General features: G+C 69.0%; 109 protein-coding genes, 1 other RNA gene and 1 pseudogene (2 of these 111 cut by a window edge). 37 read left to right on the top strand and 74 right to left on the bottom strand.

What is annotated here, in order from left to right; all coding sequences use genetic code 11:
- From ACTWP6_RS05465 to ACTWP6_RS05370, 20 genes are all read right to left on the bottom strand, one after another.
- A protein-coding gene (locus tag ACTWP6_RS05465; protein ID WP_260753458.1) for a phage holin family protein crosses the window boundary here: on the bottom strand, positions 1 to 100 show its 5' portion. It extends 272 nt beyond the left edge of the window; 100 of the gene's 372 nt are visible here — the first part of the coding sequence; it begins with the start codon at positions 98 to 100; its stop codon lies beyond the left edge, outside the window.
- Between the two features lie 30 nt (positions 101 to 130).
- Positions 131 to 943 (bottom strand): DivIVA-like cell division protein Wag31, encoded by an 813-nt coding sequence (gene wag31 / locus ACTWP6_RS05460; protein WP_260753459.1) that lies wholly within the window; start codon positions 941 to 943, stop codon positions 131 to 133.
- Between the two features lie 191 nt (positions 944 to 1,134).
- The gene (locus ACTWP6_RS05455) at positions 1,135 to 1,425 is read right to left on the bottom strand and encodes a YggT family protein (RefSeq protein ID WP_067958009.1); all 291 of its coding nucleotides are present in this window, start codon (positions 1,423 to 1,425) and stop codon (positions 1,135 to 1,137) included.
- 121 nt (positions 1,426 to 1,546) lie between these two features.
- A complete protein-coding gene (locus ACTWP6_RS05450) occupies positions 1,547 to 2,191 on the bottom strand; it encodes a cell division protein SepF (protein ID WP_260753461.1) in 645 nt (214 codons plus the stop codon).
- Entirely contained in the window at positions 2,188 to 3,009 is an 822-nt protein-coding gene (locus ACTWP6_RS05445) for a YggS family pyridoxal phosphate-dependent enzyme (RefSeq protein WP_443187062.1), read from the bottom strand. Before ACTWP6_RS05445 ends, ACTWP6_RS05450 begins: the two co-directional genes overlap by 4 nt.
- On the bottom strand, positions 3,006 to 3,716 hold the full coding sequence (gene pgeF, locus ACTWP6_RS05440; protein WP_443187061.1) for a peptidoglycan editing factor PgeF: 711 nt from the start codon (positions 3,714 to 3,716) through the stop codon (positions 3,006 to 3,008). Before pgeF ends, ACTWP6_RS05445 begins: the two co-directional genes overlap by 4 nt.
- Positions 3,717 to 3,730: 14 nt before the next feature.
- Positions 3,731 to 4,900, bottom strand: coding sequence for a cell division protein FtsZ (gene ftsZ / locus ACTWP6_RS05435; RefSeq protein ID WP_260753466.1), 1,170 nt, complete (start codon positions 4,898 to 4,900; stop codon positions 3,731 to 3,733).
- Between the two features lie 190 nt (positions 4,901 to 5,090).
- The gene (locus tag ACTWP6_RS05430; protein ID WP_260753468.1) at positions 5,091 to 5,984 is read right to left on the bottom strand and encodes a cell division protein FtsQ/DivIB; all 894 of its coding nucleotides are present in this window, start codon (positions 5,982 to 5,984) and stop codon (positions 5,091 to 5,093) included.
- Positions 5,981 to 7,411 carry a UDP-N-acetylmuramate--L-alanine ligase gene (murC, locus tag ACTWP6_RS05425; RefSeq protein WP_443187060.1) on the bottom strand — a complete coding sequence of 477 codons (1,431 nt, stop codon included), beginning with the start codon at positions 7,409 to 7,411 and terminating at the stop codon, positions 5,981 to 5,983. The genes ACTWP6_RS05430 and murC overlap by 4 nt, the downstream gene beginning before the upstream one ends.
- Positions 7,411 to 8,574: an undecaprenyldiphospho-muramoylpentapeptide beta-N-acetylglucosaminyltransferase gene (gene murG / locus ACTWP6_RS05420; protein ID WP_443187059.1), complete on the bottom strand. Its 1,164-nt coding sequence runs from the start codon at positions 8,572 to 8,574 to the stop codon at positions 7,411 to 7,413. Before murG ends, murC begins: the two co-directional genes overlap by 1 nt.
- Positions 8,571 to 10,079 (bottom strand): putative lipid II flippase FtsW, encoded by a 1,509-nt coding sequence (ftsW, locus tag ACTWP6_RS05415; protein ID WP_443187058.1) that lies wholly within the window; start codon positions 10,077 to 10,079, stop codon positions 8,571 to 8,573. The genes murG and ftsW overlap by 4 nt, the downstream gene beginning before the upstream one ends.
- Positions 10,080 to 10,088: 9 nt before the next feature.
- On the bottom strand, positions 10,089 to 11,540 hold the full coding sequence (gene murD, locus ACTWP6_RS05410) for a UDP-N-acetylmuramoyl-L-alanine--D-glutamate ligase (protein WP_443187057.1): 1,452 nt from the start codon (positions 11,538 to 11,540) through the stop codon (positions 10,089 to 10,091).
- A 1-nt stretch (position 11,541) separates the two neighbouring features.
- On the bottom strand, positions 11,542 to 12,621 hold the full coding sequence (gene mraY / locus ACTWP6_RS05405; RefSeq protein WP_260753494.1) for a phospho-N-acetylmuramoyl-pentapeptide-transferase: 1,080 nt from the start codon (positions 12,619 to 12,621) through the stop codon (positions 11,542 to 11,544).
- Positions 12,618 to 14,120 carry a UDP-N-acetylmuramoyl-tripeptide--D-alanyl-D-alanine ligase gene (locus ACTWP6_RS05400; RefSeq protein WP_443187056.1) on the bottom strand — a complete coding sequence of 501 codons (1,503 nt, stop codon included), beginning with the start codon at positions 14,118 to 14,120 and terminating at the stop codon, positions 12,618 to 12,620. The genes mraY and ACTWP6_RS05400 overlap by 4 nt, the downstream gene beginning before the upstream one ends.
- Positions 14,117 to 15,676, bottom strand: a complete 1,560-nt coding sequence (locus ACTWP6_RS05395) for a UDP-N-acetylmuramoyl-L-alanyl-D-glutamate--2,6-diaminopimelate ligase (protein WP_443187055.1) — start codon at positions 15,674 to 15,676, stop codon at positions 14,117 to 14,119. The genes ACTWP6_RS05400 and ACTWP6_RS05395 overlap by 4 nt, the downstream gene beginning before the upstream one ends.
- Positions 15,677 to 15,739: 63 nt before the next feature.
- Entirely contained in the window at positions 15,740 to 17,692 is a 1,953-nt protein-coding gene (locus ACTWP6_RS05390) for a peptidoglycan D,D-transpeptidase FtsI family protein (protein ID WP_443187054.1), read from the bottom strand.
- A complete protein-coding gene (locus tag ACTWP6_RS05385; protein WP_443187053.1) occupies positions 17,689 to 18,729 on the bottom strand; it encodes a hypothetical protein in 1,041 nt (346 codons plus the stop codon). Before ACTWP6_RS05385 ends, ACTWP6_RS05390 begins: the two co-directional genes overlap by 4 nt.
- Complete coding sequence (rsmH, locus tag ACTWP6_RS05380) at positions 18,726 to 19,880, bottom strand: 16S rRNA (cytosine(1402)-N(4))-methyltransferase RsmH (RefSeq protein WP_443187052.1); 1,155 nt, start codon at positions 19,878 to 19,880, stop codon at positions 18,726 to 18,728. Before rsmH ends, ACTWP6_RS05385 begins: the two co-directional genes overlap by 4 nt.
- Positions 19,855 to 20,289, bottom strand: coding sequence for a division/cell wall cluster transcriptional repressor MraZ (locus tag ACTWP6_RS05375; protein WP_260753506.1), 435 nt, complete (start codon positions 20,287 to 20,289; stop codon positions 19,855 to 19,857). Before ACTWP6_RS05375 ends, rsmH begins: the two co-directional genes overlap by 26 nt.
- Positions 20,290 to 20,588: 299 nt before the next feature.
- Positions 20,589 to 20,993 carry a DUF3040 domain-containing protein gene (locus ACTWP6_RS05370; protein WP_260753507.1) on the bottom strand — a complete coding sequence of 135 codons (405 nt, stop codon included), beginning with the start codon at positions 20,991 to 20,993 and terminating at the stop codon, positions 20,589 to 20,591.
- A gap of 252 nt (positions 20,994 to 21,245) precedes the next feature.
- Between ACTWP6_RS05370 and ACTWP6_RS05365 the strand changes: the two genes are divergently transcribed.
- The 4 genes from ACTWP6_RS05365 to ACTWP6_RS05350 all read left to right on the top strand — a co-directional run bounded on the left by ACTWP6_RS05365 (position 21,246) and on the right by ACTWP6_RS05350 (position 25,300).
- Positions 21,246 to 21,836 carry a GNAT family N-acetyltransferase gene (locus ACTWP6_RS05365; protein ID WP_260753508.1) on the top strand — a complete coding sequence of 197 codons (591 nt, stop codon included), beginning with the start codon at positions 21,246 to 21,248 and terminating at the stop codon, positions 21,834 to 21,836.
- 1 nt (position 21,837) lies between these two features.
- Entirely contained in the window at positions 21,838 to 22,554 is a 717-nt protein-coding gene (locus tag ACTWP6_RS05360) for an LppM family (lipo)protein (protein WP_443187051.1), read from the top strand.
- An 84-nt stretch (positions 22,555 to 22,638) separates the two neighbouring features.
- Positions 22,639 to 23,718, top strand: coding sequence for a bifunctional (2E,6E)-farnesyl/geranyl diphosphate synthase (gene idsA2 / locus ACTWP6_RS05355; protein WP_260753510.1), 1,080 nt, complete (start codon positions 22,639 to 22,641; stop codon positions 23,716 to 23,718).
- 4 nt (positions 23,719 to 23,722) lie between these two features.
- Positions 23,723 to 25,300, top strand: coding sequence for an alpha-(1->6)-mannopyranosyltransferase A (locus tag ACTWP6_RS05350; protein WP_443187050.1), 1,578 nt, complete (start codon positions 23,723 to 23,725; stop codon positions 25,298 to 25,300).
- Here the strand turns inward: ACTWP6_RS05350 and ACTWP6_RS05345 are convergent.
- Complete coding sequence (locus ACTWP6_RS05345) at positions 25,221 to 25,625, bottom strand: Rv2175c family DNA-binding protein (RefSeq protein WP_260753512.1); 405 nt, start codon at positions 25,623 to 25,625, stop codon at positions 25,221 to 25,223. The genes ACTWP6_RS05350 and ACTWP6_RS05345 overlap by 80 nt on opposite strands.
- Positions 25,626 to 25,707: 82 nt before the next feature.
- Here ACTWP6_RS05345 and ACTWP6_RS05340 point away from each other — a divergent pair, with 82 nt between their 5' ends.
- Complete coding sequence (locus ACTWP6_RS05340; protein WP_260753514.1) at positions 25,708 to 26,937, top strand: protein kinase domain-containing protein; 1,230 nt, start codon at positions 25,708 to 25,710, stop codon at positions 26,935 to 26,937.
- Between the two features lie 77 nt (positions 26,938 to 27,014).
- On the opposite strand, the gene ACTWP6_RS05335 is transcribed toward ACTWP6_RS05340, so the two are convergent.
- Genes ACTWP6_RS05335 through ACTWP6_RS05325 form a run of 3 tightly spaced genes read right to left on the bottom strand, consistent with a single transcriptional unit; the run spans position 27,015 to position 29,822 of the window.
- Positions 27,015 to 28,403: a class II 3-deoxy-7-phosphoheptulonate synthase gene (locus ACTWP6_RS05335; RefSeq protein WP_443187049.1), complete on the bottom strand. Its 1,389-nt coding sequence runs from the start codon at positions 28,401 to 28,403 to the stop codon at positions 27,015 to 27,017.
- Positions 28,404 to 28,436: 33 nt separating this feature from the next.
- A complete protein-coding gene (locus ACTWP6_RS05330) occupies positions 28,437 to 28,931 on the bottom strand; it encodes a polyadenylate-specific 3'-exoribonuclease AS (RefSeq protein WP_443187048.1) in 495 nt (164 codons plus the stop codon).
- Positions 28,932 to 29,822, bottom strand: a complete 891-nt coding sequence (locus ACTWP6_RS05325; RefSeq protein ID WP_443187047.1) for a hypothetical protein — start codon at positions 29,820 to 29,822, stop codon at positions 28,932 to 28,934. It abuts the gene before it with no gap.
- Between the two features lie 84 nt (positions 29,823 to 29,906).
- Here ACTWP6_RS05325 and ACTWP6_RS05320 point away from each other — a divergent pair, with 84 nt between their 5' ends.
- Positions 29,907 to 31,181 (top strand): glycosyltransferase 87 family protein, encoded by a 1,275-nt coding sequence (locus ACTWP6_RS05320; protein ID WP_443187046.1) that lies wholly within the window; start codon positions 29,907 to 29,909, stop codon positions 31,179 to 31,181.
- Positions 31,182 to 31,184: 3 nt separating this feature from the next.
- Here the strand turns inward: ACTWP6_RS05320 and ACTWP6_RS05315 are convergent, their stop codons facing one another.
- From ACTWP6_RS05315 to ACTWP6_RS05295, 5 genes are all read right to left on the bottom strand, one after another.
- Positions 31,185 to 31,910: a lysophospholipid acyltransferase family protein gene (locus ACTWP6_RS05315; protein WP_260753529.1), complete on the bottom strand. Its 726-nt coding sequence runs from the start codon at positions 31,908 to 31,910 to the stop codon at positions 31,185 to 31,187.
- Positions 31,911 to 31,995: 85 nt separating this feature from the next.
- Positions 31,996 to 32,397 (bottom strand): hypothetical protein, encoded by a 402-nt coding sequence (locus tag ACTWP6_RS05310; RefSeq protein ID WP_443187045.1) that lies wholly within the window; start codon positions 32,395 to 32,397, stop codon positions 31,996 to 31,998.
- Positions 32,394 to 33,635, bottom strand: coding sequence for an ArsA family ATPase (locus ACTWP6_RS05305; RefSeq protein WP_260753532.1), 1,242 nt, complete (start codon positions 33,633 to 33,635; stop codon positions 32,394 to 32,396). Before ACTWP6_RS05305 ends, ACTWP6_RS05310 begins: the two co-directional genes overlap by 4 nt.
- A gap of 37 nt (positions 33,636 to 33,672) precedes the next feature.
- Complete coding sequence (locus ACTWP6_RS05300) at positions 33,673 to 34,110, bottom strand: SRPBCC family protein (protein WP_260753534.1); 438 nt, start codon at positions 34,108 to 34,110, stop codon at positions 33,673 to 33,675.
- Positions 34,111 to 34,184: 74 nt separating this feature from the next.
- Positions 34,185 to 34,574 (bottom strand): polyketide cyclase / dehydrase and lipid transport, encoded by a 390-nt coding sequence (locus ACTWP6_RS05295; protein WP_443187044.1) that lies wholly within the window; start codon positions 34,572 to 34,574, stop codon positions 34,185 to 34,187.
- Between the two features lie 92 nt (positions 34,575 to 34,666).
- Between ACTWP6_RS05295 and ACTWP6_RS05290 the strand changes: the two genes are divergently transcribed.
- The gene (locus ACTWP6_RS05290) at positions 34,667 to 36,469 is read left to right on the top strand and encodes an AMP-dependent synthetase/ligase (RefSeq protein ID WP_443187043.1); all 1,803 of its coding nucleotides are present in this window, start codon (positions 34,667 to 34,669) and stop codon (positions 36,467 to 36,469) included.
- On the opposite strand, the gene ACTWP6_RS05285 is transcribed toward ACTWP6_RS05290, so the two are convergent.
- From ACTWP6_RS05285 to ACTWP6_RS05270, 4 genes are all read right to left on the bottom strand, one after another.
- Positions 36,466 to 37,602 (bottom strand): glycosyltransferase family 4 protein, encoded by a 1,137-nt coding sequence (locus ACTWP6_RS05285; protein ID WP_443187042.1) that lies wholly within the window; start codon positions 37,600 to 37,602, stop codon positions 36,466 to 36,468. The genes ACTWP6_RS05290 and ACTWP6_RS05285 overlap by 4 nt on opposite strands.
- Positions 37,599 to 38,408, bottom strand: a complete 810-nt coding sequence (locus ACTWP6_RS05280; protein ID WP_443187041.1) for a peptidase — start codon at positions 38,406 to 38,408, stop codon at positions 37,599 to 37,601. The genes ACTWP6_RS05285 and ACTWP6_RS05280 overlap by 4 nt, the downstream gene beginning before the upstream one ends.
- Complete coding sequence (gene ripC, locus ACTWP6_RS05275; protein ID WP_443187040.1) at positions 38,377 to 39,513, bottom strand: peptidoglycan hydrolase RipC; 1,137 nt, start codon at positions 39,511 to 39,513, stop codon at positions 38,377 to 38,379. Before ripC ends, ACTWP6_RS05280 begins: the two co-directional genes overlap by 32 nt.
- A 152-nt stretch (positions 39,514 to 39,665) precedes the next feature.
- The gene (locus tag ACTWP6_RS05270) at positions 39,666 to 39,908 is read right to left on the bottom strand and encodes a hypothetical protein (RefSeq protein WP_260753541.1); all 243 of its coding nucleotides are present in this window, start codon (positions 39,906 to 39,908) and stop codon (positions 39,666 to 39,668) included.
- Between the two features lie 124 nt (positions 39,909 to 40,032).
- On the opposite strand from ACTWP6_RS05270, the pseudogene ACTWP6_RS05265 reads away from it, so the two are divergent.
- Positions 40,033 to 41,838, top strand: a pseudogene (locus ACTWP6_RS05265) (DEDD exonuclease domain-containing protein); the annotation flags it as partial.
- Here ACTWP6_RS05265 and trpD read toward each other — a convergent pair.
- Entirely contained in the window at positions 41,776 to 42,804 is a 1,029-nt protein-coding gene (gene trpD / locus ACTWP6_RS05260) for an anthranilate phosphoribosyltransferase (RefSeq protein WP_443187110.1), read from the bottom strand. The pseudogene ACTWP6_RS05265 and the gene trpD overlap by 63 nt on opposite strands.
- A 135-nt stretch (positions 42,805 to 42,939) precedes the next feature.
- On the opposite strand from trpD, the gene ctaE reads away from it, so the two are divergent.
- The 4 genes from ctaE to qcrB are packed head-to-tail and all read left to right on the top strand — an operon-like array spanning position 42,940 to position 47,307.
- Positions 42,940 to 43,551 carry an aa3-type cytochrome oxidase subunit III gene (ctaE, locus tag ACTWP6_RS05255; RefSeq protein WP_260753545.1) on the top strand — a complete coding sequence of 204 codons (612 nt, stop codon included), beginning with the start codon at positions 42,940 to 42,942 and terminating at the stop codon, positions 43,549 to 43,551.
- Positions 43,552 to 43,610: 59 nt separating this feature from the next.
- Positions 43,611 to 44,447 (top strand): cytochrome bc1 complex diheme cytochrome c subunit, encoded by an 837-nt coding sequence (gene qcrC, locus ACTWP6_RS05250; protein ID WP_443187039.1) that lies wholly within the window; start codon positions 43,611 to 43,613, stop codon positions 44,445 to 44,447.
- A complete protein-coding gene (qcrA, locus tag ACTWP6_RS05245) occupies positions 44,444 to 45,652 on the top strand; it encodes a cytochrome bc1 complex Rieske iron-sulfur subunit (protein WP_443187038.1) in 1,209 nt (402 codons plus the stop codon). The genes qcrC and qcrA overlap by 4 nt, the downstream gene beginning before the upstream one ends.
- The gene (gene qcrB, locus ACTWP6_RS05240) at positions 45,649 to 47,307 is read left to right on the top strand and encodes a cytochrome bc1 complex cytochrome b subunit (RefSeq protein ID WP_260753548.1); all 1,659 of its coding nucleotides are present in this window, start codon (positions 45,649 to 45,651) and stop codon (positions 47,305 to 47,307) included. Before qcrA ends, qcrB begins: the two co-directional genes overlap by 4 nt.
- 225 nt (positions 47,308 to 47,532) lie before the next feature.
- Here qcrB and ACTWP6_RS05235 read toward each other — a convergent pair whose 3' ends face one another.
- The 4 genes from ACTWP6_RS05235 to ctaC all read right to left on the bottom strand — a co-directional run bounded on the left by ACTWP6_RS05235 (position 47,533) and on the right by ctaC (position 50,697).
- Positions 47,533 to 48,183 (bottom strand): DUF2561 family protein, encoded by a 651-nt coding sequence (locus ACTWP6_RS05235; RefSeq protein ID WP_260753550.1) that lies wholly within the window; start codon positions 48,181 to 48,183, stop codon positions 47,533 to 47,535.
- A 14-nt stretch (positions 48,184 to 48,197) separates the two neighbouring features.
- Positions 48,198 to 49,073 carry an MmpS family protein gene (locus ACTWP6_RS05230; protein ID WP_260753552.1) on the bottom strand — a complete coding sequence of 292 codons (876 nt, stop codon included), beginning with the start codon at positions 49,071 to 49,073 and terminating at the stop codon, positions 48,198 to 48,200.
- 160 nt (positions 49,074 to 49,233) lie between these two features.
- Positions 49,234 to 49,653, bottom strand: coding sequence for a cytochrome c oxidase subunit 4 (locus ACTWP6_RS05225; protein ID WP_260753553.1), 420 nt, complete (start codon positions 49,651 to 49,653; stop codon positions 49,234 to 49,236).
- A 9-nt stretch (positions 49,654 to 49,662) separates the two neighbouring features.
- Entirely contained in the window at positions 49,663 to 50,697 is a 1,035-nt protein-coding gene (ctaC, locus tag ACTWP6_RS05220; protein WP_260753554.1) for an aa3-type cytochrome oxidase subunit II, read from the bottom strand.
- A gap of 159 nt (positions 50,698 to 50,856) precedes the next feature.
- On the opposite strand from ctaC, the gene asnB reads away from it, so the two are divergent.
- On the top strand, positions 50,857 to 52,788 hold the full coding sequence (asnB, locus tag ACTWP6_RS05215; RefSeq protein ID WP_396884565.1) for an asparagine synthase (glutamine-hydrolyzing): 1,932 nt from the start codon (positions 50,857 to 50,859) through the stop codon (positions 52,786 to 52,788).
- 61 nt (positions 52,789 to 52,849) lie between these two features.
- Here the strand turns inward: asnB and ACTWP6_RS05210 are convergent, their stop codons facing one another.
- The gene (locus tag ACTWP6_RS05210) at positions 52,850 to 53,821 is read right to left on the bottom strand and encodes a carbohydrate kinase family protein (RefSeq protein WP_260753557.1); all 972 of its coding nucleotides are present in this window, start codon (positions 53,819 to 53,821) and stop codon (positions 52,850 to 52,852) included.
- Between the two features lie 189 nt (positions 53,822 to 54,010).
- On the opposite strand from ACTWP6_RS05210, the gene ACTWP6_RS05205 reads away from it, so the two are divergent.
- The gene (locus ACTWP6_RS05205) at positions 54,011 to 54,679 is read left to right on the top strand and encodes an Rv0361 family membrane protein (protein WP_260753558.1); all 669 of its coding nucleotides are present in this window, start codon (positions 54,011 to 54,013) and stop codon (positions 54,677 to 54,679) included.
- A gap of 16 nt (positions 54,680 to 54,695) precedes the next feature.
- Here ACTWP6_RS05205 and ACTWP6_RS05200 read toward each other — a convergent pair whose 3' ends face one another.
- Both ACTWP6_RS05200 and ACTWP6_RS05195 read right to left on the bottom strand, forming a co-directional pair.
- Entirely contained in the window at positions 54,696 to 55,073 is a 378-nt protein-coding gene (locus tag ACTWP6_RS05200) for a HesB/IscA family protein (RefSeq protein WP_443187037.1), read from the bottom strand.
- Positions 55,074 to 55,184: 111 nt separating this feature from the next.
- Positions 55,185 to 56,246: a glycerate kinase family protein gene (locus tag ACTWP6_RS05195; protein WP_443187036.1), complete on the bottom strand. Its 1,062-nt coding sequence runs from the start codon at positions 56,244 to 56,246 to the stop codon at positions 55,185 to 55,187.
- A gap of 79 nt (positions 56,247 to 56,325) precedes the next feature.
- Between ACTWP6_RS05195 and ACTWP6_RS05190 the strand changes: the two genes are divergently transcribed.
- The 3 genes from ACTWP6_RS05190 to ACTWP6_RS05180 are packed head-to-tail and all read left to right on the top strand — an operon-like array spanning position 56,326 to position 58,790.
- The gene (locus ACTWP6_RS05190; RefSeq protein ID WP_260753565.1) at positions 56,326 to 57,003 is read left to right on the top strand and encodes a DUF3043 domain-containing protein; all 678 of its coding nucleotides are present in this window, start codon (positions 56,326 to 56,328) and stop codon (positions 57,001 to 57,003) included.
- An 8-nt stretch (positions 57,004 to 57,011) separates the two neighbouring features.
- Positions 57,012 to 58,055: a nicotinate-nucleotide--dimethylbenzimidazole phosphoribosyltransferase gene (cobT, locus tag ACTWP6_RS05185; RefSeq protein WP_443187109.1), complete on the top strand. Its 1,044-nt coding sequence runs from the start codon at positions 57,012 to 57,014 to the stop codon at positions 58,053 to 58,055.
- A gap of 3 nt (positions 58,056 to 58,058) precedes the next feature.
- Positions 58,059 to 58,790, top strand: coding sequence for an adenosylcobinamide-GDP ribazoletransferase (locus tag ACTWP6_RS05180; protein WP_443187035.1), 732 nt, complete (start codon positions 58,059 to 58,061; stop codon positions 58,788 to 58,790).
- On the opposite strand, the gene ACTWP6_RS05175 is transcribed toward ACTWP6_RS05180, so the two are convergent.
- Both ACTWP6_RS05175 and gcvT read right to left on the bottom strand, forming a co-directional pair.
- The gene (locus ACTWP6_RS05175) at positions 58,787 to 59,890 is read right to left on the bottom strand and encodes a branched-chain amino acid aminotransferase (protein ID WP_443187034.1); all 1,104 of its coding nucleotides are present in this window, start codon (positions 59,888 to 59,890) and stop codon (positions 58,787 to 58,789) included. The two genes, ACTWP6_RS05180 and ACTWP6_RS05175, sit on opposite strands and share 4 nt — an antisense overlap.
- A gap of 47 nt (positions 59,891 to 59,937) precedes the next feature.
- Positions 59,938 to 61,074: a glycine cleavage system aminomethyltransferase GcvT gene (gcvT, locus tag ACTWP6_RS05170; protein ID WP_443187033.1), complete on the bottom strand. Its 1,137-nt coding sequence runs from the start codon at positions 61,072 to 61,074 to the stop codon at positions 59,938 to 59,940.
- Positions 61,075 to 61,091: 17 nt separating this feature from the next.
- On the opposite strand from gcvT, the gene ACTWP6_RS05165 reads away from it, so the two are divergent.
- Positions 61,092 to 62,624: a leucyl aminopeptidase gene (locus ACTWP6_RS05165; RefSeq protein ID WP_443187032.1), complete on the top strand. Its 1,533-nt coding sequence runs from the start codon at positions 61,092 to 61,094 to the stop codon at positions 62,622 to 62,624.
- 18 nt (positions 62,625 to 62,642) lie between these two features.
- Here ACTWP6_RS05165 and ACTWP6_RS05160 read toward each other — a convergent pair whose 3' ends face one another.
- Both ACTWP6_RS05160 and ACTWP6_RS05155 read right to left on the bottom strand, forming a co-directional pair.
- Positions 62,643 to 64,211: an SDR family oxidoreductase gene (locus ACTWP6_RS05160; RefSeq protein WP_443187031.1), complete on the bottom strand. Its 1,569-nt coding sequence runs from the start codon at positions 64,209 to 64,211 to the stop codon at positions 62,643 to 62,645.
- A 57-nt stretch (positions 64,212 to 64,268) separates the two neighbouring features.
- Entirely contained in the window at positions 64,269 to 64,619 is a 351-nt protein-coding gene (locus ACTWP6_RS05155) for an oxidoreductase (protein WP_260753596.1), read from the bottom strand.
- A gap of 158 nt (positions 64,620 to 64,777) precedes the next feature.
- Here ACTWP6_RS05155 and sucB point away from each other — a divergent pair, with 158 nt between their 5' ends.
- From sucB to ACTWP6_RS05125, 6 genes are read left to right on the top strand one after another with little or no spacing between them, the layout of a single operon-like run.
- Positions 64,778 to 66,565 carry a 2-oxoglutarate dehydrogenase, E2 component, dihydrolipoamide succinyltransferase gene (sucB, locus tag ACTWP6_RS05150; RefSeq protein ID WP_443187030.1) on the top strand — a complete coding sequence of 596 codons (1,788 nt, stop codon included), beginning with the start codon at positions 64,778 to 64,780 and terminating at the stop codon, positions 66,563 to 66,565.
- A 12-nt stretch (positions 66,566 to 66,577) separates the two neighbouring features.
- Positions 66,578 to 67,489 carry a TIGR01777 family oxidoreductase gene (locus ACTWP6_RS05145; RefSeq protein ID WP_443187029.1) on the top strand — a complete coding sequence of 304 codons (912 nt, stop codon included), beginning with the start codon at positions 66,578 to 66,580 and terminating at the stop codon, positions 67,487 to 67,489.
- A 10-nt stretch (positions 67,490 to 67,499) separates the two neighbouring features.
- Entirely contained in the window at positions 67,500 to 68,198 is a 699-nt protein-coding gene (gene lipB / locus ACTWP6_RS05140; RefSeq protein WP_443187028.1) for a lipoyl(octanoyl) transferase LipB, read from the top strand.
- Positions 68,195 to 69,127, top strand: coding sequence for a lipoyl synthase (lipA, locus tag ACTWP6_RS05135; RefSeq protein WP_443187027.1), 933 nt, complete (start codon positions 68,195 to 68,197; stop codon positions 69,125 to 69,127). The genes lipB and lipA overlap by 4 nt, the downstream gene beginning before the upstream one ends.
- Positions 69,128 to 69,131: 4 nt before the next feature.
- Entirely contained in the window at positions 69,132 to 69,884 is a 753-nt protein-coding gene (locus ACTWP6_RS05130) for a DUF4191 domain-containing protein (protein WP_443187026.1), read from the top strand.
- A gap of 51 nt (positions 69,885 to 69,935) precedes the next feature.
- Entirely contained in the window at positions 69,936 to 71,750 is a 1,815-nt protein-coding gene (locus tag ACTWP6_RS05125; protein ID WP_443187025.1) for an amidohydrolase, read from the top strand.
- On the opposite strand, the gene ACTWP6_RS05120 is transcribed toward ACTWP6_RS05125, so the two are convergent.
- A complete protein-coding gene (locus ACTWP6_RS05120) occupies positions 71,692 to 72,228 on the bottom strand; it encodes an RDD family protein (protein WP_443187024.1) in 537 nt (178 codons plus the stop codon). The genes ACTWP6_RS05125 and ACTWP6_RS05120 overlap by 59 nt on opposite strands.
- A 144-nt stretch (positions 72,229 to 72,372) precedes the next feature.
- Here ACTWP6_RS05120 and glnA (ACTWP6_RS05115) point away from each other — a divergent pair, with 144 nt between their 5' ends.
- From glnA (ACTWP6_RS05115) to ACTWP6_RS05105, 3 genes are all read left to right on the top strand, one after another.
- Positions 72,373 to 73,809, top strand: coding sequence for a type I glutamate--ammonia ligase (gene glnA, locus ACTWP6_RS05115; RefSeq protein WP_260753622.1), 1,437 nt, complete (start codon positions 72,373 to 72,375; stop codon positions 73,807 to 73,809).
- A 177-nt stretch (positions 73,810 to 73,986) separates the two neighbouring features.
- Complete coding sequence (locus ACTWP6_RS05110; protein ID WP_443187023.1) at positions 73,987 to 74,433, top strand: DoxX family protein; 447 nt, start codon at positions 73,987 to 73,989, stop codon at positions 74,431 to 74,433.
- 189 nt (positions 74,434 to 74,622) lie between these two features.
- Entirely contained in the window at positions 74,623 to 77,862 is a 3,240-nt protein-coding gene (locus ACTWP6_RS05105) for an Ig-like domain-containing protein (protein WP_443187022.1), read from the top strand.
- Here ACTWP6_RS05105 and ACTWP6_RS05100 read toward each other — a convergent pair.
- The 6 genes from ACTWP6_RS05100 to ACTWP6_RS05075 all read right to left on the bottom strand — a co-directional run bounded on the left by ACTWP6_RS05100 (position 77,828) and on the right by ACTWP6_RS05075 (position 87,468).
- Positions 77,828 to 78,454, bottom strand: a complete 627-nt coding sequence (locus ACTWP6_RS05100; RefSeq protein WP_443187021.1) for a PaaI family thioesterase — start codon at positions 78,452 to 78,454, stop codon at positions 77,828 to 77,830. The two genes, ACTWP6_RS05105 and ACTWP6_RS05100, sit on opposite strands and share 35 nt — an antisense overlap.
- Before the next feature lie 27 nt (positions 78,455 to 78,481).
- Positions 78,482 to 81,466: a bifunctional [glutamine synthetase] adenylyltransferase/[glutamine synthetase]-adenylyl-L-tyrosine phosphorylase gene (locus ACTWP6_RS05095; RefSeq protein ID WP_443187020.1), complete on the bottom strand. Its 2,985-nt coding sequence runs from the start codon at positions 81,464 to 81,466 to the stop codon at positions 78,482 to 78,484.
- A gap of 24 nt (positions 81,467 to 81,490) precedes the next feature.
- Entirely contained in the window at positions 81,491 to 82,831 is a 1,341-nt protein-coding gene (gene glnA / locus ACTWP6_RS05090; RefSeq protein ID WP_443187019.1) for a type I glutamate--ammonia ligase, read from the bottom strand.
- A 45-nt stretch (positions 82,832 to 82,876) separates the two neighbouring features.
- On the bottom strand, positions 82,877 to 84,394 hold the full coding sequence (locus ACTWP6_RS05085) for an alpha/beta hydrolase (protein ID WP_443187018.1): 1,518 nt from the start codon (positions 84,392 to 84,394) through the stop codon (positions 82,877 to 82,879).
- Positions 84,395 to 84,472: 78 nt separating this feature from the next.
- The gene (locus ACTWP6_RS05080; RefSeq protein ID WP_443187017.1) at positions 84,473 to 86,005 is read right to left on the bottom strand and encodes an alpha/beta hydrolase; all 1,533 of its coding nucleotides are present in this window, start codon (positions 86,003 to 86,005) and stop codon (positions 84,473 to 84,475) included.
- Between the two features lie 59 nt (positions 86,006 to 86,064).
- A complete protein-coding gene (locus ACTWP6_RS05075) occupies positions 86,065 to 87,468 on the bottom strand; it encodes a WS/DGAT/MGAT family O-acyltransferase (RefSeq protein WP_260753646.1) in 1,404 nt (467 codons plus the stop codon).
- 161 nt (positions 87,469 to 87,629) lie between these two features.
- On the opposite strand from ACTWP6_RS05075, the gene panB reads away from it, so the two are divergent.
- Positions 87,630 to 88,469 (top strand): 3-methyl-2-oxobutanoate hydroxymethyltransferase, encoded by an 840-nt coding sequence (gene panB, locus ACTWP6_RS05070; RefSeq protein ID WP_260753647.1) that lies wholly within the window; start codon positions 87,630 to 87,632, stop codon positions 88,467 to 88,469.
- Here the strand turns inward: panB and ACTWP6_RS05065 are convergent.
- Both ACTWP6_RS05065 and ACTWP6_RS05060 read right to left on the bottom strand, forming a co-directional pair.
- The gene (locus tag ACTWP6_RS05065) at positions 88,466 to 89,254 is read right to left on the bottom strand and encodes an enoyl-CoA hydratase/isomerase family protein (RefSeq protein WP_443187016.1); all 789 of its coding nucleotides are present in this window, start codon (positions 89,252 to 89,254) and stop codon (positions 88,466 to 88,468) included. The two genes, panB and ACTWP6_RS05065, sit on opposite strands and share 4 nt — an antisense overlap.
- Before the next feature lie 16 nt (positions 89,255 to 89,270).
- Positions 89,271 to 91,052, bottom strand: coding sequence for a fatty acyl-AMP ligase (locus tag ACTWP6_RS05060; RefSeq protein WP_443187015.1), 1,782 nt, complete (start codon positions 91,050 to 91,052; stop codon positions 89,271 to 89,273).
- A 151-nt stretch (positions 91,053 to 91,203) separates the two neighbouring features.
- Between ACTWP6_RS05060 and ACTWP6_RS05055 the strand changes: the two genes are divergently transcribed.
- Positions 91,204 to 92,694, top strand: a complete 1,491-nt coding sequence (locus ACTWP6_RS05055; protein ID WP_443187014.1) for a CYTH and CHAD domain-containing protein — start codon at positions 91,204 to 91,206, stop codon at positions 92,692 to 92,694.
- Between the two features lie 87 nt (positions 92,695 to 92,781).
- On the opposite strand, the gene ACTWP6_RS05050 is transcribed toward ACTWP6_RS05055, so the two are convergent.
- Entirely contained in the window at positions 92,782 to 93,645 is an 864-nt protein-coding gene (locus ACTWP6_RS05050; RefSeq protein ID WP_443187013.1) for a bile acid:sodium symporter family protein, read from the bottom strand.
- A gap of 378 nt (positions 93,646 to 94,023) precedes the next feature.
- Here ACTWP6_RS05050 and ACTWP6_RS05045 point away from each other — a divergent pair, with 378 nt between their 5' ends.
- From ACTWP6_RS05045 to ACTWP6_RS05030, 4 genes are all read left to right on the top strand, one after another.
- The gene (locus ACTWP6_RS05045) at positions 94,024 to 94,581 is read left to right on the top strand and encodes a hypothetical protein (RefSeq protein WP_443187012.1); all 558 of its coding nucleotides are present in this window, start codon (positions 94,024 to 94,026) and stop codon (positions 94,579 to 94,581) included.
- Positions 94,578 to 94,982 carry a YybH family protein gene (locus tag ACTWP6_RS05040; RefSeq protein WP_443187011.1) on the top strand — a complete coding sequence of 135 codons (405 nt, stop codon included), beginning with the start codon at positions 94,578 to 94,580 and terminating at the stop codon, positions 94,980 to 94,982. Before ACTWP6_RS05045 ends, ACTWP6_RS05040 begins: the two co-directional genes overlap by 4 nt.
- A gap of 744 nt (positions 94,983 to 95,726) precedes the next feature.
- Positions 95,727 to 96,269 carry a hypothetical protein gene (locus ACTWP6_RS05035; RefSeq protein ID WP_443187010.1) on the top strand — a complete coding sequence of 181 codons (543 nt, stop codon included), beginning with the start codon at positions 95,727 to 95,729 and terminating at the stop codon, positions 96,267 to 96,269.
- A complete protein-coding gene (locus ACTWP6_RS05030; RefSeq protein WP_443187009.1) occupies positions 96,233 to 97,252 on the top strand; it encodes a hypothetical protein in 1,020 nt (339 codons plus the stop codon). The genes ACTWP6_RS05035 and ACTWP6_RS05030 overlap by 37 nt, the downstream gene beginning before the upstream one ends.
- A 174-nt stretch (positions 97,253 to 97,426) precedes the next feature.
- Here ACTWP6_RS05030 and ACTWP6_RS05025 read toward each other — a convergent pair whose 3' ends face one another.
- The 13 genes from ACTWP6_RS05025 to ACTWP6_RS04965 form a co-directional block, all read right to left on the bottom strand.
- Entirely contained in the window at positions 97,427 to 97,813 is a 387-nt protein-coding gene (locus ACTWP6_RS05025; RefSeq protein WP_443187008.1) for an HNH endonuclease, read from the bottom strand.
- Between the two features lie 167 nt (positions 97,814 to 97,980).
- The gene (locus ACTWP6_RS05020) at positions 97,981 to 98,466 is read right to left on the bottom strand and encodes a hypothetical protein (RefSeq protein WP_443187007.1); all 486 of its coding nucleotides are present in this window, start codon (positions 98,464 to 98,466) and stop codon (positions 97,981 to 97,983) included.
- Between the two features lie 24 nt (positions 98,467 to 98,490).
- A complete protein-coding gene (locus tag ACTWP6_RS05015) occupies positions 98,491 to 99,378 on the bottom strand; it encodes a major capsid protein (RefSeq protein ID WP_443187006.1) in 888 nt (295 codons plus the stop codon).
- A 57-nt stretch (positions 99,379 to 99,435) separates the two neighbouring features.
- Entirely contained in the window at positions 99,436 to 99,816 is a 381-nt protein-coding gene (locus tag ACTWP6_RS05010; protein WP_443187005.1) for a capsid cement protein, read from the bottom strand.
- The gene (locus ACTWP6_RS05005) at positions 99,813 to 100,400 is read right to left on the bottom strand and encodes a hypothetical protein (RefSeq protein WP_443187004.1); all 588 of its coding nucleotides are present in this window, start codon (positions 100,398 to 100,400) and stop codon (positions 99,813 to 99,815) included. The genes ACTWP6_RS05010 and ACTWP6_RS05005 overlap by 4 nt, the downstream gene beginning before the upstream one ends.
- A gap of 6 nt (positions 100,401 to 100,406) precedes the next feature.
- The gene (locus tag ACTWP6_RS05000) at positions 100,407 to 100,871 is read right to left on the bottom strand and encodes a helix-turn-helix domain-containing protein (RefSeq protein ID WP_443187003.1); all 465 of its coding nucleotides are present in this window, start codon (positions 100,869 to 100,871) and stop codon (positions 100,407 to 100,409) included.
- Positions 100,868 to 101,749, bottom strand: coding sequence for a hypothetical protein (locus ACTWP6_RS04995; RefSeq protein WP_443187002.1), 882 nt, complete (start codon positions 101,747 to 101,749; stop codon positions 100,868 to 100,870). The genes ACTWP6_RS05000 and ACTWP6_RS04995 overlap by 4 nt, the downstream gene beginning before the upstream one ends.
- On the bottom strand, positions 101,746 to 102,018 hold the full coding sequence (locus tag ACTWP6_RS04990; protein ID WP_443187001.1) for a hypothetical protein: 273 nt from the start codon (positions 102,016 to 102,018) through the stop codon (positions 101,746 to 101,748). The genes ACTWP6_RS04995 and ACTWP6_RS04990 overlap by 4 nt, the downstream gene beginning before the upstream one ends.
- 103 nt (positions 102,019 to 102,121) lie before the next feature.
- Positions 102,122 to 102,310: a hypothetical protein gene (locus tag ACTWP6_RS04985; protein ID WP_443187000.1), complete on the bottom strand. Its 189-nt coding sequence runs from the start codon at positions 102,308 to 102,310 to the stop codon at positions 102,122 to 102,124.
- 262 nt (positions 102,311 to 102,572) lie between these two features.
- A complete protein-coding gene (locus tag ACTWP6_RS04980; protein ID WP_443186999.1) occupies positions 102,573 to 102,827 on the bottom strand; it encodes a hypothetical protein in 255 nt (84 codons plus the stop codon).
- Complete coding sequence (locus ACTWP6_RS04975; protein ID WP_443186998.1) at positions 102,824 to 103,876, bottom strand: hypothetical protein; 1,053 nt, start codon at positions 103,874 to 103,876, stop codon at positions 102,824 to 102,826. The genes ACTWP6_RS04980 and ACTWP6_RS04975 overlap by 4 nt, the downstream gene beginning before the upstream one ends.
- A complete protein-coding gene (locus ACTWP6_RS04970) occupies positions 103,837 to 104,058 on the bottom strand; it encodes a helix-turn-helix domain-containing protein (RefSeq protein WP_443186997.1) in 222 nt (73 codons plus the stop codon). The genes ACTWP6_RS04975 and ACTWP6_RS04970 overlap by 40 nt, the downstream gene beginning before the upstream one ends.
- 48 nt (positions 104,059 to 104,106) lie before the next feature.
- Positions 104,107 to 104,355 (bottom strand): helix-turn-helix transcriptional regulator, encoded by a 249-nt coding sequence (locus tag ACTWP6_RS04965; RefSeq protein WP_443186996.1) that lies wholly within the window; start codon positions 104,353 to 104,355, stop codon positions 104,107 to 104,109.
- A gap of 350 nt (positions 104,356 to 104,705) precedes the next feature.
- Between ACTWP6_RS04965 and ACTWP6_RS04960 the strand changes: the two genes are divergently transcribed.
- Positions 104,706 to 105,887 (top strand): tyrosine-type recombinase/integrase, encoded by a 1,182-nt coding sequence (locus ACTWP6_RS04960; protein ID WP_443186995.1) that lies wholly within the window; start codon positions 104,706 to 104,708, stop codon positions 105,885 to 105,887.
- A gap of 26 nt (positions 105,888 to 105,913) precedes the next feature.
- Here ACTWP6_RS04960 and rnpB read toward each other — a convergent pair.
- An RNA gene (gene rnpB / locus ACTWP6_RS04955) (RNase P RNA component class A) lies at positions 105,914 to 106,320 on the bottom strand.
- 101 nt (positions 106,321 to 106,421) lie between these two features.
- On the opposite strand from rnpB, the gene ACTWP6_RS04950 reads away from it, so the two are divergent.
- Positions 106,422 to 106,892: a helix-turn-helix transcriptional regulator gene (locus ACTWP6_RS04950; RefSeq protein WP_260753661.1), complete on the top strand. Its 471-nt coding sequence runs from the start codon at positions 106,422 to 106,424 to the stop codon at positions 106,890 to 106,892.
- Positions 106,893 to 106,902: 10 nt separating this feature from the next.
- On the top strand, positions 106,903 to 107,337 hold the full coding sequence (locus ACTWP6_RS04945) for a VOC family protein (RefSeq protein ID WP_443186994.1): 435 nt from the start codon (positions 106,903 to 106,905) through the stop codon (positions 107,335 to 107,337).
- A gap of 41 nt (positions 107,338 to 107,378) precedes the next feature.
- Here ACTWP6_RS04945 and ACTWP6_RS04940 read toward each other — a convergent pair whose 3' ends face one another.
- The 3 genes from ACTWP6_RS04940 to ACTWP6_RS04930 all read right to left on the bottom strand — a co-directional run bounded on the left by ACTWP6_RS04940 (position 107,379) and on the right by ACTWP6_RS04930 (position 110,313).
- Entirely contained in the window at positions 107,379 to 108,674 is a 1,296-nt protein-coding gene (locus ACTWP6_RS04940) for an HNH endonuclease (RefSeq protein WP_443186993.1), read from the bottom strand.
- A gap of 119 nt (positions 108,675 to 108,793) precedes the next feature.
- A complete protein-coding gene (locus ACTWP6_RS04935; protein ID WP_443186992.1) occupies positions 108,794 to 109,411 on the bottom strand; it encodes a class I SAM-dependent methyltransferase in 618 nt (205 codons plus the stop codon).
- Between the two features lie 2 nt (positions 109,412 to 109,413).
- Positions 109,414 to 110,313, bottom strand: coding sequence for an NAD(P)/FAD-dependent oxidoreductase (locus ACTWP6_RS04930; protein WP_443186991.1), 900 nt, complete (start codon positions 110,311 to 110,313; stop codon positions 109,414 to 109,416).
- A 47-nt stretch (positions 110,314 to 110,360) separates the two neighbouring features.
- On the opposite strand from ACTWP6_RS04930, the gene ACTWP6_RS04925 reads away from it, so the two are divergent.
- Entirely contained in the window at positions 110,361 to 110,942 is a 582-nt protein-coding gene (locus tag ACTWP6_RS04925) for a helix-turn-helix domain-containing protein (RefSeq protein ID WP_443186990.1), read from the top strand.
- Here ACTWP6_RS04925 and ACTWP6_RS04920 read toward each other — a convergent pair.
- Positions 110,933 to 112,012: a bifunctional RNase H/acid phosphatase gene (locus ACTWP6_RS04920; protein WP_443186989.1), complete on the bottom strand. Its 1,080-nt coding sequence runs from the start codon at positions 112,010 to 112,012 to the stop codon at positions 110,933 to 110,935. The two genes, ACTWP6_RS04925 and ACTWP6_RS04920, sit on opposite strands and share 10 nt — an antisense overlap.
- Positions 112,009 to 112,476: the 3' portion of a zinc ribbon domain-containing protein gene (locus ACTWP6_RS04915; protein ID WP_443186988.1), read on the bottom strand. It continues 270 nt past the right edge of the window; 468 of the gene's 738 nt are visible here — the last part of the coding sequence; its start codon lies off the right edge, out of view — the gene reads right to left on this strand; the stop codon is at positions 112,009 to 112,011. Before ACTWP6_RS04915 ends, ACTWP6_RS04920 begins: the two co-directional genes overlap by 4 nt.

The raw sequence follows: 112,476 nt of genomic DNA, 5'->3' as shown, positions 1-112,476 counted from the left end.
CCGCGATGCAGACCCAGGCGATGAGCTCGTTGCTGGTGACGACCGCCATCACCAACGCCGCCAGACCGACGACGGCGAGCACGAGCGCGACGATCAACATGAGCCATACCTGAGTGAGAGGGGCACGTGACTAGTTGGCGCCCCGGTTGAACTGGTTGAAGCCACCGTCGTTGCCGGCACCGGAGTCGACCGGAGCGGCCGAGCCGCGCTGGCCGAGTTCCTCGAGCTGGGACTCCAGGTAGGTCTTGAGGCGGGTGCGGTATTCGCGCTCGAAGGTGCGCAGCTGTTCCAGTCGGCCTTCGAGCACCGTGCGCTGCTGGTTAATCGTGCCCATGATCTCGGAGTGCTTGCGCTCGGCGTCGGCCTGCAGGGCGTCGGCCTTCTCCTGGGCCTGGCGCAGCTGAGCCTCGGACCGGCTCTGCGCGTCGGCGAGCATCGCGTCGGCGCGCTGGCGCGCCTCGGTCACCGTGGTCTCGGCGGTCTGCCGCGCCTCGGTGACCATCGCATCGGCCTGAGCGCGGGCATCGGAGAGCATCTTCTCCGACTCGGCCTTGGCGCTGTTGGTCAGGCGGTCCGCGGTGTCCTGAGCCAGGCTGAGAACCTTGGCGGCGCGCAGATGCTGATCCTCGGGAACCGGCGCGGCGGCCTGTGCGGGCGCCGCCTCGTAGGTGGTCTCGGGAGCCGGTGCGGTTTCGGGCTCGGCCTCGTAGACTGGCAGCGTCTGCGTCGGCTGGGCAGCTCCTTCGCCGGCGCGCGCCGAAGCGAGCTCCTGCTCCAGCTCGGCGACCCGCTGACGACAGTCGCTGTTCTCTTCGATGAGGCGGGACAGCTCGTTTTCGACGAGGTCGAGGAACGCATCAACCTCATCCTCGTTGTAGCCGCGCTTGCCAATGGGTGGCTTGCTGAACGCCACGTTGTGCACGTCGGCAGGAGTGAGCGGCATTGTCTGCCCCCTTGAAGTCTGGACCGTCAATTGATCTCGAAGTGTAAAGCCTTGCTGCAACGTAACTGGCGTCCATCCTGTCACACCAGACCCGGCGGTTGCAGGCGAGGTCGATAATTAAACCGATATTCCACCCCCTGCGGGCACGCCGAAGACCCGGCGCGGCCGGTCCGCCGGCTGCAAACCTGAGTTCAGGCCGCCGCCCCGAAGGCGAGCTGCATGCCGATGAACGCAACGAGCAGCAGCACCATGATCGACAGATCGAACCGCACCGCACCGATCGTGAGCTGCGGTATCAGCCGTCGCAGCAGCTTCACGGGCGGATCGGTGAGCGTCATGATGATCTCCAGAATGACCACCGTCGCCCCACGCGGATGCCAATCACGGCTGAAGGAGCGGATGAACTCGACCACGACCCGGGCAATCAGCAGGAGCCAGAACACGAACAGCGCGAAACCCAGGATTTCGAAGAAGAGCGCCAACGAAGCCGACCTCACTCAGGCAGATGTGTGACCTTGACTACAGACTGCGACGCAGCCTGAGTCGCCTCGAGCCGACAACGCCCGCGCGACGCCGCCAGCCTACCCGGGTTGACGGGCAGGGCTACTGGTAGGCGTAGAAGCCGGCCTCGGCGATGCGCCGCCGCTGTTCGGCGGTGACGTCGACATCGGCGGGCGAGAGCAGGAACACCTTGGTGGCAACCTTGTCGAACGAGCCGCGCAGCGCGAAGGCCAGGCCCGCCGCGAAGTCCACCAGCCGCTTGGCGTCGGCGTTGTCCATCGAGACCAGGTCCATGATCACCGGGGTGCCGTCGCGGAAGCGCTCACCGATGGTGCGTGCCTCGCTGTAGTCCTTCGGCCGAAGCGTGGTGATCTTGGCCAGCGGGCTGCCGGCTTCGAACAGCTCGGCCATTCCGCGCGGGTCCATCGCCAGAGCACCGCGGGTCGAACCCCGCATGCCGCCGAAACGCGGTGGGGTGCGGTCGAATTCGCGCGGACCGCGCATCCGGGCGTCGAACCGGGCATCGTCGAAACCGCCGCGGTAGGCGGCCGGCTCATCGTATTCGCGGCGGCGGTCGTCGGCCGGGCTGTCATATCCGCGGGCGTAGCCCTCGTCCTCGAAGCGATCCTCGCGGGGACGGCGGTAACCGCGCACGGGGGCGCGGTCGTCGTCCTCGTAATAGTCGTCCTCATAGTCGTCCATCGGCGCCATACCGAAGTAGGCCTTGACTTTGTGCAGTGTGCTCATTGTGAGGACCCTTCGTGCGGAGAAGACTCAGGAAAGTGCGGCAAGTTTGGTGTCTGTGATGACTGTGTGACTCGTGTGACTACTGCCGGTGACGTTAGCGGGCGCGATCCCAGTAGCGCGGTACCGACACGCACACAAGTGGATCCGTGTCGGATTGCCGCCTCCAGGTCACCGGACATTCCGGCGGAGAGCCCGAGGCGCTGCCGATAACCGGCCTGTATCCGGTCGCGTTCTCGTTCCAACCGCGCGAACGCCTCGCCGGCGTCGGCGTTCAGCGGCGGGATGGCCATCAGCCCGACGAACTCCAACCCGCCTGCCCCGTCGATGGCGGCGCAGAGCTCGTCGATGCGGTCCGAGGCTGCGACGTCGACTCCGCCCCTGGATTCGTCCCCGTCGAGGCTGACCTGCAGATAGACCCGCAACGGCGCGGTCCGACCGCCCTCGTCAAGCGCTTCTGCGGCTGCCCGGTCCAGGGCCGCGATCACCTTGGCGCTGTCGACCGAGTGCGCCGCATACGCCCACCGCGCGACCGAGCGCGCCTTGTTTCGCTGGATCCGTCCGATCATGTGCCACTGGACCGGCGCGCCGCCGACGAGCGTGTCGACCTCGGCGAGTTTCGCGGCCGCTTCCTGGTCGCGGGATTCGCCGAACGCCGGGCAACCCAGCCGGTACAGCGCCGCGACGTCGGCAGCAGGGAAGAACTTCGTGACCGGGAGCAGTTCGATGTCGTCGGCGTCGCGACCGGCGGCCTCGGCGGCGCGCGCGACGCGCTCCCGCAACCCGTCCAGTGCCCGGCCAAGCTCGGCTTCGCGTGTCACGACGTCGGCTCCAGCCAGATCACCGATGCCATGCGCCCCGTCGGGGCATCGCGGCGGTGACTGAACAGATTCGGATCGTCGACCGTGCAGCGCGGATCGACATCGACCGACCGCACCCCGAGCGAGTGCAGCTGAGTCACGAGGCCCGCGCGCAGATCGAGCCCGGGCGTGCCGCGGGACGTGCTCGTTCGGCTGCCCGGCAACGCCCGCTCGACCTCGGCGGCCATCGCTTCGGGCACCTCGTAGTTACGGCCACTGACCGCGGGTCCGAGCAGCACCGACACGTCCTCGACGTGCGCTCCGGCGTCGGTCATCACCTTCAGCGTCCGCGCGACGATGCCCGCGGCGGCGCCGACCCGTCCGGCATGCACCGCCGCGACGACGCCGGCGCGTGCGTCGGCCATCAGCACCGGCACACAGTCAGCGGTCACCACGGCCAGCGCCAGTCCCGGGGTGGTGGTCACCAGACCGTCGGTGGCGTCAAGCGTCTCCTCGCCGCGGTCGACGACCGCGACGTTGGCGCTGTGCACCTGGTTCATCCAGACGATGCCGCCCTCCAACCCGAGCGTCGCGGCGAGCCGGCGCCGGTTGGCGGCAACCGCCTCCGGGTCGTCACCGACATGATCCCCGAGGTTGAAGGACGCGAACGGCGGTTTGGACACACCACCCGCCCGGGTGGTGGTCACGCGCCTGACCGTGAAGACCACGGACTGCGGGCCGGTCAGTGGCGCATGAACGGCGGCACGTCGACGTCGTCGTCCGAGATGCCGTCATCGCCGCCGCCGATCCGCACCGTCGCACCGTTGGTGTGCCCGGCCGGCACGCTCGCCGGATCGGACGGCTCGAAGATCGACGAGTTCACCCGTCCCGCCTTGCCCGGGGCGATCGGCTGGGCCGGCGCGGCCGCCGGGACCGCCTCGCCGGTGACCGGCACACGGCCCGGACCCGCCGCGTCGAAGCCGGCCGCGATGACCGTGACCCGGACCTCGTCGCCGAGCGAGTCGTCGATGACGGTGCCGAAGATGATGTTGGCGTCGGGGTGCGCGGCGTCTTGAACCAGCGAGGCGGCCTCATTGATCTCGAACAGGCCGAGGTCGCTGCCGCCCGCGACCGACAGCAGCACGCCCTGAGCGCCCTCCATCGAGGCCTCCAGCAGCGGCGAGTTGATCGCGATCTCGGCGGCCTTGAGCGCACGGCCGTCACCACGCGCCGAACCGATGCCCATCAGCGCGGTGCCCGCGGAGCTCATCACGCCCTTGACGTCGGCGAAGTCCACGTTGATCAGACCCGGGGTGGTGATCAGGTCAGTGATGCCCTGCACGCCGTTGAGCAGCACCTCGTCGGCGCTGCGGAACGCGTCCATCAGCGACACCGCGGCGTCGCCCATCTGCAGCAGCCGGTCGTTCGGGATGACGATCAGCGTGTCGCAGCTCTCGCGCAGGGCCTGGATGCCGTTCTCGGCCTGGTTGCTGCGCCGCTTGCCCTCGAACGAGAACGGCCGGGTCACCACGCCGACGGTCAACGCACCGAGCTTGCGCGCGATCGACGCCACGACGGGAGCGCCGCCGGTGCCGGTGCCGCCGCCCTCACCGGCGGTGACGAACACCATGTCGGCGCCGCGCAGCAGTTCCTCGATGTCGTCCTTGGCGTCCTCGGCGGCCTTGCGGCCGACCTCCGGGTCCGCACCCGCGCCGAGACCGCGGGTCGAATCGCGGCCGACGTCGAGTTTGACGTCGGCATCGCTCATCAACAGCGCCTGCGCGTCGGTGTTGATCGCGATGAACTCGACGCCCTTGAGACCCTGTTCGATCATCCGGTTGACGGCGTTGACGCCACCGCCGCCGATGCCGACCACCTTGATCACAGCGAGGTAGTTATGCGGGGGGGTCATGGAGTGCCCTTCCTGCCTGGTTGCCTGTCTGGAAACGGATAACCGCTGGAGCAAACCCTCAACCTCAACCAGAGGCTTAGAGTTATGTCAAGTTGTTCCGCGCAACCAGAACGTTAGGGGTGGTCACCGCGCTCACCGGTCAGGCGCGCCGAAACGACACGACAAAAATCCATGATTGCGGCGGTCGTCACTATTTGACGGTGGGCAGGTCCGGGCTGGACACGTCGTAGACCTGGCCGGGCTGGGTCAGCAGCGCCGCCAGCTTGAGCGCCTTCTCGTCGGTGCGGTCGGTGGTCCCCCACACCACGGTGCGCCCGTCGACCAGGGTCAGCGTGATCGCCGCGACCGACGGTGCCGAGACGCGCCCGATCTGACTCGCCACGTCGGGGCGCAGCGAGGTCATCACCTCGAGCGCGGCCCGGGTGGCCGGATCGTTCGGACCGGGGTTTTCGGTGTCCAGATACGGGATGCCCGGCGGCGGCGGGGCCACGGCGAAGTCGACGCCGTCCTTGTCGAACAGGTGCACCCCGTCCGGATAATCCTTGAGCACCACCGGCACCCGCTCGACGAGGGTGACCCGCAACGTGGACGGATACTGCCGCTGCACCCGTGCCGACGCGACCCGCCGGATGCCGGCCACCCGCTCGGCCACAGCGTCGGTGTCGACCTGTAGCAGCGGCGTGCCGGGCGCCACCGCCGCGGCGGCGACGACCTCGTCCTGGGTGACCGCGCCGACCCCGACCACCACGATGGTGCGCACCGACATGATCGGCGTGAAGTACAGCAGCAGGCCCAGGCCGACCACGAGCACCGCGATCAGCGCAGTCCACATCAACACCTTCAGCCCCCGTACCGTGGCGCGGCCGAGTGTCCTGGTCTCCGGCGTCGGGGGGCCCAGGGCGCGCCGCTTGGCCTCCCTGCGGGCCTGCTCGATCGCGGTCGCCCTGGCCTGGGCGGCCCGGCGTTCCTCGCGTTCGCGCCGGGCCCGCCGCCGTGGACCCTCGAAATCCTCTGCGTCGTCCAGGGATTCGGTGGGAGGGTCGTTCTGCGGCGTCGCGGCGGCGTCCTCGGTCGGCTCGGTCATGCCCTGGCGTCCACCTCGGCCAGGATCTCGCGTCCCAGCAGTGTGACGTCCCCGGCGCCCATCGTCACGACGACGTCGCCGGGCCTGACCGCGGCGGCCACCCGCGCGGCGACCGCCGAGAAGTCCGGGATGTAGGTGACCGGCGCGGAGACCGCGTCGGCCACGGTGGCTCCGCTGACCCCGGCCAGCGGTTGCTCCCTGGCGGCGTACACGTCGAGTACGACGACGTGGTCGGCGGCGCTCAGCGCCGCGCCGAACTCCGCGGCGAAAGTCTCGGTGCGCGAGTACAGGTGGGGCTGGAACACCACGATGGCTCGGCCCCGGCCCGCCTGTTCGACGACGGCGCGCAGGGCGGTCAGCGTGGCCCGGACCTCGGTCGGGTGGTGGGCGTAGTCGTCGAAGACACGGACGCCGTTCGCCGTGCCGACCAACTCGAGACGGCGGCGCACACCCTCGAAGCCGGCCAGCCCGTCGAGTACGGCGTCCACGTCGGCACCGGCCTGCCGTGCGGCCAGCAGCGCCCCGAGCGCGTTGAGCGCCATGTGCCTGCCGGGCACTGACAACCGCATCGAACGCGGCCGGCTCTCGTCGGCCAGCCGGATCTCGGCGACCGCGCCGGTGCCCTGCTGGGCCCAGTTCACCAGCGTCGCGTCCAGGCCGGGAGTGCTGCCGTAGCGCAATACCTGCACGCCCGTCCCCGACGCCCGGTCCCCCAGCGCCCGGGCTCCCGGGTCGTCGGCGCAGATCACCAGCGTCCCACCGGCATTGATGCGTTCGACGAACTGGTCGAACACCGCGGTATAGGCCTGCGCACTGCCGAAGAAGTCGAGATGGTCGGCTTCGATGTTGGTGACCACCACGATGTCCGGGCTGTACTCCAGCAGCGATCCGTCGCTCTCGTCGGCTTCGGCCACGAACGTGGGTCCGCTGCCGTGGTGGGCATTGGTGCCGGCCTCGCCGAGGTCACCACCGACGGCGAAGGACGGATCGAAACCGCAGTGCTGCAACGCCACGATGAGCATCGAGGTGGTGGTGGTCTTGCCGTGGGTCCCGGTCACCATCAGGGTGGTGTGCCCGGCCATCAACCTGGCGAGCACGGCGGGACGCAGGATGACCGGGATGCCGCGCCGGTGGGCCTCGACGAGTTCGGGATTGGTCTTCGGGATCGCGGCGTGCGTGGTGACCACCGCGGTGGGTCCACCGGGCAGAATGTCCAGCGCGGACGGGTCGTGCCCGATGCGGATCTGGGCGCCTCGCGCGCGCAGCGCGATCACCCCGCGGGAGTCCTTGGCGTCCGATCCCGACACCATCCCGCCGCGGTCGAGCAGGATGCGCGCGATACCCGACATGCCGGCCCCGCCGATGCCCACCATGTGCACCCGCTGCAGTTCGGCGGGCAGTCCGCCCGGGTGACCGTGCGTGCTCATCACCGGGTCTGCCTCTGCCGGGCGCCGCGCGCCACCTCCAGCGCGATCTCGGCGACCCGCCGGGCCGCGTCCCGGTGGCCGGCCAGCGCGGCGGCCGCCGTCATCGCGGCCAGTGTGTCCGGATCGTTGAGCAGGCCGGGCACCGTCCCGGCGACGAATTCCGGTGTCAGCGAACGGTCGTCGACGACCATGCCGCCGCCGGCCTCGACCACCGGCAACGCGTTCAGCCGCTGCTCGCCGTTGCCGATCGGCAGCGGCACATAGATCGCGGGCAGTCCGACGGCGGTGACCTCGGCGACGGTCATCGCGCCCGACCGGCACACCGCGAGATCGGCCGCCGCGTAGGCGAGATCCATCCGGTCCAGGTACGGCACCGCGACATACGGCGGGGCCCCCGGCTTCGGCGCCGGCAGGTCGATCGTGTTCTTCGGCCCGTGCGCATGCAGTACCGAGATGCCTTGTTCGGCAAGGATTTCCGCGGCGCCCGAGACGGCCCGGTTGAGCGACTGCGCTCCCTGGGAACCGCCGAACACCAGCAGCACCCGGGCGTCGTCGGCGAATCCGAAATGGGCCCGCGCCTGCGCCCGCAGCGCCATCCTGTCCAGCGAGGTGATGGCCTCCCGCACCGGCACCCCGACCACCTCGACGCGCGGCAGCCCGGGATCGGCTACGGCCGCGAGCACCCGCTGCGCCGACCGGGAGCCCAGCTTGTTGGCCCAGCCTGCGCTGGCGTTGGCCTCGTGCACGACAACAGGGACACGCCGGCCCGGTATCAGGGTGCGCGCGGCCAGATAGGCGGGGACCGCGACGTACCCGCCGAACCCGATCACGACGTCGGCGCCGACCTCGTCGAACACCGCCCGGGTCTGGCGCACCGCGCGCCGTATCCGCAACGGCAACCGGAGCAGATCCACCGACGGCTTACGCGGCAACGGCACCGGGGTGATCAGCTCCAGGTGATATCCGCGTTCCGGCACGAGCCGGGTCTCCAGGCCCCGCTGCGTGCCGAGTGCGGTGATCCGCACGCGCGGATCCAGTGCGGTCAGAGCGTCGGCGACCGCCAGCGCGGGTTCGATGTGACCCGCCGTGCCGCCGCCGGCGAGAATGACCGAAATCCCCCGGTCGCTGCGCCCCTGCCCCGCCGGGACCGAGATCCTCCTCACCCGTAACGCTGACCTTCCAGTGTGCGGGCCCGCCGGCCCTGATTTCGCCGGCTCTCACCGTAGCCGCCGGACGGCCGGCCCGACCGCACCGGGTGCCCGCCGTCGGCACGCCGCGACCGGCGCTGCGGCCGCTCGGGGGCCTTCGGCGCCTCGGCCCGGGGCCGCCTGCGCAGCCGGTCGCGCAGCGCCTCGGTGCGCGTCGGCACATACGGTGCCGGCAGCGGCAGCCGCAGCAGCCGGTTGACCCTGTCGTCGCGGCCCGCGCGCAGCGCCGCGACCGCCTCGGGTTCGTGCCGGGCGGCGTTGGCCATGATCCCGATCATCAGCAGCGTGGTGGCAGTAGATGTGCCGCCGGCCGAGATGAGCGGCAGCTGCAGGCCGGTCACCGGCAGCAGACCCACCACGTATCCGACGTTGATGAACACCTGCGACAGGATCCACAGCGTGGCCGTGGCGGTGAGCAGCCGCAGGAACGGGTCGGCGGAGCGACGCGCGATCCGCATGCCGGTATAGGCGAACAACCCGAACAGCAGCAGCAGGCCGACGGCGCCGACGAAGCCGAGCTCCTCGCCGATGATCGCGAAGATGAAGTCGTTGTGGGCGTTGGGCAGGTAGTTCCACTTGGCGGTGCCCTGGCCGAGGCCGTCGCCGAACACGCCGCCGTTGGCCAAGGCGAACCGGGCTTGACGGGCCTGATAGCCGGATCCCTGGGCGTCGGCGGAGGGGTCCAGCCACGACTGCACGCGCGCCGACCGGTAGCCCGCCGACATCGCGAGCACCGCACCGGAGACCAGCACCGCGCCCAGCGAGCTCAGAAACACCCGCAGCGGCAGGCCCGCGTACCAGAGCAGGCCGAGCAGGATCACACCCATCGACAGCGTCTGCCCGAGGTCGGGCTGCGCGACGATCAGCGCCAGCGCGATCACCGCCGCCGGGACCAGTGGGACAAGCATCTCGCGCAGCGACGCATGCTCCATGCGCCGTGCGGCCAGCAGGTGCGCACCCCAGATCGCCAACGCGATCTTGGCCAGCTCCGACGGCTGCATGGAGAACCCGGCCACCACGAACCAGCCGCGAGAACCGTTGGCCACCTTGCCGATACCAGGGATCAGCACGAGGACCAACAGCACGACGGAGACTGCGAAGCCCGCGAAGGCGAACCGCCGCATCACCGCGACCGGCATCCGGAGCGCGACGTAGAACGCGAGCAGCCCGATCGCCGTCCACAGCAGCTGTTTGCCGAACACCGCCCAGGGCGAGCCCTCGAAATCGTAGGAGTACACGCCTGACGCCGACAGCACCATCGTCAGACCCATGGTGATGAGCAGCGCGGTGACCGCGACGATGAGGTGGAACGACGTCATCGGCCGTCCGAGCCAGGCCCCGACGCGGGTGCGTGGGATCGGCAGGGCGGCCTCGGCTGCCGACGTGCCTCCGGTGACCGCCTGCGGGTCGGCGGCCGGGTGCGCGCGACGGTGGCGCAGCCGGTCGAGGATGCTGCTCACGTGCGCCCGTTACCGGGTCGCTGAGCGGACCGCGGCGGCGAACGCGTCGCCGCGGTGGCCGTAGCCGGTGAACTGGTCGAACGATGCTCCCGCCGGCGCGAGCAGCACCGTGTCGCCGGGCCTGGCCAGGCTCCGCGCGGCGTCGACCACGGCCGCCATCAGCGCGTCGGCCGGCGATTGCTCCGCGCCCGGGGCCACTCGAGTCACACGAGTAACACCCGCCTCATCTTTCTCAAGCATCACAGAATCCTCCCCCGTCACAACCTCGACCACGGGGACATCCGGTGCGTGTCGCGATAACGCGTCGCCGACGACGGCGCGGTCCTGCCCGATCAGCACGACACCGGCCAGCCGATCGACGGTCGCGGCCACCAGTTCGTCGACGGACGCACCCTTGAGCAGGCCGCCGGCCACCCACACCACCCGCGGGAACGCGGTGATCGAGGCCTGTGCGGCGTGCGGATTGGTGGCTTTGGAGTCATCGACGTAGGTGATGCCGTCGGCGACGCCGACGACCTCGGCGCGGTGCCTACCCACCCGGAACGACGCCAGTGCCGCGGCGATCGCGGCGGCCGGGACATCGACCGCCCTGGCCAGAGCAGCCGCGCCGAGCGCGTCGAGCACTCCGACCGGGGCGGCGACCGGAATCGTGCCGACATCGGCGAGCGCCACGGCGTCGCCGAAGGCGTTGTCGACCAGCATGCCGTCACGGACCCCGAGCTCCCCCGGACCGGGCTCCCCCAGCCGGAACCCGGCCTTCACCGGCGCCGGCGCGTCGGCCAGCAGGCCCGCGGCGACCGCGTCGTCGAGGCCTGCCACGGCCACCCGGCCGGTGAGCGCACGAGCCTTGTCCGCCGCATAGGCGGCCATCGAGCCGTGCCAGTCCAGGTGATCCTCGGCGACGTTGAGCACCACGCCGGCCTCGGGCCGCAGGGACGGGGCCCAGTGCAGCTGGAAACTGGACAGCTCGATGGCCAGCACATCGGCAGGCCGGTCCAGTTGCGAGAGCACCGGGTCGCCGATGTTGCCGCACAGCACCGCCCGCCGGCCCGCGGCCTCGAGCATTTCGTGCAGCATCGAGGTCGTCGTGGTCTTGCCGTTGGTGCCGGTCACCACCAGCCACTGTCTCGGCGGCCCGAACCGGCCGGACCGGTCCAGCCGCCAGGCCAGCTCGACGTCTCCCCACACCGGCACGCCCCCGGCGGCCGCGGCGACGGGAATCGGCGCGGTCGGCGGAATGCCGGGGCTGACGACAACGAGGTCGAAGTCAGCGATCCGGTCGACCGCATTGGCCGGGTCGAGCACCTCGACGCCACGCTGCGCGGACGCGGTCAGCGCGTTCGGGCTGTCGTCGGTGAGTGTCGCGCGGGCCCCGAGAGGCGTCAGTGCGGCCAGCACCGCACGTCCGGTGATCCCGGCTCCGACGACCAGTACGGCCGCTCCGGGTGAGATCGGCTGCATGTCAGGCTCCGACGGTGGTCAGCCACTCGCTGTAGAACAGCGCCACGCCCAGCCCGCAGGCGATGGCGGTGAGCAGCCAGAACCGGATGATCACGGTGGTCTCGGCCCAGCCCACCAACTCGAAGTGGTGGTGGAACGGCGCCATCCGGAACACCCGGCGCCCCGTCGTGCGGAACGCGAGGATCTGCACGACCACCGAGGTCACCTCGGCGACGAACAGCGCACCCAGCACCACGGCCAGCATCTCGGTGCGGCTGGTCACCGACAGGCCCGCGATGATGCCGCCGAGCGCCAGAGAGCCGGTGTCCCCCATGAAGATCTTCGCCGGCGCTGCGTTCCACCACAGAAATCCGATGCAGGCGCCGGCGGTGGCGGCCGCGATGATCGCGAGGTCCAGCGGATCGCGCACGTTGTAGCACCCGACGCCGGGGCTGGTGGCGCACGCGTTGCGGAACTGCCAGAACGTGATGAGCACGTAGGCCGCGCACACCATCGCCATCGCGCCGGCGGCCAGACCGTCGAGGCCGTCGGTGAAGTTGACCGCGTTGGACCAGGCGCTGACCACGACGACGCAGAACAGCACGAACACCGCGGGCGCGAGCGTCACGGTGGCGATCTCGCGGACGTAGGACAGTTCGGCGCTGCCCGGGGTCAGCCCGTCGGCATTGCGGAACTGCAGCGCGAGCACGCCGAACAGCACGGCGGCGACGAGGATGCCCACGGTCTTGGCGGTCTTGTTCAGCCCCAGGTTGCGGGCGCGCCGCAGTTTGATCAGATCGTCGAGGAAGCCGACGACACCCAGCGCGGTGGCCAGCCCGAGGACCAGCAGGCCCGACGCCGACGGGCCCTTGCCGTCCATGACCACTCCGACCAGGTGGGTGCCCAGGTAGCTCGCCCACATGCCGGCCAGGATCGCGACGCCGCCCATCGACGGGGTGCCGCGCTTTTTGTGGTGGCTGGGCGGGCCGTCCTCGCGGATCTCGTGGCCGAATCCCTGCCGGGTGAACAGCCGGATCAGCACCGGGGTCAGCAGGATCGACACCGCCAGCGCGATCGCGACGGAGATGAGTATCTGTCTCATCGATCACCATCGCGGGCGATGTCGGCGGCCAGCGCGTCGGCCAGCCCACCCAGGCCGGCGGAGTTGGACGCCTTCACCAGCACGACGTCGCCGGGCCGCAGCTCGGCCCGCAGCAGCTCCAGCGCGGCGTCGGTGTCGGGCACCGGGGTCGCCTCGGAGCCCCACGATCCCTCCATGACCGCCCCGTGCAGCATGGCGCGCATAGGCCTCCCGGATCCGACGACGATGAGTCGAGAGACATCTAAGCGCACCGCCAGCCGGCCGATGCGGTCATGCTCGGTAATCGAGTCGTCACCGAGCTCGGCCATCTCGCCGAGCACCGCCCAGCTGCGGCCTTCGTCGCCCCGGCTCATCCATGCCAGAGCTTTGAGCCCGGCGCTCATCGATTCCGGGTTGGCGTTGTAGGCATCGTTGATGATCGTGACGCCGTCGGCGCGGGTGCTCACCTGCATCCGGTGCCGGGACACGGGCCCGGCCGCGGCGAGCGCCTCGGCCACCTGGTCGAGCGTCGCGCCGCACTCGAGCGCGACCGCGGCCGCGCACAGCGCGTTGGACACCTGGTGGTCGCCGTGCACCGCGAGGGTGACGGGCACCTGTTTGCCGCCGGCGTGCAGGGTGAAGCTGGGACGGGCCAGCGGGTCGAGGGTGACACCGTCGGCGCGCAGATCGAGCGCGTCGGCGCCGCGGCCCACCCGCACCACGCGCGCGGCGGTCTTGTCCGCCATCGCGGCCACGAGAGGATCGTCGGCGTTCAGGATCACCACACCGGACTTCGGAACAGATTGCGGTAGTTCGGATTTCGTCGCCGCGATGATCTCACGCGAACCGAACTCGCCCAGATGGGCGGTGCCGACGTTGAGCACCGCGGCGATCGACGGCCGCGCGATGCGGGCCAGCGCGGCGATGTTGCCCGGGTGGCGCGCCGACATCTCCAGCACCAGGAAATCGGTCGAGCGGCCGGCTCGCAGCACCGTCCACGGGTGTCCGAGTTCGTTGTTGAACGAGCCGGGCGGGGCGACCACCTCACCCAGTCCAGACAGCACCGCGGCGATCAGGTCTTTGGTCGAGGTCTTCCCCGACGAGCCGGTGATGCCGATGATCTTCAGCCCGCCTGCGACCAGCTCGGCCGCGACGGCGGCGGCCAGCCGGGCCAGCGCGGCCAGCACCGCGGCCCCGGAGCCGTCGACGTCGTGCTCGAGCACGCCGGCGGTGCCGCCGGCCGCGGGATCCGGGCGCACCGGGTCGACCACGATCGCGGGCACGCCGACGGGGCGTGCCGCCAGCACCGCGACGGCACCGGCGGCGATCGCGTCGGCGGCGAAGTCGTGGCCGTCGGTGCGGGCTCCCGGCAGTGCCAGGAACAGGCCGCCCGGTGTCACGGCGCGGGAATCGAACTCGACGGTGCCGGTGACGGTGGTCGCCGCGGCGTCCTCGGCGGAGACGTCGGCCAGGCGGCCGCCCACGATCTCGGCGATCCGGGCCACAGAGAGCTCTATCACCGCTGCACCTCCTGCGTGCCCAACGCCTGCAGCGCCGCCGCAAGCTCGTCACGGTCGTCGAACGGCCGCGTGTGCCCGCCGCTGGTCTGCCCGGCCTCATGCCCCTTACCGGCGATCAGCACGACGTCGCCGGGCCGGGCCCACGCCACCGCGTGGTCGATCGCGGCCCGCCGGTCGCCGATCTCGACCACCTCGGCGCGCAGACCCGACGCGCCGGACATGATCGCCGCCCGGATCGCAGCGGGGTCCTCGTCCCGGGGGTTGTCGTCGGTGACGACCACCAGGTCGGCGATCTCGGCGGCCACCCGTCCCATCGGCTCGCGTTTGCCCGCGTCACGGTTGCCGCCGGCGCCGAACACCACTGCGAGCCGACCCTCGCTCTGGTCACGCAGCGTACGCAGTACCGCTTGCAGCGCCCCCGGCTTGTGGGCGTAGTCCACGAGCGCCAGGAACTGCTGGCCACGGTGCACCGACTCCAGCCGGCCGGGCACGGTCGCGTCGCGCAGCCCCGGGGAGGCCTGATCGGGTGACACGCCGACGGCGTCGAGGAGCGCCACGGCCAGCAGGCAGTTGGCCACGTTGTAACGGCCCGGCAGCCCGATCTCCAGACCGTGGTGCACCCCCGCGGGGTCGACGGCGACGAAATCCTGCACCCCGCCCGCGGCCGCCCGGAGCTGCTCGACGCTCCAGTCCGCGGCGCCGGTAGTGCTGACGGTGACCGGCCGGTGCGCGCGCGCGGCCATCGCCGCGCCCCACTCGTCGTCGATGCAGATCACCGACTGCGCGGCGTGCGTCGGCGACGCCGGGTCGAACAGCCGCGCCTTGGCCTCGAAGTAGTCCTCCATCGTCGGATGGAAGTCCAGGTGGTCGCGGGACAGGTTGGTGAACCCGCCGACGGCGAAGGACACACCGTCGACCCGGCCGAGGCTCAGCGCGTGACTGGATACCTCCATCACCACCGTGTCCACCCCGCGTTCGAGCATGGTGGCCAGCAGCGCCTGCAGGTCCGGGGCCTCCGGCGTGGTCAGGCTGCCGGGCTGGTGGTGCCCGTCGACGCGCACCCCGACGGTGCCGATCAGGCCGGCGACGCGGCCCGCCGCACGCAGACCCGCCTCGACCAGATACGTGGTGGTGGTCTTGCCCGAGGTCCCGGTGACGCCGATGACCCGCAGTTTCTCCGAGGGACGGCCGTACACGGCCGACGCGAGTTCGCCGAGAACGGTCCGGGGCTGCGGATGCACCAGAACCGGGACGTCGAGCGCGCCACCTGAGCCACCGCCGACGGCGATCTCGTCGAGACCTGCGGCGTCGGTGAGCACGGCGACCGCGCCCCGATTCACGGCGTCGGCGGCGTAGCGGCCGCCGTGCGCGCGGGCGCCGGGCAGCGCGGCGAACAGATCACCGCGCCGCGCGTCCTGTCCCCGCAACGTCACACCGGTGACCGGGGTCTCGGGTACCGCAGACGCTCCGGCGGGAAGCCGCACCTGTAGTCCGGCGACCGAATCGGCCAGCACGCCGAAGGCGAGGCCGGCGGGATGACTGGGGCGCAGATTCATGGCCATGACACAGTACCGATCTCGCCGGGCGGCATCCGCAATGCGTTGGTGGTCCGACCGGTGTCAGCCCGCCTGCAGCGTGAGCGGCGCACCGGGGTCCGGGGACAGCGGCACGTTCTCCCGCTGCAGCAGCCAGGACGCGATGTTGTGGAACAGCGGAGCCGCCGACGAGCCGGGCGATCCGTCCGCCGCGCGGTGGGGGGCGTCCAGCATGACGCCGATGACGTAGCGCGGATCGTCAGCGGGCGCCATGCCGGCGAAAGTGATCCAGTAGACGTCGTCGTAGTAGCAGCCGCACGCGGGGTTGATCTGCTGGGCGGTGCCGGTCTTTCCGGCGATCTGGTAGCCCTCGACGGCGGCCTGCGGGCCGGTGCCCTGCTGGACGCCGCGGGGGTCGCGCTGCACCACCGACCGGAACATGTCGCGCACCGTGCGCGCGGTCTGGGCCGAGACCACCCGGATACCGTCGGGGCGCGGTTCCTCGGTGCGGGTGCCGTCCGGTGCGACGGTGTTCTTGATGATGCGCGGCGGTACGCGGACACCGTCGTTGGCGATGGTCTGATAGATGCCCGTCATCTGCAGCAGAGTCATCGACAACCCCTGTCCGATGGGCAGATTCGAGAACGTGCTGCCGGACCACTGGTCGATGGGCGGCACCAGACCGGCGCTCTCGCCGGGCAGACCGACCCCGGTGCGCTGCCCGAGCCCGAACATCTCCAGCATCTCGGCGAAGCGCTCCGGCCCGAGGCGCTGGGCCAGCATCAGCGTGCCGACGTTGGAGGACTTACCGAACACGCCGGTGGTGGTGTAGGGCATGACGCCGTGCTCCCACGCGTCGCGGACCGTCACCCCGCCCATGTTGATCGAGCCCGGCACCTGCAGGACCTCATCGGGGTTGGTGAGACCGTTCTCGATCACCGCCGCCGCGGTGATCATCTTGTTCACAGAACCCGGTTCGAACGGCGAGGACACCGGCAGGTTACCCAGCTGCCGTTCCTGCTGACGGCTCAGATCCTGTGCCGGGTTGAAGGTGTTGTCGTTCGACATCGCCAGCACCTCACCGGTTTTCGCGTCGAGCACGACGGCCGACGCATTCTTGGCGCCGGAGGCGTCCTTGGCGAGCTGCACCTGTTGCTGCACGTGGAACTGGATGTCGTCGTCGATGGTGAGGGTGACCGTGGACCCGTTGACCGCGTCGTGGCGGTTGCGGTAGCTGCCGGGGATGACCACGCCGTCGGAACCGCGGTCGTAGGTCACCGAACCGTCGGTGCCTGCGAGCACCGAGTCCAGCGAGTCCTCCAGACCCAGCAGACCGTGCCCGTCCCAGTCGATGCCCCCGATGATGTTGGCCGCCAGCACCCCGCCGGGGTACTGGCGCATGTCCTGGCGTTCGGAGCCGACCTCGGGGAACTCGGTGGTGATCGCGTCGGCAATCGCCGGATCGACCGCACGGGCGAGGTACACGAACGTCTCGTTGCTGCGGAGCTTCTTCAACACCGTTGCGGTGTCGGGCTTGCCGCCGAGCCGGGAGGACACCGCCTCGGCGATGTCCTTCAGCCGGGCCTGCGGGTCGGGCGCGTCCGAGGACTTCAGCTCCTCGTTCTTGGCGAACGCCTCCTCCAGCTGCTTGCGCACGCGGACCGGCTGGAAGGTCAGCGCCCTGGCTTCGATCGTGAAGGCGAGCTTGTCGCCGTTGCGGTCGACGATGGAGCCGCGCACCGCCGGGTCGATATCGGTGACCTTGAGCTGGCCCGCCGCCTCGGCGCGCAGCCCTTCGGCGCGTGGCACCTGCAGTGTGAACAGCTGCGCGGCCGCGACGACCAGCAGCAGGAAGATCACCGCGTTTCCGGTGCGGTGCCGGAACACGAAAGACGCACTGCGCAAACCGCTCTGGGTCGCAGCCTGGCGGGTGCGCCGGGACCGGGCCGAGCGTTCCTGATTCGGCGCCGTGGCGAGCGTCTTTCCCGGCGTCTTGGCGGGCGTCGCCGCGCGGGCGCGGCGCTTGTCGCGACTCACGCCGGCGCTCCGGGCACGGCGACCGGGGGTGCCGGTAGCTGCGGACCCGGAACCGTCCCCGGAGCCGCCCCGGCCGGTGGCGGCAGGTGTGACGGGACGGCGTCGACCGGGGTGACGGGTCCCGGCGTCGGGAACTGACCTGAGACAGCATGCGGCACTTCGGCGTTCGGGTCGCCTCCCGGCGCCGTGAGCGGTAGTGCGGGAGCGGTGCCGGGAAGCACAGGTTGGGCGCCCGGCAGCGCGGGCGACGGGGCCGTCGAGGGCAACCGGACCGGCACCTCGAGGGGTTCCACCACGCGCGGCGCGGGCGGCGCGGGCGGGGCCGGCTCGGGCAGCGGCGCGTTCAACGGCGGCGGCGGAACCCCTTCTGCCGGTTTGGGAGTGCCCACCACGACCCAGTTCCCGGCCGGGTCCTGCACCAGGTGCGCGGTGTCACGGGACGGGATCATCCCGAGGTTGCGGGCGGCCTCGGCCAGCGCGGGTGCGGCCTGGGCCGCAAGCACGTCACGTTCGAGCGCTTCCTTCTGTTGCATCAGAGCCTGGTTGACCTGCCGGGCGTTGCCGAGTTGGTAGGAGCGTTCGGCGGCATCGGTGGACAGCCACAGCGTCACGCCCAGCCCGACCCCGAGGGCGCCGATGATCAGCACGACGAACGGCACCCGCGCGACCAGCCGCCGCGGGTTGAGGTCGACCCCTGCCAGCCGGACCAAGATGCGCTGGCGCAGCGGCGGCTTGACGACCTTGGGCGCCTTGGCCTTTCGCGCCTTGGCGCGGGCTTTGGCCTGGCTGGCGCTCTTCGGCCGCGCAGGCAGGTCCTTGGTGCGGGCGATCGGGGTGGTGCGCGGCGCCGAACGCTGCGGCCGCGGATCCCGCGTCGGCTTGCGCCCACGGGGCTGCGCCTCGACCGGCACCCGCCTGCTCTCGCGCGCTCCCCTGCGCGTGTCTGCGGATTTCACCGTCTCCCGGGAAGACCGGGCGGACCGCGCCGACCGGGACGCGGAGTGCTCGGTCTTGCGCGTCGGCTTCTTCGCCTTCATCGCTGCTGTCCCCCAACTTTCTCCAATGCGCGCAACCGGACCGGGGCGCTTCGCGGATTACGGCTGACCTCCTCGTCGTCGGCACGTTCGGCGCCCCGCGTCAGCGCGACGAATCTCGGGCCGTGCCCGGGAAGTTCGACGGGCAGGCCGGGCGGTGTGCGCGACGCGGTGGCGGCGGCGAACTCGGTCTTGACGATCCGGTCCTCCAGGGACTGGTAGGCCATCACCGCGATCCGGCCGAGCGGACGCAGCACCTCCAGCGCGGAGGGGATAGCCAGCCGCAGCGAGTCCAACTCGGCGTTGACCTCGATGCGCAGCGCCTGGAAGGTGCGTTTGGCGGGGTGTCCACCGGTGCGCCGGGCCGGGGCCGGGATCGCCTGGTAGAGCAGCTCGACGAGCTCGCCGGTGGTAGTGAAGGGTGCGACGGCGCGTCGCCGCACGATGTGCGAGGCGATCCGGCCGGCGAACTTCTCTTCGCCGTACTCTCGCAGCACCCGCGCAAGCGCCCGTTCGTCGTAGGTGTTGAGCACCTGCGCCGCGGTCAGATCCGAACCGGCGTCCATCCGCATGTCAAGCGGCGCGTCGGCCGAGTAGGAGAACCCTCGCTCGACACGGTCGAGCTGCATCGAGGAGACGCCGAGGTCGAACAGCACCGCGTCGACCCCCGTTGCGGCGCCGGGGATCTGATCGGCGACCTGCTCGACGGCCTGCCTGATTCCGTCGTAACGGGTGCGCACCAGCGTGACACGCTCGCCGAACGGCTGCAGCCGGGCGGCGGCGATCTGCAGCGCATCGGCATCGCGATCGAGGCCGATGACCTTTAACTCGGGAAACTGGGTGAGGAAACGTTCGGAATGGCCGCCGGCGCCGAGGGTGGCGTCGACGAGCGTCGCGCCTGCGCCCACGGGGGACGTCCGGGTCAGGGCGGGAGCGAGCAACTCGACACAGCGGTCGAGAAGGACCGGGACATGAGGCTGGTCATCCACCATTGCTGCGCTTTGCGGGATCGGGGCGGCCCCTGCAGTGAGGTCCCTGTCCGAGAGCGCGGACCTGACGTCGGGGAAGTACGTCAGGGCCGGTTCGGGCAGAGGCCGCACTGCACGGGCCTGCGGGCCGGTGGCCAGATCAGAGAATGTCGCCGAGTGCGTCATCGCTGGCCGCGGAGAAGTTCTCTTCGTGAAGCTCCTGGTATTCCTGCCACGCCTGGGCGTCCCAGATCTCCAGGAACCCGATCGAACCCGTCACCACACACTCCTTGGTCAGGTTCGCGTAGCGGCGATGTTCAGCGGACAGCGTGATACGGCCTTGTGAATCCGGATACTGCTCATCGGTACTCGCGGCCAGGTTGCGCAGGTATGCGCGAGCCTGGGGGTTGCCGCGCTTGGCCCGGCTCGAGATGTCGGCGATCATCTCCTCGAACTCGGCCCTCGGGTGAACAGCCAGGCTGTGATCTTGGCTCTTGGTGACCATCAACCCTCCTGCCAGCGCGTCGCGGAATTTGGCGGGCAACGTCAGTCGCCCCTTGTCATCGAGCTTTGGCGTGTAGGTGCCGAAGAACATCTCGTCACCTCGCAGACCTTGCTCAAGCCTTGCCTCAACGGAACCCCGGTCGCTCCGTTGTCCGCCACTTTACCCCACAATCCCCCACTTTGCTCCAATAAGTGCCGCGAGTGTCGCCCGATCACCCACTTCGCGATCATCCGGCAGGACACGGGCACCACGCCGACCTCGACACCGCCCGACCGCCGGCACAAAAGCCCAGCTCGCCGCGGGGACCGTCGGCCGACGGCGCGGTGGGGCGAAGTGGGGCAAACAAAGAAGGGGCAGCCCTATGGGCTGCCCCTCATCTGAAGTTCGGGTTACTCGTCGAAGCGCCGACGGAAGCGGTCTTCCATACGGCTGGTGAACGAGCCGCCGCCACCCTTGACGCGCTTCTGACGCGCCGCCGGCCCGCTGTCGTGGGGCAGCCGGTCACCCTTGCCGACCCGCGGCCCGGTGATCGCGAAGACGACCCCACCGAACATCACGATAAAGCCGATCACCGACAGAATCGGGAAGCTGCCGATCATCGTGGCCTTGAACGCGACGCCGGACACCAGCATCGCGAGACCGACGACGAAGAGCGCGGCGCCCTGCAAACGGCGCCTGGTCGAGGGCGCGCGCAGTGTGCCGCCGCGAACGCTGGACGCGAACTTCGGGTCCTCGGCATAGAGCGCGCTCTCGATCTGGTCGAGCATGCGCTGCTCATGATCGGAGAGTGGCATTCGTCCCTCCCTCTTGCCGTGGGGGCGTCGCAGTCGTTCAAAATCACGTGCGCCCGCATATACGGGCACTTAACAGGAATTATACGAGCTGAATCTGAGCGGTACCACCTAGTTCGCCCCACGATTCTATGACGTGCGCCGCTGACGGCGGCCACCACCTCGTCCGTCGGATGCCCACACTCGGATGCCCAGACGACGGTCCGGCCGATAATGGGTGCCGGTCACACTTTCACCTTCAGGAGGGGCAGACACTTGGCGGCACGTCTGATCGATCTGTCGCCCGGCGATATGGCGCACCGCCTCAGAGATGCGTTGGCGGTCTATGTGGACGCGATGCGTTATCCCCGCGGCACCGAGGATCAGCGCGCGGCGATGTGGCTCGAACACATCCACCGGCGCGGATGGAAGGCGGTCGCGGCGGTCGAGGTACTCGACTGCACCGACCCGGCCGACCCCTCCCCGGCCGCGCCGATGCTCGGCATCGCCTACGGCTACTGCGGCGCCCCCGACCAGTGGTGGCAACAGCAGGTGGTGTCGGGCCTGCAGCGCAGCGGCGCCGACCAGGCACACATCGCCGATCTGATGCGCAGCTACTTCGAGCTGACCGAACTGCACATCCATCCCCGCGCGCAGGGGCGCGGTCTCGGCGAGGCCCTGATCCGGCGCCTGCTCGACGGCCGTCCCGAGCAACATGTGCTGCTGTCCACGCCGGAGATCGTCGGCGAGGACAACCGGGCCTGGCGGCTCTACCGCCGCCTGGGCTTCACCGATGTGATCCGCGGCTACCACTTCGCCGGCGATCCTCGGGCATTCGCGATCCTCGGCCGCGCGTTACCCCTTTGACATGGCCCCGGTCTGGCACGATGACACGGTGCTGACCCGTCACCGCACCCGCAGACGTCTCCTCGCGATGGTGTTGCTGCTGTTGGTCGTCGCGCCGTCGCTGATCGGCTGTGTGCGCGTCAGGGCCTCGCTCACCGTGTCCCCCGACGACCGGGTCTCCGGCCAGATCGTCGCGGCGGCCATCCCGCGCGACGACAATGACAAAGGCCCGCAACTGCTCAACAACCTGCCGTTCGCGCAGAAGGTCGCCGTCTCGGAGTACAGCCGTGACGACTACGTCGGTTCGCAGGCGGTGTTCTCCGATCTGACTTTCGCCGAGCTGCCGCAGCTGGCCGGCATGAACCGCGACGCCGCCGGCGTCGACATCTCGCTGCGCCGCGCCGGGGACCTGGTGATCCTCGAAGGACGGGCGGACCTCACCTCGCTCAGCGATCCGGAGGCCGACGTGTCGCTGTCCGTCGCGTTCCCCGGCGAGGTCACGTCGACCAACGGCGAGCAGATCTCGTCGTCGGTGGTGGAATGGAAGATGCGGCCGGGCGTGGTCAGCACGATGAACGCGCAGGCCCGCTACACCGACCCCAGCGCGCGCTCGTTCACCGGCGCCGCCATCTGGCTGGGCTTCGCCTCGCTGATCGTCGCCGGGGTCATCGGGTATCTGGCCTACATCAACCGGGACCAGTCCCCGCGGCCCGGGCAACCGCAGGAACCGGCGCACTAGGGCTTGCCTACTCGCTTCCGGGCAACAGGCTCTACGCTGAGCAGTCGGGGGCGTGTGCATGAGAGAAAGGGGCGCCCGCTGAGCGTGGATGCATCGGCACCGTCGGCCGTGGAGCTGGCGGCGGCCGTCACCGAACAGCTGCGCGAGTATCTTCGGGAGCGCCGCCGAGACGCCGCGTACATCGGCACCGACTACGCCGTGCTGACCGAGGCCGTCGAGGAGTTCGTGTTGCGCGGCGGCAAACGCCTGCGGCCCTCGTTCGCGTACTGGGGCTGGCGCGCCGTCGCCGGATCGGAGCCGGGGCCCGAGGTGCTCAGGCTGTTCTCCGCCCTGGAGTTGCTGCACGCCTGCGCGCTGGTCCATGACGACGTCATCGACGCCTCCGCAACCCGCCGGGGCCTGCCGACCGTGCACCGGATCTTCGCCGACCGTCACCGCGACAACAACTGGCTGGGTTCTGCCGAGCAGTTCGGGCTGTCCGCGGCGATCCTTCTCGGCGACGTCGCCCTGGTCTGGGCCGACGACATCGTCGCCGGCGCCGACATCGGCGCCGAGGCCCACCGCCGCGTGCAGCGGGTGTGGGCGGCGATCCGCACCGAGGTCCTCGGCGGGCAGTACCTCGACATCGTCAATGAGGCCAGCGGCGCCGAGACCGTCGCGGCGGCGCTGACGGTCAACATCTACAAGACCGCGTCGTACACGATCTCGCGACCGCTGCAGCTCGGCGCCGCGGCGGCCGCCGAGTGCCCGGAAGTGCTGTCGGCGTTCCACGAGGTCGGCACCAGTCTCGGGGTCGCGTTCCAGCTGCGCGACGACGTCCTGGGCGTGTTCGGCGACCCCGCCGTGACCGGTAAACCGTCCGGCGACGACCTGCGCTCCGGCAAACGCACCGTGCTGCTGGCCGAGGCCATCGAGCTCGCCGAGAAGCATGATCCGGTCGGGGCCGAACTGTTGCGCAGTTCCATCGGGACCGATCTGACGGACGTTCAGGTCAAGGAGGTCTGCCTGGTGATCGAATCGGTGGGAGCGCTGGCCGCCGTCGAGAGCCGGATCGACAAGCTGACCCGGCGCGCGGTCGAGATCCTCAACGCCGCACCCATCGACGCAGTGGCCAAGGCCGGGCTGGCCGAGCTCGCCAGATTGGCCGCGAACCGGTCCGCCTAGGAGCATGACGACACCGAGCCCCGCCCCGTCCCCGCGCACCGACGTATCGGATCATCTGCGGCGCCTCAAGGACTTCACCCTCTCCCCCCAGGCACGTCCCGCGCTGGTCGGTGCGCTGGGCGCGACGCTGATCACCGTCGGGGCCACCGGCGCGGGCAGCACACGGCTGCACGATCCGCTGCTGGAATCGATGCACCTGTCCTGGCTGCGGTTCGGGCACGGCCTCGTGGTGTCCTCGCTGCTGCTGTGGGCCGGTGTGGCACTGATGCTGATGGCGTGGCTGTGGCTGGGCCGCCGGGTCGTCGACCGCACCGCCACCGAGTACACGATGAAGGCCACCACCGCGTTCTGGCTGGCCCCGCTGCTGCTCAGCGTGCCGGTGTTCAGCCGTGACACGTACTCCTACCTCGCCCAGGGTGCGCTGCTGCGCGACGGCTTCGACCCCTACGTCGTCGGCCCGGTCGAGAACCCGAACTCATTGCTGGACAACGTCAGTCCGATCTGGACTACGACTACCGCACCGTACGGTCCGGCGTTCATCCTGGTCGCCAAGTTCGTCACGATGCTCGTCGGCGACGACGTCGTCGCCGGCACCATGCTGCTGCGCCTGTGCATGCTGCCGGGCCTGGCCCTGCTGATCTGGGCGGCGCCGCGGGTCGCCCGCCACGTCGGGGCCAGCGGGGCGGCTGCCCTGTGGATCGGGGTGCTCAACCCGCTGGTGATCATCCACCTGATGGGCGGCGTGCACAACGAGATGCTCATGGTCGGGTTGATGATGGCCGGCATCGCGCTGTGCCTGGCCGGGCGCAACGTCGCCGGCGTCACCCTGATCGCGGTCGCCGTGGCGGTGAAAGCCACAGCGGGACTGGCGCTTCCGTTCATGGTCTGGGTCTGGGCCCGAAGGCTGCGGGAACGTCGCGAGTTCAGCACGGTGAAGGCGTTTGCGGCCGCGACGGCGGGATCGGTGGTCGTCTTCGTCGCGGTGTTCGCGGTGCTGTCGCTGGCGGCCGGTGTGGGCCTGGGGTGGCTGACCGCGCTCGCGGGATCGGTCAAGATCGTCAACTGGCTGACCATCCCGACGGCGACCGCCAACCTGCTGAACTCCGTGGTGGGGCTCGTCATCCCGGTGAATTTCTATGCGGTGCTGGAAACCACCCGGATCATCGGGATCGTGATCATCGCGGTCTCGGCGCCGGTGCTGTGGTGGCGTCACCGCCACACCGACCGGGACGCACTGATGGGCATCGCGCTCGTGATGGGCGTCGTCGTGCTGTTCGTACCCGCGGCACTGCCGTGGTACTACACCTGGCCGCTCGCGGTGATCGCCGCGCTGGCCACCTCCAGGCGCTCGATCGCGCTGATCGCGGGCTTCTCGACATGGATCACCGTCATCTGGCGTCCCGACGGAGCGCACGGCATGTACTCATGGGGCCACGTGCTGCTGTCGTTCGCCTGCGCCGGCGCGGCGTGGTACTGGCTCGCGAAGGCTCCGGAGAGTCCGGTCAGTACGCCATCGCCTGAGCGCGACGAACCACCTCACGAGCCTGATGCGAGTGCAACGCATCGACCGGCCGGGCGTTAGCCTGCTGCTCGGTCGAACCGTCCCGGCGAATCGTCAGCGACGGATCCGGGGTGAAAAGCCACCGCATGATCTCGGTCTCGGTGTAACCGCCGTCGCGTAACACCACCAGGAGCCCGGTCAGACTCTTGGGGACGTGCCCGGTGGAATCGAAGAAGATCTTCGGCACCACGGCGATCCCCCCGCGCCGCACCGCGACCAGGTGACCCTCGCGGAGCTGCTGGTGCACCTTCGTCACCGCGATGCCCAACAACTGCGCCACGGCAGGCAGGTCATAGACGGCTTCGTCGGGATCCAGGACGTCCTCGGCAGTCGGAATGCTGCTCATCGCACAGAGTCTAGGACCACACGGGCCCGTTCGACGACGCATGCGGCTCGGCGGGGCAACGGCGGCCGTCTCGGCTCGTACCATGAATCCGATGGAGACCTACCAGCCCGCCGGCCCGCTGTCGGGGACCGTGCTGGACGGTCGGTATCGGGTGGACACGCTGATCGCCACCGGGGGTATGTCCGGGGTGTATCGGGGCCTGGATCTACGGCTCGACCGTCCCGTCGCGCTGAAGATCATGGACTCCCGCTACGCCGGGGACCAGGATTTTCTGACCCGGTTCCAGCGCGAGGCCCGGGCGGTGGCGCGGCTGAAGGACCACGGCCTGGTCGCGGTGTACGACCAGGGCGCAGGAACATCTGCCGGGCAACCGCCCTATCTCGTGATGGAGCTTGTCGAGGGCGGCACGCTCAGGGAACTGCTGCGCGAACGGGGCCCGATGCCGCCGCACGCCGTCGCCGCGGTGCTGCGCCCGGTGCTCAGCGGGTTGGCGGCGGCGCACGCGGCCGGCCTGGTGCACCGTGACATCAAACCCGAGAACGTGCTCATCAGTGACGACGGCGACGTCAAGATCGCCGACTTCGGCTTGGTCCGGGCCGTGGCAGAGGCCAAGATCACCTCGACGAGCGTGATCCTCGGCACCGCGGCCTACCTCGCCCCCGAGCAGGTGGCCAGCGGCGACACCGACTCACGCGGCGACGTCTATTCCGTCGGAATCCTCATCTACGAACTGCTGACCGGGTACACACCGTTCAACGGCGACAGCGCACTGGCGGTCGCCTACCAGCGCCTGGAGCGCGACGTGCCGCCGCCGAGCACCGCGATCCGAGGTGTGCCAAGGCAATTCGACGATCTGGTGCAGTGCGCGACCTCGCGCGACCCGGGCGCCCGCTTCGCCGATGCAGCCGAGATGGCCGACCAGCTAGAGACGATCGTCCGCGAACTCGACCTCCCCTATTTCCGGGTGCCCGCGCCGCGCAACTCCGCGTCGCACAACTCGGCGAACCTGCTGTCCACCCATCCGCACGACGCGCACGACACCACGGTCACCAACCTCGACAAGCCCAGGGCGGCGAGCCGGGACACCAAGGTTTTCACCCGCGACGAACTACCCGTCGACGACGCCGACGAGGTCGACGGATACCTTCCCGCCACAGGGCAGTTCGCGGGCATCGACCTGGAGGAGTTCTACTGGGCGCGGCAACGCTCCCGGCGGGTGCTGTTCTTCTGGATGGTCACGGTGATCACGCTGACCGGAATGGCAGCCGCCGGGGCGTGGACGCTCGGCGCCAACCTGCCGAACCTGCTCTAACCGCGGAGCATCTCCGCCCCTGCCTAACCGCGGAGCATCTCCGCCCCTGCCTAACCGCGGAGCATCTCCGCCCCTGCCTAACCGCGGAGCATCTCCGCGACCAGAAACGCCAGCTCCAGCGACTGCTGCGTGTTCAACCGCGGATCGCAGGCGGTCTCGTAGCGGCCCGCCAGGTCGGTGTCCGAGATGTCCTGGGCACCACCGAGACACTCGGTGACGTTCTCGCCGGTGATTTCGACGTGGATGCCACCCGGATGAGTGCCCAGCGCGTGGTGGACCTCGAAGAAGCCCTGCACCTCGTCGACGATGCGATCGAAGTGCCGCGTCTTGTACCCGGTCGAGGACTCGTGGGTGTTGCCATGCATCGGGTCGCACTGCCAGATCACCTGATGACCCGAGGCCTGCACCTTCTCGATGATCGGCGGCAGCACGTCGCGGACCTTCTGGTTGCCCATCCGGCTGACCAGCGTGAGGCGGCCCGGTTCGTTGTTCGGGTCCAGCCGCTCGACGTACTCGACGGCCAACTCCGGTGACGTGGTCGGCCCGATCTTGATGCCGATCGGGTTCGCGATCACCTCGGCGAACGCGACATGGGCGCCGTCGAGCTGGCGGGTGCGTTCCCCGATCCACACGTAGTGCGCCGACAGGTCGTAGAGCTTCGGGTGCTCCTCGGCCTCGGTGTGCATGCGCAACATGGCCCGCTCGTAGTCGAGCACCAGCGCCTCGTGGCTGGCGTAGATCTCGGCGGTGTCGAGATTGCGGTCGTCGACCCGGCACGCGCTCATGAAATGCAGCGCGCGGTCGATCTCGCCCGCCAGCGCCTCGTAGCGCGCCCCGGCCGGCGAGGTGCGCACGAACTCCCGGTTCCAGTCGTGCACCTGGTGCAGCGACGCCATGCCCGACGACGTCAGCGCGCGCACCAGGTTCATCGCGGCGCTGGCATTGGCGTAGGCCCGCACCAGGCGCGACGGATCGTGCTCGCGGACCGCGGCGTCGGGCGCGAACCCGTTGACCATGTCGCCGCGGTAGGACTTCAGGCCGAGGGCGTCGACGTCGGCCGACCGGGGCTTGGCGTACTGGCCCGCGATGCGCGCGACCTTGACCACCGGCATGCTCGCGCCATAGGTCAGCACCACCGCCATCTGCAGCAGCGTGCGGATGTTGGCGCGGATGTGCGGTTCGGTGTTGTCGACGAACGTCTCGGCGCAGTCGCCGCCCTGCAGCAGGAACGCCTCACCGCGGGCCACATCGGCCAGCTGGGATTTCAGCCGCTCGATCTCCGACGGCACCGTCACCGGGGGCACGCTCTCGAGCACCTTGCGCATCGCTGCGGCCTGGCCGGCGTCCCAGGACGGCTGCTGCAGTGCCGGCTTGGCGAGCGCGGCGTCGAGGCGTTGCCGCAGGTCCTCGGGCAGCGGCGGCAGCGCAGGCAGCTGATCGATGGGCACGTCGACGGTCCAGTTCACCCGTTTATGGTAACCGCGGCGCAAAACCGCATCTCACAGCGCGCGTGCGCCGCCTTCGGTGATCAGTCGATAACGGAACAGGTTGTGCTTGGCGTCGACGAGCGCATCATGCGCGTCCCGCGGCCGCGGTGGCATCCGGGGGCTGCCGCGGTCTTCCCACAACTGACGCAGCTCACGGGTGAAGCGCGGCATGGCCGGCGGCAGATCGGTCATCGGCCCCCACAGCTGGCACAGCACCACATGGTCGTAGGCGCCCACCCAGGCCCACAGCTCGATCGGCTCGTCGCCGTCGACGCCGAAGAAGTCCTCAAGTTCGGCGCGGATCTGCCGGCGCGAGCGCCACAGCGGCGAGGCCGGGGACGGCAGCTTCGGCAGCACGTTCTTGCGCACCCAACGCCCGGCCCGATCGGGATCGAATTCTGTTGAGATGGCGTAGTATTCGCGGCCATCTTCGGCTGCCACGCCGATCGAGATCAGCTCGATGGTCCGGCCGTTGTCGATGAACTCCGTGTCATAGAAGTACCGCAATTACAGGGCTTTCTGTTCGGCGGGCGCGCTGTCGCCGGGGGCGGGCGCGGCGTGGATCTCGCGGTCGAGCTGCTCATCGACCAGTGCGTCGTCGGGGAACTTCGGCATTCCGGCGATCGCATCCTGCAGCCACAGTTTGGCCTGGATGACCGGCCGGCGCAGCCAACGCTCGCGCTCCAGCGCACGGTGCATCTTGCGCGGTCGTCGGGTGTAGCGCCACCGCGCCCACGGCGCATGCGGGCGGGACAGCCTGATCGCACCGACGAACAGCAACGGGGTGATGAACATCCCGACCAGCCCCGTCCACACCTTGCCCTTGAGCAGCACGACCACCGCCAGAGCCAGCGTGAGCAGAGCGCCCACCACCACGACGGTACGGGCGACCACCGAATGGTCGCTCTCCCAGATCCCGACATCGAAGAACGACAACGGGCTGAAACCCATGATCAGCAGGCCGGCGACGGCGACCGCGACGAACACCGCGTCCACCGACGTGCGTCCGTCCTCGGCCCAGTACACATCGGACAGGTGCAGGATCAGCGCGAACTCGTCGAGCACCAGCGCCGCACCGATGCCGAAAAGGATTGACGCGACGGTGAACTCGGGTACGCCCCCATCGACAGCGAGCGTCACCATCGAGACACCGGAGACCATGACCAGAATCACACCGATCACCACGTGGTGGATGTGCAGTCCGCCGCCGGCCGAGATGTTGCGAGGCTGCCACCACTTTCGCGGTGCATCGCTGCCGGAATGCGCGCGGATGTACCGCACGATCGTGCGGGTGATGAAGAACGTCAGGATGAACGCCACGAGGCAGCAAACCAGCGGCAGCCGCGACGGCGGTATGTGTGGCAACAAGTCGAACTCGACGTCCAGGTCCGTGCGCACGCAGAGAACTTACGCCGACCTGCGTGTGTCGCGGCCGGGATACCCGCCGACGCGCCGGTGGGCACCGATAGTCTGGTCGTCGACATGAGTAATCAGCAGTCGCCCGGCGGGCCTGGTTGGAAGCCGAGGCTGGCATGGCGGCTGTTCCAGCTACTGACGCTCGCAGCGCTCGCCGCGGCGGGATGGCGGCTGCTGGGCCACATTCCGTACCGCATCGACATCGATGTCTACCGCATGGGCGGACGCGCCTGGCTGGACGGACAATCGCTGTACGCCGACGGTGTGATGTTCCAGACCCGGGGCGGCCTGGAGCTCCCGTTCACCTACCCGCCACTGGCCGCGGTGGCGTTCGCGCCCTTCGCGATGCTCTCCCTGGAGGCGGCCAGCGTGGCGATCACGCTGACCACGCTGATCCTGCTGCTGGTGTCGACCGTGATCGTGCTGACCCGACTCGATGTCTGGCCCGACACCCGCATCACCGGCGAGCCGGCGTGGCTGCGCAGGGGCTGGCTCGCGGCGGCGATCGTCGCGCCGGCGGTGCTGTACCTGGAGCCGCTGCGCTCCAACTTCGACTTCGGCCAGATCAACGTCGTGCTGATGACACTGGTGATCGCCGACTGCGTGCCACGGCGCACGCCGTGGCCCCGGGGCGTGCTGCTGGGCCTGGCGATCGCTGTGAAGCTGACACCGGCGGTATTCCTGCTGTACTTCCTGCTGCGCCGCGACACCCGCGCGCTGCTGGTCACCGCGGCGTCGGCAGTGGTGGCCACTTTGGCCGGCTTCGCGTTCGCGTGGCGGGACTCCTGGGAGTACTGGACCGAGACGGTTCGCAACACCGACCGCATCGGCACCGCGACCCTGAACACCAACCAGAACATCGCCGGCGCGCTGGCCAGGCTCGGACTCGGAGAGGGCGAGCGCTTCTTCGTGTGGGTCGCGCTGTGCTTCGCCGTACTCGCGCTCACCGTGTGGGCGGCCCGGCGGGCGCTGCGCGCCGACCAACCCGTCCCGGCGTTGATCTGCGTCGCGATGTTCGGCCTCGTCGTCTCCCCCGTGTCGTGGTCGCATCACTGGGTCTGGGCGCTCCCGACCGTACTGGTCACTGCCGTGCTCGGCGTCCGGCTGCGGAACCTGGCCCTGAGCGCGGTGGCGGCCGTCGGGCTGGCGCTGATGGTGTGGACCCCGATCACCCTGCTGCCCGTGCACCGCGAGACCACCGCGTCGCTGTGGCGCCAGCTCGCGGGCGGGTCCTACCTGTGGTGGGCGCTGGCCGTGATCATCGCGTGCGGCACCGTGGCGGTGCGCGGCAATGCCGGCACTGCAGCCGAAGAACCGGCGGACGAAACCGTCAAAGCCTGAGGCTCAACCGGCGGCTGCATCAGGGAGTCGGGTCGGCGGCTTCACGGCCGCATCACCTTTTCCCTGTTTGATGTCGGCCGCGTAGAGGTCGACGTACTCCTGGCCCGACAGGCGCATCAACTCGTACATCACCTCGTCGATGACAGCCCGCTCGATGAACCGGTTGCCTGCCAGTCCCTCGAACCGGCTGAAGTCCATCGGGGCGCCGAATTTGACCTGCACGCGCCCGAACCGCCACATCTTGCTCCCCGGCGGGTTCACCACGTCGGTGCCGATCATCGCCACCGGGATCACCGGGACCTGGGTCTGCAGCGCCAGCCGGGCCAGGCCCGTCTTGCCCTTGTAGAGCCGGCCGTCGGGGGAACGGGTGCCCTCGGGGTACATGCCCAGCAACTTGCCCTGGGCGAGGATGCGTTCGGCGGTGGTGAGCGCAGCCTGCGCACTGTCGGCATCGGTGCGGTCGATCGGCACCTGGCCGGCAACGGTGTAGAACCAGCGGGTGAACCAGCCCTTGAGACCTGCGCCGGTGAAGTACTCGGCCTTGGCCAGGAACGTGATCCGCCTGCTGACCACCAGCGGCAGGTAGAAGCTGTCGGCGACAGCAAGGTGGTTACTGGCCAGGATCACCGCGCCGGACTGCGGAACATGTTCGAGCCCTTCGACTTTCGGCCTGCCGAGCAGGGTCAGCAGAGGTCCCATGAAGACGAACTTGAACAGCCAATACCACATGGACCCTCCGGATCACCGACCGCGGCGCGGTCAATACGTCTGCGACAACTTTACCTACGCGCTGTGTGTGCGACCACAGCTGCGCCTATTCTTCGACGCTCACCGGAATGTGCTGGTAGCGGCCGGGGGTCGACGACGGTCCCGAGGGGCCGTCGGGAGCCGGCGGGCCGGGTTCGTCGGGCGGCGGGCCGTCCGGCTCGGGCGGTGCGCCGCCGCCGGTGCGCTCGATGTCGTCGACCATCGCCTTGACCAGCGTCAGCAGTGCCACGCTGTGCTCAGCCAGCACGCTGAGCAGCGGATGCTGCTCGCCGGAGATCAACGCCGCCAGCGCGCAGACCGGGCACCACACCTGTTGACACCGCCCGGGTCCCCCGTCTACCCCCTGGGCACGGGCAGCAGCCAGGCGGACCGCGGGATCGAGCTTGTCCAGAATCGACTGAGCGAGTTGCCGTAATTCCGGCCCCAGATCGGAGTGAGCCCCACTCACCGTGGCCACACCTCCGGATTCGGTCGGAATCGCACCGTCAGCTCGCTGCCGCGCAGCTGGGCGCCGATGACGATGCACCGTCGCAGTACCGACGCGAGGCGCACCCGGCGCCGCATCCCGCCGACGCCGATGATCAGGTCGTCATCGACCCTACCCAACGACAGCGCGGACGAGTCCACCTGTGGCAGCTCCAGCCGCAGCCGGTACACCGCGTCGAGACCATCGCCCGACTCCCGGTCGACGACCGGACGCAGCGGACCGGGGGGTGGTGCGCCGTCCCTGCTGCGGGCGGATTCGAGCAGTTCGCCGAGCGACTTGGCCCCGATCGGCTCGCCCGATACGTGCGGCACCATCACCAGCGCGACATCACCGATCTTGCGGTGCAGACCGTCGAGCACCGCCTGCTGCTGGGAGATCCGCTCCGAGTACCAGTCGAAGGCCGGGTGCGCGGGCAGATTGCGGTACTCGAACGAATCATCCTGCACCAGAACCTGATTGACGATCAGCTCGGCAACCTGGACCCCCATCAGCGACAACGAGCCGAGGGTGCGCACCGCCTCCGCCGCGACCACGCGCTCCGGCGTCATGACCAGATGGGCGCACACCCGCGCACCGTCGACGAGCAGGGTGCTCAGCCGTTCCGTTCCGGCACCGATCCGTTCGAGCAGGCCCACCATCGCCGCCGACCGGGCGTCGTCGGCGCTGGACAGCCGGCGATGCCTGGGCCAGGCCCGCTCCAGATACAGCGAGAAGGCGGCCGGCAACGTCAGCATCCGCATCGCGTCGGCGGTGGAGGCGCAGTCGACCACCACGAGGTCCCATCTGCCGGAGTTCGCCAGCTCCCCCACCTCGTGCAGGCCCAACACTTCCTGCACGCCCGGCAAGGCCGAAAGCTCTTCAGGCGCAATGTCTCCGACGTCGGAGTCGGGGAACCGGGCGGCCAGCGGGCCGGCGACTGCGCGCCAGCGTTCGGACAGCACCGCAAGGGTGTCGAGTGCCAGCGCATCCAGGGATCCGCCTCCGCAATCGGCGGTGTCGAGTTCGGCGAGCACCCGGGTCGGGGCCCGCCGACCGGTCGGGATGAGGTTGACGCCCAGCACGTCGCCGGTCGAGTGCGCCTGGTCGGTGGACACGACGAGAACCCGCATCCCGGCCCGTGCGGCGCGCACGGCCGTGGCGGTCGCCAATGTCGACTTCCCCACGCCGCCCTTGCCGACGAACAGACTGATCCGGGCCACCCCGGCGGGGTCGTCCGCGCCGGCGGCGGCCCTGCGCTCAGTCAGCCTCGACTCGTTTCTTCAGATCCTTCAGTGCGGTGTCCGTCAGACGCCGTTCAGCCTTTCGCTTCAGCAGACCGATCATCGGGATCATCAGGTCGACGGACAGCTCGTAGGTGACGTCGGTGCCAGATCCCTTCGGCGCCAAGCGGTATGCGCCGTCAAGCGACTTGAGCAGCGTGCTCGAGACCAGCGACCACGTCACAGACTTGTGGTCGGCGGGCCATTCGTAGGCGAGCACCATGTTGTCCTTGAGCACCGCGGCGTCGAGAAGAAGCCGGGCCACCTTCGGGTAGCCCTCGTCGTCGACCTCGAGAACCTCGGTCTCCTTGTATTCGGCGACCCAGTCCGGGTACGAGCCGATGTCGGCGATGACGTCCATCACCGTAGAAGGATCAGCATCGATGTAGATCGTCTGCGCCGTCTTGTCCGCCACTGGAACCTTCCCTGCCGTGGTCTGGTCGCTGGCCAGAAATCTACCCTCCTCGGACGGACTCTGACCGCCTTACTTCAGGCCAGCCGTGACACTCCGACCGGACGGTCCGCCTCCAGCCTGCGCTTGATCTCGAAGGCCATCTCCTTGCCCGCCACCCGCCTGCGGTGGTTCATCTTCGCCAGGTTCATCTTCGCCAAATCGTGCGCGGCCACCGCGGAGGGCTCGGCGTGCAGGAAGTAGTGCAGGATGACGCCGTCGAGCATCTGCTCCAGCCAGACCTCCATGGTGCCGGTCAGCGCGCCGGTCACCGTCCAGCGCTGGCCCTGCTCCGCACGATCCTGCGCGACCACCAGCCGCAGGTCCGGCCACCAGCGCGACCAGCTCGCCTTGTCCGCGACAGCCTGCCCGACCGCCACCGGATCGGCGGCGATGAACGTCTCGTCGGCGATCTGGATGCTGTTCATGGCTGACAAGCTTCACACATGCGCAGACGCGCGCCCACCCCGGCCGACTAGGCTGGACGCCGCACTGCCGCATATGTCGAGAGGGCTCCATCGTGCGTGAGTTCAGCGTTCCCGCCTCGTTCACCGTGAGCGAGCGAGACAACGTCGCTTCGGTCGTCTACTCCCACGAACGCGACAATCCCGATCACGTGATCTTCCAGCGCCTTGTCAACGGCGCCTGGACGGACGTGACACGCCGGCAGGCCGCCCAGCAGATCCGCTCGGCCGCACAGGGGTTGATCGCCGAAGGCGTGCAGCCGGGTGACCGGGTCGCGGTGCTGTCCGCGACGCGCTACGAATGGGTGATCCTCGATTACGCGATCCTGTCGATCGGCGCGGTGACCGTCCCCATCTATGAGACCTCCTCACCGGATCAGGTGCGCTGGGTGCTGGAGGACTCCGGCGCGGTGCTGGCCTTCGTCGAGATCGAGGCGCACGCGCTGATGGTCAAGGAAATGCTCAACGAGTTGCCCGCGCTGCGCAAGGTCTCGGTCATCGACACCGCCGCGCCCGCCGCGCTGGAAGCACTGGCCCAGGCCGGCGCCTCGGTCGACCCCGCCGAGGTGGACCGCCGGCTCGCCGCGATCAAGAGCGCCGATCCGGCCACGCTCATCTACACCTCGGGCACCACCGGCCGCCCGAAGGGCTGCCAGCTGACCCACTCCAACCTCCTCTACGAGATCCGCGGGGCGACCGCTTGTTTCCCCACCCTGCTCCGCAAGGGTGAGCGCCTGCTGGTGTTCCTCCCGCTGGCGCACGTGCTGGCCCGCGCGCTGTCGATGACGGCGTTCGCCAACGGTGTCACCATCGGCTACACCAGCGACATCAAGAACCTGGTCCCGATGTTCGGCCAGTTCAAACCGACCGTGATCGTGTCCGTTCCGCGGGTTTTCGAAAAGGTCTACAACACCGCGGAGATGAACGCCCAGGACAGCGGGAAGGGCGCGATCTTCGCGAAGGCGGTGGAGACCGCCATCGAGTGGAGCAAGGCCCAGGACACCGGCGGCCCGGGCCTGGTGCTGCGGGCCAAGCACGCGCTGTTCGACCGGCTGGTCTACACCAAGCTGCGTGCGGCCACCGGCGGCAACTGCCGTGCGTCCATCTCCGGCGGGGCTCCTCTCGGCGCCCGCCTGGGCCACTTCTACCGGGGTATCGGCCTGACGATCTACGAGGGATACGGCCTGACCGAGACCAGCGCCGCGATCACCGCCAACCGCATCGGTGAGCTCAAGGTCGGCTCAGTCGGAAAGCTTCTGCCGGGCAACAGCATGGCGATCGCCGACGACGGCGAACTGCTCGTCCGCGGCGGCGTGGTGTTCAACGGCTACTGGCGCAACGAGACCGCCACCAAGGAAGCGATCGTCAACGGCTGGTTCCACACCGGCGACCTGGGCAGCGTCGACGACGACGGGTTCCTGTCCATCGTGGGCCGCAAGAAGGAGATCATCGTGACGGCGGGGGGCAAGAACGTGGCCCCCGCGGTTCTGGAGGATCAGCTGCGCGCCCATCCGTTGATCAGTCAGGCCATGGCCGTCGGTGACGCCAAGCCGTTCGTCGGTGCGCTCATCGCCATCGACCCGGAGGCCTTCGAGATCTGGAAGCAGCACCACGGCAAGGCATCGGCCGCGTCCGTGGCCGACCTGATCGACGATCCGGACCTCGTCGGCGAGATCGACCTGGCCGTCAAGAACGCCAACCAGGCGGTGTCGAAGGCCGAGGCCATCCGCAAGTTCCGCATCCTGCCCGCCGACTTCACCGTGCTCACCGGCGAACTGACGCCGACTCTGAAGGTCAAGCGCAAGGTGGTCGCCGACAAGTTCGCCGACGAGATCGAAGGGCTCTACAGCACGGCCTAGAGCAGTCGCGCCAGACGCTCCGCCTGCCTGGTCCACCGCCAGTTGTCGACCACCCACTGCCGTCCCGCGGCACCCATCGCCGCGGCGCGGGCCGGGTCGGCCAGCAGGTCGCCGACGGCCGCCGCGATCGCCCCGACGTCCCATCCGTCGACCACGACGCCGGTCTGTCCGTCGACGACCGTCTCCGGCGCGCCGCCGGACCGCCCGGCCACCACCGGCACTCCGGTCGAGGACGCCTCCAGGTAGACGATCCCCAGCCCCTCGACGTCCAGGCCGGCCCCGCGGGTCCGGCAGGGCATCGCGAACACGTCGGCCATCGCGTGGTGTGCGGGCAGTTCATCGCCGGGCACGCCGTCGGTGAACACCACGTGTTCGGCGACTCCGAAGGTGTGCGCGAGCCGGTGCAGCGCCGTGCGGTACGGGCCGCCCCCGACGATCACCAGCGCGGCGTCGGGAACCCGCTGACGGATCGCGGGCAGCGCCCGAATCAGCATGTCCTGGCCCTTGCGCGGCACCAGACGCGACACACACACCACCACCGGCCGGGTCCCGAGTCCGTAACGGGCCCGCAGTTCGGCGCGAGCGACCTTGTCAGGGACGAAACGATCGGTGTCCACACCGGGCGGCACGCGCTCCAGTGCCGCGCCGGGGCCGAACGCCGAGGCGAACCGCCCCCGCGTGTAGGAGCTGATGTAGGTGACGACGTCGGTGTCGTTGCCGATGCGGCGCAACGCTGTTCGCGCCAGCGGCAGCATCGACCAGCCGACCTCGTGACCATGGGTGCTGGCGATCACCCGCTGCGCGCCGGCGGCACGGGCCAGCGGCGCCAGCAGGGCCAGCGGTGCCGCGGCGCCGAACCAGACGGTGTCGATGTCGCGTTCCTGGATCAGCCGGCGCATCCGCAGGGCGACGGTCGGCTCGGGAACCATCAGCGTGCCGGGGTGGCGGACCACCTCGTAACCGGTCGCTGCGGCCACGGCGTCGTAGTCCTCGGCGCCCTTCCACTTCGGCGCATACACCGTCAGGCGGTGCCCACCGGATTCCACGATGTGGCCGACGAGCGCCTCCAGGTAGGCCTGGATGCCACCGCGCCGCGGCGGATAGTCGTTGGTGACCAACAGGATCCGTCTCATCGCGCACCCGCGGGCAGATCGTCGCCGAGCACGTCGCGGATGGCGGTCGCGACGTCGGGATGGCCGGGCCCGCACGCCGCGACATACAGCGCCCGCAGCGTCGCGGCGCCGTGGGCTCCGGCCACGTAGGTCGCGAACTCCCACGCCCTGTCATAGGCCGCCGCCCGACCGGGACCCGGTGTGGTCAGCTCGGCGTCAGTCGGCGGCGTCGGCGCAACCGCGGGCGGCTCGGCCGGCGGGCGCGCGACAAAGTCCGCGACGCCCTCGGTGAGCCACACCGGGGCATCGGCGGCGGTGTCGGCCCGGGCCGCGTAGTGAAACAGCTCGTGGCGCAGCACCATTTCCAGATCGGCGTCATTCATCGCGCCGGCCGCCGGGGAGAACATGATGCGCTCGGCGGTGGTGGTGGCCGCGACGTCGGCGCTGCCACCGGCCAGCGTGGCGAACTGCTCGGCCGATCCGGCGACCACCACCGAGATGTCGGGGCGCCAGTCCGGACCCCAGAACGCGGTGACCGCCTCCGCGGCGCCGGGCAGTTCAGCCGAGATCCGGGTGAGCAGGTCGTGGCCGCCCGCGGCGCCGAGATCGATGAGCTGGGCCGTGCGGCCGTCCGGCAACGCCGCCGCGACCGGAGCCGACAGGGTGTGGCTCACCGGAGCGGCGACGCTGGGACCGGCAGGGGGCGCCGCTGGACCACCGACCAGCAGTACCGCGCAGAGCAACTCCGCGCCCAGCACCGCCCCGACCCGGCGGCGAGCCGCGGGCCGCGAGGGCTCAGTACCTACGGACGTTGTAGATCGGCGCATTGTCCACCGGGGCGACCCGCACCGGTGTGCCGTAGGTGGACGCGTGCACCATCATCCCGTCACCGATGTAGATGCCGACGTGCGACGCATCGGAGTAATAGGTGACGAGGTCACCCGGCTGCATCTGATCCCTAGACACCGGCTGGCCCCCGCGGGCCAGCGCCTGACTCGAATGCGGCAGCGAGATACCAGCCTGCTGGAAGGACCACATCACCAACCCGGAGCAGTCGAAGGCGCCGGGACCGGAGCCGCCCCACGAGTAGGGCGAACCGATACGGCTCAGCGCGGCCTGGATGACGGTGGTGGCCACCGGCGATCCGGGGGGCGCGACGTCGCCCGGCGGAATCGCCCCGAGGGCGGGAGGCGCGGGCGGTGCGGCCAGCACGGCCGGGTCCTGACCGGGCGCCGGCGGCACGGGCGCCGCGGCTGGCACCGGTGGCGGCGGCGGGGCGGCGGCGAGGGTCTCGCGCTGCTGCGGCGTCAAGGCCTCGTACTGAGCCTTGACGATCGCGATCTGGGTCTGCAGCTGGCTCTGCTTGGCCTGCAGCTCGGCACGTACCGCTGCTGCCTGCTCGGCCGCTGTCCTGGCTTCCGCGGCGGACGCGGCGGACGCCTGCTCGGCGACCTCGGCTTGGCGGCCGGCCTCGCGGAAGTTGGCCATCTGCGACTGCATCTCGGCGGCCATCACCCGCTGGACCGACATCTGGTCGATCAGCCCCTGCGGGGAGGACGCCGTCAGCATCGCGTCGAAGCCCGACGTACGGCCGCCCATGTACTGAGCCGCCGCCAGGCTGTCGACCTTGCGCTGGAAATCCGACAGCTGGGTCCTGGCCGCCTCCATCGCGGCCACATCGCTGACGTGCTTGGCGTCCGCGGCCTGCTTAATGGCGAGCTTGTTGTCGAGGTCGAGCTGAGCGGAGTGCATTGCCTCGGTGGTCTGCTCAGCCTGCCGTGACAGCTGATTCAGCTTTGCCAGCGCGTCTTCAGCGGGGTCGGCGTATGCCCCTCCGGCGAGCACCGCACCGAATAAAGCCATGCCGGCCATCGCACTGATGAAGGTTTGCCGAATACGACGGGACTTAGTGTGCGCGCGGTCGAGCCTCAAGATTTATGCGTCCTTCAATTGCCGTAACGAGCCACCCAGAACTGCTGTTAGGTCTCAAACAGGTTACGAAACGGCATCGGCCTTGTCCAACGGAAGCCGCAAATCTAACAGCCGGCACCGCGACACGCGAAGGGCGCGCAGGCCGCGTGTCGTCAGGCCACCCCGGACCCGCCCTGACGGTGGATCGGAACCAGCCGCAGCCGCGGCGCCAACCCGACCTCGGCCAGCACCTCGAGTGCCCGCCGCTCGTCGACGCGCAGCGTTTCGGGAACGCCGAGCAGCACGCTGACCACGCAGTCCCGGCATCCGGGCCCGCGCACCGCGCAGTCGTCGCAGTCGATCTTCAAAGTCCCGGGGTCGGGGCGTTCGCCCGCCGGCCACTGCTCCTGTGCCATCGCACCTGTCCTTCCGATCGCAGTCGAGCGCACGGTATCGACGGCCTCCGACATTGATTCCGACAACCGTTTCGCACGGCGCCGCCTCGCCGCAGTTGTCACCCCGGGGACCTACGTTCAGCACATGGGTCAGCTCAGCTTCGCCGATGTCGATCCCACGGCTGACCCCACGCTGCGCGAGACCACCTTCGTCGTCGTCGACCTGGAGACCACCGGCGGGCGATCGTCCGGCGAGCGACACGACGAGATCACCGAGATCGGCGCGGTCAAGGTGCGCGGCGGCGAGATCCTGGGCGAGTTCGCCACTTTGGTCGATCCCGGGCGCGCGATCCCGCCACAGATCGTCGCGCTGACGGGCATCACCACGGCCATGGTGTACGACGCCCCGCGGATCGAGGCGGTACTCCCCTCTTTCCTCGAGTTCTGCCGGGGCGCCGTGCTGGTGGCGCACAATGCCGGATTCGACATCGGCTTCCTTCGCGCCGCCGCCGAGCGCCACCACCTGCCGTGGCCGAAACCGCCGGTGCTGTGCACCGTGGCGCTGGCCCGCCGGGTCCTCACGCGGGACGAGGCGCCCAGCGTGCGGCTCTCCGCGCTGGCTCAACTGTTCAGAGCCACAACCACGCCCACCCACCGCGCGCTCGACGACGCCCGCGCCACTGTCGACGTGCTGCACGGGCTCATCGAGCGCGTCGGCAACCAGGGCGTGCACACGTTCGCCGACCTGCGGGCCTACCTGCCGGATGTCACTCCCGCGCAACGCAGCAAGCGTCACCTCGCGCGGGCGCTGCCACGCAGCCCGGGGGTGTACCTGTTCCGCGGCCCGTCCGAGGAGGTGCTCTACGTGGGCACCGCCGTCGATCTGCGCCGCCGGGTCTCCCAATACTTCAGCGGCGCCGACCCGCGCACCCGCATCAAGGAGATGGCGTCCTTGGCCGTCAGGGTCGACCACGTCGAATGCGCCCACGAACTGGAAGCGGGTGTGCGCGAACTGCGGCTGCTGGCCGCACACGCGCCGCCGTACAACCGACGGTCGAAATTCCCGCACCGGTGGTGGTGGGTGACACTGACCGACGAGCCCTTCCCCCGGTTCTCCACAGTGCGCGCCCCGCGCAGTGACAGCGCGGTGGGCCCGTTCCGGTCCCGGGCCGATGCGTCCGAGGCCGCGGCGCTGATGGCCCGCTTCACCGGGGTGCGCACCTGCACCAAGCGGCTCGGCCGCACCGCCGTGCACGGGCCGGCCTGCCCGGAGCGCGAGGTCTCCCCGTGTCCGGCGCTGCGCGGCACCGACGCCGACGCGTACGCCGCGGCGGCCCGGAATGCGCTCGCACTCATGGACGGCCGGTGCGGCCGGGCCCTTGAGGCGGCCCTGGCCCACATCGCCGAGCTGTCCGGACGGAACCGGTACGAGACGGCCGCGCGCCTGCGCGATCACACCGCCGCCACGATCGATGCGCTGTGGCGAGGCCAGCGACTTCGGGCCCTGTCGGCGATCGGCGAACTGGTGGCCGCCAGACCGGACGGCGGCGGTGGCTGGCATCTCGCGGTGATCCGGCACGGCCAGCTCGCCGCGGCCGGAGGGGCCGCCCGCGGGGTTCCGCCGATGCCCGTGGTGGACGCGCTCACCGCGTCCGCCCAAGCGATCCTGCCTGCTCCGGGACCGCTCGGTGGAGCGCTGGTCGAGGAGACGGGCCTGATCGCGCGCTGGCTCACTCAGCCCGGCGTGCGGATCGTGCGAACCGACACCGGCTACTGCACACCGTTGGCCGCGGCCGGACGCTTCGCGGCGTGGGCCGCCACCGCGCGCTCGGCGCGGGCCGCCGCCGAACAGCTCGCCGAACAGTTCGGCGGGCCGGAGCTTCGCCGCTCAGAGACTCTGGGTGAGCCGCACCCAACGCGCGAGCAGCTCTTCGGCCGCCCCGGAGTCGATCGCCTCCTTCGCCCGCGCGAGCCCGGACTCCCAGGCCGGAACCCACTTGGCGTCGCTGGATAGCCCGGCGTGAGCGACCATCGCGCCGGCGGCATTGAGCACGACGGCATCGCGCACCGGCCCCTTGGCGCCGCTGAGCACCGCGCGGGCCGACGCCGCGTTGGCCTCGGCGTCACCGCCGACGAGTTCGGAGATGTCGGCCCGGGCGAAGCCGAACGCGGCCGGGTCGAACGTCAATCGCTCCACCGTGCCGGCCTGCACCCGCCAGATCGTGCTCGTCGTGGTGGTGGTCAGCTCGTCGAGCCCGTCGTCACCGTGCACCACCAGCACGCTGGAGCCGCGGGTGGCGTATACCCCCGCCATCACCGCGGCCAGGTCGCCCCAGGCGCAACCGATCAGGCCTGCCCGCGGGGCGGCCGGGTTGGTCAAGGGCCCCAGCAGGTTGAACACCGTCGGCACACCGATCTCACGGCGCACCACGCCGGCATGCTTGTACGACGGATGGAACTGCGGGGCGAACGCGAAGCCGATGCCGACCTCGGCCACGCACCGCGCGACGTCCTCGGGACCCAGATCGATCCGTACCCCGAGCGCCTCGAGCGTGTCCGCTCCGCCCGACAGCGACGACGCGGCCCGGTTCCCGTGCTTGACCACGGGCACGCCGGCTGCGGCCACCACGATCGAGGCCATGGTGGACAGGTTCACGGTGTTGGCGCCGTCACCGCCGGTGCCGACGATGTCCACGGTCGCGTTGCCGATCGTGTCGGTCGGCACCCGGCGGGCGTGCTTGAGCATGATGTCGGCCAGCTCGGTCACCTCGGCCGACGTGGGCCGCTTCATCTTCATCGAAACCGCGAACGCGGCGATCTGCGCCGGGGTTGCGGTCCCGGTCATGATCTGGTCCATCGCCCAGGCTGTCTGCCCCGCCAGCAACCCCTGACCCGTCGTCAGTCTGCCCAGGATCATCGGCCAGGTGGGAGCGCTCCGGGAGACGTCGGTAGCCGATGTGGAATGGGGCGCAGGGGTAGTCACAGAAGTGATTATGACGAATTGCCTGACCCGGGTGGAGTTCGACAACTACAAAGCGTCATACTTGCTCTCGTGACGAGCGCTGTAGGAACCTCCGGAACCGCCATCACCTCGCGCGTTCATTCGCTGAACCGGCCGAACATGGTAAGTGTCGGCACCATCGTGTGGCTTTCCAGTGAGTTGATGTTCTTTGCTGGACTGTTCGCGATGTATTTCACGGCGCGCGCACAGGCACACGGCGACTGGCCGCCGGAGCCGACCGAACTGAATCTCGCTCTCGCCGTACCGGTGACGCTGGTGCTGATCGCGTCGTCGTTCACGTGCCAGATGGGCGTGTTCGCCGCCGAGCGCGGCGACGTATTCGGGCTCCGCCGCTGGTACACGCTCACGCTGGCGATGGGCACCTTCTTCGTGCTGGGCCAGGGCTATGAGTACCTGCACCTCGTCGAGCACGGAACCACAATCGCCGGCAGTGCCTATGGCACCGTCTTCTACCTGGCGACCGGCTTCCACGGCCTGCACGTCATCGGTGGTCTGATCGCGTTCGTCCTGCTGCTGTTGCGCACCCGGATGAGCAAGTTCACGCCCGCCCAGGCCACCGCGGCCATCGTCGTGTCCTACTACTGGCACTTCGTCGACATCGTGTGGATCGCTCTGTTCGCCGTCATCTACTTCGTCCGATGACCGGCGAGCCGGAACGTCCGACGACGTCACAGCCCAACGAGCGGATGAGAAGGGGTTCGATGACCAGCAAGTCACGCGGTGCCGGACGGCCGGCGACGGTTCGCCGGCGGCGGGTGCGCCGACGCGTCACGGCGGCACTGCTGCTGCTGAGCGGATTGGTGATGGCCGGTGGCCTGGCGGCTACGTTGACTCCGTCACCACAGGTCGCGGTCGCCGATGAATCGGCGTCGGCGATGCTGCGCACTGGTCAACAGCTCTACGAGACCTCCTGCGTGTCGTGCCACGGCGTGAATCTGCAGGGTGTCGCCGATCGCGGCCCGAGCCTGATCGGCGTCGGCGAGGCGGCGGTGTACTTCCAGGTGTCCACCGGCCGTATGCCGGCGATGCGTGGCGAGGCGCAGGCCCCGGCCAAGCCGCGGCAGTTCGACGAGGCACAGACCGACGCGCTCGGCGCCTACATCCAGGCCAACGGCGGCGGACCCGTCGTCCCGCGCGACGAGAACGGCCAGATCGCGTCTCACTCGCTGATCGGTAACGACGTGGCCCGCGGCGGTGATCTGTTCCGCCTCAACTGCGCGTCGTGCCACAACTTCACGGGCAAGGGCGGCGCGCTCTCGTCCGGCAAGTACGCCCCCGACCTCGGTGACGCCAACGAGGCCCAGATCTACACCGCGATGCTGACCGGTCCGCAGAACATGCCGAAATTCTCCGACCGCCAGCTGTCCCCTGAAGAGAAGCGCGACATCGTCGCCTACGTCCGCGAAGCAGCCGAGACGCCCACACCCGGCGGGCTCGGACTGGGCGGCTTCGGACCGACGTCCGAAGGCATGGTCGCGTGGATCGTCGGCATGGTGGCAATCATCGCCGCCGCTCTCTGGATCGGAGCACGGGCATGAGTGACGCGCACGACGACGTGAAGGGCACCGACGTCCCCGGCCACAAGGGCGAACCGGGGCAGCCCACCGACGCCGAACTGGCGAAGATGACGCAGGAAGAACTGCTCGAACTGGGCGGCAAGCTCGACGGCGTCGAGATCGTTCACAAGGAGCCGCGCTGGCCGGTGCCCGGCACCAAGGCCGAGAAGCGCGCCGAACGCACCGTCGCGTACTGGTTTCTGCTGGCCGGTTTCTCCGGCCTCGCACTGCTGCTGATCTTCCTGTTCTGGCCGTGGGAGTACAAGCCCTACGGTTCCGACGGCGAATTCCTGTACTCGTTGACCACCCCGCTCTACGGTCTGACCTTCGGGCTGTCGGTGCTGGCCATCGGTATCGGCGCGGTGCTGTTCCAGAAGAAGTTCATCCCCGAGGAGATCTCGGTCCAGGAGCGCCACGACGGCCGCTCCCCCGAGATCCACCGCAAGACCATCGCGGCCAACCTCGGTGACGCGCTCGACGGCTCGACCATCAAGCGCCGCAAGCTGATCGGCCTGTCGCTGGGCATCGGCTTCGGCGCGTTCGGAGCGGGCACGCTTGTGGCCTTCATCGGCGGGCTCATCAAGAACCCGTGGAAGCCCGTCGTTCCGACCGCGGAGGGCCCCAAGGCAGTGCTGTGGACCTCGGGCTGGACGCCGCGCTTCGAGGGCGAGACCATCTATCTGGCCCGCGCGACCGGCAAGCCCGGCGAGTCCCCGTTCGTCAAGATGCGTCCCGAGGACATCGATGCCGGCGGCATGGAGACCGTGTACCCGTGGCGTGAATCCGACGGTGACGGAACGACTGTCGAGTCCGAGCACCACATTTTCGAGATCTCGATGGGCGTGCGCAACCCGGTGATGCTGATCCGCATCAAGCCCGCGGACATGTCCCGGGTGGTCAAGCGCCGCGGCCAGGAGAGCTTCAACTTCGGCGAGTTGTTCGCCTACACGAAGGTGTGCTCGCACCTGGGCTGCCCGTCCTCGCTGTACGAGCAGCAGACCTACCGCATTCTGTGCCCGTGTCACCAGTCGCAGTTCGACGCGTTGCACTTCGCCAAGCCGATCTTCGGTCCGGCGGCCCGTGCGCTCGCGCAGCTGCCGATCACCATTGATCAAGAGGGCTACCTGGTCGCCAACGGCGACTTCATCGAACCCGTCGGACCGGCATTCTGGGAGCGGAAGTCATGAGCCCACGTCTAGACGCAGCCACGATCGCGGCCAGGCAGGGTGACGCGATCGACTCGCGGTATCACCCGTCGGCTGCGGTGCGCCGGCAGCTCAACAAGGTCTTCCCCACGCACTGGTCGTTCCTGCTGGGCGAGATCGCGATGTACAGCTTCATCGTGCTGCTCATCACGGGCGTTTACCTGACGCTGTTCTTCGATCCGTCGATGGCGCACGTCACCTATGACGGCGTGTACCAGCCGCTGCGCGGGGTCGGCATGTCCCGCGCCTACGAGACGACGCTGGACATCAGCTTCGAGGTGCGCGGCGGCCTGTTCGTCCGTCAGGTCCACCACTGGGCGGCGCTGCTGTTCGCCGCGTCCATCATGGTCCACCTGGCCCGTGTCTTCTTCACCGGCGCGTTCCGTCGCCCGCGTGAGGCGAACTGGGTGATCGGCTCGCTGCTGCTGATCCTGGCCATGTTCGAAGGCTTCTTCGGGTACTCGCTGCCCGACGACCTGCTCTCGGGCACCGGCATCCGCGCCGCGCTGTCGGGCATCACGATGGGCATCCCGATCGTCGGCACCTGGATGCACTGGGCGCTGTTCGGCGGCGACTTCCCCGGCGAGATCCTGATCCCCCGCCTCTATGCGCTGCACATTCTGCTGATTCCGGGAATCATCCTGGCGCTCATCGGTGTTCACCTCGCGTTGGTCTGGTTCCAGAAGCACACGCAGTTCCCCGGCCCCGGCCGCACCGAGACCAACGTCGTCGGCGTGCGCGTCATGCCGGTGTTCGCGATCAAGTCGGGTGCGTTCTTCGCGGTGACGGTCGGCATCCTCGGTCTGATGGGCGGCCTGCTCCAGATCAACCCGGTGTGGACGATCGGCCCCTACAAGCCGTCCCAGGTGTCGGCGGGCAGCCAGCCGGACTTCTACATGATGTGGACGGACGGCCTGATCCGGTTGTGGCCGGCATGGGAGTTCTACCCGTTCGGTCACACCATCCCGCAGGGCGTGTGGGTGGCTGTGGGCATGGGACTGATCTTCACGCTGCTGGCTGCGTATCCGTTCCTGGAGAAGAAGCTGAGCGGGGACGACGCGCACCACAACCTATTGCAGCGTCCGCGTGACGCACCGACCCGCACCGCGGTGGGCGCCGCCGCGATCGCGTTCTACATCGTGCTGACCTTCGCGTGTATGAACGACATCATCGCGCTGAAGTTCCACATCTCGCTCAATGCGACGACGTGGATCGGCCGCGTCGGCATGGTGGTGCTTCCCGCGATCGTGTACTTCGTCGCCTACCGCTGGGCGGTGGCGCTGCAGCGCAGCGACCGCGAGGTGCTCGAGCACGGCGTCGAGACCGGCATCATCAAGCGGCTGCCGCACGGCGCCTACGTCGAGCTGCACCAGCCGCTGGGTCCTGTCGACGAGCATGGTCATCCGATTCCGCTGCAGTACCAGGGCGCCGCCCTGCCGAAGCGGATGAACAAGCTGGGATCGGCGGGCGCCCCGGGCACCGGCAGCTTCCTGCGGGGCGACCCGCTGTCCGAGCACGAGGCGCTGACCGAGGCGGCGCACGCGTCCGAGCATCGCGCGCTGACCGCACTGCGGGAGCACCAGGAGCGCAGCTCCGGCAACGGCTCCTCGAACGGATCGTCCAACGGACACCACTGACGAGCCGCGAAGCACGAAGATCCGCCCCCAGCCGCAAGGATGGGGGCGGATCTTTTTGTGTGAGCTGTCGGCCGAAGAGGGCCGGTTCGTCCCGGGCCCTCCCCCGCCCCACCCGTCACACGCATTCACCCTCTGCAGACAAAGCGCGAGAAGACCACTGCAGAAAGCAGATTCGTGTGACCCCCGAGACTCCCCGCAGCCGTCCGCGTCTTCGCCCGGGCCGGCTCAGCTTTCGGTGTCGGAGCGCAGCTCGCGCAGGAAGTACCACGGGAGCGCGCACATCCCGACGGTGACGGCGCCGGCGAGGCCGTACAGCACCCATGCCGCAGTGTCGCTGTCGACGGCCATCAGATAGGTCGCCGCCGAGATCAGCAGCGTCGCAACGCCCATCGCGGCCGCGATCGATGCGGTGCACCGCAGGTACATCTGGTCGGTCACCGGCGAACTCGCCGCCGAGGACCCCGGCATCGTCGGCAACGGACCGCTCGCCTCGACGGGGCGCGCGACGCGCAGTTTCTCCGTCGGTGCGTCCAGCCCGCGCACCGGCGACGGTGCGCTCTCGGCACGCGGTGCCGGCGCGGGCACGGCCTCCGATTCGGTCGTCCGCCGGGCACGCAGCAGCAGCGGCACAGCCGCCACGATCACCGCCGCAGACACCCCGATGATCGTGTACAGCACCCACGGGGTCCCGGACCCCCCTGCGGACTGCGCATGGCCTCGCGCGAGGTCGACCAAGGCCACGACGGCCGCGACCGCGGCACCCAGTGCGGCCAACCACACCACGGCACAGCCGCCCAGCAGCAGGCGATCCGTGCGATCGAGTGTGGCGACGTCGAGGCCCGGCCGGGTCCGGGTGGTGTCGGTGAGGTTCGTCATCTGCGGTCTGCGGCCTAACAGCTGGTCTGTGCGGCGTTGCTGGTGTTGGACGACAACACCGTTCCGTCGCTTGTCGTGATTGAGCAGTTCAGCCGGCTGACCAGAAACAGGCTCGAAGCCTGAACCGAGCCGACCTCCGACTGGGAGATCGGGGTGACCGTCAACGACCACGGGATGTAGACGTTGCGCTGCGTACGGCTGCGACCCGACGCGTCGATGTAGGTGACGGTGATGATGTCGCCCGGCGCCTTCGTCCCGGTCACCGAGTAGGTGACCTGACGCGGTCCCGACCGCGTCGTGGTCGGAGGCGGCGGCGGTGCCGGTTCCTCCGTGGTCGGAGGCGGCGGAGGCGGCGCCTCCGTGGTGGCCGGCGGTGGAGGAGGCGGCGGCTCGGTGACCGTGACGGTCTCAGGTGGTGGCGGCGGGGGCGGAGCCTCTTCCGAGGTCGGAGGCGGCGGGGGCGGCGGCGGCTCGGTCGTGGTGAACTCGTCCTGCACCGGGGGCACCGATTCGGTGGTCGTCGTGGTCGGTGTCGCCAGGTTGTCGGTCTCGGTGCGTGTCACCAGCACCGACACGGACACGACCAGCGCGATCGCGGCAACGATCGCAACCACCCCGACCACCCACGGCCATCGGGGCGGCGGCGCCTGCTCGACGTCGACGTTCGCGTCGTAGCTGTCGTAGTCGTACAACGATGCGTCCGCCGGCACGTAGGGCGGACTGACGAACTGTTCGGATTCCGGCGCCGAATAGGCCCGAGAATAGAAGTCGGTCTGACCGGTATCGGGATTGTCGGCGGTGGGTTCGTCCGGGGTGGGCTGGCCAGCCGGCTCCTCACCTGGGAGGCCAGAGCTGCCAGAGTCCTGCCCGGGAGGATTCGGCCCGCTCATCTACGTCTATCCTTTTCGACTGCTTCTCCGGCGCGGTGGTCGCCGTGGCGGCTCATGGCGCCTCGGCAACACTACCCAACGGCAGCACCCGATCGGATGGCTCGACGCGTGTTGCGGGTGAACTCATGCCCTGATTGTGACCTTGTCGCCGGGGCGGTGGTCAGTGCTTCTCCGGGCCCCAGTGGTACTCGAAGACCAGACCCGACACGGTCACCAGGATGAAGCAGACGCCGGCGATGATCAGCCACGGCAGCCACATGGCCAGCCCAACTGCAGCGACCGATCCGGACAGCGCGATGAAGATCGGCCACCAGCTGTGCGGGCTGAAGAAACCGAGCTCTCCGGCGCCGTCGGCGATCTCGGCGTCCTCGTAGTCCTCGGGCCGGGTGTCGAGGCGGCGCGCGACGAACCGGAAGAAAGTGCCGACGATCAGCGAAAGGCCCGTGGTGAGCGCCAGCGCGGTGCTGCCGGCCCACTCGATACCGCCCTGGGCGAACATATAGGTCAGCACGACGTACACCACGGTGCACAGCGCGAAGAACGCCGTCAGGAACTCGAACAACCTGGCTTCGATGTGCATCTGCTGTCCTTACCTGCTCGCCTGGGGCAGCTCGGGTGCTCCCTCACCGCGACGGGTGTCGAAGGGTTTGGTGGTGACGGCCACCGGCGACTGATTGATCGCCTCCAACGCCTCGGCGTTGGTCTTGCCGGCACTGCGCTGATCGAGGTACGCCTTGAAGTCGTTGGGCTCCACCACACGCAGCTCGAAGTTCATCATCGCGTGGTAGGTGCCGCACATCTCGGTGCAACGACCGACGAACGCGCCGGTCTGGTTGATCTCGCTGATCTGGAAGACGTTGTCGGAGTTGTTCTCCTTGGGGTTGGGCAGCACGTCCCGCTTGAACAGGAACTCAGGCACCCAGAACCCATGGATGACGTCCGCCGAGGCGATCTGGAACTCGACCCGCTTGCCGACCGGCACCACCAGCACCGGGATCTCGGTGGAGGTCCCGATGGTCTCGATCTTGTCGAAGTTCAGGTAGGTACGGTCCTCGGGGTTCTTGCCGTAGATGGCGCCGACCTGCTCGATGCCGTGATCGTCCACGCCCTCGGGACGCGAGGTCATGGCCTCTTTGCGGGCGTTGTCCACGCCGTCGTAGGTCAGCGTGCCGTCGGCGAAATCGACCTTCTGGTAGCCGAACTTCCAGTTCCACTGGAACGCCGTGACGTCGATCACGACCTCAGGGTTGTCTTCCTTGTTCAGCATCCGCTCCTGCACCACCACGGTGAAGTAGAAGAGCACCGAAATGATGATGAACGGGATCACCGTCAGCGTCAGCTCCAGCGGCATGTTGTAGCCAAACTGGCGAGGCAACTCGGTGTCGCCCTTCTTCTTCCGGTGGAAGGCCATCGTCCACAACAGCAGGATGTAGACGATCGCGCCGACGACGAACGCGGCGATCACCGAACCGATCCACAATTCGCGGTTCAGGTGTGCTTCCGGGGTGATGCCGTTGGGCCAGCCGAGGCCGAGCACCTCAGACCAACTGCACCCGCTGAGTAGCACCGCCGTCCCGCCCAGAAGCAGCGACAATGCCACCAACTTAGGACCGCGAGCGGACACGTTGGCGCCTCCTACTAAGTCGTTAAACCGGCGGCCGGTCAGACGGCTGCATCGAATACTACGCAGCGTAGACCACGCCCTCGACCGCACGCGAAGGGACCGGTGGATGTGGGCACGTGCCGATCTCTGCACGCACTCCGCAACAGGCATACTGGCGCGGTGTGCGGACTTCTGGCGCTGGTCACCGACCCTTCCTCTGAGGTATCCCCCACCACCGTCGATGCCGTGTCCGGAGCGACCGCCCAGATGCGGCACCGCGGCCCGGACGAGCCCGGCACCTGGCACGACGGCCGCGTGGTGCTCGGTTTCAACCGGCTCTCGATCATCGACATCGCACACAGCCACCAGCCGCTGCGGTGGGGGCCGCCGGAGGCGCCGGAGCGCTACACGCTGGTGTTCAACGGCGAAATCTACAACTACCTGGAACTGCGGGACGCGCTGCGGTCCGAGTTCGGCGCGGAGTTCCACACCGACGGTGACGGCGAGGCCATCGTGGTGGCCTACCACCACTGGGGCGCCGAAGCGCTGACCCGGCTGCGCGGCATGTTCGCGTTCGCGCTGTGGGACAGCGTCACACAGGAACTGTTCTGTGCCAGGGACCCCTTCGGCATCAAACCGCTCTACATGGCGACCGGCCCCGGCGGCACCGTCGTCGGCAGCGAGAAGAAATGCCTGCTGGAGGTCGCCGACCGGCTCGGGATCGATCTCGGTATCGACGAGCGAGCCGTTGAGCACTACACCGTGTTGCAGTACGTCCCCGAACCCGAGACGCTGCACCGCGGCATCCGCAGGCTGGAATCGGGCAGTTCGGCTGTGATCCGGCCGGGCGCCGGCCCGGAGGTGACGCGTTACTTCAAGCCGCGGTTCGACGCGGTGGCATTCCGGCCGGGAACAGAGCAGTCCCGCTACGACGAGATCACCGCCGCGCTCGAGGACTCGGTGGCCAAGCACATGCGTGCCGATGTGACGGTGGGTGCGTTCCTGTCCGGCGGTATCGACTCGACCGCGATCGCGGCGCTGGCGATGCGGCACAACCCGCGGCTGATCACGTTCACCACCGGCTTCGAACGGGAGGGGTTCTCCGAGGTCGACGTCGCGGTCGCATCGGCCGAAGCGATCGGCGCCCGCCACGTCACCAAGGTGGTCAGCCAGCAGGAGTTCGTCGCGGCGCTGCCCGAGATCGTCTGGTATCTCGACGAACCCGTCGCCGACCCGGCGCTGGTCCCGCTGTACTTCATCGCCCGGGAGGCCCGTAAACACGTCAAGGTGGTGCTCTCCGGCGAGGGCGCCGACGAGCTGTTCGGCGGCTACACGATCTATCGGGAACCGTTGTCGCTCAAGGCTTTCGACTACCTTCCCCGCGGCCTGCGCAAGTCGGTGGGCCGGATGGCCGGCCCGTTGCCCGAGGGTCTGCGCGGCAAGAGCCTGCTGCACCGCGGATCCTTGACGCTCGAGGAGCGCTATTACGGCAACGCGCGCAGCTTCTCGGACGCGCAGCTGCGCGCGGTGCTGCCGCGGTTCCGCCCGGAATGGGTGCACACCGATGTGACGGCGCCGGTGTACGCCCAGTCACAGGGCTGGGACCCGGTGGCGCGGATGCAGCACATCGATCTGTTCACCTGGCTGCGCGGCGACATCCTGGTCAAGGCGGACAAGATGACGATGGCCAACTCGCTGGAGTTGCGGGTGCCGTTCCTGGATCCCGAGGTGTTCGCGGTCGCGTCGAGGCTGCCGTACGACCAGAAGATCACCCGGTCGACGACGAAGTACGCATTGCGTCGCGCGCTCGAACCCATCGTTCCCGCGCACGTGCTCAACCGCCCGAAACTGGGCTTCCCGGTGCCGATCCGGCACTGGCTGCGCTCCGGCGAGCTGCTCGACTGGGCGCACGGGATGGTCGGCACGTCCGGCGCGGGCGATTTCGTCGATCTCGCCGCGGTCCGCTCCATGCTCGACGAACACCGCAGCGGCACCACCGACCACAGCCGCCGGCTGTGGACCATGCTGATCTTCATGCTGTGGTACGGGATCTTCGTCGACAAGAGCGTGACCCCGCAGATCAGCGAGCCGACCTACCCCGTACAGCTTTAGGCGCTAAAGCGCCTCGGTGGGCTCTGTCGGCGCTAAAGCGCCTCTGTGGGCTCTGTCGGCGCTAAAGCGCCTCGGCGATCTCCCGGGCAGCTTCAGCCCCATACGCGTCCGAGAGGCGCTCCACGGCCGACTCCTTGTGCCAGCTCCACTCCTGCGGACCCGGGGCCTCCAGCACCAGCGTGGCCACCAGAGAGGCCAGCTGGGCCGCGCGCTCCAGCGACAGCCCGGCGTCACGGCCGGTCAGGAAGCCGGCGCGGAACGCGTCGCCGATCCCGGTCGGATCCTCCTTGTGGGTCTCGGGCACCACGTCGACGTGCACGAAGGTTCCGTCGCGACCCACGAGGTCCACGCCCTTCTCACCCAGGGTGGTGACGCGCAGCTGGATCTGGCTCATCACCTCTGCCTCCGACCAGCCGGACTTCTGCAGCAGCAGATCCCACTCGTAGTCGTTGGTGAACAGGTAGCTCGCGCCGTTGATCAGATTGCGGATCTCCTGCCCCGACAGCCGCGCCAACTGCTGGCTGGGGTCGGCCGCGAACGCCAGGCCGAGCGTGCGGCACTCCTCGGTGTAGAGGAACATCGCCTCCGGGTCGTTGGCTCCGATGATCACCAGATCCGGTGTGCCCGTTTGCTTCACGACGTCGGCAAGCTTGATGTTGCGAGCCTCCGACATCGCCCCCGGGTAGAAGGACGCGATCTGGGCCATGTCCTCGTCGGTGGTGCACACGAACCGCGCCGTGTAGGCGCTCTGTGACACGAGCACGCTGTCGCAGTTCACACCGTGCGCGGTGAGCCACTGCCGGTAGTCGTCGAAGTCTTCCCCGACCGCTCCGATCAGCAGCGGGCTTCCGCCGAGCACGCCCATCGCGAACGCCATGTTCCCGGCGACGCCGCCGCGATGCATGACGAGATCGTCGACGAGGAAACTCAACGAGACCTTCTGCAGGTGGTCGGCCAGCAGCTGTTCGGAGAACTTCCCCGGAAAGCGCATCAGATGGTCGGTCGCTATCGATCCGGTCACCGCAATGGTCACGCAGTCCCACCCTTCGTGTTCATGAGCATTTCAGCCTAGTGTCGAGCACTCCGGCGGGCAGATCTCGGCCCCGTCCCGGCCTCGCTGTCGGCAGGGTCACCCCGGCCAGGTGCGCTAACCTGCCTATAAGTGCCTGCCCGGTCACTGTAGATGCCGCAGGATCCGATCGACTTCCCCGGGAGCAAATCTATGACTGGTCCGTACCCGCCCCAATACGGCGCAGGACCAGCAGGCCCGCAGATGTATCCGGAGGGTTATCCGCCGCCGACCTACCCGGCGATGGGGACTCCCTATCCCGAGGCCGGCCCGGCGGCGTCCTATCCGGGCCCGCTGCCGCCGCCGGTGCAGTACCCCAAGCGCAGGCGCCCCTGGATCGTCGCCGCCGTCGCGGTGGTGGCGGTCGTCGGGCTCGTCGCGGTGATCGCCGCGGTGGCGCTGACCGGCCGGCGCGACGACGCCGGCTCCTCCGGCGCCCTCACCGAGGCGACGGCCAAGACCGCGATCCAGGACTATCTGGACGCGCTGACCAACGGCGACGACGAGACCGTGGCGCGGCACACCCTGTGCGGCCTGTTCGACGCGGTCAAGGAACGGCGCTCTGATCTGGCGCTGGCCAACCTGTCCAGCGACGCGTTCCGTAAGCAGTACGACAGCGCCGAGGTGACCGCGATCGACAAGATGGTGCTGTCCTCACCGACCCAGGCACAGGTGCTGTTCACGATGCGGGTGGTCCCGGCCAGCGGCTCGTCGCGCACGCAGCCCCAGGAGGCCGACGAGCAGGCCGTTGCGCAGCTGCTGTCGGTCGATGACGAGGTGTTGGTGTGCTCCTACCTGCCGCGCACGGCAGGTCAGTACTGATCGATCCGGTGCCGGCTCAGTTGAACGAGTCGCCGCACGCGCACGAACCGGTGGCGTTCGGGTTGTCGATGGTGAAGCCCTGCTTCTCGATCGTGTCCACGAAGTCGATGGTGGCGCCCTGCACATAGGGGGCGCTCATGCGGTCGACCGTGAGCTCGACGCCGTTGAAGTCGACGGTCAGGTCGCCGTCGAGGGTGCGGTCGTCGAAGAAGAGGTTGTAGCGCAGACCTGCGCACCCGCCGGGCTGCACAGCGATCCGCAGCGCCAGGTCGTCACGACCCTCCTGGTCGAGCAGAGCCTTCGCCTTGGCGGCCGCGGCATCGGTCAGAGTCACGCCGTGTTGGGCGTCGGTGGCCTGACCTGCCTGCACTGCCGAATCGTCCTGAACAGTCATGAAATCTCCCGTGTGGATGTTCGTGGAAGGGGCCCGCGGTTTGGCCGAGGTGGCCATGCGAGGTCTGACCCCACTGACTCAACGGTACCCCGTTCCCCCGCTATTCCCCATCTATCCCCAGCTTCCCGCGACGTCCGCGGCGAGACCGGTCAACTGGTCGGCCGCGTCCTCGATGGCACGCTGGACGGATCCCGCGTACTCGGCCACGGAGCGGGCCGTTTCAATACCCGCCGCCTGCAGCGCGGCATGGTCCAGCGTGACCTGCCCGGCCAGCACCAGCACCGGAATCCGGTGCGCCTGCGCGCTCGCTGCCAGGGCACTGACCACTTTGCCGTGCAGCGACTGGTCGTCGAAGCGGCCTTCCCCGGTGATGACCAGGTCGGCGGCGGCCACGTCGGCGTCGAGCCCGGTGTGCTCGGCGATGATCGCCGCGCCCGATTCGCGCCTACCCCCGAGCGCCAGCAGTGCGGCGCCGATACCTCCGGCGGCGCCGGCACCCGGTTCGTCACGGATCGAGCGCCCCGCCGCGGCATCGAGGTGGCGCGCCCAGTCCGTCAGCCGCTGTTCGAGGACGACGACGGTGTCCGGGTCGGCGCCCTTCTGCGGACCGAACACCGCGGCCGCCCCCCGAGGCCCGAGCAGGGGGTGTTCGACGTCACTGGCGGCGATCAGCTCGACATCGGCGAGCAGCTTGCGGGCGGCGTCCAGCCCGCCGAGGGCCTCGACCATCCCCCGGCCGCCGTCGGTGCAGCCGCTGCCGCCGAGTCCGACGAGAATACGGCGCGCGCCCGCGGCGTACGCCGCGGCGATCAGCTGACCGACCCCGCTGCTGTGCGCCGCCAACGCCGTGCGGACCGTCGGCGGCCCGCCGAGCAGGGCGAGCCCGCAGGCCTGCGCGCACTCGATATACGCGGTGACCGGCGGGTCGCCGTCGAAGACCCACTGCGCCTCGACCTCGGCGTCCAGCGGGCCTGCCACCGTCGTCGTCCGCGTGTGCCCCAGCCGGCCGGCCAGCACCTCGACGAACCCGGGCCCGCCGTCGGACTGCGGGGCCAGGGTCAGCACATCCGCCGGACGCGCCCGCCGCCAGCCGTCGGCGATGGCCCGGGCGGCCTGCACAGCGGTGAGGCTGTCGCCGAAACAGTCGGGCGCGATGAGAATGCTTGCCACCACGGCAGACTATGGCCTGTCCGCGGGCCCCGCAGGTCGCGCGGATTGGGTCGCCCGGCGGCCGAGAAGTAACCTGGCAGTCGTGAAACTGCTGGGCCGTAAGAACGACGACTCCGGGGATCCCCGCGACTCTGCGCCCTCCGCCGACCAGCGCGCCGACGCGGCCGCAGCCGAGCGGGCCGGGACGGCGCCCAAGGGCAAGCCGACACCGAAGCGCAACCAGGCGGCCCGCAGGCGCGGCCCGGTCGCGCCGGCGCCGATGACGGCCGCCGAGGCCCGGAAGCGCCGCAAGGAGATGCGCGGGCCGAAGCTGTCCCGCGAGGAGCGCAAGGCCGAGCGCCTTGAGCGCCGGGCCGACATGTCCGAGCGCCGGGCACGGATGATGGCCGGCGAGGACGCCTACCTGCTCCCCCGCGACCGTGGCCCGGTGCGCCGGTACGTGCGTGACGTGGTCGATGCGCGACGCAACCTGCTCGGCTTGTTCATGCCGTCGGCCCTGTTCCTGATCTTCGTGATGCTGGCCGTGCCCTCGGTCCAGGTGCAGGCGTTCCTGTCGCCGGCGATGCTGGTTCTGGTGCTGATCATGGTGATCGACGGGTTCTTCCTGGGCCGCAAGGTGAACCGGATGGCCGACGAGAAGTTCCCGGGCAACACCGAGACCGGCTGGAAGCTCGGTTTCTACGCCGCCAGCCGCGCCTCTCAGCTGCGCCGTATGCGTGCGCCGCGGCCGCAGGTCGAGCGCGGCACCCGCGTTGCGTGACGCCGGAGGTGGCGTACTTTCCTGAGATCGCCGCGCCTGACGCCGACGCCGCCGCGGCCGCGCGGGCCCGGCAGTCCACACTCACCAAACCGACGGGCGCGCTCGGCCGGCTCGAAGACCTGTCGATCTGGGTCGCGGCATGCCAAGGCGTCTGTCCGCCAAGGCAATTCGATCGGGCCCGGGTGGTGGTTTTCGCCGGCGACCACGGTGTCGCCGCGGCCGGAGTGTCGGCCTATCCCGCCGAGGTGACCGCGGCGATGGTGGCGAACATCGCCGCCGGCGGCGCCGCAGTGAACGTGCTGGCCGACGTCGCCGGTGCCGGTGTGCGGGTCGTCGACATGGCCGTCGACACCGACGAGCCGCTGACGGAGGCGATCGGCGCCGACAAGATCCGGCGCTCCAGCGGCAACATCGCGGTCGAAGACGCGCTGACACCCGACGAGGTGGTGCAGGCCATCGACGCCGGGCGCCGCCTCGCCGACGAGGAAGTGGACTCCGGCGCCGACCTGCTGATCGCCGGCGACATGGGCATCGGCAACACCACACCGGCGACCACGCTGATCGCCGCGCTGACCGACTCCGAACCCGTGGCCGTAGTGGGCCGGGGCACCGGCATCGACGACGCCGGCTGGGCCCGCAAGACCGCCGCGATCCGCGACGCGCTCTACCGCACCCGGCGGCTGTCCGCCGATCCGATCGCGCTGCTGAGAATCTGTGGCGGCGCCGATCTGGCCGCCATGACCGGGTTCTGCGCGCAGGCCGCGGTGCGCCGCACCCCGCTGCTGCTCGACGGCATGGTGGTGACGTCCGCGGCGCTGGCCGCCGAGAAGCTCGCGCCGGGCGCGCGGCTGTGGTGGCAGGCCGGTCACCGCTCCACCGAACCGGCCCACACCCTGGCGCTGCGTCACCTCGACCTCGAGCCGATCGTCGATCTGGGGATGCGCCTCGGTGAGGGTTCCGGCGCGCTGGTCGCGCTCCCGGTGCTGCGTGCCGCCGTCGCGACCCTGGCGTCGATGGCCACCTTCGGGGAAGCCGGAATCAGCGAGGCCTGACGCGTGATCTCCTCACTGGCAGGTGCATTCGCTTTCGCAACGGTCCTGCCGGTGCCGGCGCGGGTCTCGGCCGGCGCCGGGCGCGGGGTGTTGACCGCGCTGCCGGTGGCGGGCGCGGCGCTCGGTGCGTTGGCGGGCGGCGTGCTGGCGGCAGGATTCTGGGCGTTCGGCGACGGCAGCGCACTGGCCGGGGCGCTGGCCGTCGCAGCGCTGCTGCTGGCCACCCGCGGCCTGCACATCGACGGCCTGTCCGACACCGTCGACGGGCTGGGCTGCTACGGGCCGCCCGAGCGGGCGCTGTCGGTGATGCGCGACGGCAGCGCGGGTCCGTTCGGGGTCGCGGCGGTGGCGGTGACGCTGCTCGTCCAGTCGTTGGCGTTCGCGCAGTCCGGTTGGGCCGCGGCGATTGTCGCCGTCGCGGCGGGGCGGGTGGCCGCCGTCGCCGCATGCCGTCGCGGGATCCCCTCGGCCACCGGCAGCACCCTCGGCGCGCTGGCGGCAGGCACGCAGCCGGTCTGGTTGGTCGCCGCCTGGGTGGCCGTCGCCGTCGCCGCGGCGGTGCCGGTGTGCGCGCGGCCGTGGCAGGGGCCGCTGGTGGTGGTGCTGGCGCTGGTCTGCAGTGCAGCGCTCGTCGCCCACTGCGTCCGCCGCTTCGGCGGGATCACCGGTGACGTGCTCGGCGCGGCCGTCGAGGTGACGACGGTGATCGTCGCGGTCGGTCTGGCGGTCCGCTAGGACAGCCGGGCCATCCAGCAATGGGTGTCGGCGAACGTGCCGCGCTGGATGCCGGTCAACGTGTCCCGCAGCGCCATGGTGATCTCCCCCGGCTCGCCGTCGGCGATGGTGAACTCGCCCTCGCCGTACTTGACGTGAGAGACCGGGGTGATGACCGCGGCGGTCCCGCAGGCGAAGACCTCGGTGATCTCTCCCGCGGCCGCCTTCTTCTGCCACTCGTCGACGTCGATTTTGCGTTCCTCGACCGCGAACCCGGCGTCGGTGGCCAACTGCAGCAACGAGTTCCGGGTGATGCCGGGCAGCAGCGACCCCGACAGTTCCGGAGTGACCAGACGGGCGGTGCCGCCGCTGCCGAAGACGAAGAACAGGTTCATGCCGCCCATCTCCTCGATGTAGCGGCGTTCGATCGCGTCGAGCCACACCACCTGATCGCATCCGTGTGCGGCGGCCTCGGCCTGTGCCAGCAGCGACGCGGCGTAGTTGCCGCCGAATTTGGCGGCCCCGGTGCCGCCGGGCGAGGCGCGCACGTACTCGTGCGAGAGCCACACACTGACCGGCTTGATCCCGCGCGGGAAGTAGGCCCCCGCGGGTGAGCCGATGACCATGTAGCGGTACTCGTCGGCCGGCCGCACACCGAGACCGGGTTCGGTGGCGAAGATGAACGGCCGCAGGTACAGCGACTCCTCGCCGCCCGCGCGCGGCACCCACTTCTCGTCGATGGCGATCAGCTGCCGCAGCGATTCGATGAACACCTCGTCGGGCAGCTCCGGGATGGCCAGCCGGCGCGCCGAGGAACGCAACCGCGCCGCGTTGGCCTCGGGACGGAACGACACGATCGACCCGTCGGCCCACCGGTAGGCCTTCAGCCCTTCGAAGACTTCCTGCGCGTAGTGCAGCACGATCGCCGAAGGGTCCAGTTCGATGGGGCCGTACGGGATGACGCGGGCGTCGTGCCAGCCTTCGCCGCTGGTGTAGTCGATCGAGACCATGTGGTCGGTGTGGAACCTGCCGAATCCGGGGTTCTCCAGGATCCCGGCGCGTACCTCGTCGCTCGCCGGATTCGCGTTGCGATCGACGGTGAACTCGAGGCCTTCAGTCATGCAGGCGATTCTATAACCCGGCGGCCAACCGTTTTTGGGGTGCGGCCTCAGCGGGTGCGGGTGTCGACGAACGGCGGCTTGACCACTTCACATTCGATGCGGCGACCGCGGACGTCGACGTCGACGTGTGCGCCGTCGGCGATGTCGGCTGCGGTGTCGATCAATGCCAGTGCGATCCCCACTTTCAGTGTGGGAGAGAAGGTTCCCGATGTCGTGGCGCCGACGGCGGTGTCTCCGGCGAGCACCGTCAGGTCCGGCCGCAGCACACCCCGACCGACCGCGCGCAACCCCCGCAGGGTGCGCCGCGGGCCGGCTTCCTTCTCCGCGAGCAGTGCCTCACGGCCCCAGAATGCGTCCTTCTTCCAGCCGATCGCCCAACCGCAGCGGGCCTGCAGCGGCGAGATGGCCGGCGACAGCTCGTGGCCGTGCAGTGGATATCCCATCTCGGTGCGCAACGTGTCGCGGGCGCCCAGACCGGCCGGTTGGCCGCCGGCCGCCTGCACCGCCTCCAGCAGCGCGTCGAACACCACCGCGGCCTGATCCCAGCCCGGCAGCAGCTCGTAGCCGTGTTCACCGGTGTATCCGGTCCTGCAGACCCGCACGTCGACGCCGCGGTACTCGGCGTCGGCGTAGCCCATGTAGTCCATGTCCGTCGGAAGTCCCAGCCCGCCGACGACGTCGGCCGACTTCGGTCCCTGCACCGCGAGCACGGCCCGGGACCGATGCTCGTCGGTGATGGTCAGACCGTCCGGGGCGCGCTCCTGCAGCGCGGCGACCACGGCTGCGGTGTTGGCCGCGTTGGGCACCAGGAAGATCTCGTCGTCGGAGACGTAATAGGCGATCAGGTCGTCGATCACCCCGCCGTCCTCGGTGCAGCACAGCGTGTACTGGGCCTTGCCCGGCCCGATCCGGCGCAGGTCGTTGGTGAACGCGGAGTTGACGTACTCGGCGGCGCCGGGCCCCTTCACCAGCGCCTTGCCGAGGTGACTGACGTCGAACAAACCGACCGTGCTCCGGGTGGCGTTGTGCTCGGCCACCGTGCCGGCGTAGGACACCGGCATCGACCAGCCGCCGAATTCGGCGAAGCTCGCACCGAGCTTGCGGTGACGGTTCTCCAGAGGGCCGGCCAGCACGTTGTCGCTCACGGCGAACCACACTAGTAGTGCGCCGCACCCCAACGGCATGGCTAGGGTGAATCCCCGTGAGCACCTCAGCCGGTTACCAGTCCCCCGCCGTCACGGTCGCCACCGCGCTGCCCAAGCGCCGGGTTGACTCGTCGGTCCTCATCGTGCCCGTCGTCAGCGACGGGAACGGCAGTGAGGGCAGCGACGCCCGCGCCACCGTGGTGGCCGGCTCCTACCTGAGCGCCGAGGCCGTCGGTGAGATCGAGGCCGCGCTGCAGGCGCTCGGCGCCAAGGGCGGCAACGAGCAGGTCACGCGCGTGGTCGTGTCGGGGCTGCCGGTGGCCAGCGTGGTGGCCGTCGGTCTGGGCAAGAGCCGCGACGAGTTTCCGGCCGAGACGATCCGCCGCGCCGCCGGCGCGGCGGCGCGGTCGCTGTCGGGTGTCGAGGCGGTGGTCACCACGCTGTCCGATCTCAACCTGGAGGCGGCGATCGAGGGGTTGATCCTCGGCTCGTACCGGTTCTCGGAGTTCCGCAGCGAGAAGACCGCACCCAAGGACGCCGGGCTGCGCTCGATCACCGCGCTGACCCCCGACACGAAAGCGGCGACCAAGGATGCCGCTGCCCGCGCGGCGGCCATCGCCACCGCGGTCGCCACCGCCCGCGACTTCGTCAACACCCCGCCCAGCCACCTCTACCCTGCCGAATTCGCCTCTCGGGCAAAGACATTGGGCGAGGCTGCCGGCCTCGAAGTCGAGGTGCTGGACGAGAAGGCGCTCACCAAGGCCGGTTACGGTGGGATCATCGGCGTGGGCAAGGGGTCGTCACGCCCACCACGGCTGGTGCGACTGGCCCACCGCGGCGGCGGCCGTTCGGGCAAGAAGGTGGCGCTGGTCGGCAAGGGCATCACGTTCGACACCGGCGGCATCTCGATCAAGCCGGCCGCCAACATGCACCACATGACCTCCGACATGGGCGGCGCGGCGGCCGTGATCGCGACGGTCGTGCTCGCCGCACTCCGGAACCTGCCGATCGACGTGGTCGCGTACGTGCCGATGGCCGAGAACATGCCGTCGTCCACCGCGCAGCGTCCCGGCGATGTGCTGACCCAGTACGGCGGCACCACCGTCGAGGTGCTCAACACCGACGCCGAGGGCCGGCTCATCCTGGCCGACGCGATCGTGCGGGCGTGTGAGGACGAGCCCGACTACCTGATCGAGACCTCGACGCTGACGGGCGCGCAGACCGTGGCACTGGGTTCGCGAACCCCGGGCGTGATGGGCAGCGACGACTTCCGCGATCGGGTCGCCGAGCTGTCCCAGGCGGTCGGCGAGAACGGCTGGCCGATGCCGCTGCCCGAGGAGCTCAAGGACGAGCTGAAGTCCACCGTCGCCGATCTGGCCAACGTCAGCGGCTCCCGGTTCGCCGGCATGCTGGTCGCCGGCACCTACCTGCGGGAGTTCGTCGCCGAGGGTGTTGAGTGGGCGCACATCGACGTCGCGGCGCCGGCGTACAACTCCGGAGGCCCCTGGGGCTACACCCCCAAGGGGGGCACCGGAGTACCGACGCGGACGATGTTCGCGGTGCTCGAAGATATCGCGGCGAACGGCTGAGCGGCCGAACCCGCTGCATCACATGATGTTTCCGCCGCGGGCGGTGCTTCGCATCACCTGCGGGAAGGCATGTGAGACGCCGTAGACGAGGTATGCCTCGGCGGTCACTGGCCGGACCGGTTTGTTCTTCCTGACCGCGGCGACGATGGCCCTGGCGACCTTGTCCGGGCCGACGCGCCGCACCGCGAAGCCCTTGCGCACCCGTCGCCGGATCGCCTCCGCGTCATAGCTGCGAGCCTCCGGCAGCCAGAAGCGGGTGGTGTTGACGATATTTGTGCCGATGATGCCCGGGCAGATGGTGGTCAGCCCGATCCCGGCCGAATCAAGTTCCGCGCGTAGACAGTCCGAGAACATGAACACGGCCGCCTTCGACGTGCAGTACGGGTTCATCACGTTGACCGGCGTGTAGGAGGCCATCGAGGCGACGTTGACGATGTGCCCGCCCGTGCCGCGGTCCACCAGCCGCTTGCCCCATGAGCGGCACCCGTTGACCACCCCGCCGAAGTTGATGTCCATCACGCGGTCGAACTCTTCGGCCGGGGTGTCGAGGAAGAACCCCGCGTGACCGATGCCGGCGTTGTTGACCACGATGTCGGGCACGCCGTGCTCGGCGCACACCCGTTCGGCCATCTCCTCGACCGCAGCGGCATCGGATACGTCGACGGTGTAGGTGTGCGCTGCGGAGCCGGTGGCGGCGACGAGCCGGGCGGTCTCCTCCAGACCAGCCGAGTCGACGTCGCTGATCACCACGTCGGCCCCGTCGCGGGCGAAGGCGAGCGCGGTCTCGCGGCCGATGCCGCTGGCTGCGCCGGTCACGGCGACCAGGGTGTCGCCGAACGTCTTGCGCCGCCGGCCCGTCTCGGCGCGCAACAGCTCACGGGCGGCCGGTGCGCCGTCGAGGTGATCGACGAGCTGGGTGACCGCCCGGGCGAGCACGCCCGGATGCGACGCGGGCGTGACCGGACCGGTCGTGATGTCTCGGCGCCACAGCCGCGGCACCCGCGAGGGCAGGTCGTCGTAGACGTGGGGGTCCACTCCGCGGTCCCTGGCGGAGACGATCAGTTGCACCGGTACGTCCGTGCGCAGGTCAGCCAGCACGGTCCGCGGGTTGGCGCGGTATGGCGTGACCGTCGCCGTCCGGGCCATGCCGCGGATGAACCGGCCGGGAGCGGTCATCGCGGTGCGCAGCCGTGCGGCGAGGTGTTCGGGGCCGGCTCCCGAGACCGACGTCAGCGACGCGATCCGCGCCCCGGGACGCTTCAGGTAGTGCCACACCCCGGCCGTGCCCGCACCGTGCGCGAGCACGTGCACCGCTGTATTGCCGTCGAGGACGGCCGCGAGGTCGTCGGCGAACCGCTCCACGGTGTAGGCCGACGCCGGCTTGGGCGCATCCGACTCGCCCGCTCCGCGGAGGTCGTAGGCGACGATCCGGAACCTGTCGGCCAACAGCGCAGCCACCTCGTCCCAGATGCGGTGGGTGTCGGAATGACCGTGCACCAGCACGAGCGTGGGGCCGTCCGGATCGCCGTGTTCGAAGACGGCGATGCGGACACCGTCACTGCTGCGGACGAAGCGCTGGCTACTCACGAGCGGACACTACCGCCAGCGACGGAGCACTACCCCATGGCTCACGCTTGGCTGCCGTCAGCGCTCGAGTTCTTCGCGGGCGGCCCGCTTACGCTCGATCCGCCGGCGCGCGTCGTAGTCGCGCATGCGTTGCGGGTAACCGACCTTCTGAACGTCATAGACGGGGATCTTTAGCCGGTCGGACAGCCGTCGGGCCCCGGCGTGACCGCCGGCTTTGCGCCGGGTCCACTCACCGTCGGCGGCGACCAGCACCACGGTGACATCGGTGACGGTGGTCTTGGGTTCGATGAACGCCTCGACGCCATGATGTTCGGCGACCCAGCGCTGCAGGTACCGCAGATCGGCGGCGGGGTCGGTGGCCGTCGTGGCCGTGCGGCGCCGACCACGGAGTCTGTCGAACAGTCCCACCTGGGCTTGCTCCTTCCGGCGATCCGCTGGTGACCCGACATTTCGATAGTGCCAGAGGTTTCAGAACGCGCGTCCGCGGCGGAAGGTCACATGGACGTGACAGGATGGGACGCGACACCTCAGAGACTGCGACCGACCATTAAGGGAGTCACGACACTATGGCCATCTCCGTCCAGATGCCCGCACTCGGAGAGAGCGTTACCGAGGGGACTGTCACCCGCTGGCTGAAGCAGGAGGGGGACACGGTCGAAGAGGACGAGCCATTGCTGGAGGTGTCCACCGACAAGGTCGACACCGAGATCCCCTCACCTGCCTCAGGTGTGCTGAAGAAGATCGTCGCCCAGGAGGACGACACCGTCGAGGTCGGCGGTGAGCTGGCGGTCATCGGCGACGCCGACGACAGCGGCGACACCGACAGCGACAGCGGCGGCGAGGAACCGGAAGCCGAGGCCGAACCGGAACCCGAGCCGGAGCCCGAGCCCGAGCCCGAGCCGGAGGAAGAGCCCGAGCCGCAATCTGAGAAGAAGCCCTCCGGCGGCGGTTCGTCGGGGTCGGCGACACCCGTACTCATGCCCGAGCTCGGCGAGTCCGTCACCGAGGGCACCGTCACCCGCTGGCTGAAGAAGGTCGGCGACAGCGTCGAGGTAGACGAGCCGCTCGTGGAGGTGTCCACCGACAAGGTCGACACCGAGATCCCGTCGCCGGTGGCCGGCACGCTGCTGTCGATCACCGCCGAAGAGGACGACACCGTCGAGGTCGGCGGAGAGCTCGCCAAAATCGGCGATCAGGGCGCTGAGGCCGAGCCCGAACCGGAAGCCGAGCCCGAACCGGAGCCGGAACCCGAGCCCGAGCCGAAGCAGACCAAGCCGTCGGCCAAACCCTCTGAGGAAGCCCAGCCGGAACCCAAGCCGGAGCCCAAGCCCGAACCCAAGCCGGAGCCCAAGCCCGAACCGAAGCCCGAACCGAAGCCGGAGCCGGCCGCGGCCGAGGGTTCCGCGGACTCCAGCCCGTATGTGACTCCGCTGGTGCGCAAGCTCGCCGGTGAGCACGGAGTGGACCTCGCGACGGTCAAGGGCACCGGTGTGGGCGGCCGGATCCGCAAGCAGGACGTGCTGGCCGCCGCAGAGGCGAGCAAGGCGCCGAAGGAGGCGCCGAAGGCGGCGCCCGCGGCCGAGGCGCCCGCCAAGGTGGCCGGCCCGCCCGCCGAAGGGGCGCTGGCGCACCTGCGCGGTACCACCCAGAAGGCCAACCGGATCCGCCAGATCACCGCCAAGAAGACCCGCGAGTCGCTGCAGACCACGGCGCAGCTGACGCAGGTCCACGAGGTCGACATGACCAAGATCGTGGCGCTGCGGGCCAGGGCCAAGGCGCAGTTCGCCGAACGCGAAGGGGTGAACCTCACCTACCTGCCGTTCATCGCACGGGCGGTGATCGACGCGCTGAAGCTGCACCCGAACGTGAATGCCAGCTACAACGAGGATTCCAAGGAGATCACCTACTACGACGCCGAGCACCTGGGCATCGCCGTCGACACCGACCAGGGCCTGCTGTCCCCGGTGATCCACAACGCCGGCGACCTGTCGCTGGGCGGGCTGGCCCGGGCGATCGCCGACATCGCCGCGCGGGCGCGGTCGGGCAACCTCAAGCCCGACGAACTCTCCGGTGGCACGTTCACGATCACCAACATCGGCAGCCAGGGCGCGCTGTTCGACACCCCGATCCTGGTGCCGCCGCAGGCGGCCATGCTCGGCACCGGCGCCATCGTCAAACGGCCGCGGGTGATCGTCGACCAGTTCGGCAACGAGTCGATCGGCGTCCGCTCGGTGAGCTACCTGCCGTTGACCTACGATCACCGCCTCATCGACGGCGCTGACGCCGGCCGCTTCGTCACCACCGTCAAGCGCCGGTTGGAAGAGGGTGCGTTCGAGGCCGACCTCGGGTTGTAGACGAGGTTGTCGATGCCATCGGATTCGGTCATCGCGATCGCGGGGTCATCCGGTCTGATCGGTACGGCGCTGGTCTACGCGCTGCGCGCCACCGATCATCGGGTGATCCGCATCGTGCGGCGCGCCCCGTCGAACGCCGACGAGGTGTTCTGGAATCCCGACTCCGGCGAGTTCGACCCGAACACCCTGCTCGGTGTGGATGCCGTGGTGAACCTGTGTGGCGTCAACGTCGGCCAGAAGCGGTGGTCGGGTGCGTTCAAGCAGAGCCTGCGCGACAGCCGGATCGGCCCGACCGAGGTGCTGGCCAACGCGGTGGTCGATGCCGAGGTGCCGGTGTTGATCAACGCCAGCGCGGTCGGCTACTACGGCAACTCGGGTAGCACGCCGGTCGACGAGACGGCCGGGCCGGGCCACAACTTCCTGGCCCGCCTGGCCGTCGACTGGGAGACCGCCACCACGGTGGCCGCGCAAGCCGGCGTTCGGGTGGTGCTGGCACGCACCGGCCTGGTGATGGCGCCGTCAGGGGGCATGCTGAGTCGGCTCAAACCGCTGTTCTCGCTCGGGCTCGGCGCCCGCCTCGGCAACGGACGGCAGTACCTGTCGTGGGTCAGCCTCGAAGACGAGGTGCGGGCACTGCTCTTCGCGATCACACGCGACGAGCTGTCCGGGCCGGTCAACTTCACCGGGCCGGCACCGGTGACCAACGCGGAGTTCACCACTGCGCTGGGCCGCTCAGTGCGCCGACCAACCCCTCTGGTCGTGCCGGGGTTCGCGTTGCGGGTCGCGCTCGGAGAATTCGCCGACGAAGGTGTGCTCGGCGGGCAGCGCGCGATCCCGGCGGCATTGGAACGCGCCGGTTTCGAGTTCCACCACCACACCATCGGCGAGGCCCTGGCGTTCGCCACCGCGCCCAACCGTGAGTAGCGTCGAGGACATGGCGGTTTCGATTCGGTCGCACACCGCACCGGTACAGGTGCGCCGTCTCGGCAACCTGGACTACCGGCAAGCGTGGGACCTTCAGCGCCGCGTCGCCGAAGAACGCATCGCGGGCGGGCCCGACACGCTGCTGCTGCTGGAGCACCCGCCGGTGTACACCGCGGGCCGGCGCACCCTACCCGAGGAGAAGCCGGTCGACGGCACGCCTGTCATCGACACCGACCGCGGCGGCAAGATCACCTGGCACGGGCCCGGCCAGCTGGTCGGCTACCCGATCATCGGGCTGGCCGAGCCGCTGGATGTGGTGAATTTCGTTCGGCGCCTTGAAGATTCGTTGATCACGGTGTGTGCGGAGCTGGGCCTGTCGGCAGGCCGGGTCGAGGGCCGGTCCGGGGTGTGGTTGCCGGCCGCGGTGAACCGGCCTGCGCGCAAGATCGCCGCGATAGGCATCCGGGTCGCGCGGGCGACGACCCTGCACGGGTTCGCGCTGAACTGTGACTGCGACCTCGGCGCGTACGGCGCGATCGTGCCGTGCGGCATCCGGGACGCCGGCGTGACCTCGCTCACCGCCGAGCTGGGCCGCACGGTCACCGTCGACGACATCGCCGACCGGGTGGGCGAGGCGGTTCTCGACGCGCTCGACGGCCGTCTCACGGCGTTTGCGGCGCCTGCCATGCGCGTAGGATCACCACAGTGACTATCGCTCCTGACGGCCGCAAGCTGCTGCGTCTGGAAGTTCGTAACGCCGAGACGCCGATCGAGCGCAAGCCCCCGTGGATCAAGACCCGCGCCAAGATGGGCCCGGAGTACAAAGAGCTCAAAAACCTGGTGCGCCGTGAGGGCCTGCACACCGTGTGCGAGGAGGCGGGCTGCCCCAACATCTTCGAGTGCTGGGAAGACCGCGAGGCTACGTTCCTGATCGGCGGCGAGCAGTGCACCCGTCGGTGCGACTTCTGCCAGATCGACACCGGTAAGCCCGCCGAACTGGACCGCGACGAGCCGCGCCGGGTGGCCGAGAGTGTGCAGGCGATGGGTCTGCGCTACTCCACGGTGACCGGTGTGGCCCGCGACGACCTGCCCGACGGTGGCGCCTGGCTCTACGCCGAAACGGTCCGTCAGATCAAGGCGCTGAACCCGAACACCGGTGTGGAGTTGTTGATCCCGGACTTCAACGCAGATCCGGGCCAACTGGAGCAGGTCTTCGAGTCGCGGCCGGAGGTGCTGGCGCACAACGTCGAAACCGTCCCCCGCATCTTCAAGCGGATCCGGCCCGGGTTCCGTTATGAACGCAGCCTGTCGGTGCTGACGATGGCGCGCGACTACGGACTGGTCACCAAGAGCAACCTGATCCTCGGCATGGGTGAGACCCCTGAGGAGGTGCGCGCGGCCCTGGGCGACCTGCACGAGGCGGGGTGCGACATCGTCACGATCACTCAGTACCTGCGCCCGTCCGCACGCCACCACCCGGTGGAACGCTGGGTCCATCCCGACGAGTTCGTCGAGCACGAGCGCTACGCGACCGAGCTCGGCTTCGCCGGCGTGCTGGCCGGACCGTTGGTGCGTTCGTCCTACCGGGCCGGGAAGTTGTATGCGCAGACGGTCGCGTCGCGACCGCCCGTATCCTGAAGCAATGGCGAAATCGCGTAACCCGGCCGAGGCGAAGGCCGCCAAGGCAGAGGCGAAGGCCGCCCGCAAGGCGGCGTCCAAGCAGCGGCGCAGCCAGCTGTGGCAGGCGTTCCAGATGCAGCGCAAAGAGGACAAGCGGCTGCTGCCGTACATGATCGGCGCGTTCGTGCTGATCGTCGGCGCCTCGGTGGCGACCGGTGTGTACGCCGGCGGGTTCACGATGTTCATGCTGATCCCGCTGGGCATCGTGCTCGGCGCGCTGGTGGCCTTCATCATCTTCGGTCGGCGCGCCCAGAAGGCGGTGTACCGCAAGGCCGAGGGACAGACCGGCGCGGCCGCGTGGGCGTTGGACAATCTGCGCGGCAAGTGGCGCGTCACTCCCGGCGTCGCCGCGACCGGCCACTTCGACGCCGTGCACCGGGTCATCGGACGTCCCGGTGTGATCTTCGTGGGCGAGGGTGCCGCCAACCGGGTCAGGCCGCTGCTGGCCCAGGAGAAAAAGCGCACCGCCCGTCTGGTCGGTGACGTGCCGATCTACGACGTGATCATCGGCAACGGTGAGGGTGAGGTTCCGCTGGCCAAGTTGGAACGCCACCTCAACAAGTTGCCGGCGAACATCACGGTCAAGCAGATGGACTCCCTGGAATCCCGCCTGGCAGCACTGGGCACCAAGGTGGGACCGGCCGCGATGCCCAAGGGCCCGTTGCCGGCGCAGGCCAAGATGCGCGGCGTGCAGCGCACCGTGCGCCGGCGCTGACCACCGGCGCGCCGCGCCTGCTCTAACCCTCCGCGCACGTACGTTCGCCATATGTGCACCGCGTGCGAATGGGCTCCGCATTTCGCGGCTTTCGGGCGAGGGGGGCCCCTGACACGCCGGACCGTGCTGCGGGCCGCGGCCGTGACGGCCGTCGTCGCGACGGCATCGGCATGCGCCACCGAGTCGACTCCCCTGACGCAGTCCACCGCGGCCGACGGCGCCGACCCGGACTTCGTCTTCCACAACGGCCGCGTCTACACGGTGACCGAGGCGGCGCCGTGGGCCGAGGCCGTCGCGGTCACCGGTGACACCATCACCTATGTCGGCGACGCGGCCGGGGCGATGGCGCTAGTCGGTCCGGACACTCAGGTCGTCGACCTCGACGGCAATCTGCTGATGCCGGGTTTCGTCGAGGGGCACATCCACCCGATCCTCGGCGCGTTCCTGTCCACCGGCGTCGATCTCCAGGTGCCGACCGCACAGGACGCACTCGATGCGATCGCGGCCTACGCCAGCGCCAACCCGGGCGGTCCGGTACGCGGATTCGGCTGGCGCGTGGACATGTTCGGCCCTGACGGGCCGACCCGGGCCCAACTCGACCGGGTGCTGCCCGACCGACCCGGGTTCTTCTTCGCGATCGACGGTCACAGCATGTGGGCCAACAGCAGGGCCCTGGAGTTGGCCGGCGTCAGCCGCGACTCGCCCGACCCGATCCCCGGATTCAGCTACTACGTGCGCGACGAGGACGGCGAGCTCACCGGTTATGTGCTCGAAGTGGACGCGGTGCTCGGCCTGGTCAACGCGATCGAGCCCATCTCCGCCGAGACGATGGGCCGGCTGCTCGAACAGTGGCTGCCGAAAGCATCCGAAGCGGGCATCACGTCGGTGTTCGACGCGGGCGTCCCGCCGATCGGCGGCGACCAGAGCGCACTGATCGAGCTCTACACCGACGCCGCGCGCCGCGGCGCGCTGCCGTTGCGCGTGGTGGCCTCCTACAGCGTGAAGTCACCGCCGTTCGACGACGCCGTCGCCCGGCTGACCGACATCCGCAACCGCGTCTCCACCGACCTCGTCGACGTCGGGGTGGTCAAGATCGTCGGCGACGGAACGCAGGGCGGTTACACGGCCTGGCTGCTGGAACCCTATGCCGACCGGCCGGAATCGATCGGCGGCTCCCCGTTCACCGAGCAGCAGTGGCGGCAGCTGGTGCAGCAGGTGGATGCGGCCGGTCTCGACATCCACGTGCACGCCTGCGGTGAACGCACCGCACGCACGGCACTGGACTCGATCGAGGCCGCGGTCAAGACGAACCCGCCGCGGGATCGTCGGCACACGGTCGCCCATCTGGTCTACCTGGAAGACCCGGACGCACGACGCTTCGGTGAGCTCGGTGTGGTCGCCCAGTTCTCCGCCAACTGGCTGTCCGCCGATCCCGACACGGTGCAGAACATGGCCGCGCGGTACGGGAAGCCCCGTGGGGACAACTTGTACCGGGTGCAGGACGTCCTACGAACCGGCGGCCCGGTGTCGCTGGGCACCGACTGGCCGGCGGCCGGGTACTTCTCGACGTACAAGCCGCTGGACTCCATCCAGATCGGGGTGACGCGACAGTTGATCGGCGATCCCGACGCTGAGGTGCTCGCACCGGCCGATCAGAGGATGACGGTCGAACAGGCGGTGCATGCCAACACCCTCGGCGCGGCCTATCAGCTTCGCCTCGACGACAAGGTCGGCTCCGTCGAGGTCGGCAAGCTGGCTGATCTGATCGTGTTGGACCGCAACATCTTCGAGGTCGACCCTCGTCAGATCAGTGGCGCAACGGTGACGATGACGATGATGAACGGGCAGATCCGCCATCAGGCTTAGCGCTGCGGTCCGCTCTCACCACGGCGGTCTTCGTCGCCAGATCGTGCAGTCCGCGCAGATCGGAGTCGGTGAACAGAGCCGGGATCACCAGTGTGATGAGCAGACCGCGCACCAACGCCCGGCCCGAACCCACATGCTGCCGGTTGTCCACGGGCACCACCTTCAGGCCGAGCAGGAGCTGGCCCGGGGTGAAACCGAACAGCCGCACCGACACCACGCCGAGGACGAGCCACACGACGAGCACCGCCGTCGACAACGCCGCCAGGCTGACCCAACCGAACGTCATCGCCAGCGCGGCGAGGCCGTAGCTGACCAGCCAGTCGACGAGGAGCGCACCGATGCGGCGGCCGAATCGAGCGATGGACCCCGGGCCGCTCTCGGGGAAGCCGAGACGCTCGCCGGGATAGGTGGAGGCCCGCTGACCGGAGTCGTCGGATTGCGACGGTCCCGACAGCCAGGACCCAATGCTGCGGGCCATGCGGCAAGGATATGCGGCTGCCGATAGTGTCCTGTAACTGACGCCGACGTGATGCGTAACGTCCACGCAACATGCGGTTGACTGCCGTGCAACATCGTATCCATACCGTCACCGGCGGGCTACCAAGTCAAAGGAGAGCAATAAGTGGCAGAACAGACCGCCGACGACATCATCAAGCTGATCAAGGACGAGAACGTCGAGTACGTCGACATTCGGTTCTGCGATCTGCCCGGCGTCGTCCAACACTTCTCGATCCCGGCGTCTGCGTTCGACGAGAGCGTGTTCGAGGACGGCCTCGCCTTCGACGGTTCGTCGGTGCGCGGCTTCCAGTCCATCCACGAGTCGGACATGATGCTGCTGCCCGATCCGGCCACCGCGCGCATCGACCCTTTCCGCGCCGCCAAGACGCTGAACATGAACTTCTTCGTGCACGACCCGTTCACCCGTGAGGCGTACTCCCGCGACCCGCGTAACGTCGCCCGCAAGGCCGAGAACTACCTGGTCAGCACCGGCATCGCCGACACCTGCTACTTCGGCGCGGAGGCCGAGTTCTACATCTTCGATTCGGTGAGGTTCGATTCGAAGATCAACGGCACCTTCTACGAGGTGGACTCCGAGTCGGGTTGGTGGAACACCGGGGAGCCGTTCGAGGCGGACGGCACCCCCAACCGTGGCTACAAGGTCCGCCCCAAGGGCGGCTACTTCCCCGTCGCGCCCTACGACCACTACGTCGACCTGCGCGACGAGATGGCCACCAACCTGCAGAACTCGGGCTTCGTGCTCGAACGCGGACACCACGAGGTGGGCACTGCCGGTCAGGCCGAGATCAACTACAAGTTCGACACGCTGCTGCACGCGGCCGACGACGTGCTGCTGTTCAAATACATCATCAAGAACACGGCGTGGGCCAACGGCAAGACCGTCACGTTCATGCCGAAGCCACTGTTCGGTGACAACGGTTCCGGTATGCACGCTCACCAGTCGCTGTGGAAGGACGGCAAGCCGCTGTTCCACGACGAGTCGGGTTACGCCGGACTGTCGGACATGGCCCGCCACTACATCGGCGGCATCCTGCACCACGCGCCGTCGCTGCTGGCGTTCACCAACCCGACGGTGAACTCCTACAAGCGTCTGGTGCCTGGCTACGAGGCCCCGATCAACCTGGTGTACAGCCAGCGCAACCGGTCGGCCTGCGTCCGTATCCCGATCACCGGCAACAACCCGAAGGCCAAGCGTCTCGAATTCCGCTGCCCCGACAGCTCGGGCAACCCGTACCTGGCGTTCGCGGCGATGCTGATGGCCGGTATCGACGGCATCAAGCGCAAGATCGAGCCCCTGGCCCCGGTCGACAAGGATCTCTACGAGTTGCCGCCCGAGGAGGCCGCCAACATCCCGCAGGCGCCCACGTCGCTCGCCGCGGTGATCGACAAGCTCGAAGAGGACCACGAATACCTCACCGAGGGCGGGGTGTTCACCACGGACCTGATCGAGACCTGGATCTCCTACAAGCGGGAGAACGAGATCATGCCGATCCAGATCCGTCCTCACCCGTACGAGTTCTCGCTGTATTACGACGTCTAAGTCGGCCCGCCGACGCGACGTCTAAGTCCAAGTCGTACGAGACGACACCGCCCGCGCTGCCCTAGGCAGCGCGGGCGGTTCCGTGTGCGAATAGGCCTTACTCCAGGTCGGGCAGCGCTGAACCGAGGCCACCAGAAAACTATCCGGACTGGAGTCCGCGGCGGTAGGCTCGGGCGCATGACCACCAACCTGGACGCGCGCCTGGCAAGCTATTCCTCCCCGATGCTGAGCATCTTCCGCATCGTGGTCGGTTTGTTGTTCACCCTGCACGGCACCATGAAGCTGTTCGGGTGGCCGCTGGGCGAGGCGGTCCCCACCGGCACCTGGCCGTACTGGTTCGCCGGGGTGATCGAGCTGGTGTGCGGCCTCCTGATCACCGTCGGCTTTTTCACGCGCATCGCGGCGATCGTCGCCGCAGGTCAGATGGCCGTGGCCTACTTCTGGCAGCACTGGGGAATCATCGGCGGGGAGCCCGCCAGCTTCTGGCCGTTCGGCGGCCAGGCCGGCGGCAACGGCGGCGAACTGGCGATCCTGTTCTGCTTCGCGTTCCTTCTTCTGGCCGCGATGGGTGCGGGCACATGGTCGGTGGATGCCCGCCGCCGCGGGGCCGCCGTACGCGCCTAGACCGCGGTTTGCTCGCACCTTCCTGAACAACACCGCGCAGATCTGGCAAACGGGTTTGCGGGGCGCCGCCGGGTAGCGCGTTCTCGACGCGAACGTGAATATCGTGAAAGGTCACCCCGCACCGGTCGAAGTCCTCATAGGATTGCTCCACTTATTGTCAGCGGGACAATTCTTCGGGGGAGGAATGCCGTGGGGCATTCGACGTATATCGGTCGTATCGGCGCGCTCGCGTTTGCTCTGGGGGTGGGCGTCGGCCTCGGCGCCACCCCGGCCATCGCGTTAGCGGACGAGGACAGCAGCGCGGTCAGCTCGTCCACCGCCGACAGCGCGACACCCGATCCCGGGCCGACGACGGAGGACACCACCGCACCTAACGACACCAACACCGACGACGCCGATGACGCCGGCGACGTCGATGAGGTCACCGACGACATCGCTGACGCCGCCGAACCTGAGTTGCCCAGGGACGACGACTCCGACGCGCCCGTGCGCGAGCGCGCGGACCGGGCTACGACAACGGACCCCCACACTGATGCCGCGCCGGAGCCCGCCACCCCCGACGAGCCGGTGACTACGGACTCCGAGGCGGTCGACGATGCCGCCGCGCCGGCCGTCGATTCGACACCGCCCGCCGAACCGGTGACCGATCCAGACCCCGTGAGCGTCCCGGAGACCGCGGAGGCCCCCTCGCCCGCCCCTGAACCGCAGGACGCGCCGGCCGCGAAATCGGTCACGCTGTCGAGCATCCTGTCGTCGCTGCTGGCACCGAAGCGTGTCCCCGACAGCCCCGCCGCATCGCCGCTGTGGCTGATGGTGGCCTCGGCGCTGCGTCGCCAGCTCGACTCACCCACATCGTCGCTGGCCGCCGGTCTCGACTCGGCACTCCTCACCCCCGAACAATCCGAGGCCGTCCGCCGGTTGGGCGACATCCTGATCCCGGGCGCCCCCACCGATCTGGTCGCGACCGACACCCGCGCCTACATCGCGCATGCGGGCAGCCAGTCGCTGACGATCGTCGACACCGTCAGCGGCAAGGTGCTCCAGACCCTCACGCTGCGCTACACACCGACGATGCTCGCGATCGGCCCCAGCGGCACCCGCCTCTATATCTCCAACGCCCTGGCCGGCACGGTGTCGGTGCTCAGCACCGCGACCAATTCGGTCGTCAAGACCATCCGGGTCGGAGACACCCCCACCGGAATAGCGGTGAGCCCCGGCGGATCCCGTCTGTATGTCGTCAACAGCGACGACGGCACCGTCTCGAAGATCAGCACGCTGACCAACAAGGTCGTCGGAACCGTCTACGGCGTCGGCAAGGGGGTCTCGTCGATCGCGATCAGCCCGGACGGCTCGACGATCTACACCCTCAGCAGCACCACCGGAGAGATCTCCCATTTCTCGACGGCGTCGCTGTTCGGCAAGAAGATCCCCGGCGTTGCGGCAGGATCGACGGGAATCACGTTCAGCGCCGACGGTTCCCGCGTTTTCGTGGCCGACGTGGCCGGCAGCGTGCGGATCATCGACGCGAAGTCCCACGAGGTGATCGACAGCATCACGGTCGCAACCGGTACTCCGTTCGAACTCGCGGTCAGCCACGACGGCACGACGCTGTTTGTGGTACGCAGCGACGACGGCAAACTCTCGGTGTACGACGTCGCGAGCAAGACCGAGCTCACCTCGGTGATCGTCAATCCGTATCAGGTCGACGGTCCGCCGATGGTCGCCGTCAGCCCCGACGGCACCCAGCTCTATTGGACGGAGTTCGGCGGTAACCGGTTGCATGTCGTCGCGCTGGTCGCGCCGAATGCAAACCCGGTGGCGCAGACACCGGTCGTCAACTCCCCCAACGCTTCCGGCGACGTTTCGGGATCCGTCACCGTCACCGACCCGGAGGGCAGGCCCCTGACCTACACCGTCACCGGCCCGGGCAAGGGCAGCGTGACCGTCACCCGCGGAGACGACGGCGCATTCGCCTTCACTTACACCCCCACCGACGCGGCCCGTCACGCGGCTGCCGAAGTGGGCGCCGCCCCCGGTGCCGGCTTCGACACGTTCACCATCACGTTCAGCGACGGCCAACGCGGCGTGGTGGAGGTGCCGATCACGGTGACGATCGCGCCCGCCAACACTGCGCCCACCGCGATCGCCAGGTCGAGCGTGTCCTGGTTCAGCGCGAAGGTGTACGGCACCGTCACCGCCAGGGATGCCGACCGGGATCCGCTGAGTTATTCGGCTTCTCCGACCGCCAAGGGTGGAACCGTGACGATCGGCGCGGACGGGAAGTTCACCTACACCCCGACCGCTGCGGCGCGGCATGCCGCCGCCAACGCCGGGGCGACGCAAGCCGACAAACAGGACACCTTCACCGTGCTCGTCGCCGACGGGCACGGCGGGATCACGTCGCTGACGGTGACGGTGAAGGTCAAGCCGGGCAACGCCGCACCGAACGCGACCGTGCGGACGAGCTCGTCGTGGTTCAGCGCGAAGGTGTACGGCACCATCACCGCCAGGGACACCGACCGGGACGGGCTGACCTACTCGGCGTCGGCGACCGCGAAGAACGGCGTCGTCACCATGAACACCCGCGGGCGGTTCACCTACACCCCCACCGACGCTGCCCGGCACGCAGCCGCGGCCGCCGGCGCGACCGACGCGGACAAGCAGGACACGTTCGACGTCATCGTCGACGACGGACACGGCGGCGTCACGCGGGTGGCCGTCACGGTGGACATCAAACCGCTCAACTGGGCACCGAGCCGCGCGTCGGCGGGAGGAGTGTTCACCAACCCGAACACCGGCATGACCACCGGCAAGATCACCGCGACCGACCAGGACGGCGACGCGTTGACCTACCGGGTGGCGCCGAACACCGGCAAGGGTTCGGTCACTGTCAGCGCCGACGGCACCTTCGCCTACGTCCCGACCGACGAAGCCCGCGCCGCGGCCGCCAAGCGGTTCGCTCCGTCCTGGGACAAGACCGACCGGTTCCGGGTGACAGTCGACGACGGGCACGGCGGCACCACGATGTTGACCGTCCGGGTGGCCATCGCACCGGCCGGATACGTCAACCAGGCCCCAACGAACGGGAATTACAGCCTGAGCCAACAGGATTCAGCCAGCGGCAAGGTGACCGGCACGGTGATCGCGACCGATCCCGAACGCGACACCGTGATCTTTGTCAGCGCCGGCGACGCCGGCAAGGGCAGCGTGGTGGTCGAGGGGGCCGGACAGTTCGTCTACACGCCCGGCGACGATGCGCGCTATCGGGCCGCCGCCGCCGACGCAACACCGGCCGACAAGCAGGACACCTTCACGGTGGTGGCCCTCGACGCCTACGGGGCGGCGACCGCGATCTCGGTGACCGTGCCGATCGTGCCGTTCGCCACCGCGGAGGTCATCCGGCGTCTCGCGCCCACGCTGGCATTATGAACACCCCGTCGGCTTCAGCCGTCGGGCCTTCGGCATCCATCAGGTAGCCCTTGGCGTAGGTCTTGGCGCCCTCAGAGCGCTCGACGAAGGCCTCTGCACGCAGCGGGCCCAACGGCGTGCCGCGCAGATAACGCACGCTGATGGTCCCGGTGAACCGCGCCTTGGTCATCCCGTCGCTGGCCACCTCACCGAGCAGCTGATCGAGCACCAGAGCGCAGATGCCGCCGTGAACCCAGCCGGGCGGGCCTTCATAGGCCGGGCCTAGGGTGAATTCGCTCCAGCAGCGACCGTCCGCCCCGTGCTCGACGACGATCGGCGGACTCATCGCATTACGAAGGCCCACAACGGGATTCCCCCACGTGACGGGACGCCCGGTGACGGCGTGGCGCAACGTCACCCGATCCTCGCGCAGCTGCCGCCCCAGCAACCCGGCGGCGGCCTCCAGATGAGTCAACGCCTGCCGCGCCGTGTCGTCGTCGACGTCGGTGTGGATGCCGAGGTCGATCAGCGTGCGCAGCGCATCTGTCAGCGGTTTGTAGCGGACCCGCTGCCGGTCATGCTCCTCGGCGTCGATCACATCGAAGTCGAACATCTAACCTCCCCAGCCCAAGTGCAACACTCAGCCTCCGAAAACTTTCCGCACCACCGCTTTCGCCCGCCGCGTGACCCGCAGATAGTTATCGAGGAACTCGTTGCCGCCGTCGCCGCCGGGCCAGCCCGCAGCCACCGCGACCGCGTTGAGCAGCTTGCCCGGACCGGGCAGCTGATCGGTGGGTTTGCCGCGCACCAGCACCAGGGCGTTGCGGGCCCGCGTCGCGGTCAACCATGCGTCACGCAGCAACTCGATGTCGCCCTCGGCGATCAACTCGGCAGCGCCGATCGCATTGAGGGTCTCCAGCGTCGACGTCGTGTGCAGCGCCGGGATCCTGTGCGCGAAGCGCAGTTGCAGCAGTTGCACCGTCCACTCGATGTCGGCGAGCCCGCCGCGGCCGAGCTTGGTGTTGGTGTTGGGGTCGGCGCCGCGGGGCAGCCGTTCGGCGTCCACGCGCGCCTTGATACGCCGGATCTCCTGAACCGTCTCCGGGGACACCCCGCCCTCCGGGTAGCGGGTCTTGTCCACCATCAGCAGGAACCGCTCCCCCAGCTCCAGATCACCGGCGACCCGGTGTGCACGCAGCAGCGCCTGGATCTCCCACGGCTGCGCCCACTGCTCGTAGTACGCCTGGTACGACGCCAACGTCCGCACCAGTGGCCCGTTGCGGCCTTCAGGCCGCAGGTTGGCGTCGACCTCCAGCGGCGGGTCAGCGCTCGGTGTGCCGAGCCGGGCACGCACCTGCTCGGCCACGGTGACCGACCACTTCACCGCGGTCGACTCCTCGAAGCCGTCGTTCGGGTCACACACGAACAACACGTCGGCGTCGGATCCGTAACCGAGCTCGCCGCCGCCGAGCCGGCCCATCCCGATCACGGCGATGCGTGCCGGTGCCTTGCCCTGCGGCGCGTTGGCGCGGATCACGGCGTCGAGGGCGGCCTGCAACACCGCCACCCAGACCTGGGTCAGCTGCTTGCACACGTCCGTCACATCCAGCATTCCGAGCAGGTCCGCCGACGCGATGCGGGCCAGCTCCCGGCGGCGCAGTGAACGTGCGGCCGCGATCGCTCGCGCCGGATCGTCGTGCCGTGCCGCCGAGGCCACCAGCGACTTGGCCACCCCTTCGGTGTCGACGTCGCACAGCTTGGGCCCGTTCGGTCCGTCGGCGTAGAGCTGGATCACCTCCGGCGCGCGCATCAACAGCTCCGGCACGTAGGCCGAGGTGCCCAGCACGTGCATCAGCCGCTTGGCGACTGCCCCCTCGTCGCGCAGCGTCGCCAGATACCACCGCTGCTCGGCGAGCTCGTCGCTGATCCTGCGATAGGCCAGCAGCCCGGCGTCGGGATCCGGGGTGTCCGACAGCCAGTCGAGCAGCGTCGGCAAAAGCACCTGCTGCACCCGGCCGCGGCGCCCCGAGCTGCCGGTCAGCGCCGCCAAGTGCGTGAGCGCGCTCTGCGGTCCCTCATAACCCAGCGCGGCCAGCTGACGCTCGGCGGCATCCGTGCTCATCCCGTCCGAAAGACCAAGCGACGCTTGGCCGACCGACTCCAGCAGCGGCTGATAGAACAGCTTGGCGTGCAATCGCGACACCCGGTGGTTCTGCCGCTTGAGTTCCTCGCGCAGCACCCCGAGCGAGTCGTGCCGACCGTCAGGCCGCATGTGCGCCGCGCGCGCCAGCCACCGCATCGACTCCTCGTCGTCGGCTTCGGGCAGCATGTGGGTGCGCTTGAGCCGCTGCAACTGCAGACGGTGTTCGAGCAGCCGCAGAAACTCGTAGGAGGCCGTCATGTTCGCGGCGTCGTCCCGGCCGATGTATCCGCCGTCGCCCAGTGCGGCGAGCGCGTTGACCGTGGACGCCACATGCAGCGACTCGTCGTTGCGGCCGTGCACGAGTTGCAGCAGCTGCACCGCGAACTCGACGTCGCGCAGGCCGCCGCTGCCGAGTTTGATCTCCCGGGTCCGCACCCCGGCGGGCACGAGTTCCTCGACGCGTCTGCGCATCGCCTGCACTTCGGGAACGAAGTCCTCACGCTCAGATGCCGTCCACACCATAGGCATCAGCGCCTCGACATACTGCCGGCCCAGATCCATGTCACCGGCGGCCGGCCGCGCCTTCAGAAGTGCCTGGAACTCCCAGGTCTTGGCCCAGCGCTCGTAGTAGGCGATGTGCGATTCCAGGGTGCGGACCAGCTGACCCTGCTTGCCCTCCGGCCGGAGCGCGGCGTCCACCTCGAAGAACGCCTCGGACGCCAACCGCATCATCTCGCCGGCGAGCCTGGTGGCCAGCGCCATGCTGCTGTGCGAGCCGTCGTCGGTCACGAAGATGACGTCGACGTCGCTGACGTAATTCAGTTCCCGCGCACCGCATTTGCCCATCGCGATGACGGTCAGAGTGGGCGCCGGTTTGTCGCCGCACACCGAGGCCGTCACCACCCGCAGCGCGGCGGCCAGCGCGGCGTCGGCGAGATCGGAGAGGTGTTCGCCGACCACGGTGAACGGCAGCACCGGTTCGTTCTCCACCGTGGACGCGACGTCGAGCGCGGCCAGGACCAGCAATCGGTCCCGGTACAGCGTGCGCAGCAGCGGCACGGCCGCGGTCGGACCGTCGGACTGATCGGCCCGCTCGGCGAACATGTCGCGCAGTTCCTGTGCGGCCGGAAGCGTGACGTTGCCGGACAGCAGACGCCACGAGTCGGGGTTGGCGACCAGATGGTCACCGAGGGCCAGCGACGAGCCCAGGACCGCGAACAACCGGCCGCGCAGACTGCGGTCCTGCAGAAGGGCGGCGTCGAGTTCAGCCCACCCGGACCCGAGCGCCTCGGACAGCCGGACGATCGCCTTCAGCGCGGTGTCGGCGTCGGGAGCCCGCGACAACGACCACAGGAGTTCGACGTGGGCATCGGTGTTCCAGCCGAGGCTGTCCAGATCCGCCTGCGCCTTCGGCTCGACGAGCCCGAGCCGTCCGACACCGGGCAGCCTGGGACGCTGCGTCGCAGGTTTGGCCACGCCCATCAAGGTAGCGCGCGGCCGCCTGCGTCAGAGCGACAGGTAGTTCTTCAGTTCGAACGGCGTGACGTGGCTGCGGTAGTTCTCCCATTCGGCGCGCTTGTTGCGCAGGAAGAAGTCGAAGACGTGCTCGCCGAGCGCCTCGGCGACCAGCTCGGAGTTCTCCATCTCCGACAGGGCCACGCCGAGGCTGCCGGGCAGTTCCTTGTAGCCCATGGCGCGGCGTTCCTCAGGGGTGAGACTCCACACGTTGTCCTCGGCTTCGGGGCCCAGCACGTAGTTCTTCTCGATGCCGCGCAGACCGGCGGCGAGCAGCACCGCGAAGGTCAGGTACGGGTTGCACGCCGAGTCGGGACTGCGCACCTCGACCCGCCGCGACGACACCTTGTGCGGCGTGTACATCGGGACGCGCACCAGCGCCGAACGGTTGGCTGCGCCCCACGACGCCGCGGTCGGGGCCTCGCCGCCGTGCACCAGACGCTTGTAGGAGTTCACCCACTGGTTGGTCACGGCGCTGATCTCGTTGGCGTGCTCGAGAATGCCTGCGATGAACGACTTTCCGACGCTGGACAGCTGAAGCGGGTCGTCGGGGCTGTGGAACGCGTTGGTCTCGCCTTCGAAGAGGCTCATGTGGGTGTGCATCGCCGAGCCGGGGTGTTCGGCGAACGGTTTGGGCATGAACGACGCGCGCACACCGTCGCCGAGCGCGACCTCCTTGACCAGGTAGCGGAACGTCATCACGTTGTCGGCCATGGAGAGGGCGTCGGCGTAGCGCAGGTCGATCTCCTGCTGACCGGGCGCACCCTCGTGATGGCTGAACTCGACGGAGATACCCATCTGCTCCAGCGCGTCGATGGCGTGGCGGCGGAAGTTCGGCGCCGAATCATGCACGGCCTGGTCGAAGTAGCCGCCGTTGTCCGCCGGGACGGGCGGGGTGCCGTCGTCGGGTCCGGGCTTGAGCAGGAAGAACTCGATCTCGGGGTGCACGTAGCAGGAGAACCCGAGATCACTCGCCTTGGACAGCTGCCGGCGCAGCACGTGGCGCGAGTCCGCCCACGACGGCGACCCGTCGGGCATCGTGATGTCGCAGAACATCCGCGCCGAGTGGTGCTTGCCCGAGCTGTCGGCCCACGGCAGCACCTGGAACGTCGACGGGTCGGGGCGGGCGACCATGTCGGCTTCGGAGACCCGGGCGAAGCCCTCGATCGAGGAGCCGTCGAAACCGATGCCCTCTTCGAAGGCGCCTTCCAATTCGGCAGGCGCGATCGCGACCGACTTGAGGTATCCGAGCACATCGGTGAACCACAGCCGGACGAAGCGGATGTCACGCTCCTCCAGCGTGCGCAGCACGAATTCCTTCTGCCGATCCATGCCCGAAGCCTAGGTTCCGCCTGTTAATTCTGTGTTACGGGGCCGCTAGCAGCGCAAACCGTCGGGCGGCGGTGTCGAGTTCACCAAGAACTCGACGGTGGCCGTGTCGACGCACGCGTCGCCGTTGAAGACCACGGTGTGCTGGGTGCCCTCGAAACTGATCAGCCGGGCGTCCAGCTGCCGCGCCAGGTTCACCCCGGACTCGTACGGCGTGGCCGGGTCACCGGTCGTCGACACCACCACCACCTTGCCCGGCCCGGGCGACGTGGCGACCCCGACCACCGGGGTCGGCGGCACCGGCCACATCGCGCACACGTCGCGCGGGGCGTACCCGGTGAACGGTCCGTGTGACAGGAAGGGCGCGATCTCACGGGAGCGCCTGTCGGCCTCCACCCAGGTCGCCGGGTCCGCCGGATAGACCGCGTCGACGCAGCGGATCGCGTTGAATGCGTCCTGCCGGTTCTTGTAGTGCCCGTTACGGTCCCGCTGCTGATAGTCGTCGGCGAGCAGCAACAGGTCACCCGGGTCGGTGCCGCGCTGCAGCCCGAGCAGCCCGCTGGTCAGATACGGCCAGTAGCGCTGTGAGTACAGCCCGCTGACAGTTCCGGTGATGGCGTCCTGGTAGCTCAGGCCGCGCGGATCGTCCGTCGCCGCAGGGCGGTTCACCAGCGGATCGACGAGCTGCTGGAAACGTGCGACGAATTGTGCCGGGTCGGTGCCCAGCGGGCAGCCCGCCGATTCCGCGCAGTCGGCCGCGTACTCCTGGAAGGCCTTCTGAAAACCGGCCTGCTGGTTCAGGCTCTCGGTGATCGGGTCGAGACTGACATCAACGGCGCCGTCGAGCACCATCGCGCGCACCCGGTCGGGGTACCGCGTGGCGTACACCGCACCCAACTGGGTGCCGTAGGAGAAGCCGAGATAGTTGATGCGGTCCTCGCCGAGCGCCGCGCGCACCACATCCATGTCGCGTGCCGCGGTCGCGGTGCCGACGCTGGCGAGGAAGTCGGCGCCCATCCGGTCCAGGCACCGCGCGGCGAACGTGCGCATCACCTCTTCGATGTGGGCGACCCCGGCCGGGCTGTAGTCGGCCAACGGTTCGGCACGGAACGCGTCGAACTCGGCGTCGGTGCGGCAGCGCAGTGCCGGGGTGGAGTGACCGACGCCGCGCGGGTCGATGCCGACGAGGTCGAAGTGGCTCCCGATCTCGGTGCCGGCCAGCGCCGCGCCCATCGAAGCGACGGTGTCGACCGCCGAGGCGCCGGGCCCGCCGGGGTTGACGACGAGCACTCCCATACGGGAACCGGACGCCGGCACCCTGATGACTGCCAAATCGGCTCGGGCACCGTCAGGTTCGGCGTAGTCGACGGGCACCGCGACGGTGCCGCACTGCGCGGCGGGGATCCTGGAGGTATCCGGAACCCACGACGAACACGAACTCCACACCGGCGCAGTGGAGTACGACTGGTCGGCGTCAGCGGGTGTGGCGGCTGCCGACGGGCACGACGCCGCCGATGTCACGGCCAGCGCTGCGATCAACCGGGCGGCACGCAACATGGCAGACATCGTTGCACGCGAGCCGGGCGAGGTCTCCCCCCGGGACGCAACGGTGACCGGGCCGTTATCAGCCGCTCACCAGGATCGTCAGCAGCGAGTGTCCGGCGCGGGCACGGTGACGTCGACGAGGTACCGGGTGGTGATCTCGTCGATGCACGAGTCTCCTTGCAGCGCAACGGTGTGCTGGGTGCCCTCGAAGGTCACCAAGGTGCCGTCGAGCTGACGCGCCAGGTCGATACCCGCCTGGTACGGGGTGGCCGGGTCGTTGGTCGTCGAGATGACCAGGATCGGCGGCAGCCCGTCGACGTTGATCTCGTGGGGGGTGCTCGTCGGCGGTATCGGCCAGAATCCGCACGTGGTCATCGGCGCCAGGCCGGTGAACTCGCCATAGGCCATGAACGGCGCGGCCTCGCGAACCCGCCGGTCTTGCTCCACCAGCGTGGCACGGTCGGTGACCGCCGGCTTGTCGACGCAGTTGACCGCGATACGGGAGTCGGTGCCGTTGTTGTAGTGCCCCTGCGCGTCCCGCCCCATGTACAGATCGGCCAGCGCCAGCATGGTGTCGCCGCGGCCCTTCTTGATCTCGGACAGGGCCTGCGTCAGGTGCCGCCACAGTCCCGGCGAGTACAGCGGCAGGATGGTGCCGACGATCGCATCGTTGTAGCTCAGACCCCGCGGGTCGGTGGTGTCGGCCGGCTCATCGACCAGCGGCCACACCATCGACCGGTACACGTCGACGGCCTTGTCCGGGTCGGTGCCCAACGGGCAGTCGGGATCGACGGCGCAGTCGGTGGCGTAGTCGTCGAACGCCTGCTGGAACGCCGCGGCCTGCCGGACGTCGGCCTCGACGGGATCGGCGTTCGGGTCGATGGCGCCGTCGAGCACCATGGCGCGCACCTTCTGCGGATAGGCCTCGGCGTAGCCGGCGCCGATACGGGTTCCGTACGAGTACCCCAGGAACGTCAGCTTCTCGTCGCCGAGGGCGGCGCGCAGCGCCTCGAGATCCTTGACCACGCTCTCGGTTCCGACGTTGCCGAGGAAGTCCAGGCCCATCTTGTCGACGCAGCGCTGGACGAACTCCTTGGTGAGCTTCTCCAGATGCGCGACACCCTCCGGGGTGTATTCCACGACGTTGTCGGCCCGCAGTCGGTCATGGTCGGCGTCGCTGTTGCACCACACGGCCGGCGTGGATTCCGCAACGCCGCGCGGATCGAAGCCCACCAGATCGAAGCGCTGACGTACCTCTTCGGGCAGCGTCGCGGCCATCACGGCTGCCGATTCCTTGCCCGATTTGCCCGGCCCACCCGGATTGACGATCAGCGAGCCGATCTTGTCTCCGCCGGCCTTGATCCGCAGCAACGCGATCTGCGCAACGTCACCGTCGGGGTCGTCGGGGTTGTCCCAGTCGACGGGCACCGACAGCATGCCGCACTCGGCGCCGGGCGGGATGCGCACCTGGTCAGACGGTCCGGCTTCACACGGGCCCCACTCGATCGGGGTGCCGGGCGGGGGCACGGCGACCAGCGCCCGCCCCGACACCACCTGGCTGCAACCGGCGACCAGCAGCACGGCCAGCGTCAGCAGGAGACCGGGTCGCGCGGCACCGGACGTGAGCTTCATGGCACCACATGCTGCCATGAACCGGCATCCATGCTGGCACGGCGCGTGTGCGGGCAGCGCTACCGCGTGGCGTCCAGAAGTTCACCGAGCGCCACGTCGAACGCATCGGCCATGTCCCACAGGTCGGGCAGCAACTCGGGGCACGACACGATTCCGACGTCGAGATTGCCCGACAGCGACATCACCGTCATGTTCAGGCCCGAACCGTGGAAGATCGGTCCGAGCGGATACATCGCCTTGACCTCGCACCCCAGCATGTACAGCGGACCCTGCGGACCGGGCACGTTGGATACCACCAGGTTGTGCACCGGCCGCGCACCGCTGAGCCTGCTGCTGGCGTACACCCGCATCGCCACCCCGAACACCGCCGGCGCGGCGAACTGTGTCCAGTCCTGCAGAAGAGTCGCCGAGATCGCCGAACTATGTTGTTTGGCAACCGAATTCGCTTCGGCAATGGCCTTCAATCGCTCGACGGGGTCCTCGATGTTGGTCTCGAGCCGGGAGAACATCCCCGATACCTGGTTGCGTCCGGGACGGTCGGACTTCTCGTGCACCGACACCGGAACCATGGCGACCAGCGAACTCTCGGGCAGCTCGCCACGCTCGATCAGGAACGTGCGCAGCACACCGGACACCAGCGCCATCACCACATCGTTGACCTTGACCCCGAAGTGAGTCTTAACCGTCTTGATGTCGTCGAGATCGAGGTGGGCGAACGCGACGTTGCGGCGGCCGGTGACGTTCGCATTGAACGCGGTCTTGGGCGCCACGAACGGCGGTGCCATCGTCAGGCCGCTGCGCGCCCGCTTCACGGTGTCGATCACCGTCGACACCGTGTTCGGCAGGACGTTGACCAGCTTCAACGGTCTGCTCACGAATCGCACCGCGCCACTGACCGCGATCTCCAGATCGGTGCCGCCGCCGGGACCCTCCACCGGATCCGGCGGCGGCGCGTCGGGCTCGGTGGTGCACAGCTTCGACATCAGGTTCGCCCCGGTCACACCGTCGACTGCGCAGTGATGCACCTTGGTCATCACCGCGACACGGCCGCCCGTGTGCGCTGGGGTCCCGTCGCTGGTGCCGGCGACGTTCTCGATCACCCACATCTCCCACAGCGGGCGGGTCCGGTCGAGCGGCAACGACGCGATGTGGCCGCAGATCTCGGCCAGCTCGGCACGGCCACCCGGCGATGGCAACCCGATTCGGTGCAGATGACGGTCGACGTCGAAATCGTTGTCCTCCACCCAGACTGGGTGATCAAGGTTGAACCGGCTGTCGGCGATCTTCTCGCGGAACTCGGGCATGGCCTTGATGCAGAGCTCCAGCCCGTCGCGCAGCCGGTCGAAGGTGTAGCCGCCCGGCATCGTGGACGTGTCGAGCTCCAGGATCGAACAGACATGCAGTGGCTGGGCCGCGGTTTCGAGGTACAGGAAACTGGCGTCGAGTCCGCTGAGCCGTTGCATGCCGCCGATCGTATGCCCGGGCGGGACGGGTGTGAGCAAATCCACTTAACGCGCCGTTCACCTTCTGCTGACGCAGTGGCAGACTGGGCGGGTCAGCGAAACCCGGGGACCCGATTCGGGCCTCGAGGATTCAACACGACTCGCCCATTAAGGGGACAACGATGTCTGAGCAGCCTGTCTACGGCGCTGTCACCGAGACGCCCAAGCGTGTGAAGGTCCGGACGCACCACCTGCACAAGTGGAAGGCCGAAGGCCACAAGTGGGCCATGCTGACCGCATACGACTACTCCACCGCGGCGATCTTCGACGAAGCGCAGATTCCGGTGCTGCTCGTCGGCGATTCCGCGGCCAACGTGGTCTACGGCTACGACACCACCGTTCCGGTGACGCTCGACGAACTGATTCCGCTGGTGCGCGGAGTGGTCCGGGGCGCACCGCACGCGCTGATCGTGGCCGATCTCCCCTTCGGCAGCTACGAGGCCGGGCCGCAGCAGGCGCTGGCCACCGCGACCCGGATGCTCAAGGAAACCGGCGCGCACGCGGTGAAGCTCGAAGGCGGTGAGCGGGTGGCCGACCAGATCGCCGCCGTGAGCGCCGCGGGCATCCCGGTGATGGCACACATCGGCTTCACCCCGCAGAGCGTCAACGGCCTCGGCGGATTCCGGGTGCAGGGGCGTGGCGACGCCGCGGAACAGACCATCCACGACGCGATCGCCGTGCAGGAGGCAGGCGCGTTCGCGGTGGTGATGGAGATGGTCCCGGCCGAGCTGGCCACCCAGATCACCGGGAAACTCACGATTCCGACCGTCGGCATCGGCGCCGGACCCAACTGCGACGCCCAGGTTCTGGTGTGGCAGGACATGGCCGGTATGACCAATGGCAGGACCGCGAAGTTCGTCAAGCGGTTCGGCGCGGTCGGTGACGAGCTGCGCCGTGCCGCCACCGACTACGCCCGTGAGGTCGCCACCGGTACCTTCCCGGCCGAGGAGCACTCCTTCTAGCCGCGGGGTCCGAATTCTGCCTTGCGTTTGGACAGGAACGCGTCGACTCCTTCGCGCCCGTCGGCGGATTCGGCTCGTGCGGCGATCGTCCGCCCCTCCAGCTCCATCTGCTGTTCCAGGTCGTTGCCGAAGGTGTCCAACAGCAGCGCCTTCACCGCGCCGTTGGAGCCGGCCGAGGTCTGCGCCATCTGCTCGGCGAGCTCGTCGGCGCGGACCCGAAGCTGATCGTCGGCGACCACCTCACCCACAAGGCCCCACTGCGAGGCCTCTTGCGCGGACAGCGTGCGGTTGGCCAGCATCAGCTGCTTGGTCTTGGCGGTGCCGATCAGCCGTGGGAGGTGGTAGGACGCACCGCCGTCCGGGCTCAGCCCGACGCGGGTGTAGGCCATCGTGAACGACGCGGACTCCGCGGCAAGCACCAGATCCCCGGCGACAGCCAGGGAGAACCCGGCGCCCGCGGCCGTACCGTTGACAGCCGTGATCACCACCGCGTCCATGCGCGCCAGCGTCGAGATGGCCCGGTGCAGGTCGTCGGCGACCCCCTTGATGTGGTGTCCCCGGCTCGGCGCGGATGCGAAGTCCTTCAGATCACCTCCGGCGCAGAAGAACCGCCCGGCCCCCGTGATGACGACGACCTTGGTGGCGGGGCTGTCGCAGCGTGCCGCCGCCACGGCCAGCTCGCGGGTCATCGTGCCGTTCATGCCGTTTGCGGCATCGGGACGGTTCAGCGTGATGCGCGCGATGACACCGGTCTGCTCGAACGTGATGGTCTGGAATTCGGTCACACACGGACTGTAGCGGCTACAGTTTGCCTTCCAGATACTCGGTCCGGCATGCCCGGCGCGCCAGCTTCCCGCTGGTGGTTCGTGGAATCACGCCTGCGGCAACCAGTTTGATCTCCTTCAACGGCAGCGCATGATTGCGCGACACCGCAGAGCGGATCGCCTCCTGGATGGGACCGGCATCCGCGCGGCCGGCTCCGGGAGCGCGTTCGGCCACGATGACGACCTCTTCGCGGCCTTCGCCGGGAACCGAGAACGCCGCGACGAAGCCGGTCCGCACCGCCGGTGACGCTGCGGCGACGGTCGCCTCGATGTCCTGCGGGTAGTGGTTGCGCCCGTCCACGATCACCAGGTCCTTGACCCGGCCGGTGATGTACAGCTGGCCGTCGAGGTAGACACCGAGGTCCCCGGTGCGCATCCACAGCGCGTCCTCGGCGCAGCCCTCGGCGTGGCTCTCGTAGAGCAGGCGCGACTGGAGCTTGTTCTGGAAGGTCAGCTCCGTCTCTTCCTGCCGGCCCCAGTAGCCGCGGCCGATGTTGTCGCCGTGCAGCCAGATCTCGCCCACCCGGCCGTCGGCCAGCTCGGACTCGGTGGCCGGATCGACGATCACGGCCCATTGGCTGCGGGCCACCCGGCCGCAGGACACCTGGGCCACCGCGTTGGCGTCACCGGAATCGACCCGCACCGCGTTGCCCAGCGAGAGCTGCTCGCGGTCGAGGTACGTCGGCTCGGGGCGGGCCTCGGGTCCGATGGTCGAGACGAACAGCGTCGCCTCGGCCATCCCGTAGGAGGGCTTGACCGCCGTCGCCGGCAGACCGTAAGGCCCGAACGCGGCGTAGAACTTTTCGATCGAGGCCATGTTCACCGGCTCGGAGCCGTTGATCAGCCCGGCGACGTTGTTGAGGTCGAGCGTGTCCCCTGCCGGCGGCAGACCGCGCTGGGCGGCCAGCTCGAACGCGAAGTTGGGCGCCGCCGCGAACGTCGGGGCGTCGGACGCGCCGAGTTCCTTGATCCACCGGTAGGGCCGGCGCACGAAGGACACCGGCGACATCAGCGTGATGTGCCCGCCGCACAGCGCGGGGAACATGATCATCAGCAGTCCCATGTCGTGAAACAGGGGCAGCCAGCTGACGCTGCGGATGTTGTGGTCCAGACCGACGCCGTCGATCATCTGGACGATGTTGGTGCAGGCCGAGCGGTGGGTGATCTCCACACCCGCCGGCGCACGGGTGGAACCCGACGTGTATTGCAGGTAGGCGATGTCGTCGCTGTTCAGCGGCGCGGGCGCGAAGCCGGCGCCGACGGCGTCGGGCACCGCGTCGGTGGCGATGATCCTGGGCCGGCGCTCGCGCGGAAGCTTGCGCACGAAGTCACGGACCGACTCGGCGGCGGACGTCGTGGTGAGCACCACCGTCGGCAGGGCGTCGTTGAGCACCGCGTCCAGCCGGTCGGCGTGGCCGGGAAGTTCCGGCGCGAACAGCGGGACCGCGATGGTGCCGGCCAGGATCGCTGCGAAGAAGCCGACGACGTACTCGACGCCCTGCGGCGCGAGGATGGCCACCCGGTCACCGGGACGAGTCACCTGCTCCAGTCGGGTTCCGACCGCATGCAACCGCGTCCTGAGCTGGTTCCAGCTCAACTCGACGGTGCAGTCACGGTCGAAATCGAGATACCGGTAGGCCGGCGTGTCACCCAGTTCTTCGACGTTACGGTCGAGGAACGAGGTCAGCGTCAAGCCGGCCGGGATCGCAATGTTGCCTTCGCGGTCGAGGTAGTCGTCGAGCCGCACCACTGGACTCATAAGAGCATCCTAAGAGAACGATCATGAAATCGGTGCAACGGCATCTAGGCGCGTCGAACACAGTTTGGACACGGCCGTCGGCACCGCGGTGGCCGTTCACGTCGATGTGGCACTCTATGGTCCCCCCGAACCTCCAAGAGACAGGGTGTCCATGGCCCCGAAATCGCGCGAAACCTCCAGGTACATGGAGACCGAGCGCAAGTTCGACGTGGTCGAGGCAACCGGGTCGCCGTCCTTCGACGGGTTGGCCGCCGTAAGCCGGGCTGAGCGGTCGCCGTCACAATCGCTGGACGCTGTCTACTTCGACACACCCTCGCGCGACCTCGCCCGGCACAGGATCACACTGCGCCGCCGCACGGGCGGGCCCGACGCCGCGTGGCATCTGAAGTTGCCGGCCGACGCGGACAGCCGCACCGAGGTGCACGCGCCGCTGGCCGAGGACGGCTCCGACGAGACCGCCGTACCGGAAAGTCTGCGCGACGTCGTCCTGGCGATCGTGCGGGACCGACCGCTGGAGCCGGTGGCCCGCATCCGCACGGTGAGGAACGTCGAACTCCTGCACGGGCCGGACGGGACGGTGATCGCCGAGTTCTGCGACGATCACGTGACGGCGAGCGCGGTCGGCGGCGAGGAGCAGCGCTGGCGCGAGTGGGAACTCGAACTCCGGGCCGACGCGAGCCCGGAGGTGTTCGACAGGCTGACGAATCGGTTGCGCGACGCCGGGGCGGAGCCTGCCGGGCCCGGCTCCAAGCTGGCGCGGGTGCTGGCCACTGATACACCGGCGACCGAGGTAGCCGTGAAGGATCCGGCGCGGCGTGCAGTGGCGCAGCACGTCGGCGAGCTCATCGCGTGGGATCGGGCCGTCCGGGCCGACGCGTGGGACGCGGTCCATCAGATGCGTGTCACGACCCGCAAGATCCGCAGCCTGCTGCAGTCGGCGCAGGGCTCCTTCGACTTCGCCGGCCGGGAATGGGTGCTCGACGAGTTGCGCGAACTGGCCGGGGTGCTGGGCGTCGCTCGCGACGCGGAGGTGCTCGCCGAACGGTACGAGCGTGCTCTCGACGCCCTGCCCGGGGTGAATGTGCGGGGACCGGTGCGCGAGCGGCTGGTCGAGGGCGCCCAGAAGCGCTATCAGACCGGATGGAAGCGGTCTCTGACGGCGATGCGCTCGCCGCGGTACTTCCGGCTGCTGGATGCGCTGGAGGAGTTGGTCAGCGCCGACGCTCCCCACTCTGGTCCGGGCGGGGTACCCGCTGAGCTGACCATCGGCTCGGCGTACAAGCGGGTGCGCAAGGCCGCCAAAGCCGCCCGGCTGGCAGCGGCCGATACCGAAACCGACCCTGACGAGGCGCTGCATCGAATCCGTAAGCGCGTCAAGCAGCTCCGCTACACCGCCGCGGCCACCGGCCAGGGCAAGGTGGCCGACCGAGCGAAGACGATCCAGACGCTGTTAGGTGACCACCAGGACAGTGTGGTCAGCCGAGCGCACCTGAGCCGGCAGGCCCAGGCGGCGCACACCTCGGGCGAGGACACCTTCACCTACGGGCTGCTGTACCAGCAGGAGGACGACCTGGCCCAGCGCTGCGAGGAGCAGATCGACCGTGCACTTCGGAAACTCGACAAGGCGGTGCGCCGGTCCTGATCCGGCGCGCGCCAGACCGTCGAGGATCTGCATCGGATCGGCGCATGCCGCGTGCCATGGCGTCTACGTCGCCGTCATCCGGGATGGTCATGGTCTCGGTGCTTCATCGCCGGCCGCGGTGCGGCGGGCCAATGCCCGCGACAGCGGCAGCAGGACCAGCAGACTGACGATGGCCACGACCACGACCATGACCACCACGCTGGGATCGGTGAAGCTCTGTCCCCCGACCACCAGTGCGGCGGCGATGTTGCGCTGGGCGGTTCCCAATCCCAGCACCGGCCGCGTTGCGGCGGCCGGCCCGCCCAGCCCCCAGCCGAGGGCGTAGCCGATGGTGATGAACAGCAGGCCGGCCAGGATGGCGCGGGTGCCGAACACCGAGAGCACGTTGCGGAAGTTGACCACCACCAGCAGCACCACCACGGCGACCAGACCGAGGCTGGAGAGCCGGTCGCACCAGGGTTTGACGGCCGCGGCGACGCGGGGAAGTTTGGCGTTGACTGCGAGCGCAACGGCCAGGGGCAGCAGCATCAGCACGATCAGGGAGCGGGCGATCTGGCCGGGGTTGACCGAGACGCCGGGCAGCAGCATCGGTAGCACCAGCGGCAGGTAGCCGACGGTGATGACCATCAGCACCACCATCAAGGCGACCGCGAACGCCAGATCGCCTTTGGCAATTTGGGCGAGCTTGGGCAGAAACGGGGCGCCGGCGGCGACGCCGAGCAGCAGCAGGCCCACTGCGAACGGTTCATCCAGAGCAAGCACCTTGGCCAGGAGCACCGCCGCGGCGGGCATCAACAGGAAGTTGGCCAACAGAGACATCGCCACCAGCCGCGCATTGCGTAGCGGGGCGGTGATCTCGGTGATCCTGAGCCCCAGCCCCATCGCCAGCATGCTCGACACTACGAAGATCAGCGTGGCGATGGGGACGGCGTGCTGCAGTACAGCCATCATCGCGTTGACCTCGGTTCGGCTGGTCCGCTTCGGCGCTGCCCGTGGAGCGGGGGTCTCAATCCGTCGGGCCGCGTTGATGATTGGACGCGGTGGCGAGGATTTGGCTTGCCGCCGCACCCGTACTGTACGTAGTCGGGCCCTGTGTGGCAGCGCTTTCGGGCCGTAAAGCGTTGACATCCGCCGGTGGCAGAGCCCCTATTAGGGTGATTCGTTGAATTCGCAAGCGCACCATTGGATGCGGTCATCGATCGAACATGGTGGGTCGGCACGGTGTGAAGCCGGACGGACCGGTGAATTGCCCATCGTTACCAGATGGTGGAAGTCCGTCGGTGCTACCGTCACGGCTAGTCGGGGTCGAGGTGTCGTGAGGAGCAAGTGATGCCCAACGATGAGGACTGGTCTCGGCCGGCCGCGGTGGCCATCCCCAAGGGCGGCTACTTCGAGGAAGAGCGTGGCCGCTACGGTCCCATCTTTCCGAAAACACCTGCCTGCTATGGGTTCTCGATCATCGCGAAGGTGATACCGGGACGCGAGGACGTCATTCGCGAGCATGGCAAGACGCTGGAAGCAGCGGTAGCGGCCGATCCCACGGTGCTAGAAGTGCTGAAGCTGCACTACCTGCGCTGGCAGGTGTTCCCGATCGGGGATGACCTGTACTTCCAGTATCAGGGCATCTTCGACACCGACTTCGACAAGTACACCGAGGATGCAGTGGAGTTGTTCAGCGCAACAGGTATCGACACCGTGTTCACCAACCTCGAGGGTTTTCCCGAGGACTGGAAAACCAATCCGTCCGCTTTCGTCAAATTTGTCCGCGAGCATCATGTGCCGAGCTTCCTGGAATACGGCGAGTACCCGTATGTCACGGCCGATGAGGTGAAAAAGGCGCTGCGCCTGAAGGCGGCGTTTTCGAATATGCTCGACCAGATGCAATGAGCGACACTCCCCTCGAAGCTGTTCACGCGTACTTGGACGCGTTCAACGCCGGGGATCCCGCGGCGATGTCGGAGGCGTTCGCTTCCGACGGCTCGATCCTCGACGGTATGCCACCGCACCTTTGGCTGGGGCCGACGGCCGCGGCGGACTGGTACCGCGACGTCTTGGCCGAAGGCGACCATGCGGGCGCGTCGGGCTATCACGTCACCATCGGTGAGCCGGTGCACAACGACACGACCGGCGACAGTGCGTATGTGGTGGTTCCGGCCACGATGACGTTCGACGTCAACGGGAGGACGGTGACCCAGACCGGCGCGACGTTCACGGTGGCGCTTCGCCGCGGCGCCGACGGATGGCGGGTCGCGGCATGGGCGTGGGCGAAGGGTCGGCGCGCGCTGTGACCGACGGGTCGCCCTTGGAGCTCGCGGCCGCTACGAGTTCCTTAAACCTCGGCTGGGGGTGGAAACGTGGCGCTCGGAGTTGCTGGATCAGGTGCAGCCGACTGGCTCAACCCGCGCGACACCGCCCACATCATGAACCGGCGGCGCCTATGAAACCGCCGAATACGACGCCGCGCAGTTCCTTCAGGGCATCGCAGGCGGCGAGGAGATCGAGGCGATTCAGCGCCGGATGCAGCGGGAGGGCACCTGTCTACCCGCCTGCGGCCGGCCGTCGTCGGCGGAACCAAAGAGATCGCCCCTCTGGACCGGCAACCTCGATCCAGATCCGGCACGGCGCTGAGCAATGTCAGCACCTTCAACTTGCGCCCGCACCTACCGCACAGGCGACATCGTGCTCGTCGACACTACGATCGGACTAGTCGGCAATCGAACTCGCCGCCGCTGGCACTGCGGCCGATGCCGCCGGATCACTCGTGCCGCCAGTGTGCGCGCCGGCCGCGACACGTACCGCCACCTGTGGCCGGTGGGGCGGATGAGCTGGCCTGTAAGCCGGAACATGTGCGCTGGGCGTTTGCCGTGTCACGCCGCGTTCACCGCGTCACGAACCCGCAGGTCACAAGCGTTCACCGCCTACGCGCGATCACACCGTAGTTGAACCTACTGCGGACGATCTGCGGACGGTGCGCCCGCCTTGGACTGCGATCACCCGTCCACGAAGCGACGTGCGAGATAGGGTGCCGAACCATGCGGGGGATCATCGTTGTGCTCGGAATCGCTGCGTCGTCGGCACTCGTCGGATGCGGTGGCGGTTCGGGATCGGATGCCACGACCTCGACCACCACGGCGGCCAATGATGACATCCCGCGCATATCGCCGGTGCCGATGACGACGCCGCCGACCAACCCTCCCGCGCTGCCCGGCGCACCCGCGGCGCCGAACACGCCGGCACCCGCAGCCGGGCCCGGATGCGACGAAGCGCCGGCGCGGATCGTCGACCTGATCAATGCTGCCTTCACCGACGGTAAGCACCTCGAAAACGCCCAATCGGTGAGCGGCCCGTCCGGCATGGTTATCGTCGGCGGCAACATTGTCGACGCGGCCGGCACGCGCGTGTCGAGCGCCGACTCGTGGGTGATGTCTGGCGGCACGATCTACGGGCTCAGCAGCGACGCGCGACGACACACCCTCGTGCCCGACGGGCGCGACCTCATCCCCAGCGATTGGGCGACGTACAACGACGCCGTCGGTGAGTGCGTGACAACAGCGACCCGCGCAGCGAACAGGTAGTCGATCTCGCCGCGTCATGTATGCGTCTCGTCCGGCTTGTCGTGACGGCGTGCTCGGTCACGATGCCGGTAGCGTTGATTGCCGTGCCCGGAAAGTCCACGGCTCAGCGCCGCTGCATGTTCTGCGGGCGGGCAAAAGGAGACCTCGTCGATCCGTCTGATCCGACGTCGCAGGCAGTCATCATGACGCGTGAGCACATTTTCCGATCGTCTTGGAAAGACAAGATCGTTACTAGTGTTCTACCGAAAAACGAACCCATGGGCGAGCGTGCGTTCACGAAGTACGGGCGCGACTTCGAGGCCAAGCTGAGCCGCCCAGAATCCCTGTTCGAAGTCGTGGCGAAGCCTGTCTGCGACTACTGCAACAACGGATGGATGAACGATCTCGATTCTTCCGTCGAACCATGGCTGCTGGACCCCTACGCGGATGAATCCCAATGTGATCCCACTGTTTTTAGGCGATGGGCAATCAAGGTTGCGGTGCTCCGGTCCCATCACGAGCACGTTTCGGTACCCCAACCGGGAGACTTCTCGGCTTTGTACGAGGGTCGCGATATACCCGATTGGCACATATTCATTGGACGCACCATGTATCCCGAGCACAGCCACACTTTCGGCGGCGTCGGGCCTATACGTTTCGGCAGCGGCCGTGTGATGGGATTGACGCAGGTTTCTTGGTCGCTCGGCAACATTGCGGTCGTTGCCATTCGGGTCGTCGAAGATAGCGAAACGGGCACCGGCTACTTCAAGATGTTCAAACATTCCATCCGTTGGGAAGGAGGGCTAATGGCAGAGGTGTTGCCGACCGCCTCCAGGCTTCCCGCCCTCGCGCTGCTACCAGAGCTCACGCCTATCAAGTGGGACAGCTTGGTTTGGTACTTCAGCCCCAATCCCTTGTCGCCAATTGCGGAGATGATCCGGGAGGCAATACAGGGCTACCAGAATGTGCTGGAACAACACGGTCAGACCATCCGCGACATATAGCGGTTCCGATGCCCCCCAACAAGTTCCAACGGCACTACGACCGGTTAGCTCTGGGTCTCCCCGGGTGTTTCTAGGCCGCGGAACAAAAAATCCGAACTACCGCGTGGGAGTCCGGTACCCGCCCCCGTCGACATTCTCGGGGTGGGGGGGGTCAGGCGCCGCCCCTGTGGACGGTCAGCGGTCGAAGTCCGGCCAGGGCATGGCCAGCGGGCCGAGGTCGACGCCGGCGTCGTCTGCGGGCGCCTGGGCGGCCGGGCGACCGTGGTCGCGGCTGCCGTCACCGCGGGTCCGGTTGCAGGTGGCGTGGAGTAGCCGATCGGCGGTCGTGCCGCCCTTCGATCGCGCCTTGGTGTGGTCGGCGTGCAGCGGTTCCCCGTCGGGGTTGCGGGCGGCGTCGCGCCACATCGGCTTGCCGCACCACCAGCAAGGGCGGCCGTCCCGGTGGCGGGTGAGGAGCCGTTCGCGCTGTTGGGTGTGTTGCCATCCGACGCCGCGTTCGCGGTTGGTGCGCTTGCGTTTCCCGCTCGGTGGCGGTGGGACGCGGCCGGCGCGTGACGGCATGGTGCGCCCTTTCGGTTGGGTGGTGCGGCACCCCGACCCGGCCGCGGGCGAAGGTTCCCTCCTGGCCGGGGTGCCGCGTGCCGGGTCCGGGATCTGACGACCGGACCCGACGACCTGGGTGCGTGCGGGCCGCTAGTCCGCGCGGGATGCCCAGGCGGTCCGCCGGATCACCAGAACCAGCCTGCGGGCTGGTCGAGGTCGCCGGTGCCGGTATCGGCGGCGTGACCGATCTGGGTCATGGGCACCGCCATCTCGTTGGGATAGCTGGCCAGCACGTCGGCCATGCCGGGATCGGCCTCGATGACCGACACCCAGTGCTTGCGGCGGGCCGGGGTGATCTTGCCCTTGCCGATCGCGTCGTCGACCGATGCCTCGACGCGCTGGCGTGCGGCTGCGGCGGCAACACGCCGACCTTCGGCGGCGTCCCGTCGGAGTGCCTCGGCGGTGGCGGTGTCGATGACCTCCATACCGTTGCGCTTGGCGGCGGCGGCCACGGTCGACGGCTTGGCCGGGTCAAGGGCTTCGATTTGCGCGGCGAGGTCGACGATCGTGTCGAGGACGAGGCCGGCGTCGGTATCACCCGGCGCAGCATCGGGCAGGCCGAGCAGCTTCAGCAGGTCGGCTTCCTGGTCATCGTTGAGTGTGAGTGCCATTGTGCTGCAATCCCTTCCGCGCGCTTAGGCGCTGAGTCCGTTGATGCGCTTGGCGGCATACGGGCGGTCGATCGCGATGGCCGGAACCGCGTAGGCCTGGACCCACTTGCCGCGCTTGTGGCGGTCGTCGATGACCTCGGTGACCAGGCCAGCGGATTCCCAGCCGATGGTGCCGACCATGCCTTGAGCCACGGTGTAGGCGACGCCGATCGGCACCCGCGGGTTGGCGAACATGCCGTTGGTGAAGCCGGCGGATTCGAGTGCGGCGTCGAGGTCCTCGGCGTAAGCGGTGCGCAACTGCCGCGCCTGTTCGGGGTGCACGATGAGCAGGTCGTGGCGCACCCCCAGCTCCTCGAGGTCGGCCATCTCCTGCACTTCGGCGAAGTGCGCGGTGGGCCGGTCCGCCGACGGGGTGATGTCGGTCAACGGGCCAACGAAGGTGAGGTCGTCCCAGCCGTGCGCGGGTACCAACGTGCCGATACCGGCCGCGGTCACCTTCGCCATGAGGCGCGAATCAAGCTTGCGCGCAATGGTGTTGGCGAGCTGGGTGGTCTGGTTGTCGAGGTAGTTGACGGTGTTGCGGGTAATCACCTCGTCGGCGATGAAGAACTTTCCGCCCCAATCCTCCACCGCCGCAACGGAAGGCGTGGGGTCCACACCCTCCACCACTCGATACTCTGCGCCCGGCGTCCGCATCTCCACATCGGTGGAGTAGAAGTCCGACGCCGCGACGGTGTGGAACAGCAGTCCGCCACCGGTGACCGGTGCACCCAACTGCCGCAGGAACTTCGGCGCCAGGAGGACGTCGTCGGCGAGGCGCGCGATCTGCGCCTGGATGAGCGACGGCTGCCGCAGAGCGGCATCCACGCTCATCACTCGACCGTTCAGCTGGGGTGTGAGAGCCGAGGTCATGTCAATTCCTTCCGGTGGGCCGAACGTGGTCGGCAGGGTGAACGGGAAACGTGGTCATCACGCCGGCCACGCAATCTCGGCGACACCGCCGGCCGTGGCACCGGTGACGGCGTGACCGACGACGGCGCCGGTGGTCGCGGTGACCACACCGGCGGCCGCGCCTACCTGCACGGCGGCGCCGGCGGCGATGACGGCTTCGGCGATGACGCGGACCACGCCGCCGCGGGCCACGCGCACCAACTGCCCGGCCACGGCGTCGTTGGCCGCAACGCCGAGGGCGACCGCACCGGCACCGGCGGGTGCGACGGCGAGGTTGCCGGCCGCGGTCCGGTTCCCGCTCACCTTCACCACCCGTCGGGCGGTGACGGGCGCGGTCGCCTCGGCGGTGATCGACTCGCCTGGTGCATAGACGTGTGCCTGCTGGATGGTGGTGCTCACGAGGGTGTCCTTTCGTAGGAGATGGATCGGGCCGAACGGGTGCGGCGGGCGCGTGCGAGCGCGACGGCGCGGGCGCGGTCTGCGGCGGACGGGTGCGCCGATGCGATGACCACCCGGCGGCCGGCTGCGGCGACGTCGACGCCGTAGAGGTGGCAGACGTCGTCGAGGGTTTCGAGTTCCTTGACCGCCGGGTGGGTGGCGCCGAGGAGGGCGACGCCGACGAGGACGCACGGCCAGGTGCGGCCGGCGCGGTCGGTGTGGTCGAGCAGGCACTCCACGCTGCGCTGCGGGTAGGCGCGGGCCAGCACACCCGCGATCGCCCGCGGAACACCGGTGAGTGTGCCGACCAACTGCGTGCCGCCGACGATGCGCAGCGCCGTCACCGAGCCGAGCGCGGGTGCGGCGTCACGCATCGGACCCTGGTGGCCGAGCTTGAGGACTGGGGTGGCGATCCCGGCGGTGTGCGCGTCAACAATCGACCGCAGGTCGTCGGCGGTGACCGTCCACGGCCCGGTTGACGCCTCGTGCTCGCCGGTGTGCAGCAGCGGCAAATTCGGGATCGACACCACGTTGACGGCCGGCATCAGCGGTCACCCCGCGCGGCGCGCCGCCCTGCGTTCGGCTTCGGCGTCGACGGCGTCCGCCGGATATACCCACCGCGTGCCGGTATGACGAGCCGGTAGCCGCCCCCGGCGCGCAAGGTCGCGGACACCCGAGGCGGACAGCCCGAGTATGCGCGCAGCGTCGCCGGTGCGGTATTCATGGCGCCTACCGTGCACCGAAACACGTTGCGGCGCACGCACATCTGCCGGTTGCGCTGACGGTTCGACGCCTTGTGCGTGGTCAGCCGCGGCTTCACCGAGCCGCAGTGAATCGGCAGAGCGTCGCAGTTTCGTGGTGAACGCCACCAGTCGCGCCGAGGGCTGCGACGGGGTGGGATTGCCGCCGGCGTCGCGCCGTTCGGCCATGAGTTGCGCGAGGTGCTCCAACGCCCGCGCCACGTAGTTGACCTCGGCGCCGTCGAGGATGAGCGCGCCGGGTGGCACCCGGATCACGGGCCGGTGCCGTCGTCGGTGTCGGCGATCGCGGCGAGTTCGGCGATCAGGGCGGCCTCGACGTCGGCGGCCGTGGCGTCGGCGGGCAACAACAGCACCGGCTGCCCGGCGCCGAACACGTCCGAAGGCCGCATACCGGGCCGGCCGTGGCACACGATGAGCGCGACCCGGACCGCCTCCTCCTGCATGTCGGTATCCCCGCGCAGTTGCGCCAACGCGTTGAGCACAGCGGCACGGCGGCAACGGGTTTCGTGACCAGCGTCGAGGGCGTAGACGAAGGCCGGCAGGCCGGCCATCGGGGCGAGTTCGGCGGTGAGTCGGTCGATGAGGTCGGCGTAGACGAACCCGGCCGCGAAGTTTGCCGCGGCGGCGAGTTGGTCGGGTGGTTCGGGCACCGGCAGGCCGGTGGCGTGGTCGATCGCGCCGGACCCTTCGGCGACGATGCCGGCCGCGATGCCGGCCCGCGTGGCGTCGGCGATGTGGTGCAACACGATCTGGGCGCGCGCCCAGCCGCCGGGACCGTCGTCGAACTGTTCGAGCACGTCGTCGAGGGCCTCGGTCACCGCGCACTGGTGGGTCGCGGGCACGCGGTCACGGATGACGGTGGCGACGGCGTAGGGCACGACGTCGAACATGTCGCCGACGAACCCGCGGGTTGCGGCCTCAAACGCCACCGGCACCGCGCCGCCTGCATCGGCGCGCCGCAACGCCGCGACGGCGAGCATCATGGCGTCACGGTCGGTGACCAGATCGTCGCGCACCGCGTTCGGGTCACGCTCCACGATCGGCGGTAGGCCGCGGGCGACCCGTATCCGGTTCACGCGCGCCAACGCCTCGGCCTCACCGGGATCGTCGTCGCGCGCGGCTGGGCCGGTCATGCCGTCTCCCGCAGTTCGGGGAAGTCGGGGAGCGCGGGATAGGTGTCGTCCCAGCCGAGTTCGTGGCGTAGTAGGTGCCCGAAGTGGATCCAGTCGATGCCGCGGGCCACCGCGCCGGGCGGCGTATGGCGTGCCAGGTCATCGAGGAACGGGACGCCGGCCTCCGCGGCTGGCATTGACGCCTGCCGCATCAGCGCGGCGGAGTCGATGCCGGTTGCCGCGGCGGCCTCGATCATCGGGTCTAGCCATGCGCCAGTTTCGGTTCTCATCGGATCTCCTTCGTGGGTGTATCGGCGTTGGTGAACGTGCGGGTGGCTAGGTAGCCGACCGCGAACCCGATCAGCAGGCGGGCGGCGTCCAGTGCGGCGGCGATCATGGCCGACCGTCCGGGTATGCGGCGCGCAGCGTGGCGACGGCGTCGGCGATGTCGTGCGCCAGCGCGAGCGCCTCATCCACGGTGGCGGTGATCGACACCGGACCGACGCGGATCGAGACCCTGGCCGGTTCACGCTTCGCCACAACGTCGGGCACCGCCGCAGCGGCGTCGATATGCGTCCTCACGGTGCCTGACTCCCAGTCTCGGGTTCTGTTGCCGCGGAACGCCGTTCCGGCGGCAAAGCGGCGGCTCGTGGTTCATGTAGCGGCGCGATGATGTCCCTATCCGTCGCTGGCACGGCCGGCGTCCCGTGGTCGCACCGCACCGCCGGCTCGACCGGCGTGCAGTCCGCCCCAAGGCGCCACCCGTTCGGATCGCAGCGCCGGCAAGAGCGGATCGCCGCCATGCGTGCCGCCCGCGCCGTCCGTTCATCGGCGCGAAGGCGGGTCATGACACCACTCGCAGGGCGGGCGCATCGGCGCGGCGGACCCATCCGCGTCGGGCATGGCGCCGATGACGGGCGCCCGGTGTCGTGGCGCCATAGTCGGCGATGTGGTGATGCCACCGGTAGGCGGCGACAGCGCACATCGCGTGACCGTGTTTCGGCGGCGCGCCGTGCGGGTCCAGGTCCGCGCCAAGGATGACCTCACGGCAGACGATGCACCGGTACCAAAGCGCCAACTGGTCGGGGTCGCGCTTCACGACGCCTCCCGCCGACCGTCGACGATGCCCGCGCGGGCGCAGTCCGCGCAGTCGACCGCGGCGGCGACCGAGCGGCCGGCATGCTGCGGGCATCGTGGCCGCCTTAGGTGGTGCTGCCACCACTGCCACCAGATCGTGGCGTGCGGGCACCGCACCGCGACGCCCAGCTCGTCGTCCGGGTCTTTGACGCAGCCGTCTTCGTCGTCGCACTCGTCGCAGGCGGCCCGCCAGGCGCGGTTGGCGGCGGCGTGCTCCGCGCGCCACCCCTTGCGCGCCACCTCCCACGCGTCGTGCGCCTTGCGGACGTCGCCGCAGTCCCGGCATGGCTCGCTGGTGCCGCCGGGGTGGTTCGCGCAGAACGGCGCGGGCTCGGGGTCGGGGAAGTCCTTCGGCCGGTGGTTCATCGGCAGCGGCAGCGCAGCGACCCGCGCCGGGATGCGTGCCGGCGCGGCGGTAGCCGCTGCCGTTGCCGGTTTGCTGTTTGCAGATGAATCCCGGAAGGGGTCGTCCGGGTCGGGACCATCCGCCGCTGGTGACGTCCCCGGCTTAGGTGACTCCCCCTTGGTACTTGGTAGGTACTGGAAGGTGGGCGGCACGGCGGTGCCGGTGGTGCGGTCTGGCGGTGCCGGTATTGGGGTACCGCCATGCCGGTATTGGCACGGTTCCACCGGCACGGCGGTGCCGGTGGTGGATGGTTCCACCGGCACGGCGGTGCCGGTGGTGACCAGCCGGTAGACCGCCGCAAGTCCCCGCTTCGGGTTTGCTGGCGACGTGCGTTCGATCAGGCCAAGTTCCCGCCCCAACGCCATCGCGTTACGCACGGCCCGCGGCTTCAGGTTGCACATTGCCGCCAGGCGATCGTCGCCCGGACGGGCGTTGGTGCCGTCCCGATAATCGGCGTAGGTCTCCAAAGCGATCAGCACGTTCTTCTGATCGGCCGAAAGCCCCGTGGCGCCAAGCACCTGCCGGCGCCACTCAACCGAGCTGTACGGGCCTTCTCGTCGTGTGATCACCTGTTGCCGCCGTCCCACGCCGCGGTCGGGCACCACCCCTTCGGATCATCCGCCCACGCCGCGGGCACCCGCACCTTGCGGCCGATGCGCACCGTCGGACATTGCTCGGTGCGCGCCCAGCGGCGCACGTCGTCGGGGTGGACACCCAAACGGGCGGCGACCTGCGCAAACGTCAGCAGGGCGGCGCGGTCACCGCTCGGATTGCGGTTCGTCGTCATGGGATGCCTCTCGGTTCCAGTAAAGACTTGATTCGTTGCGCCACATCACTATTCGACACCGCCACGCTTGGTCGACATCTCCTGCGTCGCAAGCCATGCCTCCACGGCCCGGCGGCGGTATACCGTGCGGTTGCCGACCTTGAACGATGCCGGCCCGCACCCCTTCGATCGCCAGTTCCTCAGTGTTCCGGCGGGCACACCGATCCACTGCGACAGCTCGATGGTGCCGAGTAGTTGGTCGGCGTCCGATGACGCGGACGCGGTCGTGGTGTGCCGGTGGCGGGTGGTTGTCGACATGTTGAACTCCTCTGCGTTTTTCCTGGGGCTTTGCCCCGTTCGGACACACTGTGCCATTGCGACCCGACAGGTCGCACGCGCGTTCATCGGCCAACTATGTTGCAACAGAGGCTATTTGGTTGCAGTGCAACCACGCGGACCTGACGGCCGACCCAGGGCTGTTGCGGCGCCTAGCTGCGACGATGCCCTGTGTCCTGCACATCAGGTCCATGTTGTCCTCGATGCCAACCTTGAAGAACCCGCTATGTCGAAGTCGATGTCGAGCGGATGCACTGGCGCACACAAGGGTTGCGGTGTTGACACGGCGTTGCATCATGGGTGAGACCGCAGCGACGAAGGCAAGAGGGATCATGGCGACAACGAGACGCAACCGTCGGGCAGGCATCGAGGACCGGTGGACGCGGACGGTTCGGCTACCCGACGGCACCACTAAGACCGAGCCAAGTGCCAACCACGGCAAGGGATCGCGTTGGCGCGCCCGCTATGTCGACGACGTTGGTCGCGAGCACGCCAAGGGGTTCGCGCGGAAAGCGGACGCGCAACGTTGGCTCGACGAGGTCACCGCGGCGGTTGTCACCGGCCAGTACGTTGACCCGAAGGCCGGCCAGGTCACGTTCCGCGACTATGCGGAACGGTGGCGGGACATGCAGGTGCAGCGTCCCAGCTCGCGGGCTCACGTCGAGACGATGCTGCGTCGGCACGCGTACCCGACCCTGGGCGACCGCCACCTGTCGGCGATCCTGCCGAGCGACGTGCAGGCGTGGGTGAAAGGGCTCGATCTGGCGCCGGCGACCGTCGGCGTCGTCCACGGCATCGTGTCGACGGTGATGAAGTCGGCGATCCGGGACCGCCGGGTTGTCGCTAACCCGTGCGATGGCACCAAGTTGCCGAAGGTGGAGCGGGCGCAGATCGTGCCGTTGACGACCGAACAGGTTTCGGCGGTACGCGACGCATTACCGGCGCCGATGCAGACCCTCGTGACGTTGGCCGCCGGAACGGGCATGCGGCAGGGCGAGTGCTTCGGCCTGACGGTCGACCGGCTGCGGTTCCTGGAACGCACGGTGACGGTGGACCGTCAGCTCGTCACCGTGGCCGGGCAGGCGCCGACGTTTGGGCCGCCGAAGACGCGGGCGAGTAACCGGACCATCCCGCTCCCCCAGGTCGTCGTCGACGCCCTCGCAGCGCACCTCGCCGCTTTCCCCGCCGGACCGGACGGGCTGGTGTTCACCGTCTCGGGCAAGCCGATCACGCGGTCGGTGTTCGGCCACAAGTGGCGGTCGGCGGTCGACACCGCGGGCCTGCCGGCCGGCACCGGGTTCCACGCGCTGCGGCACTACTACGCGAGCCTCCTGATCCGGCACGGCGAGAGCGTGAAGACGGTGCAGGCTCGGCTGGGCCACGCCAGCGCGGTCGAAACGTTGGACACCTACAGCCACCTGTGGCCGGATTCGGACGACCGAACGCGGGACGCCATCGACTCGGTACTCGGATCTGCTGCGGACGCACTGCGGACGGTCGCGACGCCCGGCTGACGAACTTGCAGGTCAGACGGGCGGGGCGGATGAGCCGGCCTGTAAGCCGGATTCTGTTCCCCGCCACCATGGCTGGCAGCGAGGCGGCGACCATCCATCTGGACACACCGTCGCCGGGTGCCTCAAGCGGCCTACCCGCAGGCTCGGGCGAGCAACCCTCAGGCGCCTGCATGGCCGCAACCAGGTTGCGGCCTTCTTGGCCTTGCTTCGGGTGGGGTTTACCAAGCCACCCCGGTCACCCGGGATGCTGGTGCGCTCTTACCGCACCTTTTCACCCTTACCTCCCCGAGCGCCCGCAGGCGCTGGGGTGGCGGTCTGTTTTCTGTGGCACTTTCCCGCGAGTCACCTCGGATTGCCGTTAGCAATCACCCTGCTCTGTGAAGTCCGGACTTTCCTCGACACCGTATGGTGCCGCGGCCGCCCAGCCAGCTCATCCGCCCTAACAACGTAATGGTTCGGGCGCCGATTCCGTTAACGAACACCGAGCTCAGCTGGTGACGAACATCGAGCCCAGCTGCGCGCGATACTGTGGACATGCTTCCGCCAGCCCGGGACATGCTTCCGCCGGCCCGATACCTGATGCGGGCCAAGGACCTGGCCGACGCGCGCTACTCAGAGCCGATCACCGTCGCCGACCTCGCGGCCGCCGCCGGATTGTCCCGGGCTCACTTCAGCCGCACATTCACCCAGACATTCGGCGAGTCGCCGCGTGCGTACCTGCAGACCCGACGCCTTGAGCGGGCGGCGGCCCTGCTGCGCCACACCGACAGGTCGGTAGCCGACATCTGCGTGATGGTCGGGCTGCAGAGCGTCGGGTCGTTCACCACCAGTTTCGCGCGCGCCTACGGTACGCCTCCGGCGGCATACCGAGCTTCGATGCCGCCCGCTGCCGTCCACGCGCGGATTCCCAGCTGCATTCTGCAGCGCGACACCCGCCCGAAGGCCGACACCCGCGTCGCAAAAACAGCACACGGGGAGAAGACACGCGGATCGGTGCGGCCGTAGCGTCGGCGCCATGATCAAGATTGCCAGTGCCCATCTGTGGGTTCACGACCAGGAAGCCGCGTTGAAGTTCTGGACCGAGAAGGTGGGTCTGGAAGTGCGCCAGGATGTTTCGTTGCCCGATGTCGACGGCATCTTCCGGTGGCTCACGGTCGGGCCGCCCGGCCAGGACGATGTGTCGATCGTGCTGATGGCCGTCCCCGGCGAACCCGTCATGGACGACGCCACCAGGAAGCAGGTACTCGAACTCACCGCAAAGGGCTTCGCCGGCACCATTTTCCTGAGCACCGACGATTGCCGCGCCAGCTACGAGGAGCTGAAGGCACGCGGCGTCGAGTTCACCGAGGAACCCCACGAGATGCCCTACGGCATCGACTGCGGATTCCGGGATCCTTCGGGCAACAGCGTGCGCCTCACCCAGCTCGCCGCGGTCCCGCAACGCAGCTGAAGACACGCGCCAGATGCCCGGCGCCGGTTGACCTGCCGCGATTACGCGGCGTCGAAGGTGATGAGGTCGATGGTGAGTTTGCCTTCGAGGAGGCTGAGGCGGCGGCGGACCGGTGGGCCGGGGAGTTGGGGTGCGGTCGAGCGGTAGACCGAGCCGGTGGGGGTGATGAATTCGGCGGTGTGCTCCCCGTCGGATTCGGTGGTGTTGACCTGCCAGCCGGGGGCTTCTTTGGCGTAATTGCAGGCCTCGCACATCCCGAGCCCGTTGCGTGCGCTGGTCGGCCCGCCGGCCCGATCGGGTATGGCGTGGTCGTGGTGGCGGATCACGGCGTTGCAGTACGGGGTCCGGCAGGTGCGGTCGCGGCGCTCGAGCAGCTGCGCCAACCCTTTCGGGAAGATCCGGGCGGCCGATTCCATCGCCACCAACTGCCCACTGTCGGGATGGCGGTAGAGCCGGCGCAGGGTGGCTTTGGGTTGGGCATCAGCAACCGCATCGGCGGTCAGGGCCCGGCAGAACCCGGCCGGGACCGGACCGTACCCGTCCAGCCAGCCCAGCTCGTCGTCATCACCGGCCAGGGTGGTATCGGCCATCACCAGATTCAACGCGATCGGCACCGGCCCGGCAGCGGGATGCCCGGTGACCCGTTCATAGATCGTCTCGGCCATCACCTGCCCGCGCGGGCGCCCGTCACCGCTGGTGTCGGCGGCCCGCCGGCAGGCCGCATACAGCCCGACCCCCTGGGCCAGCGGCAGCCGCACCGTGACGTAGACCATGGTGTTGGGGGCGGGCCGGCAGGACACCGCACAATCGGCGGCGCTGCTGTTGATCCGTGCCACCACCGCCGCGGCGTCCAGGCGGGCGGTGACCTTCTTCGCCTCGGCCTCCACGCGCTTGTTGCCCCACCCCGTCAACCGCGACGGATCGGCACACAGCTCTTCATCGAGTTGGAGGCGATGCTGCACCGACAGGCAGGCGGATTCCCGCACGATCAGGGTGGCCCGCCATTCCGAGAGCGCCCCGCACGCCAGCGCGGCCAACGTGTAGGGCATCTCCTCGACCAGGGCCTGGGCGAACCCGAGATGGCGGCCCCCGCACACCGGGGCATCACGGCGGGCCAGCGCGATCTCGGAGGCCAACCCTTTACCGCGCCGATCGGCGCGGATCCCGGCGGCGTCCTCGGCGGCGCGGCGTTTGGCCGCCCACAACGCGGTCGCGCGGGCCTGGGCGGCGGCCGCGGCCGATTTCAGTGCTTCACACCGCTCGACCACCGCCCGCAACTCGGCCTGCGACGCCCCCTCATCAACATCGAAATCGACATCGAACACACTTTCGAACATAAACCCGACGCTACCCTGCACCTCTGACAACCCCGCCCCACCAGCCGGAAGATCTGACCGCAAGGCAGGCGGGGAGACAAGCCATCGTCACCCGATCCGCGAAGAGCTGATCGACGAAGTCAGAGCCGCCGCATCACGATCAGGTTGTCCTGGAGCAGTCCTTGCTGACCGTCCGGCCCGACGGCCTCACGCTCCACCGTGCCGATCCGGACCTGATCCCACTTCCCTTCTCCGAGGTCGATCGACGCCAGCACCTCGTCGACGGTCGGGAAGACATGGTCGCGCACGTGTACCGCCCAGGGCGGCGCCGCCGCATGATCGACGACCACCAGCAGGCCACCGGGCGCCACCGCCCGCGCGGCCGCGGCGAAAATGCGCTCCCGGTCCAGATGCACCATCGACTGCAGGAACTGCGCCGACACCAGGTCGAACGCGCCGTCGGGGAATGTCTCGGACAGGTTCATCTGCACCAGCCGCACCCGGTCCGTCAACCCGCGTGCCGCCACCTCGGCGGCGGCACGTTCCAGCGCAGTCTCGGAGATATCGACACCGACGACGTGCCAGCCCTGCTCGGCCAGCCACACCGTGTCACCCCCCTCCCCGCAACCGAGATCCAGTGCCCGGCCTGGCTTTTCCAGTTGGGATGTTTCGGCGAGCCACCGGTTCACCCGCCCGCTCCAGATTCGGTCCCTCTCGGCGTACCGGTCCTCCCAATGCTGTTTGACCTCAGATGCCATCATCACTCCTCCAGAAAACTCGCCACTATTGATGCTGCCGCCGCAGACCCGGCCGCCACCGCGGCCGCCACCTGCGGCATCTGCGCGCACACGTCGCCCGCCGCAAACACGCCGGACACCGACGTTCGGAACATTCCGTCCACCTCGATCGCCTCCACCGAAACCGGGCCCGGCGCAGCGAATCTCACGCCCAACTCAGCCGCGAGTGCCGAGCGCTGGTGCAGCGTCGCGGCCACCAGCAACCCACGCCGGGCCAGGCTGGTTCCGTCCGCGAACACCACACACTCCAATTCGCCGTCCCGCGAAACCAGTTCGGCGACCGGCTGCTCTTCGGCCACCACTCCGGCTTCGGCCAACCGCGACCGGTGCGTGTCGGTGAGATCCTGGCTCAGCAGAACGACGTCCTCGCTCCAACCGCGCAGCAGCATCGCCATGTGCACTCCGCGATCGCCGTCGGCCAGCACCGCCAGCGGCGAATCGCGAACCTCCCAGCCGTGGCAGAACGGACAGTGGAACACCGACCTCCCCCACAACTCCGCCAGTCCCGGGACCGCCGGCGACTCGTAGCGCATTCCCGTCGCGAGAAGCACCCGTCTGGCCCGCACCGTGTTGCCCTCGGCCAGGACCAAGGTGAATTCGCGGTCGGCGACGGCGTTGACCACCTGCCCGTCGAGCACCCGCACGCTGGGATAGGCAGCCAGCTCTCGACGTCCCCGCGCGTAGAGCTCCGAAGGAGGCACACCGTCAAAGCCCAGCAGGCCGCCGATCCCGTGAGCGGCGAGATTGCTCTGCGCACCGGCGTCGACGACGAGCGTGTGCCGCCGCGCCCGGCCGAGTACCAGCGCGGCACTCAGCCCGGCAGCGCCGCCACCGACGATCACGCAGTCCCACAACTTGTCCATGAGACGACCTTGCACCGCCGCGCCATCGGATGCCAAGCTGATTTGCCATGAAGGCAAACGACGAGAGCGTGGACGTCCGGGTGCGGCGACGCCTGCGAGACCTGCGCATGCAGCGCGGCATGACGCTCGAGGATGTGGCCACCAAGTCCAGTATCGACGTCTCCACCTTGAGCCGGCTGGAATCCGGAAAGCGCCGGCTGGCACTGGATCATCTGCCCCGCCTGGCGGCTGCCCTGTCGGTCAGCACCGACGAACTGCTTCGCGCCCCCGACGTCGAGGATCCGCGGGTGCACGGGCGCTCACACACGCACAACCAGATCACGTTCTGGCCGTTGACCGGTCAGGGACCGGCGGGAGGTCTGCACGCCTACAAGATCCGGGTCAGCGCCCGAAGGCGCACTCCCCCGGCCGAGCTACCGGTCCACGAAGGTCACGACTGGATGTACGTGCTGTCCGGCCAACTTCGCCTGCTGCTGGGAGACCGCGACTTCACGATCAAACCCGGTGAGGCCGTGGAGTTCTCGACCTGGACCCCGCACTGGTTCGGTGTCGTCAACGGACCGGTGGAGGCCATCGCGCTGTTCGGCCTGCACGGTGAACGCGTGCACGTGCACGGCGATCACAGGTAGGCGGTCTGGTTGACCAGACGCACCGAGGCGGCGCCGTCAGGGTAGAACTCCGCGATCGACAGCGACGCCAGGTCCAGATGCAATCGGTACAGGATCGCCGGCCCCGCGTCGAGGGCCATCCGCAGCAGCGTCTTGATGGGCGTCACGTGGGACACCAGAAGCAGGGTCTTGCCCGGGTGCTCGGCGATCAGCCGCTGTCGCGCCCTCGACACCCGCGTCGCGACGTCGTCGAAACTCTCACCACCGGGTGGAGGCACGGAGGTGTCACGCAGCCAGCGCCGGTGCAGCTCGGGGTCCCGTTCGGAGGCTTGCAGGAACGTCAGCCCTTCCCAGGCACCGAAATCCGTCTCGATCAGGTCGTCGTCGACCTGGACGTCCAGCCCGAGCGCCTTGGCCGCGGCGGTCGCGGTGTCGTGGGCGCGCTGCAGCGGAGACGAGACGACGACGTCGACACCGCCCTTGCCGGCGAGGTACCGGGCTGCCGCGTCGGCCTGCTGGACGCCCAGTTCGGTCAGCTCGGGATTGCCGCGGCCCGAGTAACGACGTTCCACGGACAACGCCGTCTGCCCGTGCCGCAACATCAGCAGCTTGGTCGGCGCACCCTTGGCTCCGGTCCAGCCTGCCGGGTTGGTGACTACTTCCGTTGTCGCCGTGGATGTCTCCCTGCGTGATGCCGCGTCCATCGCCTCGTTGGCGAGCCGGTCGGCGTGGCTGTTCTCGGCGCGGGGAATCCAGGTGAAGGTGATGCGTTCGAACCTGCGCGCGAGGTCGCCGGCCTGACGGTGCAGCGGCGCCAGGTCGGGGTGTTTGACCCGCCAGCGGCCCGACATCTGCTCCACCACCAGTTTGGAGTCCATGAAGACCTCCGCCTCGGTGCCACCCGCTTCCGCGGCGGCTTCGAGGCCTGCGATCAGACCCCGGTATTCGGCGACGTTGTTGGTCGCGGTGCCGATCGGTGCGGCCACCTCGGCGAGCACCGCATCGTCGTCCACCGACCGGACCACTGCACCGTAACCGGCCGGCCCGGGGTTACCGCGCGACCCGCCGTCGGCCTCAACAATCACTTTCATGGACGAGAAGCCTTGACCCGCAACAGGATCGCCGAGCACTCAGGGCACCGCAGCACGTCGTCGTCGGCGGCCGCGGCGATCCGCGCCGATTCGCCCTTGTCGATCTCGATCCGGCAGGCTCCGCAGCGACGGCCTTGCAGCACACCGGCGCCCACGCCGCCGCGCGCACGTTGGCGTTCGTAGAGCGTGACGAGCTCGTCGTCGATCGCGGCGACCAGTTCCGCACGCCTGGCCGCCGCCCGCCCCTCGCCCTCGGTCAGCTCGGCGCGGGCAACGTCACATGCGCGTTGCGCGTCGTCCAGCGCGGTCTGCAGTTCGTCGACGGTGGCCGACTCGCGGGCCTGGTCGGCCGCGAGATCCTCGCGTCGCTGCATGACCTCCAACTGGGAATCCTCGAGGCTGGCCTGACGCCGCTGCAGGGTTTCCAGCTCGTGCTGCAGGTCGGCGAGCTGCTTGGGGTCGAC

The organism is Mycobacterium sp. 4D054 (assembly GCF_052245755.1).
Classification (GTDB): Bacteria; Actinomycetota; Actinomycetes; order Mycobacteriales; family Mycobacteriaceae; genus Mycobacterium.
The sequence above is the reverse complement of the archived record's forward strand: the minus strand, read 5'-3'. Positions and strand labels throughout refer to the sequence as shown.

Bases quoted from the DNA above. Each gene is read 5' to 3' on its own strand.
- wag31 (WP_260753459.1), bottom strand. From the start codon at position 943: ATGCCGCTCACTCCTGCCGACGTGCACAACGTGGCGTTCAGCAAGCCA.
- ACTWP6_RS05450 (WP_260753461.1), bottom strand. From the start codon at position 2,191: ATGAGCACACTGCACAAAGTCAAGGCCTACTTCGGTATGGCGCCGATG.
- ftsZ (WP_260753466.1), bottom strand. From the start codon at position 4,900: ATGACCCCCCCGCATAACTACCTCGCTGTGATCAAGGTGGTCGGCATC.
- ACTWP6_RS05430 (WP_260753468.1), bottom strand. From the start codon at position 5,984: ATGACCGAGCCGACCGAGGACGCCGCCGCGACGCCGCAGAACGACCCT.
- murC (WP_443187060.1), bottom strand. From the start codon at position 7,411: ATGAGCACGCACGGTCACCCGGGCGGACTGCCCGCCGAACTGCAGCGG.
- murD (WP_443187057.1), bottom strand. From the start codon at position 11,540: ATGCAGCCGATCTCACCCGGAGCGGCCGTACTGGTCGTCGGAGCCGGG.
- mraY (WP_260753494.1), bottom strand. From the start codon at position 12,621: ATGAGACAGATACTCATCTCCGTCGCGATCGCGCTGGCGGTGTCGATC.
- ACTWP6_RS05395 (WP_443187055.1), bottom strand. From the start codon at position 15,676: ATGAATCTGCGCCCCAGTCATCCCGCCGGCCTCGCCTTCGGCGTGCTG.
- ACTWP6_RS05385 (WP_443187053.1), bottom strand. From the start codon at position 18,729: ATGAAGGCGAAGAAGCCGACGCGCAAGACCGAGCACTCCGCGTCCCGG.
- rsmH (WP_443187052.1), bottom strand. From the start codon at position 19,880: ATGACGCACTCGGCGACATTCTCTGATCTGGCCACCGGCCCGCAGGCC.
- ACTWP6_RS05375 (WP_260753506.1), bottom strand. From the start codon at position 20,289: ATGTTCTTCGGCACCTACACGCCAAAGCTCGATGACAAGGGGCGACTG.
- ACTWP6_RS05370 (WP_260753507.1), bottom strand. From the start codon at position 20,993: ATGCCACTCTCCGATCATGAGCAGCGCATGCTCGACCAGATCGAGAGC.
- ACTWP6_RS05360 (WP_443187051.1), top strand. From the start codon at position 21,838: ATGGCCCCGGTCTGGCACGATGACACGGTGCTGACCCGTCACCGCACC.
- ACTWP6_RS05350 (WP_443187050.1), top strand. From the start codon at position 23,723: ATGACGACACCGAGCCCCGCCCCGTCCCCGCGCACCGACGTATCGGAT.
- ACTWP6_RS05345 (WP_260753512.1), bottom strand. From the start codon at position 25,625: ATGAGCAGCATTCCGACTGCCGAGGACGTCCTGGATCCCGACGAAGCC.
- ACTWP6_RS05340 (WP_260753514.1), top strand. From the start codon at position 25,708: ATGAATCCGATGGAGACCTACCAGCCCGCCGGCCCGCTGTCGGGGACC.
- ACTWP6_RS05320 (WP_443187046.1), top strand. From the start codon at position 29,907: ATGAGTAATCAGCAGTCGCCCGGCGGGCCTGGTTGGAAGCCGAGGCTG.
- ACTWP6_RS05315 (WP_260753529.1), bottom strand. From the start codon at position 31,910: ATGTGGTATTGGCTGTTCAAGTTCGTCTTCATGGGACCTCTGCTGACC.
- ACTWP6_RS05295 (WP_443187044.1), bottom strand. From the start codon at position 34,574: ATGAACAGCATCCAGATCGCCGACGAGACGTTCATCGCCGCCGATCCG.
- ACTWP6_RS05285 (WP_443187042.1), bottom strand. From the start codon at position 37,602: ATGAGACGGATCCTGTTGGTCACCAACGACTATCCGCCGCGGCGCGGT.
- ACTWP6_RS05280 (WP_443187041.1), bottom strand. From the start codon at position 38,408: ATGCGCCGATCTACAACGTCCGTAGGTACTGAGCCCTCGCGGCCCGCG.
- ACTWP6_RS05270 (WP_260753541.1), bottom strand. From the start codon at position 39,908: ATGGCACAGGAGCAGTGGCCGGCGGGCGAACGCCCCGACCCCGGGACT.
- trpD (WP_443187110.1), bottom strand. From the start codon at position 42,804: ATGATCCTGGGCAGACTGACGACGGGTCAGGGGTTGCTGGCGGGGCAG.
- qcrC (WP_443187039.1), top strand. From the start codon at position 43,611: ATGACCAGCAAGTCACGCGGTGCCGGACGGCCGGCGACGGTTCGCCGG.
- qcrA (WP_443187038.1), top strand. From the start codon at position 44,444: ATGAGTGACGCGCACGACGACGTGAAGGGCACCGACGTCCCCGGCCAC.
- qcrB (WP_260753548.1), top strand. From the start codon at position 45,649: ATGAGCCCACGTCTAGACGCAGCCACGATCGCGGCCAGGCAGGGTGAC.
- ACTWP6_RS05235 (WP_260753550.1), bottom strand. From the start codon at position 48,183: ATGACGAACCTCACCGACACCACCCGGACCCGGCCGGGCCTCGACGTC.
- ACTWP6_RS05230 (WP_260753552.1), bottom strand. From the start codon at position 49,073: ATGAGCGGGCCGAATCCTCCCGGGCAGGACTCTGGCAGCTCTGGCCTC.
- ACTWP6_RS05225 (WP_260753553.1), bottom strand. From the start codon at position 49,653: ATGCACATCGAAGCCAGGTTGTTCGAGTTCCTGACGGCGTTCTTCGCG.
- ACTWP6_RS05205 (WP_260753558.1), top strand. From the start codon at position 54,011: ATGACTGGTCCGTACCCGCCCCAATACGGCGCAGGACCAGCAGGCCCG.
- ACTWP6_RS05200 (WP_443187037.1), bottom strand. From the start codon at position 55,073: ATGACTGTTCAGGACGATTCGGCAGTGCAGGCAGGTCAGGCCACCGAC.
- ACTWP6_RS05175 (WP_443187034.1), bottom strand. From the start codon at position 59,890: ATGACTGAAGGCCTCGAGTTCACCGTCGATCGCAACGCGAATCCGGCG.
- gcvT (WP_443187033.1), bottom strand. From the start codon at position 61,074: ATGCCGTTGGGGTGCGGCGCACTACTAGTGTGGTTCGCCGTGAGCGAC.
- sucB (WP_443187030.1), top strand. From the start codon at position 64,778: ATGGCCATCTCCGTCCAGATGCCCGCACTCGGAGAGAGCGTTACCGAG.
- ACTWP6_RS05145 (WP_443187029.1), top strand. From the start codon at position 66,578: ATGCCATCGGATTCGGTCATCGCGATCGCGGGGTCATCCGGTCTGATC.
- lipB (WP_443187028.1), top strand. From the start codon at position 67,500: ATGGCGGTTTCGATTCGGTCGCACACCGCACCGGTACAGGTGCGCCGT.
- ACTWP6_RS05130 (WP_443187026.1), top strand. From the start codon at position 69,132: ATGGCGAAATCGCGTAACCCGGCCGAGGCGAAGGCCGCCAAGGCAGAG.
- ACTWP6_RS05125 (WP_443187025.1), top strand. From the start codon at position 69,936: ATGTGCACCGCGTGCGAATGGGCTCCGCATTTCGCGGCTTTCGGGCGA.
- ACTWP6_RS05120 (WP_443187024.1), bottom strand. From the start codon at position 72,228: ATGGCCCGCAGCATTGGGTCCTGGCTGTCGGGACCGTCGCAATCCGAC.
- ACTWP6_RS05110 (WP_443187023.1), top strand. From the start codon at position 73,987: ATGACCACCAACCTGGACGCGCGCCTGGCAAGCTATTCCTCCCCGATG.
- ACTWP6_RS05100 (WP_443187021.1), bottom strand. From the start codon at position 78,454: ATGTTCGACTTCGATGTGATCGACGCCGAGGAGCATGACCGGCAGCGG.
- ACTWP6_RS05095 (WP_443187020.1), bottom strand. From the start codon at position 81,466: ATGGGCGTGGCCAAACCTGCGACGCAGCGTCCCAGGCTGCCCGGTGTC.
- glnA (WP_443187019.1), bottom strand. From the start codon at position 82,831: ATGGATCGGCAGAAGGAATTCGTGCTGCGCACGCTGGAGGAGCGTGAC.
- ACTWP6_RS05085 (WP_443187018.1), bottom strand. From the start codon at position 84,394: ATGTCTGCCATGTTGCGTGCCGCCCGGTTGATCGCAGCGCTGGCCGTG.
- ACTWP6_RS05080 (WP_443187017.1), bottom strand. From the start codon at position 86,005: ATGAAGCTCACGTCCGGTGCCGCGCGACCCGGTCTCCTGCTGACGCTG.
- ACTWP6_RS05075 (WP_260753646.1), bottom strand. From the start codon at position 87,468: ATGCAACGGCTCAGCGGACTCGACGCCAGTTTCCTGTACCTCGAAACC.
- panB (WP_260753647.1), top strand. From the start codon at position 87,630: ATGTCTGAGCAGCCTGTCTACGGCGCTGTCACCGAGACGCCCAAGCGT.
- ACTWP6_RS05060 (WP_443187015.1), bottom strand. From the start codon at position 91,052: ATGAGTCCAGTGGTGCGGCTCGACGACTACCTCGACCGCGAAGGCAAC.
- ACTWP6_RS05055 (WP_443187014.1), top strand. From the start codon at position 91,204: ATGGCCCCGAAATCGCGCGAAACCTCCAGGTACATGGAGACCGAGCGC.
- ACTWP6_RS05050 (WP_443187013.1), bottom strand. From the start codon at position 93,645: ATGATGGCTGTACTGCAGCACGCCGTCCCCATCGCCACGCTGATCTTC.
- ACTWP6_RS05045 (WP_443187012.1), top strand. From the start codon at position 94,024: ATGCCCAACGATGAGGACTGGTCTCGGCCGGCCGCGGTGGCCATCCCC.
- ACTWP6_RS05040 (WP_443187011.1), top strand. From the start codon at position 94,578: ATGAGCGACACTCCCCTCGAAGCTGTTCACGCGTACTTGGACGCGTTC.
- ACTWP6_RS05035 (WP_443187010.1), top strand. From the start codon at position 95,727: ATGCGGGGGATCATCGTTGTGCTCGGAATCGCTGCGTCGTCGGCACTC.
- ACTWP6_RS05025 (WP_443187008.1), bottom strand. From the start codon at position 97,813: ATGCCGTCACGCGCCGGCCGCGTCCCACCGCCACCGAGCGGGAAACGC.
- ACTWP6_RS05020 (WP_443187007.1), bottom strand. From the start codon at position 98,466: ATGGCACTCACACTCAACGATGACCAGGAAGCCGACCTGCTGAAGCTG.
- ACTWP6_RS05015 (WP_443187006.1), bottom strand. From the start codon at position 99,378: ATGACCTCGGCTCTCACACCCCAGCTGAACGGTCGAGTGATGAGCGTG.
- ACTWP6_RS05005 (WP_443187004.1), bottom strand. From the start codon at position 100,400: ATGCCGGCCGTCAACGTGGTGTCGATCCCGAATTTGCCGCTGCTGCAC.
- ACTWP6_RS04995 (WP_443187002.1), bottom strand. From the start codon at position 101,749: ATGACCGGCCCAGCCGCGCGCGACGACGATCCCGGTGAGGCCGAGGCG.
- ACTWP6_RS04990 (WP_443187001.1), bottom strand. From the start codon at position 102,018: ATGAGAACCGAAACTGGCGCATGGCTAGACCCGATGATCGAGGCCGCC.
- ACTWP6_RS04970 (WP_443186997.1), bottom strand. From the start codon at position 104,058: ATGACGACGAACCGCAATCCGAGCGGTGACCGCGCCGCCCTGCTGACG.
- ACTWP6_RS04965 (WP_443186996.1), bottom strand. From the start codon at position 104,355: ATGTCGACAACCACCCGCCACCGGCACACCACGACCGCGTCCGCGTCA.
- ACTWP6_RS04960 (WP_443186995.1), top strand. From the start codon at position 104,706: ATGGCGACAACGAGACGCAACCGTCGGGCAGGCATCGAGGACCGGTGG.
- ACTWP6_RS04950 (WP_260753661.1), top strand. From the start codon at position 106,422: ATGCTTCCGCCAGCCCGGGACATGCTTCCGCCGGCCCGATACCTGATG.
- ACTWP6_RS04945 (WP_443186994.1), top strand. From the start codon at position 106,903: ATGATCAAGATTGCCAGTGCCCATCTGTGGGTTCACGACCAGGAAGCC.
- ACTWP6_RS04940 (WP_443186993.1), bottom strand. From the start codon at position 108,674: ATGTTCGAAAGTGTGTTCGATGTCGATTTCGATGTTGATGAGGGGGCG.
- ACTWP6_RS04935 (WP_443186992.1), bottom strand. From the start codon at position 109,411: ATGGCATCTGAGGTCAAACAGCATTGGGAGGACCGGTACGCCGAGAGG.
- ACTWP6_RS04930 (WP_443186991.1), bottom strand. From the start codon at position 110,313: ATGGACAAGTTGTGGGACTGCGTGATCGTCGGTGGCGGCGCTGCCGGG.
- ACTWP6_RS04925 (WP_443186990.1), top strand. From the start codon at position 110,361: ATGAAGGCAAACGACGAGAGCGTGGACGTCCGGGTGCGGCGACGCCTG.
- ACTWP6_RS04920 (WP_443186989.1), bottom strand. From the start codon at position 112,012: ATGAAAGTGATTGTTGAGGCCGACGGCGGGTCGCGCGGTAACCCCGGG.